We start from the raw sequence: 115343 nt of genomic DNA on the forward strand, positions 1-115343 counted from the left end.
GCAGGTCCCTGCCAGTCGGCCTTACGGTACTCTCCATCCGGCGCCTTCGAACCTCCCGAGTAGCCTCGGACAGTAGACGGGGTGGCGCTTGCCGAGGGTGACTCAGATGCCAAAGCGGTCTCGCTCGGTGCTGCGGAGGCGGTGGCTGCCGCCTCGTTATTTGCCTGCTGGCCACACGCCGCAAGCAGGGCGCCCAAGCCCACAAGGGCGCTGCTACCCAACAGGGTACGGCGATTGAAAATGGTCGAATCCATAGAAGATACGCTCCTATCATCGGTGACGGTGTGATATATGTGCATGTCGGGCCGCTTTTCACAGGTCAAGCTGACCACCGGAAGGAAAACAGCCCCGTAGCGCACCCAACAAACGCATCAATGCGTTATTGAACACTACAGTTACCACCCTACCGCATCTTTGTGTCTATTTGCGTTGCTTTGAGTGCAATAGTATCTGAACGTCATTATTCGGACACATCAATGCTTTATGTATCAAATAAATCTACACTCATGGAGGCCCCGCCCCTGCAGAATTTGTGCCATAGTTTAGCGTCTTCGACCATGGTTTTTAACTACGACCAAAGACACTAACCTATGGCACAAATCCGCAACTCATGACCGGATCCCCATCTGTGACAGGTGGGCGGGTGGGCTACACGGCGAGCGCATACATGTCGCGAAGGGCCTCTTCCGCCTCGTCGATGGCGTATCCGCTCTGGCAGAGAGCATCGCAGCCGTTACCGTAGCGGAGGCCGGCGAGGAACTCGCGGTCGGTCACCTCCGGCAGGTACACCATGAGGTATTCGCCGTTGTCAGTGAAGAAGTCGTCAATATTGGCGGCATCCTGGCCGGAGTAGAAGGCGCGGAAGTCTTCGTCATTGCAGTAACCAACCGTGTACATGAGGGGCTCCTTTGGTCGCTCGGCGGAGAGGGCGAGAACGCGTCGTTGTTCTCTACCACCAAGGTACGGGGCGCCCCTGACAAGATAAGGGGCTGCACCGCCCGTGCCGGAGAAAATACACAAAAATATTGCGTGACGAGGGGTTTTCTGGAGGCGCACTCCCCCACGGAAGATTACGGAAGCAACGAAAACGAGCTGTAAATAGTGATGCTACAACGATGCAATAGCATCACTATTTACAGCTCGCCATCCATTAGACGGAGAATAATCTACCAAGAGATTGAATCATCGATATATTAACCACTAAATCTTGGCCCATATAGTAGAGCAACTATCAGAAAACTAGCGTTCAAAAATAAGTAAACACACAAAGTGAAAACAATAGATCTAACTACTACCCTTATAGGGGTTTTATACTTTCCTTTGTTGACCCTATTCACTTCATTCTCGATAAGGTCAATTTTTATAGAGTATGAAATTGCCCCAACGATTGCACCTACCACAGGAAGTACCGTCGTGATCAAACCAAAAGGATCCCTTTGGATTAAGGCAATTGTAAAACCAATAAACAACCCAATAGTCGTCCCCCTGCCCGCATAGTCAATAAAATCACGCATCTGGGAAAATAGATAGCCAGGTTGCCAACGCTTCTTAACCCAATAGTACTTTGCGATGATATTCTCTTCTTTAATGAGATTCAGGATATCGTCGTAGCTGACAGAATCCGCATATCTTATTTCCACTATTTCGGAGCAAAGATCCCTCAATGATATATAAACCTCCCGATATGGGTCACATTTGGGAGTAAGACCAGTCATTTTTTCTAGCTGAGCCAAGGAATCAATACAATGACTTTGCGCGATAGAGCTTGGTGTCTTTTCAGTACACTTTAGAAAATTTTGAACTTTATCTTTAAATTCGTTATCTACATCTTTGGGAGGAAATAGATGAAATGGGTGAGATATATTAAATGCAGTATTCTTTATTACTACCTTCCCAAATCGTTTAAGAGATTCAACTCTAGATTCTCTAGATATACCAAATTCTTTTAGAAGATTAGCAATTATTTCCCTCCTGGCAGCCGCATACCAATAATATCCAGTTGATTCAAGAATCACCCGAAAGATAAGGAATACATTCGCAACTACCAGCACAAGTGAGGTCACTGCTGCAATCATACCGAGGTTACCCATAGTCTTTTCCTTCCCAACTCTGCGAATTTCGGTGCTTCTGATTACAGATTAGAAAAGACCCCTGACAAGATAAGGGGTTGCCGCGCCTGCGCCTGCAGAATTTGTGCCATGGTTTAGCGTCTTCGACCATGGCTTTTAACTACGACCAAAGACACTAACCTATGGCACAAATCCGTAAAACCATGACTAGATCCCCATCTGTGACAGGTGGGCGGGCTACACGGCGGGTAACTGGTTGTTTCGATAGGTTAGTGTCTTCGCCGTGGGCCTTTAACCCGTAGTGAAGACACTAACCTATCGAAGGAGCCCCGGCCCGCCCCCATAGACAGCGAAAAGCCACATGTGTTTCGAAAAGCCACCAAAGAAGTGGCTTTTCGAAACACATGTGGCTTCTGGGCGTAGAAAAATATTTACGCTTCCGAGGGCTTCGCGCCGGTCAGGCGGTACGCCTTGTACACGCCCGTCACGTTACGGACCACGTTCAGCACGTGCTCCAGCATGAAGCGGTCACCCAGCTCCAGGGCGAAGCGGTCCACCACGGTGCGATCCTCTGAGGTGTGCACGCGCGCATCCAGAATGTTCACGCCCGACTCAGAAATCGCACGAATCAGGTCGCTCAGCAGGCCCTTACGGTCCAGCGCCTCCACCTGAATCTGCACACGGTACGTAGCGGTCGGCGAAGACGCCCACTCGACCGTGGTCACGCGCGGCTCCTCGTCAGCGTTACGCATGTTCGGGCAGTCACGGCGATGCACCGAAATGCCGTTGTAGCGGGTCACAATGCCGATAATGTCATCCGGCGGAACCGGGGTGCAGCAGCGCGCAATCTTCGTCAGCACACCCTCAGCACCCGGCACAATCACGCCGTTATCGCCAATCGCCTTGCGGGTCGACTTCAGCAGCGTCTCGTCAAAGTCGCTGACCTCAACCTCGGGTGCCGGCTCGTCGCCGCGGTGCACCTCAACGAGGGTGTCAATGACCTGCTTCGGCGCGATTTCGTGCTCACCAATCGCACGGTACAGTGACGCCACATCGTTCTTGTGCAGCAGCTGAGCCACCTGAGTCATGATCTCCGGGCTCATCATCTTCTGCAGCGGTAGCTCACTGTTGCGCATGCTCTTGGTGAGCATCTCGCGGCCTGCGAGCAGCGCCTCCAGGCGGCGTTCCTTCGCGAAGTACTGGCGAATCTTCGTGCGAGCGCGTGAGGAGCGAACGAACTTCAGCCAGTCCTCGCTGGGTCCGGCGTCTTCGTTCTTCGTGGTCATAATCTCCACGGTGGCGCCGGTGGGCAGGACCGTGTGCAGCGGCACGAGGCGGCCGTTGACCTTCGCGCCGACGGTGCGGTCGCCGACCTCACTGTGGATGGCGTAGGCGAAGTCCACGGGGGTGGATCCGTTGGGCAGGGCGATTGCCTCGCCGTTGGGGGTAAGGACCACGATTTCGTCGGTGTCAAGGGTGTCAGCGAGCGACTCGTAGAACTTCTCCGACTCCGGGTTGGAGTTCGAAATCTCGGCAATAGACTGCAGGATGCCGACGTTCATCATCGCCGAGGTCTGGGTGCCCGGCTCCTTCGGGTCCTTCGCGGGCGCGCCGCCACGAGCCGCGACCTTCTCGCCGCGCGATGCTGCCTTGTAGCGCCAGTGCGCCGCCACACCGTATTCAGCTTCTTCGTGCATCTTGTAGGTGCGGATCTGAATCTCAAGCGGCAGGTTGCCCGGACCGTACACGGTCAGGTGCAACGACTGGTAGTTGTTGTTCTTCGGGTTCTTAATGTAGTCCTTGAAACGGCCAGTCATCGACGGCCACAGAGACAGCACGTGGCCGAGGACGGTGTAGCATTCCGCCTCTTCCTCGACCATGATGCGCACGGCAAGGATGTCGTTAATCTCGTCGAAGCTGCGGCCCTTCGTCTTCATCTTCTGATGAATCGAATAGTAGTGCTTCGGGCGGCCCGTCACGGTCGCGTCGATGCCCACCTCTTTCAGGCGGTCCGTAATCTTGGTGCGCGCCTCGTTCAGGAACTTTTCGAGGGCGGGGGTGCGTTCGCCGACCATGCGCACCATTTCGGCGTAAATTTCCGGGCTCATGGCGGCGAAGGACAGGTCCTCCAGCTCCCACTTGATCGTGTTCAGGCCCAGGCGGTGCGCGAGCGGCGCGTAAATTTTCAGGGTCTCCTCTGCCTTCTTCGCGGCAGAAGCCTGCGGCACAAAACGCCAAGTACGGGCGTTGTGCAGGCGGTCGGCAAGCTTGATGAGCAGCACGCGGATGTCCTTGCTCATGGACAGCACGAGCTTACGAATCGTCTCGATGGAGGCGTTCTCGCCGTACGTCATCTTGTCCAGCTTGGTCACGCCGTCGACCAGGTAGGCGACCTCCTCACCGAACTCTTCGGTGAGCTGCTCCATCGTGTAGTCGGTGTCTTCCACCGTGTCGTGCAGCAGACCCGCGGCGAGCACGGGGCCGGTCGCGCCCATCTCCGCAAGAATCGCGGTCACCGCGACCGGGTGGGTGATGTACGGGTCGCCACTCTTACGCTTCTGACCCTCGTGGCAGCGGTTCGCCACCTCGTAGGCGCGCTGCAGCACCTGGATGTCCTCATCCGGGTGGTAGCGGCGTACGGCACGCACGACCGGCGCAATCATCGGGGAGAAACGGATGGTACCGCCGTGCGAATCGGACGCCTCCATCTTGCTGCTGCGGCCACCAAAAACGAGGCGGTTAGGCACACGCCCGCTAGCAGCCATGACACGGTGCGAGCCGCGCTTCCTCTTCGCATCAGACGAATCAGTTTCAGGCAGAGGAATCGGGCCAGCGGGCCGAACCGCGGGCTTCTCGGCGGTCCCTGCAGGGTTCTCAGCGTTGGTGTTCACGGCAGGTTCTGCACTCATTCCGGGCTCCTTTGGACGTAACAGCGATGACCTGAGCCCCCGAATCTGCTCGTCGTTGAAAGGCGTGGATGCGGGCGCGCAGTATCTTCTACCTTTATCCTACCCAGCACGCGGATATGAGCCAAAATATGCGCGTAAACTATGCCGCACTGTGACACATTAGACCTGTGAAATATTAGGCCGGCAGGAACAGACCAGCGGGTATAAGACCCCGGGCACGCTAAAGGGGAGCCGACACCTTTCGGTATCGACTCCCCTATCGTTAGCAACGCCAGTAGCGCTGGCGGAACGCTGGCTAACCGTTCAGGTTCACGCGGTGAATCTCAATGGTTGCACGTGCCGGCTTCTTAGCAGGCTTCTCGGTTGCCTTCTCGTCCTCGGTCGCCTTGTCAGCAGATTCCTCAGACTTCGCAGCCTTCTCAGCCTCGGCGGGCTCCTCCGAAGAGTCACCCTCAGCCTCGTCAGCATCCTCAGCGTCCTTGAAGCTGCCGCTCTCCACCTTCGCGGTGTGCTCACGAATCTGAGCCTCACCCAAACGCAGCGAAGCATACAGCGGCGCAGACACGAACAGCGTACCGAACATGCCCACCAGAATACCCACAAACAGCGACAGGGACAGGTCCTGCAGAGTACCCGCACCCAGGATGAACGCACCAATGAACAAGATCGCGCCCACCGGCAGAACACCCACAATAGCGGTGTTAATCGAACGGACCAGAGTCTGGTTCACCGCCAAGTTAATCTGCTCGGCAAAGGTCGTGTCACGGCGTTCCAGCACATCCTCGGTGTTCTCACGAATCTTATCGAACACCACCACCGAGTCGTACAGCGAGTAGCTCAGAATCGTCAAGAAACCAATAATCGCACTCGGAGTAATCTCGAAGCCGAACGCGGCGTACAGGCCAACCGTCACCACCACGGTGAAGAACAGGCCCGCAATAGACGCCAGCGACATCTTCCAGGTGCGGAAGTAGAACGCCATACCAATCAGCGCAAGCACCACAAACGCGACCAGACCCCAGAACGCCTGACGGGTCACATCCGCACCCCAGGTCGGGCCCACAAACGAAGAGGTCACGTCATTCTCAGACACGCCGTAACCCTCCTGCAGAGCCGCCTTCACCTGCAGAGTCTCATCATCGCTGAGCTTGCTCATCTGGGCACGAATCGTACCCGGCGCAATATTGGTCACGCGAACATCCGAAGCGTCCTTCGCCTTCTCGTGAATAATGCGCTCACCCGTAGCAGTATCAACGTGCGCGGTCTTCGAGACCACGAACTCCGAACCGCCACGGAAATCAATACCCAGATTGAAGCCGCCACCAACAGCCGGAATCAGAACCGAAACCGCCATCAGCACAGCCGCAAGCAGCAGCCACAGGCGGCGCTTACCCACGAAGGGGTACGAGCGGGCACCCGAATGCAGGTCATTACCGAAGCGGGCAAAAGCATTAGGTTTCACATCGGTAGCCATGCTTAGCTCTCCTTCTTCTCATCAGAAGCAGACTCGTCAGCCTCAGCGGCAGCACGCTCTGCACGGCGACGCTCAGCAATGCTCAACTGCTTCTCCTCCGGGCTGCGGAGGCGACCGGCACCACGGTACAGCGGCGTAGCGCCCAGCGACTCAGGCGACAGGCCCGAGTGGCGGTGACCCTCACCGAAGTAGCGGGTATTCGACAGCAGAGTCAGCATCGGGTGGGTGAACAGGTACACGACCACAAGGTCAGCAATCGCAGTCAAACCAAGGGTGAACGCGAAGCCCTTCACCGAACCGACCGATACCACGTACAGCACCACAGCAGCCAGCAGGTTCACAGCCTTCGACGCCAGGATAGTGCGGGATGCACGCTGCCAACCGTGGTTCACCGCCGACGGGATCGTGCGGCCCGCACGGATCTCATCACGGATACGCTCAAAGTAGACGATGAACGAGTCAGCCGTAGCACCAATCGCCACAATCAGACCCGCCACACCAGCCAGGGACAGGCGGTAGTTCAACGCCCAACCCAGCAGCGCAATCGCCTCATACGAAATGATGCCAGCCACAACCAGCGACATCATCGTGACAAAGCCCAGCAGACGGTACTGGAACAGCGAGTACACGAACACCAGCAGCAGACCAATCAGACCGGTCAGCAGACCCACACGCAGCTGCTCCGAACCCAGAGTCGCAGAAATCTGCTGCTCCGACTGGATCGTGAAGCTAATCGGCAGGGCACCGTACTTGAGCTGATCGGCGAGAGCCTTCGCCTCCTGCTCGGTGAAGTTACCGGTAATCTGCGGCTTGCCGTCAGAAATCACAGCCTGCGACACCGGGGAAGACAGCACCTTGCCGTCCAGCAGAATCGCGAAGCGGGCACGCGGATCATGTGCGTTCTGCGCACGAATCGCGTTCAGGCGAGAAGTAATGTTCTGGAACTTCTCACGAGCCTCATCGTTGAACTGAATGTTCACAGCCCAACGGCCCGTAGTCACGCCCTGGCCGCTCGTCTCCTGCGAGTGGCTCGCGGTAGAAATATCGCTACCGCTCAGCTCCACAGGACCCAGAATGTACTTCTCCTGACCGTCAGTGGAGCACGCCACCATCGGCTTAGTCGGGTCCGCACTATCGGCGTCCTCATTGCGTGCCGCGGTGCAGTCCTTCGCCTCGTACTGCTTGTACAGATCCGCAGTAATCCAGTTACGGTCCGAACCATTAGTCGGCTCCGCGGACGGCTTGGGCAGCTTATCGTCCGCAGTGCGGGCATCCTCAGCCACCGCAGTACCGGCACCAGAAAGCAGCACCGGGCGGAACGTCATATTTGCAGACGCCTGAATCAGCTGACGAGTCTCAGCGCTAATCGTTCCGGGAACCGAAACAACCACGTTATTACCCGAGCCGAAGGAGGTGGTAACCTCCGCCTCCGAAACGCCGGCACCATCAACGCGCTGACGAATAATCTCAACCGCCTGGTTCAACTGCTCCTGGGAGACGTTCTCATCCGAAGAGCCATTGACCTTCGGAGAAAGAATCATCTGAGTACCACCCGAAAGGTCCAGGGCGAGCTTCGGTGCCCAAGAACCTCCCGCGTAGGTGGTGCCGAAAATACCGGCAGCCATAACAACCATGAGCAGGACCATCGAGAGGAGCGCCCCTCGCGCGGCTGCAAGCGGTGAACGCTTAGCCATAATGTTCCTTCTTCGTGTGAATAGTATTGAGTGTTCTACAGATTCCGTAACGCGAAAACCCGACGCCGCTCACTGGGCGCCGGGCTCATACGCGCTGAATTACTTAGCAGTATCAGAAGAGGTATCGGAAGCGGGAGCTTCGGATGCGGTAGCCTCGTACGCGTCCTCGGTCAGGGGCGCTGCGGGGGCTTCATCCTCAACAAGGTTCAGGATCGCGTTCATGGACGCAGTAATCACAACGCCCTCTGCAATCTGAAGCTGCAGCTTGTTGTTCTCAAGATCAGTGCTGACAACGGTGCCGTAGACGCCGGAAGCAGTCATCACCTGATCACCGGGAACGAGCGCACGTCGCATTGCCTGCAGCGCCTCAAGCTGCTTCTGCTGGTTCTTCTTAGCGGAAGTAAAAATCCAAAAAATTGCAGCAAAGAAGACAATCGTCATGATGACGTTGATGAGGAAGTTAAGATCCATGGTCTCACTTTCACATCCGCACCCGTGCCGCTCACCGCGAGGGTTGAGCGTACCAGAAGGTGTGGAATCGTAGATACAGTACGTATCCATCCTACGCGAGAGCATGAGCTTTAGCGCCCCGAACCAGCGTTTTTGTGAGGTTAACCTGAGTTTTGGACTCTCTCGGCGTAATTTTATGTCACTGGTAAAGACCGGCAGAGCCCGACAGAGCCCAATGGAACCCGACAGCGCCTGCAGAACCGGTAGAAAAGCTGCCGCGCTTGCAGAAGAGCTACCGCCCCTGCAGAAACCGGGGTACAGAGAAGCCCGCAGGAGGCGGATACCTCCCACGGGCTACTACAGTGTTATCAGCTGGTGCCGACCTAAAGCTGATACGGATCTAGAGCTGAATCTCCGGCGCTTCCAAGCCGAGGTGCTCCCACGCCGCGGGCAGAGCCACACGACCGCGCGGGGTACGACCGATCAGACCCTCACGCACCAGGTACGGCTCAGCAACCGTCTCCACAGTCTCCGTCTCTTCACCCACCGCAATGGCGAGGGTGGACAGACCCACCGGGCCGCCGCCAAACTTGTGAATCAGCGCCTCCAGCACGGCACGGTCCAAACGGTCCAGGCCGCGCGAATCCACCTCGTACATGTCTAGTGCGGTTGCGGCATCACGCGCGTTAATGCGATCCACGCCGTTGACCAGTGCCCAGTCACGCACACGGCGCAGCAGACGGTTCGCAATACGGGGCGTGCCGCGGGAACGACCGGCAATCTCGGTGAAACCCTCGGAGGTAATCTGCATATCCATCAGACCCGCGCTGCGGCGCAGTACCAGCTCCAGCTCCTCCACCGAGTAGAACTCCAAGTGACCGGTAAAGCCGAAGCGGTCACGCAGAGGACCGGGCAGCAGACCCGCACGGGTCGTCGCACCCACCAGGGTGAACTGCGGCAGCTCCAGCGGAATGGAAGTCGCACCCGCACCCTTACCGACCACAATGTCCACACGGAAATCTTCCATCGCCATGTAGAGCATTTCCTCAGCCGGGCGGCTCATACGGTGAATCTCATCCAGGAACAACACCTCACCGGGAGTCAGCGAAGACAGAATCGCCGCCAAATCACCCGAATGCTGAATCGCCGGGCCGGAGGTGATGCGCAGCGGCGCCTCCATCTCTGCCGCAATAATCATTGCGAGAGTGGTCTTACCCAGACCGGGAGGGCCCGACAGCAGCACATGGTCGGCGCTACGGCCACGCATCTTCGAAGCCTCCAGCACCAGGGACAGCTGCTGACGCACACGGCGCTGACCCACAAAGTCATCCAGGGACTTAGGGCGCAGTGCCGCCTCAATCATCTTCTCTTCAGGCTCTTCTTCCATTGCCACGAGGCGCTGGGCGGGAGCTGAAGACGCCTGAGTGCCGGGCACCTGACCGGGAAAATACCCGCCGGAAACCAGGGACGCCGCGGGCTGCGGCTCATAGGGATTCTGGCTCATAGAATTCTTCTTTCACAAAAGTTTGAGTGGGATACGTCGAACAGGGCGCGCCGTTTAGTGGCGGCCCACCGTGTTCTGAGTACCCAAGGAGGCGAGCACACCGCGCAGAGCCACACCCACCGGCTCAGTTTCTGCGGCAGGGTTGTGCTGCACGTAAGCGTCAATAGCGGCGGAAGCGTCCTTCTCGCTCCAGCCCAGAGAGGTGAGAGCGTCAAGCACCTGCGGCTTCCAGACAATGCCCTGGCTCAGCGGCAGCTCATCGGTCTGGCCATCGCTGAGAATCAGCTTGCCGGCAAGCTCCAGCACAATACGGCGGGCACCCTTCGGACCAATACCGGGAACCTTCGTGAACGCCTTATCGTCACCGGTCGCCACGGCGCGCTCCACCTCAGCAGCAGTGTGAACACTCAACACCGCCAGAGCAATACGCGGACCAATACCAGAAACCGAAAGCATCATATCGAACACTTCACGCTCGGCAGGCTCCGAAAAACCGTAGAGAGTCATCGACTCTTCACGCACAATCATGGTAGTCAGCACGGTAGCTTCCTCACCGGTGCGCAGCTTGGAGAGAGTACGCGCAGTGGCGTACACGAGCATGCCGAAACCGTTCACGTTAATCACCGCATGATCAAGGCCCACCTGAGCCACACGACCGGTCAGGGATGCAATCATTTCTCTCCACCTTTCAACACCGCGCCCACAGATTGAGGCTCGCGGCAGTGTGCGGGCACCGGGAACTCCGGCACCCACAGAACGCACTCCCCCAGTTCAACGGGGAGACACTACAAGTATATTAGAATATTTCTTCTGAAATCAAGCATATATTCGAACTTCTTAGCGAATATACGCAAGCCAGTAGGAGGGGCGCCAGAGCCCACGAAAGCGCCTCTAGCGGCGAGCGCGCGCCTCCGCCTCCATCCAGGCACGCTGCGCCGGAGTCAACGCCCCGCCACGGCGAGCCTGCGCCGGGCGTGAACCCTGGTGAGTCTGCGTCTGCGCCGCCATGTTGATACCCGAACCGATGCCGCCGCCACGCCAGCCGTGACAGATCGCAATCGCCAGGGCATCAGCAGCATCGGCGGGTTTTGGCATGGAATCCAGCCCCAAAATGCGGGTCACCATGCGACCCACCGACGCCTTATCGGCGCGGCCGCTACCGGTCACCGCCGCCTTCACCTCCGAGGGGGTATGGAAGAACACCGGCACGCCGCGCATCGCCGCCGCAGAAATCACCGCGCCCGAAGCATGCGCCGTACCAATCACCGTGTTCACCTGCTCCTGAGCGAAGATACGCTCAATCGCCAGGGCATCCGGCTTATAGGTGTCGAGCCAGTGGGAGGCGGCGTTGAAAATCCAGAGAATACGCTGGTCCAGGGACTCCGCCGGGATCGTGCCGGCAACACCCACGTTCACGAAGTGCGCCTTACGGTCGGCGGTCATATCGAGCATGGAGAAACCGCAGCGGGTCAGACCCGGGTCAACACCCATGATGCGGGTTGCACCCGGCACGCGCTCCACGGCGGCGGCGGTACGGTTCTCACGCATGCTATCGCGTGCGGCAGGTTGAGCGGCGGTCATCATCTCCCCTTTCGACAAACTCCCTACAGAATCTCTAGATTCTAGCCCTTCAGAATCCTAGCACCCGGTACCGGGGTGTGCCACGAGCACGGTCACCGCGTAAACAATCACCGCGTGAACAGTCACCGTGCGCCCCGCGAAAAGTACCCAGCGCATCCCCAAAATAGCCCCAGACGCTAAGAAGCCACTCCCCCAACCAGCCACCCTACGGCGGCTCGGTTAAAGGAGCGGCTTCTTCAAGCATCAGATATCAGAATCCGAGTGATTACTCAGCTTCCAGCTCTGCCATGACCTCAGCAGAAACGTTAGCGTTCGAGTAGACGTTCTGAACGTCGTCGAGCTCTTCAATAGCGTCTGCCAGCTTCATGAACTTCTTAGCACCCTCAGCGTCCAGGTCAACCTGCATGGTCGGACGGAAGACCGGGTCGTCGTTGTTGTACTCCAGGCCAGCCTCGTCCAGTGCCTTACGGATCTCGGGCAGGTCGGTCGGTGCGGAAACAACGGTGAAGATATCGCCCTCGTCCAGAACCTCTTCAGCGCCTGCATCCAGAACAGCCATCAGAACGTCGTCCTCGGTCAGGCCGTCAGTCTTGGTGACCTCAGCAACGCCCTTACGCTCGAACAGGAACGCAACCGAACCCTGGTCAGCCATGGTGCCGCCGTTACGGGTCACAGCCAGGCGAACCTCAGACGCTGCGCGGTTACGGTTATCGGTCAGACACTCAATGTACAGAGCGGTACCCTGCGGGCCGCGTGCTTCGTACATAATTTCGGTGTAGTCAATGGTCTCACCGGTCAGACCAGCACCACGCTTGATTGCGCGGTCAATGTTGTCGTTAGGAACGGAGTTCTTCTTCGCCTTCGACACAGCCAGGTCAAGAGCGGGGTTACCAGCAATATCAGCGCCGCCCATACGTGCTGCAACTTCAATTGCCTTAATGAACTTCGCGAAAGCCTTCGCGCGCTTAGCGTCGATAGCAGCCTTCTTGTGCTTAGTAGTCGCCCATTTAGAGTGACCGGACATTCGTATCTCCCTTAGTCAAAACCTCCGTGCGGGCACGGCGAAACGTCCCACGCACCGTACTGTACTCACATAACTATACCGTAGCGGAGGCGCACACCACCTCAGAAAGTGCACGCCACCGCCAGGAATAGGCTAGCGGGGGCGGGACGCAGCCGAAGCGCGCGCCTTCTCCACCAGCGAGTCGTCAATCGTGTTCGGCGTGAACTCGCCAAAGCGACGAATTGCGGCCTGCTCAATCAGGTAGTCCGCAATCTTCGGGTTCTTCGGCAGCAGCGAACCGTGCAGGTAGGTGCCAATTACGTTGTGCACGCGCGCACCCTCATGCGAGTCGGTCACGTTGTTGCCCTCACCCTTAGTGACGGTAGCCAGCGGGGTGCAACCCTCGCCCAGGTAGGTCAGGCCCGAGTGGTTCTCAAAACCAATGACGGTGCCGAACTCCGCAGACTCCTCAACGATGTTGCCAATCAGGCGGTCATCGCCGCCGACGGTGTGCGCATCAAAAATGCCGATACCCTTCAGCACCTCACCCTCACGGGTGCGGAATTCCTTGCCGAACAGCTGGTACAGGCCACAAATGACGAGCATGGGCACGCCGTCCTCAGCCAGCGAGCGCAGCGTGTCACCGTTCGCGTGCAGGTCATCCTGAATCACGGACTGACCCGAGTCCTGACCGCCGCCACCCAGAATAATGTCAACATCTTCCGGGAAAGGCTGACCGGGGTTGTGGTCCAGAATCTGCACGTCAAAGCCGTGCGCCTGCGCGCGACGAGCCAACGCCAGGGTGTTACCCCAGTCGCCGTAAATGTTCATGTCGAGCGGGTACAGCTGCAGAATACGCAGAGTCTTACCGTTATTGGGGCCGGAGGCGGGGGTGCCCTCAAAAGTGTGAGTTGCCGTCATTAGGAAACCCTCTCAACGTCAGTGATCTTTGCGAGCTCTTCACGCAGAGCCAGCATTGCGGTGTAGGTGCAGAAAATACGCATGGGCGCGTTACCGCTGGAGGCAATGAAGCCCTTGAGCGCATCGGCGAGGTTCTCGTTGACCTCGTCAACCTTCACGCCGTCATGCTCCAGGCGCAGCGCCATATCCCAGGCGCGCACACCCGAAACCATCTGCACGCCGGTCTTCTTCAAGCTGTCGAAGTCAACATCCCACAGCCAGGACACGTCACGACCGTCAGCGTACTGGTCGTTAATCGTGATCATGGTGGCGTAGTCGTCAGCGTTCGCGCTCGCCAGGGATAGGCGGAAACCGCTCGGGTTCTTCACGAGCAACAGCTGCAGCGGGCGGCCGTTCACGTTCAGGGTCTCACCGCGACCGAAGGCGGGGGTAATCTTCGCCAGCTCCGCGATGAGCTTATCTTCGTTGAGCTTCTCGCCCATGACGGCGCGGGTCAGCGCCATAGCGCCAGCCGCGTTGAAGATGTTGTAAATACCGTAGAGGTTAATCTCGCCAACTCGCTCCACACCCGCCAGGTCGAAGGTTGCGGAGGTGCCGGAGAACGCGGTCAGGGTGACGTCTGCCTCGGGCAGGGTTGCCTTCGCGACGGTGCCGCCGCGCATCTCATCATCCGAGGGGAAGTACGAGCGCAGGGACTCATCCAGACCGTAGTACTTGACGGTCACGCCAGGCTGCACGTTCTCAGCGAGGGAGCGGATACGCGGGTCCTCACGGTTGAGCACCACGGTGCCGGTCGTTGCGGAGGCGACAGTCGCCAGCATACGGCGGGTCGTGTCAATCTCACCGAAGCGATCCAGCTGGTCACGCAGAACGTTCAGCAGCAGAGCGTAATCGGGCTTGACAGCCTTGACGAAGTGCACGGCGTGCGCCTCGTCCAGCTCAAGCACAGCAATATCAGCGTCAAGCTTGCCGCCGAGGGTCATCTCGCCCAGCAGTGCCGCGGCGACACCGCGCACAAAGTTCGAACCGGTGCGGTTAGTGAAAACCTTCAGACCCTGAGCTTCAAGCAGCTGCACAGCCATCTTCGTGGTGGTGGTCTTACCGTTCGTGCCGGAGACAACAACCACGCCGTAGGGCAGCTTCGCGAGCTCTTCAGCGACGAAGTCGGGGTGCAATTTTTCCATGACAAGGCCGGGGAAGGCGGAGCCGCCGCCGCGAAGCTTAGTCGCGGCGCGTACGCCCTGGCCGAGAAGACGAATGAGGGGTTTGGACATGCTTACCATTTTAGTACACGCACGCCAGCGGCTGAATGGCCCGCCGGGCTCGTTCGCTCATGCCGGACGGGGCGGGGTTACTGGGGTTTTGGTGCGGGGTTTGGTTCGGGCGGGGTGGGGTTTGGTGCGGGGCTCCGGCTAGGGCGAAGCGCCGGGGGTATTAGAACAGCGAGCCCGCTTAGAAGAGCAAGCCCGCTTAGAACAGAGAACCCTGCACCCTCACCCGCGTGAACTCCTGCGCCGGCTCCACCAGCACATTCCGCCACGCGGCAGTATTCACCAGGAACGCCGCGTCAGCATCGCCGGTGTGGGCGCTCAAAAACTGACCCGCCGCGCCCGTGCAGAAGAAGCCAGCCGCCCCGCTCTCAGTACCGGAACCACCCAGACCAGATTCACAGGGCGCCAGCGGTTCGGGCGATTGCGCGCGCAGAGCCGCATACGGGCGGTTCATGGCAAGCGACGGAATCCACGGCTCATCCAGGGCGGTGAGCGGCACCTCCGGGTCGGTACGTGCTAGTTCGGCGAGCGCTTCGCGGGCGCGGGCAACCGCCTCCTGATGGGCAACACGAAGCTGCGCGCCGGGCAGCGGGTTCGTCCAGGCGCGGTACTTGCTCGCCACCTGCTTGACCTGCGGAATCTTCGCGAGAGCGGTCACGGCGTCCTCGGCGCGGCGAATGGCAAGCCCGTCGGGTGCGAGCGCAATGTAGGTGGCGGTGGCGACCGCCTGCTCATCCAGGCGGCGCGGGGTCGAATGCAGGGAGCTCGTGCCGACCTTGTGCGTGCCGTCGGGGAACGTCGCGATGTAGAGGCGATGCTCCAGCATGGCGTAGGCGCGCATGGATTCGGTGAGCGTTCCGGGGTACAGGTGCGCGCTGTGCAGGGCGGTGAATTCGTCGCGGGCGGTGCAGCGTGGGCACTGCTGGCCACGCCGGATGCGGGCGCCTTCGGGGCAGGGTACGCGGCGTATTCCCACGGAGGCTCCCCCAGAGATTCCCGCGGATTCGGGGGCGGCGTCATTGCTCGTGCCGGTGGTGTAGCCGGCGCAGTAACGGTAGAGTTCCCCCTCGCTATCGCGCGGAATGCGCAACCCCAGATAGGCGCCGGGAGTCAACGGAATCTGGATGCGAACCCCGCTCGGAACGCCACGCTGCGCGGGGCTGTTTTCCTGCTTAGGGTCGCTCTCCCCCGCCGCTTGAGATGCCCGGTTATGAGCTCCTTCAGCGACCCCGCGGGGCACGACCGGTTCCACCTCAATGAGCGGGCGGCGGTTGGACCAGCGGATCTGCCTCCAGATGAGTAGCTGCGGTGCGCCTGCAGAATCACCGGCGGCGGCATCATGACCGGCACCAGCATTATTACCGGCGGCGGGCGCAGCAGCAAACTCGTCGAAAGCAGTCTCAAGCAGGTTGGGGTAGTCCATAGCATTCCACTCTAGCGGGTCTGGCGGGTTCTTTCTCGAGGGGTGCGGCGCATCCTGGCGCAACGTCCCCGAGGGGCAAAAGCAGCGCCCTCGAAATGCAAAAGAGGCCAGCGTCCTTCACGCTGATCCGCACCCCCGCAGTGTTGCCGTGCGTTCACGCACGACGGGGTGGGTTCTCAGCTGAGGCGCTGACCTCTGTGGTTGAGGCAGGGCGCTTACCCTGCCAAGCCCGAAAGCGATCGGTGACCGCTATTTTTCGGTGAGCTATGCGGTGTCTCTGGAAGCCGGAAGCTTCCCAACAGCGTCGCTGCATTTAAAACTTTGCCATATCCAATGTACATAACATCATTCAAATACGCATCGACTGCCTAATCTGCGCATTTATGACGCAGAATTTCTATGCACTAGCTGGCAAATTGAAGCAATTAGTGCAAAATTTCAAAATCACCAAGCCGCTCAGCCGGACTATCTGACGGATGAACCACGCCATCTAGCTGAGGCGGGCAAACCCCTCCGCAATAGCCACACGCATATCGTCCAGCGTGCGGGACATAGTCTTGGTGTGAGCGATAATCGGCAGGAAATTCGTATCCCCACTCCAGCGCGGCAGAATGTGCTGATGCAGGTGATCAGCAATGCCCGCACCGCCCACCTTGCCCTGATTAATGCCAATGTTGAAGCCGTCATTATGCGACACCTCGCGCAGAACCTTCATGGCGAGCTGCGTCAGCTGCGCAATCTCCATGGTTTCTGCCTCGGTCGCATCATCGTAGAACGGGATGTGGCGGTACGGGCAGACCAGCAGGTGACCGGGGTTGTACGGGTAGAGGTTGAGAATCACGAAGGCATGCTCGCCGCGATGCACAATCAGCGACTCTTCGTCACTGCGGCTGGGCGCGGTGCAGAAGGGGCAGGTCTTCTCGGTGTAGTCCTTCTGGCCACCGCTCACGTAGGCGGTGCGGTGAGGGGTCCACAGGCGCTGGAACTGGTCCGGTGCGCCGGGCAGCTCGAAGGAATCCTGCACCGAGGCTGCGGTGCCGTGCTCGGGGGTCGTGTTCTCGCTCATAGTCCCATTCTATAACCCACACGCGGCAACAGGAACGCCCCGTCCGTCATGCGTGCCAGATATGAGATAACTCCCCCGGCAGCGCGCTTAGCTGTGCTGCTTTTCCAGGTGAATGATGCGGGTGGCACCCTCAAAGGTCATGGGGAAGCTCAGCACGCCGTCCTCCATGACGAATTCCTTGGTTTCCTTATCGGAGGCGTACGGTGCGTGGCTCAGCTTCGCGTGGTCCACGTGCGAAATGTAGCTGAAGTTGCCGGTCTTCGCCTCGAAAGTGCCAGCCCAGAAGGGGGTTGCCAGCTCTTCGTGGTTCAGGTGGTAGGTGACCTCGATAATGCCGTCGTGAATGACTGCGTCCATGTAGTTCTCAAGGTTGGTAGAGTCCTGCTGAACCCAGGTGCCGTCCATGATTTTCTGCGAGCGCGCAACGGCTGCCGAGGAAGGCATGGGCGCCGCGGTGTATGCGGTCTGTTCCTGAGCATCCGGCGTATAGCTACCGGCACCCGCCGGCGCGGGGGTTTCAGTGGGCTGGGTCGCGGTAGGGTGAATCGACGGGTCCTGCGAGGTATTGACCGCCGCCTTAATTCCGGTGCTGTCGTCGCCGGGGGCGGGAACGGCGCTGGGCTCGACGGTTTCAAAAGCTGCGGGGTCAACAACCGCACTTGCGGAGGCGTTATTCGGTGCGGGTGCACACGCGGTGAGAGAGAGCGCGCCGAGTAGAGCGAGCGCGCCCAGAGTGGACTTAGGTACCACGAACGTGTCCTAACAGAGTTATGTGTTTGAGTGAGTTTGTGAGTTGAGTGGTGCCTCCCCGTGAGTGAGGTGGGGATACGACGACACCCCGTAGCGCATTGAGGCTACAGGGCGTTCGATAACCGGCACGGTAGATAGTTTATAGGCTCTGGCTAGGAGTTTCACCAGTGGCGGCCATTTTTAAAAGATAGTTTGGTCACATTAGATCTTAAGTTGAGGGGTTTTTCGCGCACACGAGCCCCAATTTGCACTCTCCACGGGCTAATTTTGCCTCGACAAGGCGAAATATCCCGCACGGTGGCGTGGGCGGCAATTTTCTTGCCTTCGTCTTGCCTTCGCGTGGGCTCGGCACCCAAACCCACCGCTTCAATAAGTATGCGGTGTGGGTTTGAGCGCCAAGCCTCAACTGAACTGTTATATCTGCGCTGCTATCTGCGCTACCGCAACCGAGCCGCTACAGCCCGGTTACTGTCCGCAGGGTATTTGCGAGCGGACTACTGCTTGCGGGAACGTAGCGAGAACTTCTCACGAATAATCGTGAACGTCTGGCGGGTCTCCTCCAGCAGGGCGACCGGCTCCTGCTCGCGCACCGCAACCTCATGAGATGCCGAGGAGTCGGCAGGTTCACCAGCCCGCGCGGCGCCGGGCGCGGTGTTCGGGGTAGCCTCCGCAGAAGCTGCCGCAGCAGCACCCGGAGCGCCAGGAGTACCAGGGGCAGTAAAGCCCGCGGCGGCGCTGAAACCGGCGCGGCGTGCCGCCTCCGCATCCGAAGGAACCGGGTGCACACCGTCTTCATCCACGACCTCACGCAGCCTGCAGTCGCGGGCTTCACGGCGCGCATACTCACGAGCCAGCAGGGCACGCAACTCAGAAATCTCCTGGCGAAGATCGTCCACGTCAGCCTTGGTTGCGGGGTACTCCTGCTCCTCCCTGCCACCAAACTTTTCGATAATCCAGCTGGCGAGCGCACCGGTAGCAACCGCGACCAAGCCCCCGCCGTACAGCATGACGATCACGGCGATGACCCTGCCGATACCGGTGACCGGGTAAACGTCTCCGTAGCCGACCGTGGCGAGGGTCGTGAACATCCACCAGTAGGCGGTGGGCAGGTCACGAATCATCGCGCCCGGCTCGGAGGACTCCACCGAATAGATCGACAGGGCAAACATGATGATGAAGATCGCGGTGTAGCCGAAGAGCTTCATCCCCAGTTCGGAGAGCCTCTTATATTGGCGGTTGGCGGTCATATAAATCATGGAGAGGAAGCTGACAATACGCCACGCGGGCAGCAGCACAATCGCCAGGTTCATCAGGTTATGCGTGATGAAGTAGAGTCGCCGCGGCGCCAAGTACAGGCGAATGCAGTAGTCGGCGGCGAATAGGCCCCACAGGATCATCTGAATGATGTTGAGGTACGCGTCGTACGGCTCCTGAATGCGTGTGCTCATGATGGGCGCGGCGAACGCGAGCAGGTACAGTACGGACGCCACGAACATGGGCGTGGAGGAGCGTTCCTCCCACGCCGCCAGGTTCTTCTCGCCGCGGTACTTGCTGAGCGTGCGGAACAGGCGGGTGCGCGGGGCGCGACGCGGCGGGTCCGTGACGGTGCGGGTGACCGTGCGGATAGTCGTGGTGTGCGTTTCAGGTTCGCCTACATCAATAATCTCGGCGTCACCATCGGGGTTACCCTGGGTGCCCGCTTTCTGGTCGCCCTTGCCGTGCGGGTGATGCGTGGTGCGGGTGATGCGACGCTCCTCGCGGTGCGTACCGTCCGGCGCGTCGGTGGTGGCGTATTCTTCGACGACCTCTTCGTAGTCGTCGGGGTCCAGGTCGGTGGAGTAGACGGAGTGGGTGCTGTCCAGGCGGGCGCTATCAATCTGCACGGCATCAACCTGTACTGCCTCCATGCCGGGGGCGGTAGCCTCTGCGGGGCTACTTGCTGCAGCACTAGTTTTGGCGGCACTGGATTCTGCCGGTGCCGACTGGGTATAACCAGCCTTCGTGGTATTCTCAGCGGCGGCTTCAGATGCGGTAGTTTCAGATGCAACAGTTTCAGGGCGCGCAGACGCACCCACCGGGCTGTTCCCCGGAATATTGCCCGAGGTATTCCCCGAGGTATTCCCCGAGGTATTGGGTGCTGTGCCGTTCTTTACCGTGTTGTCTGTCTGGTTCTGTTCTGCCTTATCCATAGTGTGAATGATACTCCACGCCGTTGCGTTTGCGTTTCTATTTCGTTGCACTGTGACCTTGTGCTGTGACCTTTGGGCGGCGGTCTTTACACCGCGGTTTTGTGCACGATACTGTGTCGAAATCGGGCGGCGGTTCGGTTGCGGTGGAGAACCGTTCGGGTGCGAAGATGACGGTGTATTGTGCGGGTGTGGATCGTAAGGAGCGTAGTGTGCCTGCGGGTGGCCGCGTGTTTGTGGAGGATTTGGGGGTGCGTGCTTCGGCGGGTTCTCCCCTATTTTGTGGTGTGGTGACTTCTGATAGTACTGCTAGCTGGAATGTTACGGCCCTCGGCGGCCGCGCCTAAGAAAAACTCAAACCGGATTGTGGGAGGTGGGCGCGCCTCCACAGATACGCTCGAGCAACCCCGCACGATGAGCATAATACCCCCGGGAAGCCCGCCAACACGCGGCACACCCCGCCGCTCGCTTCGGTGTAAAACCGACACCCCGTATGGTGACAAGTAGTCGCCAAGCTTAGCCATAGCTAAGCGGAAAAGACGGTGTTCAAGAGCACATACTGAAAGGTAAGACAGTCTCACTAAGGAGATTCATCATGACCACCGTTGTGTCAAACACTTCCAAAGCACTCAAGTCCCCCTACGAGGACACCCTCAAGCGTCTACTCTCCGATGCGCGCGCAGAAGCCGTCGAATCCAGCGTCTCCGAACTCGAGCGCCTGGCAATCTCCCACGACGCATCCCACTACCTGCTCGTGCCCGCCGGCCTGGTCCGCCCCGACTCCGCCGAAGACGTCGCCAACATCTTCCGCGCAGCCGGCGACCTCGGTCTGCCGCTGACCTTCCGCTCCGGCGGCACCTCCCTCTCCGGCCAGTCCAGCGGCGACGGCCTCATGGTCGACACCCGCCGCCACTTCAAGAAAATTGAGGTCCTTGAAGACGGCAAGAAGGTGCGCGTGCAGCCCGGCGCGACCATCATGATGGTCAACAACTACCTGGCACCCTACGGCTACAAGCTCGGCCCCGACCCGGCATCTTGGTCCGCCTGCACCATCGGTGGCGTGGTCGCGAACAACTCCTCCGGCATGTCTTCGGGCACCAAGTACAACACGTACAACACCCTCGACTCCATGGTGTTAGTGCTGCCCAGCGGCACCATCATCGACACCGCCGAGCCGGACGCCGACCAGAAGCTGCGCTCCCTCGAACCTGAACTCCACGAGGGCCTGCTGCGCCTGCGCAAGCGCGTGCTTGAGAACCCCGAATCCATGGCGAAGATTCGCCAGCAGTACTCCATGAAGAACACCATGGGTTACGGCCTGAACTCCCTGGTCGACTTTGAAACCCCCGTGGACATTCTGCAGCACCTGCTGATCGGTTCGGAGGGTACCCTCGGCTTCGTCGCTTCGGCAACCTACCGCACCCTGCCGATTCTGAAGAACACCTCGACCGGCCTGCTCGTGTTCGACAACCTCATCGATGCTGCACGCTCCGTGCCCGAACTGGTCGCTAACAAGCTGGCAACCGTCGAGCTGATGGATGCCACCAGTATTCGTGTGGCTCAGCGTACCGGCCAGGCTGCGGAGGCGCTCGCCGCCATCGACGTGAAGGATCACGCCGCCCTGCTGGTTGAGTTCCAGGGTAACTCCGAGCAGGAGCTGAGCGACCTTGCCGCCGCCGCAGCACCCATGTTCAAGAGCCTGCCGGTGGCGTCGCCGGTGTCGATGACCAGCAAGCTGTCTGAGCGTAACGCCCTGTGGGCTGCACGCCGCGGCCTGTACACCACCGTTGCGGGCAACCGCCCCTCCGGCACGAACGCGCTGCTTGAAGACGTGGTCGTGCCCGTCGAGGTTCTGGGTAACACCTGTAGCGACCTGACCAAGCTGTTCGACGCACACGGCTACAAGGACTCCGTGATTTTCGGTCACGCGAAGGACGGCAACATCCACTTCATGCTGAACGAGCAGTTCCGCGACCCGAAGCAGCTGGACCGCTACCGCGAGTTCACCGAAGAAATGGTTCAGCTGATTCTTGCCGCTGACGGCTCGCTGAAGGCTGAGCACGGTACCGGCCGCATCATGGCTCCGTTCGTGAGCCGCCAGTTCGGTGAGGAACTCTTCGACGTGATGCGCCAGATCAAGCGCCTCATCGACCCGAAGGGCTTCATGAACCCCGGCGTGCTGATTGCCGAGCCGGACACCGACTACGTGACCGACCTGAAGGTCGCCGAAACCGTTGAGGAAGAAGTCGACCGCTGCGTGGAGTGCGGCTACTGCGAGCCGGTCTGCCCCTCCCGCAACCTGACCCTCACCCCGCGCCAGCGCATCGTGATGCGCCGTGAAATTGCCGCCGCCGAAGTGAACGGCGACCACGACCTCGCCGAGCGCCTGCGTAAGGAATACGAGTACAACGGCATCGACACCTGCGCCGTGGACGGCATGTGCCAGACCCGCTGCCCCGTGAACATTAACACCGGTGACCTGATTCGCCGCCTGCGTTCTGAGAACCAGGACAAGCTGGCCGCCGCCGGCTGGAAGGTTGCCGCACAGCAGTGGGGCGTCATGGATAAGGTAGCCGGCAAGGCCCTGACCGTGGCGAAGAAGCTGCCGTTCCCCGTGGTGCACGGCACCACCGACATTGCCCGCAAGGTCATGGGTGACGACATGGTTCCGTCCTACAAGAAGGACCTGCCTGTTGGTGGCCCGGCGCGTAAGCCGCACAAGGACGCAACCGCTGAGATTGTGTTCTTCCCCGCCTGCGTGAACGCCATGTTCGGCGGCGTGGACGGCGACGGCAAACACGACCCGATCAACGCAACCCAGGCGTTCATTCGCCTGTGTGAGCGTGCGGGCGTGAAGTACCGCATCCCGGACAATATTGGTGAGATGTGCTGCTCCACCCCGTGGAAGTCGAAGGGCTTCACCGACGGCTACTCGATCATGAGCGACCGCGTGCTGAAGTCCCTGTGGGAGGCTACTGATGGTGGCCGCCTGCCGGTCGTGTGCGACGCTTCGTCCTGTACTGAGGGTCTTGAGGTGATGCGCCAGAAGGTTATTGAGGCGCTTGAGCACAAGATCGTGAACGGCCTGAAGCCGGGCGAGCCGGACTTCTCGCGTCTGCGCATGTACGATGCGGTTCAGTTCGCCGCGGATAACATGCTGGACAAGCTGACCGTGTCTGCTCCCCTGCCGTCGATTGCGCTGCACCCGACCTGCTCGATGACTCACTTGGGTACTCAGCCTGCGTTTGAGAAGATTGCGAACGCGATGAGTGACGACGTGTACGTGCCGAAGCACTGGGGTTGCTGTGGTTATGCGGGTGACCGCGGTATGCTGCACCCCGAGCTGACGGCGAGCGCTACGGAGGCGGAGGCTGCGGAGCTGAGCGAGCAGAAGCAGTTTGCCGCATACATTTCGGCTAACCGCACCTGTGAGCAGGGCATGACGGAGGCGACCGGCCACACCTACCAGAACGTGCTGCAGCTGCTGGAACGCACCACCCGATAAGGGCTGAGCGCATAGCAACGGTATAAAGAAGGGACCTGGCGGGTTATCCAATCGGATGGCCTGCCGGGTCCCTCGGTCCATATATACCCTCATTGCAATTTTCATTCTTAAACACCATAAAATAATACAAGATAAATATATTTTTCATGGTAACATTAATACAAAATATATTTATTATTAATAATAGCCTCCATTTATATTGTAAAAATGTCGCTAGCTACACCTATTCAAGAAGGGACTAACTATTTTGAATATTGAAGATACTGAACAACTTTTCAAAACCTTGGAAGATACTGAGCTTTTCAAAACCTTGGCTTCTCTTAGTCAAAAAAGAATAGAGATACTTATACTAATTTTAGTTTTATTTGCCGCAACAATCATACTTTTATTTATCAATAAATTCACAACAAAAAATAAAAGCTTGTCTACAATATATATTGCATCTATATTTATTGAGGTTTCTTTTGCTCTACCAATTACACTAAACCTAAGCTTTCAAAAAGATGGACCTGGACCACTCCTACTCCAATCACTTCTAACTATAAGTGGTGGACTAGTCGTTCTACTAGGCTATATAGAAAATCGCAGGAAAAACGATATTGATGAATTAAAAAATGCTGATGAAAAAATTCAAAGAACACAATCATCTCGATACGAAAAAAGCATAAAATCAATAGAACTCTTATCCTCCAAGGATACATTTTCTGCGATTTCTGCAGTTCACAACTTATGCAGACTCGCAGATGAATGGATTGATGAATGGATCAATACTCCAGGTGAAACCTATCGCAAAAGCGAACAAGAGGCTCAAGCAATTGTAAATGTATTGTGCACATATATCCGAGAATCTGGAAAGTCAAATCATGGAAACTATAAAGATGCAGTAGGTGAAACCATAATGAATGAAATATATAACAGGCTTGACAGATCGGATAATTCACATTCACTTTGGGGCGGTCTCGACTTTAATTTCAAAGGAGCTAATTTTACATTTCCCATTAAACTTAAAAAAATTGCTGGCGTTGAGGGTATGGATTTTAAAGGATGCACTTTTCATGAAGATTTAGAAATATCCCTATTGATCGAATATAAGGATAAAATGTATAAGACTAAACCAGGAAAAATCATCCTCGATGACTGTATTTTTAAAAAATCTGTCACCCTACAAGCTGTCCGCCCAGATAATTATTTCCCTCCTCAAAAACCCACCCCTCGGTGGAAAATATGGTCCAAGGATAAAAAACTTCCATACTATATCGAGATGTCAGAGATTAGTCTCCAAGATACTCAATTTACAAATAACTCCAATCTCACTATAAGAAGATTTTCAGGAGAAATTGAATCTAAGGATAAAGTGAACATAAATATTAATGGCATCTTGCCTAGTAAAACTTTATTTCATATCCTCTCTCACGCCAAAATTACTATTGATGAAAAGCCGGGCTTGGGAAACAATAGCACTTCAAGTAAGGTGCAAAAAAAATCAATTAAAGATAGTGTAGATATCCGAGTTGGCGAGGAGATACTTTTCAAGATACCTAGCGAGAATCATAGCGAATACATAGATTCTCGAGACTAGGCATAATAAAATTATATACAGGCAAAAATCATTATTACCCACCCCTTCTTCTTGAAACGTAGGAGTTAAATATAAAAATTTACAGAATATGGAAATCTTATTGACTGTATACAATATGTATATATCATCAAAAATTATTTAAAATGGTCTGACGACTCTCTCTTTGTATGTCCGTCAGACCATTTTATGTTTATGTAGATATTAGTGACAAATACTAACGAAGGCGGGCGCAAAGCTCACCGTCAGCCTCGGTCACGATAATGACCGGACTACCGCCCGCAACCTTGCGGACGCGGCGGAGCACGTCAACCTCATCTTCGTCAGGAGCAACGGGGATAACATGACACTCCCCTCCCGCCTTCTGCGCAGCGAGCGCAACAAGCGCCCTGTGGTCCGGGTTTCGGCGGGCAGCCAGGTTGAAACGACCCGCAATACGAGCTCGTTCCTTCATCACCTCAACGCTTGCCATACCTTCACCCTTTCAAATGCGCTTCAACAGCAAAGTCTACTACTACTTCTTCGTAAACAAACTTTGCTTCCCGAAAAACCCGGCGGGCTATCCAATCGGATGGCCTGCCGGGTCCTTCTTTCATATCATGTGCCGCACCACTTCGCACCTGCACATCGCTATACAAAAAATACGGAGCAGAAGAAGTTCTCATTTAAGGCATCGTGCACCTCGCATCAGCTATACTAGATATGTATCAAATATAAATAAAATACATATTTATTTCAATATAATAATTTTCATCCAATCCATTCACAGAAAGGTAACGATATGCCTAATACAATCCCTGGTGACCCCATGAAGTCACTGGCCCAGTTCGGAAACTTTTTCGAAAAAAGAAAGCATAACAAACTCATAAAAGAAGGAAACGATATCGCCCGAGAAAGAAAAGATATCGCCAAAGAAGGAAATAAAACTCAAGAGGACAGGAATGATATCTATAGCAAACAGAATAACCTGTCGAATTTAAGGATAAACATTGAAAATATGTACTCGGAGAATTCGGCGGTAGCAGAGTATGCAGTAGAGGAAATATTTAAAACAATAGATTCCTACTTAGAAGAGTATAAAAATACTGGAGACTCAAAATATCAAAAGGAAGCCCAAAGCCTCCTAAACAAAGTCTGCCGATATGCCCAAAATGCGGGAAAATCCAATGGTAATAATCCGCATGAGAATGACACATGCAATACCATTGCAGAGCAAGTTAACACACGATTTATCACAGCCCAAAAAAATAACCATGATTGGGAATCCCTCGTTATTGATTTACGTGGCGCTTTCTTCACGGAAAAAGTATCCATAAATAAAATCAAATCAGTAAATAACTTAAAATTAGATGGGTGCACCTTTAAAAAAGGTCTTGAGCTTGAACTAGCTCACTCAAACATTGATGATGAAGAAGAACGCATTATCCACAACCCCTTCTCCATCACCAATTGTTCCTTCTTTGGCTGTTTAACCATCCAAGGAATGCTATATTCTGTAGCGAAAGAAATAAACATTCAAAACAATAATTTTAACGATAAGTCCTGTCTGAATATTATTGGTTTACACGCACTTCAAGGCACACGTCTACCTATTAAAATTACTGGCGATTCTATGCCCCATAATATAAATTTTGGCACTCTTAGTTCAGCTTCGATAGAGATCGAGACTCCCAATAGCTATCCGTCAAGTAAAGTCTCAGGTAATGTTCTCATCGAAGATTGTAGCGAGGCTAATTTCCAGACAAGAAATATTCACACGATTGCTGGAAACTTAGAGATCAAACGGGGGCCAGGATATACGGGAAATACGGTTGGGTGCATATCATTGCAAACCTGCAACGTGGAAGGGGCAATCAAGATCGGGTCACCCACCGATAAAATTGAGAAGATCCAAAAGATTGAAATAATAAATTCAAATATCCACAACGGATTTTATATCCATGCTGGAAATATTAAATGCATCTGGTTTACATACAGCAAATTCCTGTTTGAAGGAAAAACCCTAAAATCGACCACTGACACCTCATTTGTAAGATTCGTAAATTCCACGGCCATTACATTTTATAATATTTCAAAAATTGGTCGCCTATACTTCCATCAAGTCGAATTTTACCCCCCGGTCAATATTGATTCACATAAAATCGATAATTTCCACGTATCAACAACGAATTTCTACATCACCAAACCATCCGTTAAATGGAATAATGACACAGATGAGAATAATGATTATTGCATCAATTGTTCACTCGTCGTCTTCGATGACACTACCATAGCGCAAAATGAATATATGATTGAAATACACAAGACCGATGATGGCTATGAGCTGAGAGCTGAGAGCTGAGAGCATAATTATTATGTAACCATATGAACGTCTAATAACCAAAGGTCTTTGTATATTTAATAAGTTCAATATTATTCCTTATCAATAAATTTAATGAACATTGATGGGACTCGTTATCCTACTGAAATATTGCAGAAATATTACAAAACCCTCTGTCCGCCAACGGGCGTAAAGAACCACCCCCTCCGCAGCTTATCGCCGCAAAGGGGGTGGCTTCTATATATAGGCTCAGTGCAAGTTCGCCGGCTCAGCTAACCACGGTCAACCGCAGTCAGCATCGCCGGCGAACCCGCATCCTAAACCGCTACTACTCAGCAGCCTCAGTGCTGGGCTTGGGGTCTTCGTTCACGCGGTTGCGGATATGCTCCACAATACGTGCCACAGCCTCATCCACGGGCACGCCGTTCTCCTGCTTGTTGCCGCGGAAACGGAACGAAACAGCGCCGTGCTCCGCGTCCTCACCGCCGGCAATCAGAATAAACGGAACCTTCTCAGTAGACGCGGTACGGATCTTCTTAGTGAAGCGATCCGAACCGTAATCCACCTCAACACGCACGCCGTGCGCACGCAGCTTATCCGCGATCTCGGTCATGTAGTCGTTGAACGCCTCAGCCACCGGCACACCAATCACCTGAACCGGTGCCAGCCACGCCGGGAACGCACCCGCATAGTGCTCAGTCAGCACGCCCAGGAAGCGCTCAATCGAACCGAACTTCGCCGAGTGAATCATGACCGGCTCCTGCACGGTACCGTCCGCAGCCTGGTACTCCAGACCGAAACGGCTCGGCTGGTTGAAGTCGTACTGCACGGTCGACATCTGCCAAGTACGGCCAATCGCGTCCTTCGCCTGAACCGAAATCTTCGGGCCGTAGAACGCAGCTCCACCGGGATCCGGAACGAGCTCCAGACCGGTCTCCTTCGCAACCTGCTCCAGAACCGCGGTGGCCTCTTCCCACTGCTCATCGGTACCGATGAACTTATCCTTCTTATCACCCTCGGTGTCGCGGGTCGACAGCTCAAGGTAGAAGTCGGTCATGCCGAAGTCCTCAAGCAGGCTCAGCATGAACTTCAGCAGGTGACGCACCTCGTCCGGTGCCTGCTCCTTGGTCACGTACGAGTGCGAGTCGTCCTGGGTAATCATGCGCACACGGGTCAGGCCCTGCAGCACGCCGGACTTCTCGTCACGGTACACGGTGCCGAACTCAAAGAAACGCAGCGGCAACTCACGGTACGAACGGCCACGAGAACGGTAAATCTCGTTGTGCATCGGGCAGTTCATGGCCTTCAGGCGGTAATGACCGTTATCCAGCTCCATGGGCGGGAACATGCCGTCCGCATAGTACGGAAGGTGACCAGAAGTGTAGAACAGGTCTTCCTTCGAAATGTGCGGAGTGCTGACGTACTGGAAACCCTCCTGAATGTGGCGGGTACGCACGTAGTCTTCCATCTCGCGCTTAATCACGCCACCCTTAGGGTGAATCACCGGCAGGCCGGGACCAATGTTCTTCGGGAAGGAGAACAGGTCCAGCTCACGGCCCAGTCGGCGGTGGTCACGGCGCTCCGCCTCAGCGATGCGCTCCTTGTACGCCACCAGCTCGTCCTTAGTCGGCCAAGCGGTACCGTAAATACGCTGCAGCATGGGGTTCTTCTCAGAACCGCGCCAGTACGCGCCACCGGCACGCATCAGGGCGTAACCGTTAGCAATCAGCTTGGTGTTCGGCAGGTGCGGGCCGCGGCAGAGGTCCTTCCAGACGGTCTCGCCGGTCTTCGGGTGCACGTTGTCGTAAATGGTGATTTCACCCTCGCCGACCTCCACGGATGCGCCCTCGGCAGCATCCGCACCAGAACCGGGGCCCTGGGTCAGGGAGAGCAGCTCCAGCTTGTACGGCTCGTTCGCCATCTCGGCGACAGCCTCGTCGTGGGTGACCACACGGCGGCGGAACAGCTGACCGGACTTGATGATCTTAATCATCGACTTTTCGATCTTCTTCAGATCTTCCGGGGTGAACGGCTCAGCCACATCAAAGTCAAAGTAGAAGCCGTCAGTAATGTACGGGCCGATGCCCAGCTTGGCGTCCTTGCGGTACTCCTGCACCGCCTGCGCCATCACGTGCGCAGCGGAGTGGCGCAGAACGTTCAGGCCGTCCGGTTCGTGAATGAAAACCGGCTCAACGGAGTCGCCAGCAGACAGCTCGTGGGAGAGATCAACGAGCACGCCGTTCACGCGTGCCACAACGATCTTCGGGTCGTCAGCGAACAGCTCAGCGGCAGTCTTCGCGGTGACCTCGCGCTCCTCACCAGAAACGCTAATAACAATTGCTGAAGAATCAGCGGCAGACATAAGTCTCCTTAACTCAGGCGCAAGCGTGCCACTCTGGGCGCCGCCGGTGCGCATACTATTCCGCACTGTACTGGTGCACGGACACACACTATCTTACAACGGCTCCCAGGCAACGCTCAGCTTGAGGGCAAACTAGTCCGCATGATGCTCACGCGTATGCTCATACACGTCAACCACAATGTGGCTAATATGGTCGTCCTTCAGACGGTAAATGGTGGTGCGTCCCTGCTGCTCACGGTCAATCACGTGAGCCTCACGCAGGATGCGCAGGTGGTGCGAGGCGAGCGGCTGCGAAATACCCAGGCAGGTGTGCAGTTCGCTCACGCTGTGCGGGCGGTGCATCAGGTGGTGCGCAATCGCCAGGCGTAGCGGGTTCGCGAGCGCAGAGAAAATCGCTACGGACGGGCCGAACTGTTCCTCCCAATCCTTGGGGCCGCTGCCTTCGAGGAGGGGCGCGTTGGTGGGCACCTCGTGGGTATGATCCGATGCATGCTCGGCGATGTGCGCCGCTACATGGTCTGCGGGGTGGTTGTGGGTGGTGTTAGTTTCGGTCTGGTCTGTGGTCTGGTCTGTGTGCTGGCTCTGAGTCATAGTATTTTCACCTTAGGTACAGGAAGGGGGCACGTCAAGAAAGTGACGCCTGTGCAGCGTGCTTTCTTGAGCGTGCCCCTCTCCCCTATGTGCGCTCTTGAAGTGCGCTAATACTACATGCGCGGCCGCTAGCGGTTAGCGACTGCCACCTGCAGGTAACCCTCAGCGGACTTTACGCCCTTGTCGGTCACTGCGCGGTAGCGGACCAGCGGTGCGAAGCCCTGCTTATTCTTAGCAGAAACCGCGATGCCCTGGGTGCCGTCGGGCAGGGTCACCACACGGTAGGTGCCGTACTCGTCGCTGTATGCGCTGACGGCCTGGCCGCGCTGGTTGAGCAGCTCCAGCTTCTTCACGGTCTCGCCGCGGCTGAACGCGCCGAAGGATGCCTCGTCGTTGTTCAGGACCGCCACGTTCTGGGTGGTGCCCGAGTACAGGGAGACGGAGTCCTCACGCGCGATGGGGCTGTTCTTGTCGACCACGTGCACCTTCAGCGGGATTGAGTACAGCTGCGCGGCGGAACCCTTCTTCGCCTTCACATCGGACATGCGGGCGGGTGCCTTGCCGGTGCGGTTCACGGTGATGTTCTTACCGTTGTCGCGGTGCAGGTCCCAGGTGGTGCCGGTGACGTCGTGGGTGTTCAGGTCAATCGAGTAGGTGCCGGTCTTGCCGTTGGAGGCAAAACGGATGCCGGTCTCCGCACTGGAGAACTGGCCGCCAGCAGTGTTGACCTTCTCCTTGTTGACCCAGCGGCTGGGGCGGAAGTTCGGGGTCTGCTGGATTTCCTGGAAGTTGTAGTCGCGCGCGTAACGGTAGTTCGGGGAAACCTTGTGCGACTGGTGAACACTCTGCGCGACTGCGGTCTCGCCGGAGTAGACGGTGGCGTGGTGCTCGGCGGGCTGGTAGAACACGCCGGAGCCGGTGCCGGTCTTACCGTAGGAATCCGAGGGGTACTTGAACTTCACGGCGTCCGAAGCCTGGTTCACTGCCGCGTTCTGAGTCTCGGCGTCGCTGATGCGCACGGCCTTGGGGGTGCGCACGGCGGAGCGGCGCACGGTCACGGGGCGTGCAATCTTGTGCGCGTCAGCGTTCGAGTCGGCAGCCTGGTTGTTGCTCTGCGGCAGAACCTGGGTGCCCTCGCGGCGTGCAGTGTTCTCAGCGGACTCGGTGTAGTTCACGGGCATCCACTGCACCTGCTGCCAGGGGAACTGGTTGCCGGTGAAGCCGCTGGGCACGAAGTTCGCGAACATTGCCGCCAGCTGCGGGTCTTCCTTATACACGTTCTTACCCTGGCGGGCGTAGGGCGCGTAGGAGCTTGCCGCCTCCAGGTTGAATGCGTTGGTGAAGAGGTTGTGGTCCGTGAGGATGAAGCCGTATTCCTTCATTGCGGTCAGGATCATGCGGGTGAGCTGGTCGTCAGCGTGGCCGGTGTTTGCCAGGTGCTCTTCCACATCAAAGCTTGCGGGCAGGAAGCCACGCTGACCTGCGCGGGGTGCGTTCGGGTACTTGCTCGCGTCAATCTTGCCGTCGGTACCCTTCGCGGGGAAGGAGGAGACCAGTGCAGCGTAGTCAGCCGCGGTGATGGACACCATGTGGTTGATCTTGCCGGCCTTAAGCTCGTCCACACCAATCTGGGTGAGCTCATTTGCCAGGCCCACCACGGAGGAGGTGCCGTTCTTGAGGGTCAGCCAGTAGTTGTCTTCGCCCACGCCGCCGAAGTTCGGCTTAGCGAGCATGTAACCACCGGAGGACACGTGGTAGGTTGCCGGGTAGTCAACCGCCACGGGAATGTCCACGGTGCCGCGGGTGCCTGCGGGAATCTTGTAGGTAATCTCGCCGGTGGTCTCGTTGATGGACGCGCCGGGCACGTTCTTCGCCAGGCGGAACTTCGCACCGCGAGCAATCGGGTAGGAGGTGCGGGCGTTGCCGGACTTCACGTCAATGCTGACGGGTGCGTTGATGGTGACGGTCTGGCCTGCGTTGCCGCGGCCGACGTTGTCGTACTGAATCTTTGCACTCTTGGGGGTGGACGCGTTGCCACCGCCAACCTGCACGCGGGCGGTGCTGGTGTAGGTCTGTGCGTCTGCATCCTTGACGAACTTGAAGTAGGAGCGCCAGATGCCGGTCGCCTCGTCGTACAGGGCGACGGACTGGTCGCCGGAGAGGCCGTGGTCCTCAGCGAGCCACTTCGGAATCGGGATACCGCCGGTGAGGATGCGCTTGTTCTCTGCGTTGGCGTTGACGCGGCCATCGCGGGAGACAACCTCGACGTACTCCTGGTGCGGGTTCGCGGAGTTCACGGCGAGGGTCGGGATGTTCTCGTGGCCGCCGACGGTCTGGGCGCGGTCCTTCTTCACGGTGCCGGCGTTGATGGCGGTGGTGACGGGGTGGTTGCCCGCATCGCCGCTGTATTCGAGGAAGGTGCGGCTAATTTCGCTACTGTTGGGCGCGACGGCTTCGGTGCCGGTGAGCTTCTGGGCTGCGAAGGAGTCGCTGGCGAGCTTGCCGCTCAGGGGCGAGGTGTTCTCGGTGGTGGTCAGCTGCTCCTTGGTGAGGGAGGAGTTGACGGGTGCGAGAGTGTCGATGGTCTTCGCCTGCTGGTCGGGGTTCCAGTAGCAGGTCGGGCCGGGTGCGACGTTGGTGATGTTCGCGAGGGTCGGCACGGTGCGGTAGCCTGCGTCGACGCAGATGGTACCGGCTACGTTGCGGGTGGAGGCGGTTGCACCGAAGGTAGCGGGGAGGTTCGCGCCGGTGATGACGGTTGCCAATGCTGCGGAGGCAGCGATGGTGGCACGGCGGCGGTTTGCCGGGCGCTGTGCCGGGTTTTTGGATGCAGTTATGGTCATGTTTTTCTTCCGTTCGTGTCGGCTTGTTTGAGTGAGTGCGTTTGTATGAACAAACACGGACGTGAGTGAAATATGCATCTGAGGGTGTACCCGGGCGGGTTCTGATCTTCTGGCAGGAATTCTCAGGAAACTCTCAGATAATCCCCATACCCTACATAGTCTTTGGGGTGAACGCAAAACGAGTTTGTGATTCAGGGCACCGATTTTTTGCTAAAGGTTCAAGCTTAGACTCATATTTCTTTACACCTGTGTGCATTGATAGATGTTCAGGTTTTCGGAATTTGCACCGCAGTGTTTTAGCTTTACTCCTAGTCAAGCGAGTGTAGCTTCAGAAAAACGAAAAATGCACACGGGAAACTAAACCCTCAACCTCAAAGTTCCCGGAATGACGCGCCAAAACGGTCTGTTGAATTTCTCACACGTGACCACAATTTGGAATTCCGCACCAAAGGTAGATATGGTCTCAGTCACTGAAACAGGGGCTTCTGGATACCCAATCAGTAGTTTTCAGGTCCCGATCGCCACCGATAGACACCCCTCATTTCATCCCTATAGACCCACAAAACCCACCCAAAACCCTAAAATTTAGGTCAAAGTTTAAAGTTTGCGTGTGTTTAACAGTGTGTAACCATGCATGCACCACACTCCCCCGCGCAGGACGCCCTTCACTGTACATTCCAAGAATTCCAAGCCGCCCACCGGGAGCTTTAGAAAGCATAGAAACACCCCGCATGCGCCTCAAAAACACATGCGGGGTGCATAGATATTCATTTGTGGGTGCCTTGCGGTGCACCCAATAGCAGGTGCCGCACCCGCCTCCGTGGGTTCAGGTGGCTTCAATAGCGGTTACTCACAGAGCTACCGAATAGCTACAGCGCACCCGCCTCCGAGCAGACATTCACCAGTTCGCCAATACCCTCGATGCGGGTGCGCACCGTCTGACCCGGCTTCAACCACTGACGCGGATGCAGCGACAAACCAACCCCAGCCGGGGTACCCGTCGCTACCAGATCACCCGGCTCCAGGGTCATAAACCGAGAAATATAGGACAGCAGCTGCGCCGGAGTGAACACCATATCCGCCGTCGTGCCGCGCTGACGCACCACGCCGTCCACCTCACAGACCAGCTCCAGGCCGGCAACCGGGTCAACCTCATCGGGGCTCACAATCACCGGACCGAACGGAGTCATCGCATCCCAGTTCTTACCCTGGAACCACTCCGAGGAACGACCCTGCCAGTCACGCACCGACACATCATTCATGACCGCGTACCCCATCAGAGCCTCAAGCGCCTGCTCCTCCGTGGCATTACGCAGGCGAGCGCCCACGACCAGGCACAGCTCAACCTCCCAGTCGACCTTCGTGCTGCCGGTGCCGTCGGCGGCGGGCATGCGGATCTGCTCGCCGGGGCCAATCAGCGCGTTCGGGAACTTCGCGAACAGCGCCGGATGCTCAGGCACCTCAAGGTTCATTTCCGCGGCATGGTCGCGGTAGTTCAGGCCGGCGCACACAATCTTGCCGGGCTTATCCAGCGGGCGAATAAAGGGTAGGGAGTTCCACAGCTCCTCACCGTGACCCATGACGGTCGCACCGTTCTCCTTCAGGATCGCCACGGCGTTCTTCGGGTCGCCAAAGTTCAGCCGGAACCGGCTGTAGAAATTCAGTAGCGGGCTAAGCTTCGCCGGAAGCTCGTACACGGTCTCTTCGAAGAAGCAGACCGCGCGGCTGCCCTTCGAGTCTTTAATCTGTGCCCAACGCATGGATGCTCCTTCGCTTCAGGTGGGGGTAATTCGGGGTGGGTTAGGGGTAAAAGTCAGAAATAAAACAACCTAGTGAAAACCGTTTTGGGCGTACACCTCAACGATGGCGTCTTCCAGGTCTTCCATGAGCAGGGCGGGGTTCGCGTCCTGCGCCGCGCCAACCGTGGCGGGGTCCAGCTCCATGCCGAGGGCACGGTACACATCCGCGGTGACCGCCCGCAGCGGCGCAGAGTCGGAGACCACGATGCCGGTGCTGAACCACCAACCGCCAGTCACCACACGCTGGGCGGTGCCGACCAGTTTAATGCGACCACCACCTGCGGAGGCGGGAAGCTGCGCGTGCACCGAATACTCACCGGGGCAGTACTCCCCCGGAATCTCGCCCATGCGCGCATCCACGCCGACTTCGCGGAGCGCCTGCGCATACATGGAACCGAACAGTTCGTAGCGTAGGGTGTTGCCGCTGCGGGCGTCGGAGGCGGGCTGAAAATGGTCCACGACCAGGCACCCCTGATGGTAGGCGGCGGCATGCCCGCCGACCTTGCGCACCAGCACCTCAAAGCCGTGCTTGGCGCACGCCGCGGAGGCTTCCGCGAAGCCGGGGTTCAGTTCGTCACGGCGGCCGAACGCGACCGTCGGGTTCGGCTGATACATGCGCAAGGTGGCTTCGCGCTTGCCGGTTGCCACCTCGCGGAGCATCTGCACCGTCTGATCGTGGTGAATGAGGATATCGCCGGATTCGGGGCCGGTCTCTCGAATAATCTGCACGTTCCTATTTTACGGTTACGCCCGCCACAGCTCCTACGTCTCCCCACAATGCGAAAACGCCCACCCGGGTAGCTAAAACCTAGTAATCCCCCTCCCCCTCCGCTAGGGTAGAAGAAAGACCTAAAGCACCTTGGAGGATGCCGTGCATCAGGACCAGCACATCACCGCCCAAACCACCCCTCTGCCCAACTCCAACCCGGCGCTGACCGAGCCGCAGCCGCTCGGCGCGTTCCCTGACGGTTTCCTCTTCGGAGGCGCCACCGCCGCCAACCAGTTCGAGGGCGCCTGGAACGAAGACGGCAAGGGCCCCAGCCTGCAGGATGTGCTGCCCGCCGGCGGCCTGTACCCGCGCACCGCGGAACCCACCGAGAACAACCTCAAGCTGGAGGGCATTGACTTCTACCACCGCTACCGCGAAGACATCGCCCTGCTCGCGGAGATGGGTTTCAAGGTCTTCCGTTTCTCCATCGCCTGGTCGCGTATCTTCCCCCGCGGCGACGAAGAAACCCCGAACGAGGCGGGCCTCGCCTTCTACGACCGCGTGCTCGACGAGCTCGAAAAGCACGGCATGGAGCCGCTCATCACCCTCAGCCACTACGAAACCCCGCTGCACCTGGTGGAGCAGTACAACGGCTGGACTAGCCGCGAACTCATCGGCTTCTACGAACGCTACGCCCGCACCGTGTTCGCCCGCTACGGCAAGCGCGTGAAGTACTGGCTGACCTTCAACGAAATCAACTCGATGCTGCACCTGCCGTTCATGTCCGGCGGTATTAACACCCCGGCAGATCAGCTCAGCGACGCAGACCTCTACCAGGCGATGCACCACGAGCTGGTCGCCTCCGCACGCGCCACCGCTGCGGCACGCGAACTGGCGCCCGGCGCCCAGGTCGGCTGCATGATTCTTGCCATGCCCACCTACCCGCTCACCCCCGACCCCGCCGACGTACTCGCCGCCATGCAGACGGAACAGGCAAACTTCGCGTTCGGTGACGTGCACGTGCACGGCGCATACCCCGGCTACTTCCTGCGTGCCCTACGGGAGAAGGGCGTGGAGCTGAACATCACCGAACAGGACCGCGAAGACCTGAAGAACACCGTGGATTTCGTGTCGTTCAGCTACTACATGTCCACCTGCGCGACCGGCGACCCGGCACGAGGCGAACGCGGCGAAGGCAACATCCTCGGCGGCGTGGTGAACCCGACCCTGCCTGCGAGCGAATGGGGCTGGCAGATTGACCCGACCGGCCTGCGCGTGGTCCTCAACCAGTATTGGGACCGCTGGCAGAAGCCGCTGTTCATCGTGGAGAACGGCCTGGGCGCCCGCGACGAACTGGTCGAGGTGAATGGTGAGCTCACCGTGGAAGACGACTACCGCATCGACTACCTGCGCCAGCACCTGCACGCGGTACGCGAGGCGATTGAGGACGGCGTGAACGTGCTCGGCTACACCACCTGGGGTTGCATCGACATGATTAGCGCCTCCACCGCGCAGATGTCCAAGCGCTACGGGTTCATCTACGTGGACCGCAACGACGACGGCACCGGCACCCTGGCGCGCTACCGCAAGAAGTCCTTCCACTGGTACCGCGAGGTGATTGCCAGCAACGGCGCGGAGCTTTAGAAGCTAAGGCTCTAGAGACTGAACCCCCGCGCGGCTAACACGCGAAACTCAGCAGCAAAAAGCCCCCGAGATGCAGAATCTCGGGGCTTTCTACATGTCGTTATGCCTAGCGCGGGCGGCTCTAGTTTGTAGGTAAATCTAGTCCATGGGTAGGTCGTTCAGACTGGTGGACACGTACTCCCACCAGGTCGGCACCAACCCGGCATTCATCGCAACCCTCTGCGACAGCATGTGCGACGGGCTCGTACCGTAGAACGGCAGGTACCCTTCCGCCAAGGTCAGGCGGGCGGCATCGCGCACCAGCACGCTGGCGATGCCGGCACCACGCCAGGCGGGCAGCACATCAATGCCAATCTGGCGCATAATCGGCGAATCGTCGCTCAGGCCAACCATAGCGATAGGGTCTGCGAGTGCGGGGCTCTCCCCCGCTGCGGGTGCGTCAGATGCCTTAGAAGCGCCCTCATCGACCGGGTATGCGGCAAGCACCAGCACATCCGGGCGGGTCACGCTAAAGCCCAACGCGTTCGAGTAGCGTTTATCCCCGCGGAAGCGCTCAAACTGTTCAGCGGCCAGCAGCTCCACGCGCAGGCGGGTTACGCGCGCCTGCGTGTCCTGCGGGTCGACCTCAAGGGCACCGGCGGAGGCGTTTGCCTCCCTGCGGATGGTGCGCTCGCCCGTGATTTCGGCAAGCAGCGCCGCCTTCAGCTCGGCAGGGTCAACGCGGCGCATCATACCCACACCGGGCACAGCGCACTTGACCTCCTGCGCCTGCACGCCCTCGGGTACGACCGAGTTCAGCAGGGCGCGGCCGGGCGTGTAGTAGATGCTCGTGCCGCTGACCTGCTGGGTGTAGGGGGTGAGCAGTTCGTTGAGCTGGCGCAGCTGCGCGTAATCGCCCAGCCAGTTCGACTGGTCACCGAGCATGTAGTCGATGGCCTTGTCCAGCACGCGCGGATGCTTGGCGCAGAGAATGCCGACACTCGCGTAGTTGGCGACGCGCAACTCCCAGATGTCGTCGTTGCGGCGGCGTGCGGCACCCATCTTCTCGGAGGGAGGCTGCACGGTGGCGAGCAGCGGCAGGCTCTCGGCGTCCGGGTAGTCGCGTAGCTCTTCGAGGGCGCGGCTAATCGAGCCAGGCGCCTGGCAGAAGTCCGCCTCCAGCTGGGTGTGCAGGATGTGCCGCGCACGGTCCGCGGTGGTCACAGCGCCACGGGTTGCCTGAGCTCCCCGGGCAGGTTCGGTTCCTTGGGTATCAGTCACGTAGGTTTCCTCTAGGGCAAATTTTTGACTAGTTCAGGATCTCAGCAAGGAACGCGCCGGTGTGCGAGCCCTTCACCTGAGCCACCTGTTCCGGGGTTCCTTCGGCGATGACGGTGCCGCCGCCGCTACCGCCTTCGGGGCCCATGTCGATAATCCAGTCGGCGCACTTGACCACGTCCAGGTTGTGCTCGATGGTGATGACGCTATTGCCCTTGTCCACCAGCGATTGCAGCACGGCGAGCAGCTTGCGGATGTCTTCAAAGTGCAGGCCGGTGGTCGGCTCGTCCAGCACGTAGATGGAGCGGCCGTTGGAGCGCTTCTGCAGTTCGGTTGCGAGCTTCACGCGCTGCGCTTCACCGCCGGAGAGGGTGGTTGCGGGCTGGCCCAGGCGAATGTAGCCCAGGCCCACGTCCACGAGGGTGTTCAGGTGGCGCGCAATCGGGGTGAATGCGGCGAAGAACTCTGCGGCTTCTTCCACGGGCATTTCGAGTACGTCGGCGATGGTCTTGCCCTTGTAATGCACTTCGAGGGTTTCGCGGTTGTAGCGCTTGCCGTGGCAGGTTTCGCAGGGCACGTACACGTCCGGCAGGAAGTTCATTTCAATCTTCAGGGTGCCGTCGCCGGAGCAGTCCTCGCAGCGGCCGCCCTTGACGTTGAAGGAGAATCGACCCGGGGTGTAGCCGCGCATTTTCGCTTCGCTGGTCTCTGCAAACAGCTTGCGGATGTGGTCGAACACGCCGGTGTAGGTGGCGGGGTTCGAGCGCGGGGTACGACCGATGGGCGACTGGTCCACGTGAATGACCTTGTCCAGGTGTTCCAGCCCGTCGATGCTCTTGTGGCGACCGGGTACCTGCTTGGCGCCATTGAGCTTGTTCGCCAGGGAGGTATACAGAATGTCGTTGACGAGGGTCGATTTACCCGAGCCGGACACACCGGTCACCGCGGTGAACACGCCCAACGGGAAGGACACAGTCACGTTCTTGAGGTTGTTTTCGCGGGCGCCGCGCACGATCAGCTGACGTTCCTTGTCCACGGGGCGGCGGGATGCGGGCACCTCAATGCTGCGGCGGCCAGCCATGTAGTCGCCGGTAATGGACTTGGTGTTCTTCAGCAGCTCCTCAAAGCTGCCGGAGTGTACGATTTCGCCGCCGTGCTCGCCGGCGCCGGGTCCTACGTCCACGATCCAGTCGGCTTCGCGCATGGTGTCTTCGTCGTGCTCAACCACGATAAGCGTGTTGCCCATATCGCGCAGCTTGGTCAGGGTTTCAATGAGGCGGCGGTTATCGCGCTGGTGCAGGCCGATAGAAGGCTCGTCGAGCACGTAGAGCACGCCGACCAGGCCCGAACCAATCTGGGTTGCGAGGCGGATACGCTGCGCCTCACCGCCGGAGAGCGTACCAGCGGAGCGTGAGAGGGTCAGGTAGTCCAGACCCACGTCCAGCAGGAACTGCAGGCGCGCGTCAATTTCCTTGAGGACCTGCTCGCCAATCTTGGCTTCGCGGGGGCTAAGCTGCAGGCTACGCACGAAGGCGAGCGCGTTAGCCAGGGACATGTCGGTAATGTCTGCGATGGACTTGCCGCCGACCTTCACGCCGAGGATGGTCGGGTTTAGGCGCGCGCCACCGCAGGAGGGGCAGGCGACCTGGCGCATGTACTGTTCGTAGCGGTCGCGGGCGAAGTCCGATTCGGTTTCTTCGTGCTTGCGCTTAATGTACGCCTTCACGCCTTCGAACCCGGAGGTGTAGCGGCGTTCGCGGCCGAATCGGTTGCGGTAGGACACCTCAACCTTGTAGTCCTTGCCGTCCAGAATGGCGGCGCGGGTCTTGGCGGGCAGGTCCTTGAAGGGGGTGTTCAGGTCGAAGCCGAGCTCCTCCCCCAAGCCTGCGAGCAGGCGCAGCCAGTATTCAGTGGTTGCTTTGCCCTGCGACCAGGGTGCGATAGCGCCCTCGCCGAGGGTTAGATCGGGGTTTGGTACGAGCAGTTCGGTGTCTACTTCCAGGCGCGAGCCGATGCCGTCGCAGGCGCTACATGCGCCGAATGGCGAGTTGAAGGAGAAGGCGCGCGGCTCGATGGTGTCGATCTGCAGCGGGTGGTTGTTGGGGCAGGCGAGGTTTTCGCTGAAGGAGCGGGTGCGTTCGGGGTCGTCCTGCTCGCGGTCCACGAAGTCGATGAGCACGCGGCCGTCGGCGAGCTTGAGCGCGGTTTCGATGGAGTCGGTCAGGCGCTGGTGAATACCGTCCTTAATGACGATGCGGTCGACGACCACCTCGATGGTGTGCTTGTACTGCTTGGCGAGTTTGGGCGGGTCGGAGAGCTGCACGGTTTCGCCGTCCACGCGGGCGCGCGAATAGCCCTGGGTCAGCAGGTCCTTGAAGAGGTCTACGAACTCGCCCTTACGTGCGCTGACGACGGGTGCGAGGATCTGCAGGCGGGTGCGTTCGGGGTACTCCTGCAGAATATCCACAATCTGCTGCGGGGTCTGCTGGGTGATTTCTTCGCCGCATTCGGGGCAGTGCGGGTGGCCGATGCGCGCCCAGAGCAGACGCATGTAGTCGTAGATTTCGGTGATGGTACCGACGGTTGAGCGCGGGTTCTTGGAGGTGGATTTCTGGTCGATAGACACCGCCGGGGAGAGACCCTCGATGAAGTCTACGTCGGGCTTGTCGACCTGTCCGAGGAACATGCGGGCGTAGGAGGAGAGCGACTCGACGTAGCGGCGCTGACCTTCCGCAAAGATGGTGTCGAAGGCGAGGGAGGACTTACCGGAGCCGGAGAGGCCGGTGAAGACGACCATCGCATCACGCGGAATGGTGAGGTCTACGTTCTTGAGGTTGTTTTCGCGGGCACCCTGAACCCGGATACTGGTCAGGTCGTTCGCTTTGAGTGCGGTGCTACCGTGTGCCGGGCGGGGTGTCATCGAAAATCCTTTCGTCTTATCTTCGAATTTAAATTCTACACCCTCACGCCTTTCACCAGCGGGATTATGCGGCCGGTGAAGGCATGAGGGTGCAGTACTTATATGAAGCGGACTGTCAGGCGCGATTTACCAGCCGCGGGTTCCCCACTCTTCCAGGTGGGGGCGCTCGTCGCCGAGGGTGGTGGAGCGGCCATGGCCGGGCAGTACGATGGCGTCGTCTTCGAAGCCTCCGAAGAGTTTTTCGAGCACGTTGGAGAAGAGCTCACCGAACTGCTGCGGGGAGTCGGTCTTGCCCACGCCGCCGGGGAAGAGGGCGTCGCCGGTGAACAGCAGGGTTGCGGGAGTGCCGTCTTCCCAGGTGGTTTCGAGGGTGTAGACGATGGATCCGGGGGTGTGGCCGGGCACGTGCAGGGCGCGGATGACGGTATCAGAGAGGTAGAAGTCGAAGCTTTCGCCGCCGGTCAGCTCTTCTTCGATGGTGTAGTCTTCCAGTTCCTTAATCTCAGCAGCGTCAGCTGCACCCGCGGAGGTCACGGCACCGGTGAGACGGTCGAGTTCCTTAATAGCGCGGATGTGGTCCCAGTGGCCGTGGGTAACCAGAATGCCGGTCAGACCGATTGCGCGGGGCCTGATGGAGTTGAAGTCCTCTTCCTTCTCCATGACGCGCACGCGGCGTTCTTCACCATCTGCCAGTTCGAGCTGCGGGCAGTCGTTCAGGAGCGCGTCGAGAGTGAAAGCGTAGAGTTCTTCTGCGTCGTCTGCAGGGTCGATGAGCACCTGCTCGCCGGTGGCGCGCATGGTGATGAGGTAGACGCTGTTGTCCATCTCGGAGACGCTGAACGCACGGACGGTCAGTTCGGGGTTCTCGAAGATGAGGGTGGGTTCGGGGTAAGTAGTCATAGTTCCAGTGTAGGGGTTGTGACCGCACAGCATGCGCCTATGCGGTTCGCTCCCCTATCAGCGCATTCGGCGTTGAACGCGCGGGATACATGTGCGGGATGCATGTGCGGGATGCACAGGGAACAGATTCTGGAGCATGCTCGGTACGGATTGGGTTCAGCGCGGATTAGGTTCCGACTGGATTCCGCCCGGCTGAGGTTCCACTGAAATTCAAAAGTTAAACAGAGAAGCGACTGCGCATCGATACACAGTCGCTTCTCATGACACCCAGGGGTATCTATCACTCACTCAAACACAAGCAACCCGAGGACTTTGGAAATCTCACGATTACTTGATGACTCAATAGTAGCGAACTTTTTGGGGGCTGTTTTACCACCCAATTTGGTACGGAGAGCCGGATTTAGTGACCCGCACCTCATTGTAATCATTCTGTAATAAAAACAGGTGTTTTTTAGGGTATCCATACGTACCAATTTCATTTTTTTCGAGTTTTAGCGTGACTTATTTCACCCAAAATAATTTTAGAATTTCCCTCTTTTGGCACTTCGGTGCACCTTTAACTTAAGCTCCGCACTCGGCAATCCCAAAGGTTCAATACCCAGTTTTAGCCCGGTATTCTGCGGAAGTAGAGGGTTAAGGTGAAAGTATCTTCAAGTACTTGCAACTTCATAAGCGGGAAAAAATGTACTGCTCACCGTTCAAAATCTACACAATTATTCGCGCGAGGGCAAAATCAATTGGTCTGTTTTACCCCTGTAGGTACCCCCTAAAGTAGAGGTTTTATTACAAAACAATAACATCAGCCCCACTTTCAGGTTCACTGAGTGCACCCATTAAAACCCCTTTCAAAAAGCAAAATACCTAGTCAATGCCGTATTTTCACAAAATGCAAGACAGTGTGTCACTAAAAAATCAACCTCTACAGATTGTTTAATAAAACCTGACCTTCAAGCACAAATAGAGCCCAATTATTAACCAGCACGTACCAATTCCGCCCTCAAAACAGGCGCTATAGAAGCCTCAATGAAAGGTTGAAAGACCCCTCCACTAGGGGTTTCAGGATCCTTCACTCCCCCTGGTTGATGCCTGGTTGCAGCCTAGTTTCAGCCCGGGTTGTAGCCTGGCTGCAACCTAGTTTCACTCTATTTTCAAGAGCTCCGCTCCCCCGCCCTCAAGCGTTGCGCACCTCGTATTCGCCCCTCATGCTTCCATATATCTGGGGCAGAGCCACTCCACAAAAGCGCCACAGGCTACAGCAAAGGCGGCGCCTCTCCCCCGCTGTGGGGAAGGAGCGCCGCCTCCACTAGCTATAAATCAGCTGGAACAGCCGCCTTAGGACAGGCCGATCATCACGCCATTCTCGTCGAAGCCGATGCGCTCAGCTGCGGGGCTCTTGCTCAGACCCGGCATAGTGCGCATGGTGCCGCAGATAGCGTAGACGTAGCCAGCACCTGCAGCCAGGCGAACCTCGCGCACGGGCAGAGTCCAGCCGGTCGGTGCGCCCTTCAGAGTTGCATCCGAAGAGATGGACAGGTGGGTCTTCGCGATAACCACGGGCAGGTGCGAGTAGCCCAGCTCAGCGAAACGCTTCAGCTGCTTAGCGGCAGCGGGAGCAATCGAAATGCCGTCCGCGCCGTAGACCTTGGTCGCAACCTTCTCAATCTTGGTCTCGATGGAGTCCTCAAGATCGTAGGTGTACTTCAGATCCGAAACGTCGTCACATGCCTCAGCAACCACGTCCGCCAGGTCGGTGGTGCCCTTACCGCCCTCAGCCACACCGCGGTGGATAGCGACGCGAGCACCGGCTTCCTCAGCAATACGGCGGATGGTCTCGTGCTCGGACTCGAAGTCGGTCGGGAAGGCGTTGATTGCCACGACCGGCTGAACACCGAAGTTGCGCACAATCTCGATGTGCTTCTTCAGGTTCTCTGCGCCCTTCTCCACGTCGGAGGGGCTTTCCTGCAGCATGCCTTCGGGCAGGGGCTTGCCCGGAACGATCTTGTACAGGCCGGAGTGGGACTTCAGGGAGCGCACGGTTACGACGAGCACTGCTGCGTCCGGCTTCAGGCCGGAGACGCGGCACTTGACGTTGAAGAAACGCTCCGCACCCATATCGGCACCGAAACCAGCCTCGGTAATCACGTAGTCGGAGTACTCCAGACCAACGTAGTCGGCGACCACGGAGGAGTTACCGGTTGCGATGTTGCCGAAGGGGCCCGCGTGAATCAGTGCGGGGGTGTGCTCCAGGGTCTGCAGCAGGTTCGGATTGATAGCGTCTGCCAGGATGACGGACATTGCGCCGTCAGCCTTCAGGTCGGCTGCGGTGACGGGCTCGCCGTCGTAGTTCAGTCCGATCACGATCTTTGCCAGGCGCTCACGCAGGTCCTTGAAGGAGGTTGCCAGCGAGAGAATCACCATGATTTCGGAGGCGCTGGTGATGTCGAAACCGGTCTCGCGGACCACGCCGTCCATGCGTTCGCCCAGGCCCACGACGATGTTGCGCAGGGAGCGGTCGTTCATGTCGATGACGCGGCGCCACTCGATTGCGCGCGGGTCGATGCGCAGCTCGTTGCCGTGGTGCAGGTGGTTATCAATCATGGCGGCAAGCAGGTTGTGTGCTGCGGTGACGGCGTGGAAGTCGCCGGTCAGGTGCAGGTTCAGCTTCTCCATGGGAACGATCTGGGAGTAGCCGCCGCCCGCTGCGCCGCCCTTGATGCCGAAGGTCGGGCCCATTGCGGGCTGACGCAGAGCCAGGATTGCCTTGCGGCCGGTCTGGGCGAAGCCCTGTGCGAGGGAGACGGAGGTTGCGGTCTTACCTTCACCGAGCGGGGTGGGGGTGACTGCGGTAACCACGATGTACTTGGAGCCGCGCTTGCGGGCGGTCTCTGCGTTGGTGGTTTCGTCGAGGAGGACCTTAGCGACATACTTGCCGTAGGGTTCAAGGCGATCTTCGCTGATGCCGTTGTCTGCTGCGATCTTGTTAATAGGCCAAAGATCGGCGGCAAGTGCGATTTCGAGGTCGGAAGGGAAAGGCTTCTTCGTCATTGTCATCCTTCGAGTTGTACGAATCATGCTCTTTTATTCTATGCCTTAGCTCACTCATTTGTCCCTCACCTCGCCGAACTCCGACAAATAAACCCAATTTTTAATGCACTAATCCCCGCAACCGGTGACCTCCGCTCACGTGGAGCGGCAGGATCGGTGCGGGGATTAGTAGCGCATACATGCCGGGCTGCCGGTACAGGAGCCGGTATAGGAACCGGTGCTACAGCAGGTATTACGGCATGGTCAGCAGAACCTTGGTGGCGGTACGCTGGTCCATTGCCTCGTAACCCTTAGCCGCCTCGTCAATGGGCAGAACCATGTCGAAGACGCGGCCGGGCTCAATTTCGCCCTTGTAAATCAGGTCGATGAGGGTCGGCAGGTACTTGCGCACGGGGGCGGGGCCACCCTCCAGGTGAACCTGCTTGCCGAAGAGCTTATCGGTGCCGATGGAGCTGTCGTGCGGCACGCCCACGAAGCCGATGTAGCCGCCGTGGCGTACGCAGCCGAGAGCCTGGTCGAAGGACTGCTGGGTGCCAACAGCCTCCGCGACGCCGTGTGCGCCCACGCCGTCGGTGAGCTCCATGACCTTGGCGATGCCCTCTTCGCCGCGCTTTTCCACGATGTGGGTTGCGCCGAATGCCTTAGCGAGCGCCTGACGTTCGGGGTTGCGGGACATGATGATGATCTTCTCCGCGCCGAGCTGCTTAGCGCCGATGACTGCGCTCAGGCCGACTGCGCCGTCGCCAACAACGACGATGGTCTTGCCGGGGCCTGCCTTCGCGGCGTCCGCTGCGTACCAGCCGGTGCCGAGCACGTCGGATGCCGCCATCAGGTGCGGGATCTGCTCTGCGGTGGGTGCGGCGGGGGTCTTGACGAGGGTGCCGTCTGCGAAGGGTACGCGGGCGTATTCTGCCTGGGTGCCGTTGGAGCGTGCGCCGATGAAGGCGTCGCCTGTTGCGATTGCCTTGAGGCAGCGGGAGGGATAGCCTGCGGTGCAGGTTTCGCATTCGCCGCAGGAGATGCAGAAGGAGCCTACGACGAAGTCGCCGGGGGCTACGGTGGTGACCTCGGAGCCTACTTCGACGACCTCGCCGATGTATTCGTGGCCCATTGCGCTGTGGTCGACGGGCTGTGCGCCGCGGTAGGGCCACAGGTCGGAGCCGCAGATGCAGGATGCTGCGAGCTTGATGATGGCGTCGGTGGGTTCGAGGAGGGTCGGCTTCTCAACTTCGTTGACGACGACCTTGCCGGGGGCTTCCATAACAACTGAACGCATGATGTTCCTTTCAAATCTGCGTTGATGGTTAGTCGTATCAGAGTACGCCCCGCACCCCGATATATCAATAATTTTTTATGCTACGGGGTGAAGGTAAAAATTCCGACAACCGGAACCAGAAAGACCGCTCCTACTCCCCTGCTTCTCCGCCGCCTCTCCCCCGCTTCCCGGCACGTTGAATAGCCCGGTTAAACGGCGGAACCCCCCGCGCATCCACAGTGGACACGCGGGGGTTCCGCTCGGTTTATCTCAGCCTCATAACTAAAGGCAAGAAAGGGTGCTTAGAAGTCCCAGTCCTCGTCCTCGGTGTTCACGGCCTTACCGATCACGTAGGAAGAGCCGGAACCGGAGAAGAAGTCGTGGTTCTCATCCGCGTTCGGGGACAGCGCCGACAGGATCGCCGGGGACACGTTAGTCACGGACGCCGGGAACATCGGCTCGTAGCCCAGGTTCATCAGAGCCTTGTTAGCGTTGTAGTGCAGGAACTTCTTCACGTCCTCACTCCAACCCACACCGTCATACAGGGAGTGGGTGTACGCCACCTCGTTCTCGTACAGTTCGTACAGCAGGTTGAAGGTGTACTCCTTCAGCTCTGCCTGACGCTCCGCGGACTCCTTCGCCAGGCCGCGCTGGAACTTGTAGCCAATGTAGTAGCCGTGCACTGCCTCGTCACGAATAATCAGACGAATCAGGTCAGCGGTGTTGGTCAGCTTCGCGTGCGAAGACCAGTACATGGGCAGGTAGAAGCCCGAGTAGAACAGGAAGGACTCCAGCAGAGTGGAGGCGACCTTCTTCTTCAGCGGGTCGTCACCGGTGTAGTAGGACAGAACAATCTTCGCCTTCTTCTGCAGGTGCTCATTCTCAGCAGCCCAGCGGAACGCCTCGTCAATCTCCTTAGTGGAGGCGAGGGTCGAGAAGATTGAGGAGTACGACTTTGCGTGCACGGACTCCATGAACGCAATGTTGGTGTACACGGCCTCTTCGTGCGCGGTCACAGCGTCCGGCAGCAGGGACACAGCACCGACAGTACCCTGGATGGTGTCCAGCAGGGTCAGACCGGTGAAGACGCGCATGGTCAGCTGCTTCTCTTCCTCGGTCAGAGTCTTCCAGGAGGGCACGTCGTTGCTCAGCGGCACCTTTTCCGGCAGCCAGAAGTTACCGGTCAGACGATCCCAAACCTCAAGGTCCTTCTCGTCCTCAATACGGTTCCAGTTGATAGCCTCGACCACGTGGTCGACGAGCTTCACCTTTTCGCTCATTAGTAATTCTCCGATTCTTAAGGGGCGGTTACGGTGCCACGCGCGGCCAGCCAGTCGCGCAGGCGGTTTGCGTGTTTACCGTAACCGCCCCTTCCAGTCTTTAGTTATAGTGTGCCAGCTCAGGCTGAATGCGTCACAGCATTCGGGCTAGAGCATGCAGGATACGCAGCCTTCAACCTCGGTACCCTCAAGAGCCATCTGACGCAGACGGATGTAGTAGATGGTCTTGATGCCCTTACGCCATGCGTAAATCTGGGCGCGGTTGATATCGCGGGTGGTTGCGGTATCGCGGAAGAAGAGGGTCAGCGACAGGCCCTGGTCCACGTGCTGGGTTGCAACAGCGTAGGTGTCAATGATCTTCTCGTAACCAATTTCGTAGGAGTCCTGGTAGTACTCCAGGTTCTCGTTGGTCATGTACGGTGCCGGGTAGTAGACGCGGCCGAGCTTGCCTTCCTTGCGGATCTCAATCTTCGAAGCGATCGGGTGAATCGAAGAGGTCGAACCGTTGATGTAGGAGATGGAGCCGGTCGGCGGAACAGCCTGCAGGTTCTGGTTGTACATGCCGTACTGTGCCACGTCAGCAGCCAGCTGAATCCACTCTTCACGGGTGGGGATGTGGTGCTTAGCGAACAGTTCGCGGGTACGCTCGGTCTGCGGTGCCCATTCCTTCTCAATGTACTTTGCGAAGAACTCACCGGATGCGTACTTCGAGTTCTCGAAGCCCTCGAAACGCTGGCCGCGTTCCTTAGCAATCTGCATGGAGGCGCGGATTGCGTGGTAGGCGACGGTGTAGAAGTACATGTTGGTGAAGTCCAGTGCTTCTTCGGAACCGTAGTAGACGTGCTCGCGTGCCAGGTAGCCGTGCAGGTTCATCTGGCCCAGACCCACGGCGTGGCTCATGTTGTTGCCGCGCTCGATGGAGGGTACGGAGCGGATGTCGGACTGGTCGGAGACGGAGGTCAGCGAACGAATCGCGGTTTCCACGGTCTTGCCGAAGTCGTCGCCGTCCATGGTCAGTGCAATGTTCAGCGAACCGAGGTTGCAGGAGATGTCCTTACCGACGGTCTCGTAGCCGAGGTCAGCGTGGTAGGTGGACGGCTCAGAAACCTGCAGGATCTCGGAGCACAGGTTGGACATGATGACCTTACCGGCGATGGGGTTCGCGCGGTTGACGGTGTCTTCGAACATCACGTACGGGTAGCCGGACTCGAACTGGATCTCTGCGATGGTCTGGAAGAACTCACGCGCGTTGATCTTGGTCTTGGTGATGCGTGCATCGTCGACCATTTCGTAGTACTTCTCGGAGACGTTGATGTCGGAGAAGGGCACGCCGTAGATGCGTTCCACATCGTACGGGGAGAAGAGGTACATGTCCTCGTTCTTCTTCGCCAGCTCGAAGGTGATGTCGGGGATGACAACGCCCAGGGAGAGGGTCTTGATGCGGATCTTCTCGTCAGCGTTCTCACGCTTGGTGTCCAAGAAGGCGTAGATGTCGGGGTGGTGTGCGTGCAGGTACACGGCACCGGCACCCTGACGTGCGCCGAGCTGGTTTGCGTAGGAGAAGGCGTCTTCCAGCAGCTTCATGACGGGGATAACGCCCGAGGACTGGTTCTCAATCTTCTTAATGGGCGCACCGGACTCGCGCAGGTTGGTCAGGGCGAATGCCACGCCGCCGCCGCGCTTGGAGAGCTGCAGTGCAGAGTTGATGGAGCGGCCGATGGACTCCATGTTGTCTTCCATGCGCAGCAGGAAGCAGGAGACGAGCTCGCCGCGCTGCTTCTTACCTGCGTTGAGGAAGGTCGGGGTTGCCGGCTGGAAACGGCCGGAGATGATCTCGTCGACGATGTCTTCGGCGAGCTTCTCGTTGCCTTCTGCCAGCAGCAGTGCGACCATGCAGACGCGGTCTTCGAAACGCTCCAGGTAGCGCTGACCGTCGAAGGTCTTGAGCGCGTAGGAGGTGTAGAACTTGAAGGCACCCAGGAAGGTCGGGAAGCGGAACTTCACGGCGTAGGCGCGCTTGAACAGGTTCTTGATGAACTGGAAGTTGTACTTGTCGAAGAGTTCCGGCTCGTAGTACTGGTTCTCAATCAGGTACTCAATCTTCTCTTCCAGGTCGTGGAAGAAGACGGTGTTGTTGTTGACGTGCTGCAGGAAGTACTGACGTGCCGCCTGGCGGTCTGCATCGAACTGAATCTGGCCGTTCTCATCGTAGAGGTTCAGCAGTGCGTTCAGCTCGTGGTAGCTCATACCCTTGAACTTCTCGGGCACGCTCTTGCCGTTGTGGCCTGCACCGAGAGTTTCTAGTGCTGAGGGCAGTTTTGCGTCCAAAATGCTTCCAATCCTTCGTTGACTTTTTCTACATCTGAATCGGTGCCCATGAGCTCAAATTTGAAGAGCACGGGCACATCGCACTTCTTGGCGACAATGTCTGCCGCGATACCGAAGAGCGGACCAAAGTTGGTGTTGCCGGAGCCAATCACACCGAGTATGTGGTGGCGATTCTGCTCCACGTTCAGGAATTTAACCACCTGCGGGGGAACGTTACCGGCGCCATCAGGCTTGCCGTAGGTGGGGACGATGAGCACGAACGGCTCATCAAGAATGAGGGTGTCCTCGCCGGTGCGCAGCGGCAGGCGGAGGCGGCGGGCACGGATCTTCTCCACGAACTTGTGGGTGTTACCGGAGATGGAGGAGAAGTACACGATGAGTGGCGCCGTGTCGTCCAGTTCGACCTCGGTCGCTCGACCCTCGGAGGCGTTGCGTGCATCCATAAGAATCTTGCGGATTTCTGCGTGCTCGTCGACGGGGTTGGGCGTGAGGGCGGTACTCAATCTGTACTCCTTATTCTCGTGTGCCGGTGTGGTTCCGTGCCGATTTTCCGTTTGTACGGGTTTCGGCAGGGTTGTTACGCTGCCAGAGCGTTGATCTTGTCGGGCTGGAAGCCGGACCAGTGCTCGTCGCCTGCGATGACGACGGGTGCCTGCATGTAGCCGAGGGACTTGACCATTTCGAGGGCCTGAGCGTCTTCGGTGATATCAACCTTGGTGTAGCTGATACCCTTCGCGTCGAGGGCGCGGTAGGTCATGTTGCACTGGACGCACTGGGGCTTGGTGTACACGGTCACTACCATGGGAGTGCCTCTTACTTTCTCCCGCTCGGGCGGGGCTATCTCGTGAATGAATCTGGCGTGTTTCGTCGGTGGTTCGCCACGTGTTGTTTACGGCGGGCGCTGTGCCGTCCGCTACCCCCTCCTAGTGGGGCGTGGCGGTTTCCTGCGCTGGGGCAGGGCGCCTAAAAGTGCCGTAGTGGTGGAACCGAGTATTAATACTACATCTAGTGTCGAGATTTTTCTGCACCACAAGATGATGTGGTGCGAGGGTCGTGTTTCGTTCGATAAACCCACAGTTGAACCCACTTAAGAGAGGGTGTCTACAGCTTATCCACACCCTGCCGCGGGGCTAGTTCGCCGTATTTTCGCGGGGTGTGCCGGGTTATCCACAGGTGGGGTTTAAGTTGGTCAGGATTTTTAAGGGTTCATTCGCCCGCTGAGTTGAGGTTCAGTTAACCTCATGTATGCGTTTGGGGGCATAAAACCCGGAAGATTCGGGCTTGATTTTAAAGAGATCTTAACTCTCGCCCGTTCTTGCGCGGAACGGCGCGGTTTTAAAGCAGAACGGACTTTCTTAAAGGCGGGGGTTAACCCCCTTCGAGCGGGTTTAAGCTATGTGATTAAGGCTGTAGAAAAGATTTTTAACTCTTTTTCAGCAGCCGGTGTGTCGTGGGTTTAAGTTGGTTAATTCCGCTGAAACACCAAAACCCACCGCATATACCGGTATTTCACGGTATTCACGGTGGGTTTACTGGGTATCCATGCTGGTTTTAGCAACCGGTGAGCAGTAACCGGCTAGAAATCGATCAGGCCCAGCTCGCGCAGCTTCTTGCTGAGCGTTACGCCATCGGTGGCTTCAATCCACAGCGGCGAGCGCATCATCTGTTCGGCGCGGTAGTCGCTCCACACGCGGCCGGAGGCGAGCATGGTCTCCCCCACGGTCAGGTTGCGGATGACGATTGCCGCCACGTTGTCCGGGTAGCGTACCGCGAAGCCGTTGTAGATGTACGGGTCGCGCTGCCCGTCGTCGCCGACGAGGATCCACTTCATCTGCGGGAATTCCTCGGCGAGGCGGCGCAGGGACTCGACCTTATGGTTGGTTCCGGAGCGGAACCAGCGGTCGGGGGTGGGGCCCCAGTCGGTGAGCAGGAACGTGCCGCGCGGGTAGCCGTTGCGGCTGAGGAAGCGGCGCAGGGTCGGGGTGATGTTCCAGGCGCCGGTGGACAGGTACATGAACGGCGCATCCGGGTGGCTGCGGCGGATACGGTCAGTCATGACCGCCATGCCGGGGGTGGGGATGCGTGCGTGCTCGTCGAGAATGAAGGAGTTCCAGGCAGCGACGAGGGGGCGCGGCAGCATGGTGACCATGACGGTGTCGTCGACGTCCATGATGGCGCCGAGCTTCTGGCTTTCGGGAACGATGTAGACGCTGGTTGCTACGGCGCGGGAGCCGGGCACGTACATGATGACTTCGTGCATGCCAGGGTCCAGGTCGATGCTGAGTTTGACGTCGAGTACGCCGCCGCGGTCGGTGTACGCCTCATACTTGGTGCCGTCGATAACGATGGTGACGGGCGCATCGGACATTGCGGTGGCGGTGAAGGAGCGCCAGCCGCGCATGGGGTTGGCGGTGTCTTGGGTGCCTTCTACGACCTGCAGCAGGCGTTCGAGGTTGACCGTCTTGTAGAGTGCGCGGGCGATGATGCGGACCCAGCCGGGGTTACCGTCGGAGGCGGCGCGGCCGTAGCCTTCGGTGGGCACGAGAATAGGCTCGCGACCGGCGGCGATGGCGCGTTTTTCGCGCCACCTGTGCAGCCGGTCTGCAACACGGTAGCCGATGTTGACTGCCTCGTCGGCAGCATCGTTCACAAGGTTGCGCAGTTCGTGAGTGCCCAAATTCTCCATCCCACTAGTGTAGCGGAGCGTTACCGGCTTGCGGCTTTAGGATTTTGTGTTCTTATACCTAGTTTTTATACCTATTAATACTGTGGTGCTGAGCGCGCGGTGTGATGTGCACATTATTTAGGGTGTATTCGCTGTTCAGATTCGTTCCTTGCAGGTGGGGGCGTTATCCTGGAGAGTATGACCCACTCACAGCCTAACCGCCGACTTTTTGTGCTCGGCACTGCTATGCTTCCGCTGATTGCTGCCTGCTCGAAGAAGTCGAATGACTACGACGGCACCAGCGGTAATTTCACTCCGTATCAGGCTGGCGGCGAGACCTCTGCTGCTACTCGCCCCGCACCCACGAATTCGCCAACGGTTGCCGCTGCTGGCAACCCGGTTGATAAGCCGCGCGAATGGCCCGGCATCGGCAACTCCCTCGTTGGTGACGGCAAGTATGTTGCGTGGACTGTTGATGACGGCGCAAGCCCGGAGGCGATTCGCGGCTACGCTGAGTTCTCGAAGCGTACGAATACTCGCCTGACGTTCTTCATTAACGCTTCTTACACCGGGTTTAAGGAGCATGTGTCGTTGTTGCGTCCGCTGGTTCAGAGTGGCCAGATTCAGGTTGCGAACCACACGTACAACCACGCTGACCTGACCACCCTGGATGCTGAGGGTGTGAAGGAAGAGCTACAGCGTAACGAAGACGAGATTATGAGCATGTTCGGTGTCTCGTCGAAGCCGTACTTCCGCCCGCCGTACGGCCGCTACAACGATGCGGTGCTGAAGGCTGCCGGTGAGATTGGTTTTACCCGCCCGGTCATGTGGAACGGCACTACCGGCGACGAGGCGAAGACCAGCTCCCGTGTGATTTACATGCGCTGCATCCGCTACATGCTGCCGCAGCAGATTGTGCTGGGTCACTTGAACTACGAGACGATCATCCCGATCCTCGATAAGGTGAAGGGCCTGCTCGATGACCGCGGCCTGACTGCAGTGACGGTTCGTGACTACTACGGTGACGCATCCGAGGAAGAGATTAAGGCGGCGGCTCCTTCGCCGACCCCCACCCCGGAGGAGAACACCCCCTCCCCCGAGGCAACTACGGAGGCGCCTACCCCTACCCCGGAGCCGACTACTGAGGCTCCGACTCAGGCGCCGACTACCCGCTATGAGGATGAGGTAGCGGCAAGCCAGCAGGCTACGACTGCACCTGCGGCGGCAACCACTACGGCTCCGCCTGCTCGTGCGACCGCTGCACCTGCGGCTACTGCCACGACCGCACCGGCGGCTGCCCGCCGATAGGGTCGCGTATTTCGCGTGCGCTAAGCCCCCTTGACCCGGTTCCTGTACGGACATTCCTATACAGGGATTCTGTACGAACCGGCGCGAGGGGGCTTTGCCGTACCCGGCGGGAATAACCGCTGGGAAATAACGCTGGGAATAGCCGGGAATAAACACGGCAGCCGGGGCGTTAGGTGAGCATACAGGCGGCAATGTGCCGCATCCGAGTATGAGAGGAATAGATAACATGCGTATTGATATTTGGTCCGATATTGTGTGCCCCTTCTGCTACGTGGGCAAGCGTAACCTGGAGCAGGCGCTCGCCGAGTTTGAGCACCGTGACGAGGTTGAGGTGGTGTGGCATAGTTTTGAGCTGGACCCGTCGGCTACGGAACATCCTGCCGGTTCGCTGCCTGAGCTGATTGCCGGTAAGTATCAGATGTCGTTGGATCAGGCGATTGCGAGCCAGGAGTCGTTGGCGGAGCGTGCCCGTGAGGTGGGTTTGGATTTCAATTGGCGTCAGGCACGGTACGGTAACACGTTTGATGCGCACCGTGTGATTCATTATGCGGCGGAGCAGGGTTTGGCGTCGGCGGCGCAGGAGGCGTTTAAGCTGGCGTATTTTACGCAGGGCCGTTCGGTGCAGGATCACGAGTCGATTCTGGATATTGCTTCTGAGATTGGCCTGGATACTGCCGAGGTTGAGGCGGTGTTGAAGAGCGACCGTTACGCGGCGGATGTGCGTGCTGATGAGCAGTTGGCACGCCAGCTGGGCATTAATGGTGTGCCGTTCTTCTTGATTGAGTCGAAGTGGGCGGTTAGTGGTGCGCAGCCTGCGAAGATGCTGGTGCAGGCGCTGCGTCAGGTGTGGGAGGAGACTCACCGTGTTGAGTTCCTGAACCCACTGGCGGGCGCGGCTGGTGACGCGGCAGGTAACAATGCTGCGGAGGCGGGTCCGTCCTGCGATATGAACGGCAACTGCTCCTAGTAGCCGCTGAGAAGTGCGCGGCGGGGGTGCTACTCCCCTAGCCCCCCGGCTCATACAGCCCGTAGATAGGTCGAAGCCCCCTTGTCCTGGTTCTTGGTTGAACCGGGGCAAGGGGGCTTTGCTGTGCCCGCACATTGTATCTTTCCTTGTTGGACTCTTTGTGGGCGGCTCGATATTGTCTGCGGGTGAGGCGGCTTTCCTTTACACTGGAGTGTGTGTTCTACGGTGAACACGCTTGTCCACTCACTTCTAAAGGAATATTGTGTTGAAAATTCACGCCGCGACCGCTGGTGTTCTTGCGGGTGCTCTGCTTCTGACTGGTTGCTCTTCGTCTGTTCGTGCTCCGAAGTCTACGCCGTCTGCGTCATCGTCGACCTCTGCTTCGGCTAGCCCCTCCGTTTCGGCTTCCCCTACTGCTTCTTCGACGCCGAGTGCGTCTGCGTCTCCTTCGGAGTCTCCTACCCCGACGGAAACCCCGTCGCCTGTTCCGACGACTGAGGCTCCCGTACAGGCTCCGGTGACTGAGGCTCCTTCTGTGGCGGCGCCGGCGGCTCCGGTTTCTGAGGCGCCCGCGCAGCAGGCTCCGGTAGCTACGGAGGCGCCCGTCCAGCAGGCACCGGCTCCAGCGGCTGAGGCTCCTGCTCAGCAGGCGCCCGCGCAGGCTCCGGCGGCTGAAGCTCCCGCTCAGCAGGCGCCCGCTCAGCCGGTGCAGCAGGCTCCGGCGCAGTCAAGCGTCTATTACGAAACATGCGCTGATGCTCGTGCGGCTGGTGCAGCGCCCCTGCACCGTGGCGAGCCGGGTTACCGCCCTGGTCTAGATAAAGACGGTGACGGCGTGGCGTGCGAGCCGAAGAAGAAGCGCTAGGCTTCCGTCTGCCCTTATAGCGAAGCCCCCTCGCACTATTTCTAGTACGAGGGGGCTTCGTCATATCAGCCTCGTTCTGTTAGAGCAGTCGGTGAGGTTAGCGCGGCTGGTAGGCGCGGGCACGCTCAGCACGAGCACGGCGCGCCTCCGCATCCTGCAGGACCGGCACCAGCATACGCACCACCTGGCCCATGCCACGCAGCACCAAGTTCAGCCACAAACCCACAGACCACACCGCCGCCACACGCGGATGCCCCGTGCGCATCCACCGCACACCCAGAAAAGACAGCGAGTAATACAGCAGAAGCAGCAGCGACTCACGGAAGCGGTGCACCTGCCGAAGGAGAGGGTTCTGAGGAAGCTTCATCATGCCTCCCAGTATACCCACCGGAACCCCCGCCAGGGTTCCCCCGCACTACCCGTAATAGTCGCGAATCGTCACCGTCTTCAACCCGCGCCGATCCAACAACGCCCGAATACGGTCCAGCTCAGACACCACACCCCGATAATTCAAATGCCCAATCACAATATGCTGAGCCAACGCATACTTCTCCGCAAAGGCGTACACCTCAGCCGAAGAAATATTAGACGAATCCGCCAACGACCCGTACCACAGAACCGGGCGCGTAAAACCACACGACGCCGCAGCCGCCAACACGCGCGCATCATAATACCCGTACGGCGGGCGGAAATACGGCGTCGAAGACACCCCAAAAAGCCGCCTAATCTCCTCATCATTACGGGTCAACTCTTGAACAATCTGCTCATCCGTCAGGCTCGTCAACGCCGCATGACTATACGTATGGTTCGCAATCTGCAACTGGCCGCTCTTCACCAGCGGCAACAACAGGTCACGATGCTGCCTAAACGCCGGGTACTGACCGTTGATAAAGAAGGTGAGGCGCGTGCCGGTACGGCGAGAAAACTCCGCGTAGGCGCGTACCACCTCCGGGTCGGCGCCGTCATCGACCGTCCACGCAATATACTTGCCCTCACCGGGCAGGCCAGTCTGCGGGCCAGTCCAGGCACGAGCTTCGGGAACCGGGTTCGACGAGGTCGCAGTCGCAGAAGCCGTCTGAGATGCCGCGGCGGTCGGGGATGGGGTACCCGTTGCGGAAGGGGCAGCCGCCGAGCTTGCCGAAGGGGTCGAAGAGGGGCTCGCCGAGGCGCTACCCGACGCACTACCGGACGGGCTGCTCGATGGGGTGTTCGACGGGGTACAACCGGTGAGGCCAAGACCCAGCACGCCGAAGCCCACCGCACCCAGACCAAAGGTACCAACGTGTTGTAAGAGTTCCCGTCGCCCCATGGAGGCGCGGGCAGAAGCACCCGATATCATGTGGTCAGTAACGGGGTTGACGATAGCGGATTGACGAGTAGTGATAGGTGTTTCTGAGTGTGGAACAGTGTTCATATTACGAGTGTATGATGAGATCGCCGTCAGCTATCGAAAAATTCAAAATATTACTTAATGATTAACAACGGCGCTATTAAAGAACCTTTATACACGTTCAGTCCACTCACTCACCGAAGACCACGCTCAGTACACTAAGCTACCCGCACGCCAGATAATCAAGGTACAGCTCTAGGTACAGATTCAAGTACAGCTCCAGCTACAGCGCAAGGTGCAGCTCTAGGTAAGCACAGCAAGGCCCCTCCCCCTGAACACGTTCATAACGCGCCTAGGAAAGGGGCCTCAATATATAAAGTTCACGCAATCGTACTGCCAAGTACGCAGATACGATCAAGTACGCGGAGTGAAACCTACTCGGACTCCGAAGCTTCCGGCTGCTCCGCCTTAGCGGAATCCAGCGCATTCAGCGCCTCCAGAGCCGCAGCCTCAGCCGCTTCTTCGGCGTCCGCCTCAGCCACACGCTCAGCATCCGACTCAGCAGAAGTCACCGCTGCCGGGTTCGTCAGAACCTTCACACCCATGCTGCGCAGCGCATCCGTGTTCGTGATCGTCTCGTCGTTATCAATCAGGTACACCTTGTACCCGTCATTCCGCAGGCGACGCATCAGCTCCAGGAGCATGCTCTGAGCAACCTCATCCACCGCGTACACGCGAGTCACATCCAGGGCAACCTTGGAACCCTCCATCGGGGATTCCACAATCTCACGAATCACGCGCTCCACACCCGCAAAACGGATACGGCCCTGCAACTGGATCAGGCGCATAGACTCATCGCCCGAACCGATTTGGTAGTTCGCGCGCAACGCCGAACGAGCCACGGTCGGCACGTTCATCACGTGCATGCCCATGTCATCCGAGAACTGCTCGAACAGCTCCACGCCGCGCACACTGTTACCGTGACCGTCCAGACGCGGCGAGAACGTCGCCACACCCAGCTGACCGGGCACCGCACCAATAATGCCGCCGCCCACGCCGCTCTTCGCCGGCACACCCACCTGGGTCGCCCAGTCACCCGCAGAGTTATACATGCCGCACGTGAACATGACGCTCAGTACCTGACGCACCACAGTCTTAGGAACCACCTGCTCACCCGTCACCGGATGTACACCATAGTTCGCCAAAGTCGCCGCCATCAACGCCAAATCCTTGACCGTCACCATCAGCGAGCACTGGCGGGTATAACCCTGCACCGCCACGGTCGGGTCACCGGTCAGGATGCCGTGGCCGCGCAGCATGTGCGCAATCGCGTAGTTGCGGTGCGCGTGCTCCAGCTCAGACTCGTACACGCGCTCATTCACCGACAGGCGACGGCCCGCAAACGCAGACAGACCAGAAATGACGCGCTCCATGCGCTCACCCTGAGTCGCACCGGGAGGACCCACCAGCGAATGGGTGGTAATCGCACCCGCGTTAATCATCGGGTTCAGCGGCTTACCGGAGCCGTCCTCCAGGGACAGCTCGTTGAACGGCTCACCGGAAGGCTCCACGCCCACTTTCGCGAGCACGTCATCATAGCCGCGGTCCGCGAGCGCCAGGGCGTACACGAACGGCTTAGAAATCGACTGGATCGTGAACTCCACATCGGAGTCACCGGCGGCGTACTGCTCACCATCAACCATGGCGATAGACGCGGCAAGCTTGTCCGGGTCCACGGCGGCAAGTTCCGGAATGTAGTTTGCCAACTCACCGGAGGTATCAGAAGCGACCGACTCGAGGGTCTCGGTCAGGTAAGTGGCAATAGGTGAATGCATAGTGTTCCGTATCTGCTGCTAATCGTGGTTGTTCTCGTCAAAAATTCCAGGATGCGCCCGCCCGCTGCTCCGTTTCAGCTATTCCGTTTCAGCTGGGCTGAGGCGCTCATCGTTACAGGCTACCGCGGCTACCAAACTAAAGAGCCAGCCAGCGGACCTGTCAAAGTGTGTGGGTGAGGAGCACCTTTTGCTCCCTAAAGAGTGTATCTTTTGCGTGTTGAAGCCACCAAATATAACGGTCACTACTCCCCCGCTATTTCAGGCTCTGGTACCTGTTCTGGTTTGCCGTTTTCTGCCGTAATTTACCGCGGCGGGCAGAACCGCCGACGAAGCCCGGGCAAAACCTACGGGCACAACTTACGCGAGCCAGCCTACGGGCACAACTTACGGGTGGCGAATCGAAGCCGGCTCGCGACCACCCAACTCGGCAGTCTCCAGCTGGAACGTCGAATGCTCCACCGACACCTCAAAATGGGTCGCCACGCAGGAACGAATACGATCCAGAATCGCCACCGCAGAGCCGTCATGGAAGCACGAATCGGCAACCACCACGTGCGCGGTCACCACCGGCAGGCCGGTCGCCACCATCGAGGCGTGCACGTCGTGAACCTCCACCACGCCGTCAACGCGGAGCATATGCTCACGCATCGCGTCCAGGTCCAGGCCGTCCGGGGTGAACTCCATGAGCACCGCAGTCGTCTGCCTCATCAGACGCATCGCACGCGGCACAATCAGCGCCGCAATGAACAGACCCGCAAGGGCGTCCGCCTGGTAGAAGCCGGTCAGCCAAATCACGATAGCCGCCACAATCACGCCCAACGAACCCAGGGCGTCGTTGAGCACCTCCAGGAATGCGGCACGCATATTGAAGTTCGCGTTCCTCGCCGTAGCCAGCACCGCAATGCCAATAACGTTCACGACCAGACCGACCACACCAAAGACCAGTAGCTCGGTGCCGGGCACCTCCGGCGGAGCAAACAGGCGATGCACGCCCTCTACCGCCGTGTAGATACCCACCGCGAGCAGCAGCACCGACTGCCCGAGGGCGGCAAGCACCTCAATACGGCGAAAACCCCACGTATGGCGCGAGGTCGCCGGGCGCGTCATCAACGAAGCCGCAGTGAGCGCAACCAGCAGACCGGAGGCATCCGTAACAGCGTGCGCCGTATCAGTCAGCAGCGCGAGACTTCCCGTGACCAGCGAACCAATCGCCTGCGCCAACACAATAACGACCGCCAGACTGAACGCAATCAGCAGACGCGGACGCATCGAGGCGGCTTCCTCCGGGCTCGGGGCATGCGAATGGTCGTGCCCATGGTGATGCCCGTGATGCCCGCTGTGGCCGTGATGTGCGTGCGCTCCCATGCGCTTCTCCTCAACTATGAACTGCGTTGTTGACTATCGAGAGTTATCAGTGGATAGCAAAATCGCCCGATTTACAAGAACCGGGCGACAAGCTCCTCAACCGAGGAAAACGTGGAGATAAGGGGACTCGAACCCCTGACCCCCTGCATGCCATGCAGGTGCGCTACCAGCTGCGCCATATCCCCATATTCTGTTAGTGACCTCAACGAGGCAACATGAATATATTACACACACCACGGACAGCGATGCAAACCAGCGCCCCCAAAACTCCAAAAAAGTTCCCGTGCGACCGGGCTGGCAGAAGGGGCAACCGGGCAGACAGAAACACCCTCGACACGCAGACCAAACACGCAGGTCGAACACGCCAGCCAAACACGCCGAAAGGGGCGGCCCCCGCGGCACCATACAGCGCCAGCAGAGCCCACCCCTCATCAGCTAAAAATCAAGCAGAAGCTTACGCCTCGTCCTGAGCGGGAATGATGCGTGCAGCATCTTCCTCAGTCTCACCCTCAATGTCGAAGGGAGCCTCGTTCTCAACGCCCAGCTCAATACGCGGAGCCTCAGCCCACAGACGATCCAGAGCGTAGAACTCGCGGTCCTCCTCATGCTGAACGTGCACGACAATATCGCCGAAGTCCAGCAGAATCCAACGGCCCGAGGAACGACCCTCACGGCGGACCGGCTTCAGGTCAGCCTGCTCACGCAGAGCGTCCTCAACCTCATCCGCAACAGCGTTCACGAGGCGCTCATTGTGGGCAGAAACCACCAGGAAGCCATCAATCAGACCCATCGCGTCGGATGCATCCACAGCGAACAGGTTCGTTCCCTGCTTCTCCTCCGCAGCGCGGGCGGCAATGCGCAGAGCCTCAATCGAGGACTGTGCAGCAGTCATATTTTCCTTCCTTGCCGGCAGAACACCCGCCGGCAGCACCCGCAACAGGGGTGCATTGTTCACGGCCTACTTAGGGCCAAAAATCATAATCAGACCAACAACGACCAGGGCGAGCAGCAGAACAATCCACAGCCACGCCAGGGAGGCCTTCTGCGCAGGCTGCAGAACCTCTTCAGTCTTCTCAACAGCGCCCTTAGAAGCGGACTCCTTGGAAGCCTCAGCGGAAGGTACCGGAGCAGACTTGGACTTAGCAACCTTAGAATCAGCAACCTTGGACTCTGCATCCTTCGCGGCTTCCTCTGACTCCTCAGCTTCCTCGGTGACCTCTTCAACCAGGGCAGCGGACTCCTCGGGATCCTGACGATCCACCATGCGCTGCAGCAGCTCCTCAACCTCATCCGGGCTCAGAGCAACAGTCGGGTCGCCGTCCACCGAGTCCACGGTGTCACCAGCGGAGGCGCTATCCAGCACGCTCAGGTCAAGACCCTGCGCGTTCACTGCGCTCACGCGGGTGGGCAGTTCGTCAGCAGACTCTTCAACCTCAGCAACCTCAACGGTCTCTTCCTCAACGGAAGCGACCTCAGTCTGCTCAGCCTCAACGTCAGAGCTGTCCAGCTCCTCAACCTTCGGCTCATCGCGCACCAAGTACTGGTGCAACTCGGGCTCCGGCTCCTCCTCCTTGACCACGGCAATCACCGGAATCGAAGAAGTCATCGGGTTATCCACCGCGGAGGGGCTGGTCGCATCCACACGGTTCTGCGCAATCTCCTCAGGGCGCAGAACACGCAGGCTACTGGTCAGAGGAGCAGGCTCGTGCAGCTTCTCCTCATCGTTCGCCTCAGTCTCAATCTTGCCCTGAGCCGCCAGCGCCGCAAAACGACGCTGAACAGCCAGAACCTGCGGGTCAATAGCACCCGCATGAATCACGGAGCCCATGTTCGCAACAGGCTTCGCGGGCTCACCGCGGCGGGCTGCACGCAGGTACTCGGCAACTTCCTCACGGTAGCGGGCAAGACGACGCGGACCCATCACCTTAGTAGGCGGCGGCACCTCAATGCCGTCCTCGGTCACGTACGTCTCGTAGAGGTACGCTTCGTCCTCGCTATAGGGCTTCGAACCCGTAGCTTCACTCATGTGTTCCCTCATTATTCGTCGATTGGGGTGCCTGCCCAGACTCATCCTTCACGCGGGGCAAGCCGTCACGGTACGCCGTCAAAGCGTCCTTCTTGTACAGGCCGTACTTAGCAATGTACTGCACCACACCATCCGGCACCAGGTACCAGATGGGGGCATCTTCAGCTGCGCGGCGACGAATATCGGTCGAAGAAATCGCCATCGCAGGAATCTTCAGAGTCGTAATATGACGACCCTCAGCCAGCGGCGGATCCAGCTCATGATCGGGGCGGGTCACGCCCACAAAAGTCGCCAAATCCCACAGCTTATGGGCATTGCGCCAGGTCATAATCTGGCTAATCGCGTCCGCGCCGGTAATGAAGAACAGGTCAGCATCCGGGCGCAGGGCGCTCAGCTCGTTAAGCGTATCAAAGGTGTACGTGGCGCCGCCACGGTCAATATCAATACGGCTCACCGTAAAACGCGGGTTCGACGCAGTCGCAATCACCGTCATCAGGTAACGATGCTCAGCGTCACTCACGTGCCGCTCCCCCACCTTCTGCCAGGGCTGACCGGTCGGAACAAACACGACCTCATCCAGGTCGAACACGGCGGCAACCTCACTAGCTGCCACCAGGTGTCCGTGGTGAATCGGGTCGAAGGTTCCACCCATCACGCCCAGACGCACCCGACCGGGAGTGCGCGGGGGAATCGACTCGGTGCTCGGAGCACCAAAATCAAGGTGAACAGGCTGGTCAGTCACAAATGCCGTCCTTGCTGGGGACAGAGACCGCACCACGGCAACTTGGGAGCCGCCACAGGCGCGGATGCGGGCAGGTACACAGAAGGTACGCAACACCGAAAACGGTGCCCGCGTACATTCCCCTCTATGCTACCTTCTTACGGTCAAAAACACCGAAATGACGGGGGTGAGCTAAGCCGCCAGTGGAATACCCAGCCAGCACGCCCGACCGCAGGCTCACCCGCGTGTTCCAACACGCACATCCGGCGCGAGCGGCAACCACAGAACCTACAAGAAAGCACCGCACACAAGAAAGCGCCGCGCACCGGAGCCAAACCCCGGTACGCGGCACCATTCACTGTCTAGGAAACAGCTGTCTAGGCAACAGCTACGCTTCAGCTACTAGTCGTCGACGTTCGGCATGTCGATATTCTCGTCGACCTTGCCTTCCTTCAACTTCTTGCGGTACTCAACCGACTCGGTCCACACGCCTGCAACACGCTCGGACTCCAGCTCGGCACGAGCCTCTGCCTTCGCGTCCATACGCTCCTTGTACTCCACACGCTTCTGCGCACGAGTCGGGCGAATGATCTCTTCCAGACGAGCGTCCGTACCACGCGGGGAGGACAGCAACTCAGCGCCACCGACCATGGTCGGCTCCCAATCGAAGATCACCGAGTTGTCGTTCTCACCAATCACCACGGCGTCACCGGCACGAGCACCAGCCTTGAACAGCTCATCCTCAACACCCAGGCGCGCCAGGCGGTCCGCCAGGTAGCCGACAGCCTCATCATTATTGAAGTCAGTCTGCTGAATCCAACGCTCAGGCTTCTCACCAATCACGCGGAACAGCGGCTCAAGGTTACGCTCCTCGCGGCGAATAGTGAACTCCTGCTTCTTCTTACCGCGGAAGCCCTTCGGGCGAACCACAGGAGCCTCAACAACCACGCGCTCCGCTTCCTTCTCAGCAGCGGCACGAGCCACGCGGTCCTCCTCCACGAGCTTTGCCATCGCAAAGATCAGGGACTTCAGACCCTCATGGGAAGCAGTCGAAATCTCGAAGACCTTAAAGCCCATCTCCTCAAACTCGGGGCGAACAAACTCCGCCAGCTCACGAGCCTCAGGAACGTCAATCTTATTGAGCACCACAATCTGCGGACGCTCATGCAGCGGCACGGTCACACCCGCAGTCGGGTCAACCTCGTAGTTCTGCAGCTCGCCGCGGATCACCTCAAAGTCACTAATCGGGTCACGGCCCGGCTCCAGGGTCGCACAGTCAATCACGTGCACCAGAGCCGAAGAACGCTCCACATGGCGCAGGAAGCGGTGACCCAGACCGCGACCCTCCGAAGCGCCCTCAATCAGACCCGGAACATCCGCAACGGTGTAGCGAACATCGCCCGCCTGCACCACACCCAGGTTCGGGATCAAAGTGGTGAACGGGTAATCAGCAATCTTCGGACGCGCCGCAGAAATCGCAGCAATCAACGAAGACTTACCAGCCGACGGGTAACCCACCAGAGCCACATCCGCAATGGACTTCAGCTCCAGAACAATATCAGCCTCTTCACCAGGGGTGCCCAACAGAGCAAAACCGGGAGCCTTACGCTTAGCCGAAGCCAACGCAGCATTACCCAGACCGCCCATACCGCCACGGGCAGCAACATACTCGTCGCCCACACGCAGCAGGTCAGCCAAAACATTACCCTCGCGGTCCTTCACCACAGTACCCTGCGGCACGGTCAGAATCAGGTCCTCACCGTTGAAGCCGTGGTGCATATCGCCACGACCAATATCGCCATTCGGGGCGTGCTGATGCGGGCTGTGGTGGTACTCCAACAGGGTCGTGGTCTGGTTATCCACGCGCAGAATCACCGCGCCACCATTACCACCGTTACCGCCGTTAGGGCCGCCCAGGGGCTTAAACTTTTCACGTCGCACGGAGACGCAGCCGTTACCTCCGCGACCGCCAGATACATGCAAGACCACGCGGTCCACGAATTCTGCCACGGGTTCTCCTTATCTTGGAAAATCTTCACTTCGCCACCGCACGGCACACACCAATCATGCTGCGGATGCGGTAGCAGGCGCGACCGGGTTGGGGTGCGCCTCATCGTGGAGCCCAGCACGGGCGTCCACGGCATTCGAGGTCATAGCGAGAGGGGGTAGACTAACGCCTACCCCCTCTGCCCTAGCGGTGAGTATTACTCAGCTGCTGCCAGGATGTTAACGACCTTGCGGCCCTTGCGGGTACCGAATTCGACGGTGCCTGCTGCCAGAGCGAACAGGGTGTCGTCGCCACCGCGGCCAACGTTCAGGCCGGGGTGGAAGTGGGTGCCGCGCTGGCGAACGAGAATCTCGCCTGCGTTGACGGACTGGCCGCCGTAGCGCTTAACACCGAGGTACTGGGGGTTCGAGTCACGGCCGTTACGGGTGGAGCTTGCGCCCTTCTTGTGTGCCATTCTGTATTCCTACCTTAGGGTTGAATTCCGGTCGTTTCGATTACGCGTTGATAGCGGTAATCTTGACGGTGGTCAGCTCGGCGCGGAAGCCCTGACGCTTCTTGTAACCGGTCTTGTTCTTGTACTTCTGAATAACAATCTTCGGACCGCGCAGGTCCTCAACCTTCTCAGCAACAACCTTGGCGGAAGCCAGGGACTTTGCGTCAGCGGTGACCTTGTCACCGTCGACGAGCAGCAGCACGGGCAGCTCGATGGTGCTGCCGGGCTCACCTGCAACACGGTCAAGGGTAACGAGGTCGCCTACGGAAACCTTCTCCTGGCGGCCGCCAGCGCGTACAATCGCGTATGCCACTATGGGACTCACTTTTCTCGACAACTTGCTTCTTGGATCTCACACGAATGAGCAGCCTGCGCTTTCATTGCTGTGCGCCCTCCCCCGCCAATCAAATGACCGCGATCAAGGAGGAACGGCCCGTGCGTTCCGACGGGATTGCCCGCCGAAGCCAACACGCGAGGCTCACCGGTGGTGTCTCTCTCCCGCACGTTCCAAACTCAGCCGAATACTCGACCGCGCCGAAGACGATGCGGGTGGGAGCGGTGTCTCCCGCTGGCCCTGCGTCGATAGGGCTTCACTGAGATAAACACCAGTCCTTAAGGATACGGCATGATCTACGCGCCGCGCAATAGATAAATTTTCGGAACACCCGAAGTCGGCACGTGATACTACTCAACCCCGGCAGATACACCGCAGATAAACCGGGCATAAAAACCCCGGCGGGGTGGATTACTCCACCCCGCCGGGGCGCAACATACACACCATCGGATTTCCGATGATCGGAAGCTAAAGACTAATCGTCCTTACCTTCACGCTTAATGTCGGCAGCAGCAACACCAATGCCGAACAAGACAGGGGCCGAAGCGTCATCAGACACCGGAGTCACATCCGCAACAGAAGCGGAAGCAACCACGGAACCCTCAGCACGCTCGGAAGCGTCCACGGTCACGACCTGAGCACCGGCACCGGCGCTCGAAGCCGCACGGCGAGTGCGACGCTTACGCGGGGTCGAACCGGGCACCTGAGCCGCAGGCTTCTGAGCCTCCTCAACCGGAGCCTCAACCGCTGCGGGAGCTGCGCCCACCACACCGGTCACCGCCGGAGCACCAATCACCCCGGTCACAACCGTGCGAGACTCAGACTTCTCAACCTTATCAGCCTTTGCGGGTGCCTGCTCGGATGCCACGCTCTGCTCAGCTGCCTTCTCGGCGCGCTTCTCATCAGCGGCACGACGAGCACGGCGGCGGGAGGCACGCGGAGTCTCGCGAACATCCTCAATGCGCAGGTCCTCACGCTCAACACGCTTGGACTCCTGAGCCTTCTGCACACCCGAGGTTGCCTCAGCGTTCTGCTGCTCACGGTCCTGGCGCTTGGACGAACGACGCTCCTCCGAACGATCCTCACGGCCCGAACGGAACGACTCACCCTCAGCGCGGGCAAGACGGCCAGCCTTCTGAGAAGCACGAGCCTTCGCCTCACCGGCGCGAATCGCCTCAAAACGATCCGAAGAGCGGCTAAAGCGCGGGTCGAGCTCCGGGTCAACGTGGTGCTCGTCCTCCAGCGCACCCGCGCCGGAATCCTCAACAGCGGCAATATCCGCATCGGTCAGCTCGCGGCGCTTACGGTTACGAGAAGACTTCTTCTCACCACGCTTGGACGAACGACGCTCCTCCGAACGTTCCTGATCAGAACGGCCCTCAGCGGAGTCCTGCGAGGAACCCTCAGCGGACTCCTCCTCCACGCGGTCGAACGCGCTCGCCAGCTGCTCCAGGGAGAAACCGCCCTGCTCACCAATCCAGTTGCCCTCGGTGACCTCAGCGACCTTGTCCTCACGCTGAGCAACCTCCGCGTGAGCCTGCTCGCTGGCGGCCTCGGCAATACCCTGAATCTCCTGCTCAAGCGAAAGCTCAGCGGTCTCCGCGCGGCGCGAACGCTTGCGGCGCTTACGCTTCTTGCGGGTCGAAGCAGTCTCCTCCGAAACGTCCTCGCTCTGAGCGGATGCGGCAGCCACCGCAGCCATAGCGTTACGGCGCTCAGCCTTCTTCGACTCCAGAGCATCCTGCTTCTGCTGGTCACGAGAATCCTCGCGGGCAGCGGCACGGCTACGCTTACGGTCATTACGCTCATGGCGGTGGATGTAATCCGACGCGCCACCGCTACGACCGCTCAGCGGCTGATCGTGAACCACCAGGCCACGACCGGCACAATGCTCACAGGGCTCCGAGAAGACCTCAAGCAGACCGGTACCCAGGCGCTTACGGGTCATCTGAACCAGACCCAGCGAAGTCACCTCAGCCACCTGATGCTTGGTACGGTCACGGCCCAGGCACTCAATCAGGCGACGCAGAACCAGGTCACGGTTCGACTCAAGCACCATGTCAATGAAGTCAATGACGATAATGCCGCCGATATCGCGCAGACGCAGCTGACGGACAATCTCCTCAGCAGCTTCCAGGTTGTTCTTGGTGACAGTCTCTTCAAGGTTGCCGCCGCTACCGGTGAACTTACCGGTGTTCACATCCACCACGGTCATGGCTTCGGTACGGTCAATCACCAGCGAACCACCCGAAGGCAGGTACACCTTACGGTCCAGTGCCTTCGCCAGCTGCTCGTTGATGCGGTAGTGGTCGAAGAGGTCGTCATCGCCGTCCCACTGCTGCAGGCGGGAGACCAAGTCCGGCGCCACGTACGTCACGTACGCCTCGATGGAATCCCACGCGTTCTCGCCCTGAACGATCATCGCGGTGAAGTCCTCGTTGAAGACGTCACGCACGGTCTTAATCATCAGGTCGGGCTCCTGGTAGAGCATCTCCGGAGCCAGCACCTTGCGGGAGTTAGCCTTCTCCTGGATCTCTTCCCACTGCGCACGCAGACGGTTAATGTCGTGGGTCAGCTCCTCCTCAGAAGCGCCCTCCGCCGCGGTACGAACAATCACGCCAGCACCCTCGGGCAGCTTGTCCTTCAGAATCTTCTTCAGGCGCGCACGCTCGGTGTCGGGCAGCTTGCGGGAAATACCGGTCATCGAACCACCCGGCACGTACACCAGGAAGCGGCCGGGCAGGGAAACCTGGCTGGTCAGGCGGGCACCCTTGTGACCAATCGGGTCCTTGGTGACCTGCACCAGAACCGAATCGCCGGGCTTCAGGGCGTTCTCAATCTTGCGGGGTGCGCCGTCCAGACCGGTGACATCCCAGTTGACCTCGCCCGCGTACAGCACAGCGTTGCGGCCGCGTCCAATGTCAACGAACGCAGCTTCCATGGACGGCAGAACGTTCTGAACCTTACCCAGGTACACGTTGCCAATCAGGGAATCCTGCTGGGTCTTGGACACGAAGTGTTCGGCCAGCACGCCGTCCTCAAGCACACCAATCTGGATGCGGCCGTCCTTCTGACGAACCAGCATCTGACGGTCCACAGACTCGCGGCGAGCCAGGAACTCAGCCTCAGTCACGATGTGGCGGCGGCGGCCCAGGGAGCGGGACTCGCGGCGGCGCACACGCTTCGCCTCCAGGCGGGTAGAACCGCGCACACCGGTCACAGTGTTGGATGCGTGAGAGTCAGCCAGGCGCGGCGCACGCACCTTGGTGACGGTCTCAACCTCATCATCGACGCCGCCCTCAATCTCAATATCTTCGGTACCGCGGCGACGGCGACGGCGACGGTGGCTCGTCACCTCAGCCTCAGCGGCAGCCTCCTCACGGCGGCGCTCCATGCGCTCCTTACGCTTCTGCTCCTCGGCAGCGGCGCGGCGTGCTTCACGCTCCAGCTTGGCGGCAACAGCGAGCTCGCTCAGCTCCTCCGGCTCGGGTGCCATGAACAGCGGCATCGCACCCATGGGGGTACGCGAGCGCAGTTCCTGCAGCTTTTCGCGCTGCAGGTCGCTAATGGTCTTTACCGGCTCGGGAGCTACTTCAGGCTCCTCAGCTGCGGACTCCTCAGCAGACTCTTCTGCTGCGGGTGCCTCGGGTGCAGCTTCTTCGGTTGCGGATTCTTCAGCAACCGTAGCAGCCTCGGCGGGCTGCTCTTCAGCGGCAGCCTCGGTCTTCTCAGCTTCCTCAGCCTTTGCGGGGGTTACGACCTCAACCTTGGCGGTCTCTTCCTTCACCTCAACGGCAGACTCGGCAGCGGGCTCAGCCGCCTTCTTCTCAGCAACCGGCTCAGCAGACTCGGCGGCGGGGGCAACAATTTCCTCCACCTTTGCGGTCTTCTCGACGGTCTCGACCTTAGCGGTCTTCTCCTCAACAGCAGGCTCAGCCGCCTTCTTCTCAGCAGCCTCAAACAGGCTATCCAGAGTAGAAGCAACCTCGGTCTCAGACGCAGCGGGAGCGGCAACCTTCGGTGCCGGCGCGTGCTTAGCCTTAGCGTTACGCAGGTTGGTCAGGCCAGCAGCAATCGCCTCATCCAGGGGAACCTCAGGAGCCTTCTCCTTCTTCGGGCGACCCGGACGGCGGCGCTCAGTACCCTGCTGGGCGTCAGAGCTCTCACGAACATTCTTACGCAGAGTTTCACGGGTCTCTGCAGAGGCGTTCTTCTCCTCCGCGAGGGCGTTCAGCGCCTCAAAAACCCCAAGTTCGACGTTCTTCTCGTCAGACATTAATCTTCTTTCGTTACACCCTGCTCCGCACCGCAAGGATTTTAACAGCGCGCATACAGCGCAAAGCCTAGTTGCTGTCACCGCGGCTCAAACCTCACCCTACGGCGCGCGTTCATCGGCGCTACCGGGCACTATCTCGTTCAGTGCTTCTGCCGTAGGGGGCGAGCGGGCGGAACGCAGAGCGCGCCGCGACGGTCACAGCCACCTCGCTCTCGAGCACGGCACGCTCACACCCTTCCTGGGTGCCCTGCCGGTCTTCGGGTTTCTTCGCCGAGGCGGGCGGCCCGCGCGGTGCGACAGTTATGCTCCGCGGCTTATAGCCGGCGCTCTTCGGGTACTCTCCCTCGATGCGTTGGTGGGGATCTTTATGCGCGTGCGGGGCGCACAAGACACCGTGTTCCATTATACCCGGTAGAGGGTACCTCTAAGCCACCCCGCCCATCCTATCTGGGCTTCACCTCCCGGCAGGATGCACGGGCACATTGCCGCGGGCACTCTGCGGCGGACGCATTGCGGGTACAGCAAAGCCGGGCGTGCCACTACGCACCACCCGGCTTCAAAAACTTTCAGAGGAGGGGCTAGTCCAGACCCAGCTCCGCATCGCGCGCCTCACGAGCCTGCTGAGCAAGCTTCGGGTCGGTCGGCAGGTACTCCGGACCGGAACCGGTCGCAAACGGAACACCCAGAATGAAAACAAACGGAGAAACCACCAGCAGAATCACCCACAGCAACGAGAAGTGACCGGCGGTCAGCAACAGCAGGGCAGTCAGAAAAATAACGGCAGCAGCGCCCATTGCGGCAATTCCGGCAGTCTTCACGGTTCTCCTCGAAGGGGTATCAAGAATCTAGTGTCCAGCAGAACGGCAGGCAGTCAACGCCGCAGGTAAAACCCGCAGACGGCTCCAGCTGACGCCGCTCAAGAATATACCTGACCATTATACGCATCCGCGTTGCCTCCCCGCTGACCGCCACCGGCAAGGTTGCCGGCGCCTCCCCCGCTACCCGGCGCCCCAGCCCGGCATATTCTGCGCAGCCTCACCCACCCGCAGACGCAACAACGCCCCGGCACCAACAGGTACCGGGGCGTTGAATGTTCGGGGCATCAGCCCTCAACTACTTAGCGCATCATATTCACAATGACCTCAAAGAAGCGGATCACAATAATGCCGAAAATCAGGATCAACCACAGGCTAATCGCAAACCACGACCAGCCGCGAGCACTCTCACGCATCGACTGCGATGCCGGAATAACACCCGCCGAAATATTGCGGACCGTGGTCTTCACAAAAAGCGTGATGGTCATAACCCACACGATCATGCAGAACAGGCACAGGGCGTTAATCTGGAACGTCGTCTGGTACCACAGCCACATAATGAATGCGGTCGCCGCCGCCAAACCAATGTCCATGCACACCCAGAACCACTTCTTGAAGCGTGCACCCGCCATGATCGCGGCACCGATAGTCACCACAATCGAGAAGCCCACCAGACCAATGAACGGGTTCGGGAAGCCGAAAGCTTCCGCCTGCGGGGTGCGCATCACCGTGCCGCAGCTGAGCAGGGCGTTGATATCGCAGACCGTGGAGTGGCCGGCATCAATGTAAATCTGCAGGCGCTCATACACCAGAATCGCTGAAGAAATGAGTGCGATCAGGCCGGCGCCAACCAGCCAGAATCCGAGCTGTCGGTCTGAGTAGCCGCCTGGGGTTCCCGCGTGCCCGTGCTGCGCTTCTTTTTCAGCGTGGGTAGGCTCGGTAGTACTCGATGCGGCGGTACTCATACGACTCCTTTAGATAGTGTTTTACGGTGGTACTGTCCCAGCAGCACCGTCTTAAGCTCTGTAGTGTTGAGGGGTGCATGCAACCGTCAACGCGGCAGACGCCGGGGACAGCTGAGGAGGTGCCGGTTAGGTCCCTCAAGGGTGCGCCTCACCTCGTGCAGTAGCGGGTACGTATCGGCGCGGCATAGCCAGCACCCCGGAAGCGGTACCCCATTTATCCTAGCCTCTCACACCACCAAATGGCACACCATCAACCTATATGTTCCGTTTTATGACGTGCTATTTTACGCAGATGGGTGCGTTTTCAGGACGGTTTCAGGAATCATTCCGGGCACTTTCGGGGCGTCTTGAGCACGCGAAAACCCCCGGGAGGCGCCCGCAATTCAGCGGCGGGCGGAACCTTCCGAGGGTTTCAACGGGATATTTCTAGGGCTTTATCCGGGGCATCACTTAGGGCGGTATTACCTAGGGCAGCGGGTGGGTGTACGACTCATCAAAGAACAGCTGCTCCAGCTCCACCGCGCGGCTAAAGAACTCGCGGGCGCGCTGCGCATCCGACGGGCCCACACGGTCCAGTTCGCGGCGCAGGAAATCAACCAGCTCACGGAACTCCGGGTAGTCGTGCAGGGTAATCCACTCGTGGTGCACAAAAGAGTCGGGGCGCTTGGCGGGAGCCTTCGACGCCCAATCCAGGTACAGGCCCTCGCAAACCACCAGCACCGACAGAATCGCCGCGTAGCTACCGCTTGCCGCCGCGTCGAGGAAGAGACGCTTGAAGCCGGTAGTCGCCTCCGTATCGGGCATGGAGTCACGCTGATGCTCAGTCACGCCCAGAGTCTCAAAACAACGCAGGAAGTAGGTATTCTCGTCCCCCGCGATTTCGCCCGCAAACTTGGAGAGGCGCAGACGACCCGCGAGAGTATCGGCGTTAGCAATCGCGCCACCAATCAGGGCGAGGAAGGTATCGAGGAAACGGTAGTCCTGCACCAGGTACCCCGCCATGACCTGCGGGGCAATCGAGCCGTCAAAAAGCTCAGCAACAAAACGGTGATTCGTGGCGGCAAGCCAGGTGGCGAGGTTCTCCTGACGCAGCGTCTCCGTGAACGAATCGGTGCCGATCAAATCGGTGAAGGGTGCGGGCATGATGGGTGCCTTTCACTATGTGGCATACCGTCGCTGGTATGCGTATGTGTGCGGGTGTGTTGGTGCAGCCTCAGGCGTTGGGGCCGGCGCCTCAGCGAATATAGCACCGTGACGCCAAGGCGCGCCCGGTTTTGCGCCCCGGTGCCCACAAATTTTCGTTCTTTTCGATTTTTTGGATGGGTGAGAGCGGATGATGCCGGTCAAACTCGCACGATTGGGGTTAGATGAGAGCCCATGGGAACACGTGAGAAATCATGCGTTCGAGTGGGAGCACGAGGGCAGAGGCGCGAAAAAACGGGGTGCCACTCCCCCAGCCAGTACAACCAACCGGAGGGCGGCACCCCGCCTCATCTCTGCAACCTCAACGGGTCGCCTTAGTGATCCGCATCGTCCTCGGAATCATCATCACCGAAGAAATCATCGGTGTACGAATCGCCCAGCGGCAGACCCAGCGAATCCTCCAGCGAAGAACCCGCCGCAGACTCGCCACCCAGCTCAGCCATGATGCCGTCCAGCAGCTCATCCGGCTCAGCAGAGGCAGCCGCAGCCGCCGCGGCAGCCAGAGTCGAAGCCGACGCCGCACCCGCAGAACCCGCATAGGCACCCTCGGCGCCCAGCTCATCCGGCAGCTCTTCAGCCTCAGCGCCGGGGGTCTTCGCCTCCTCATGCGCCGCCAGCAGGGTACGCGCCTCACCAATGACCGTAATCGAACCGGTAATCAGCACGCCCGCCGACTCCTGCTCAAAGAGGGCGTTCTCCATGGCGGTGGCAATCGCCTCGTCCAGGTGCTCAAACACCTCAATCGAGTCTTCATCCAGACCCGCATCCAGCGCCAGCTCGTGCAGACGCTCCGGCGCAATCGCACGCGGCGAATCCGACGCCGCCAGGTACAGGCGGAAGGTACCGTCAGAAGCGTCAACGTACTCTTCGCGCATGGTCTCAAACATGCCCAGAGCATCCTTCTCACCCAAAATACCGACCACGGAATGCAGGTGCGACAGCTTGAACGCCTCGGTCAGCGCAGCCGCGGACGCACGCACGCCGTGCGGGTTGTGGCCCGCATCCAGGATGGTCAGCGGCTCGGTGCGCACAACCTCCAGACGGCCCGGCGAGCGCACCGTCTCAAACGCGGTACGCACCACGTCCTCGGGCAGCTGACGCTGACCGCCGAAGAACGCCTCCACGGCGGCGAGAGCCACCACGGCGTTCTGCGCCTGATGCGCACCGTGCAGGGACAGCGGCACATCCGGGTACTCGCCCGCCAGGCCGCGCAGGGTCAGCAGCTGACCGCCGACCGCAAGCTCACGGGAGACAACGCCGAACTCCACGCCCTCAAAGGCGAAGGATGCTTCCTTCTCGCGGGCGGAAGCGAGCAACACGTTCGCCGCTTCCGGGTCCTGTGCCGCAGAAATCAGGAAGCCGCCGGGCTTGATGATGCCGGACTTTTCGGTCGCGATCTCAGCGAGGGTTTCGCCCAGCATGTCGGTGTGGTCCAGACCAATCGGGGTGACCACGGAAACCACGCCGTCGGCAACGTTCGTGGAATCCCAGGTGCCGCCGATACCGACCTCGAGCACCACCACGTCCACCGGCTCATCCGCGAAAATCGCGAAGGCGAGCACGGTAACGGACTCGAAGAAGGTCAGGGCGGGCTCGCCGCGGGAGGTCATCTCCGCGTCCACAATCTGCAGGTAGGGGGCGATTTCCTCCCAAATACGCACAAAGGTGGCATCCGGTACGGGCGCGCCGTTAATGCAGATACGCTCGGTGACGCTTTCGAGGTGCGGGCTGGTAAAGCGGCCCACGCGCAGGTCGTGGCCGAGCAGCAGCGCCTCAATCATGCGGGCGGTGCTGGTCTTACCGTTCGTGCCGGTGATGTGGATGACCGGGGCGGCGCGGTGCACGTCGCCGAGGATTTCGACGGCGCGGGCTACCGCGTCCAGGCGCGGTGCCATCTTGTTTTCGGGTGCTCGCGCCAGCAGTTCACCGTAGACCCGCTCCACGCCCTCGGGGTCGGGAATTGCGGGGTAATTCTTCTCGCTCATTGTTCTCCTCACTGGGATAGCCGGCCGGTGCCGGCAGGGGCCCACCGTGCGGCGGGATAACCGTGCGGCGGGATAGACGACGGGCCGCCCCGCCCAATCAAGGGGGCGGGACGGCCGTACGGTTCAGGCGTTTTATGCCTTGGCTACGCTAATGCTCAGCTCGGCTGCTTCGCTCAGCTGCAGGGACACGGCGAGGGTTTCGCCGGTCACCAGTGCTTCGTTGGTGCGCAGAGCTGCCAGAGTTTCCTCCGGTGCCGCGATGCTCAGGTTGATGCGGTCCGCAACATTCAGGTCGGCGTCCTTACGAGCCTGCTGAATAGCGCGGATGGTATCGCGGGCGATACCCTCGGCAACCAGCTCGTCGGTCAGCTCAATGTTGAGGACCAGGAAGCCGCCGGGCAGAACCGCAGCCGCAGTGTGCTCAGCACCCTCAGCATCAGCGGCAACCACGGTTGCCAGCTCGTATTCGCCCTCTTCCAGAGCCAGGCCGCCGTCCAGAGCTGCCACGCCGACCAGGACGGTACCGTCCTCGGTCACGGTCCAGTCACCGGACTTGGATGCCTTAATGGCAACCTGCACCTGCTTGCCCAGGCGCGGACCTGCCGCACGTGCGTTGACCTTCAGCTGCTGGGAGATGCCGTAGTCGGCGGGGTCGACGGTGTCGGCGCTGACCAGCTCCACCTGGCGCAGGTTCAGCTCGTCCTCGACGATGTTCGCGAAGTACTCCGCGCCCTTCTCACCGAAAGCGGTACCCAGGGCAGCGAACTGCTCGGGTGCAATAGCCACGGTCATCTTCTGCAGCGGCTGGCGCACGCGGATCTTTTTTTCCTTGCGCAGTGCCGAACCGGCGGAGCAGACCTCACGCACGGTCTGCATGAGAGCCAGCAGGTCAGACTCATCAGCGAAAGCGGATGCCTCGGGCCAGTCAGCCAGGTGCACGGAGCGTTCACCGGTGAGGCCGCGGTAGATTTCCTCGCTGCTGAGCGGCAGCAGGGACGCGGCGACCTTCGACACGGTCACCAGTGCGGTGTAGAGGGTGTCGAATGCGTCGGTGTCTTCGTTGAAGAAGCGCTCGCGGGAGCGGCGCACGTACCAGTTGGTCAGTGCGTCGGCGTACTGGCGCAGGGATTCGCAGGCGTTCCAGATGTCGTAGGAGTCCATCGCTGCGGTGACCTGCTCGATGAGTTCGCGGGTCTTGCCGAGGATGAAGCGATCCATCACGTGCTGCGAGTCGTACTTGAGCTTTGCGCTGTAGCCTTCGCCGTTGTTGGCGGCGTTAGCGTACAGGGCGAAGAAGTGGTAGACGTTCCACAGCGGCAGCATGACCTGGCGAACACCCTCGCGGATGCCCTGTTCGGTCACGATCAGGTTGCCGCCGCGCAGGATCGGGGAGGACATCAGGAACCAGCGCATTGCGTCGGAGCCGTCGCGGTCGAGGACCTCGGAGACGTCCGGGTAGTTACGCAGGGACTTGGACATCTTCTGACCGTCCGAGCCGAGCACAATACCGTGGCTGATGACGTTCTTGAACGCGGGGCGGTCGAAGAGCGCGGTCGCCAGCACGTGCAGCACGTAGAACCAGCCGCGGGTCTGACCGATGTACTCGACGATGAAGTCTGCCGGGTAGTGGTTCTCGAACCATTCCTGGTTCTCGAAGGGGTAGTGCACCTGTGCGTAGGGCATGGAGCCGGAGTCGAACCAGACGTCGAGCACGTCTTCCACGCGGCGCATGGTGGACTTGCCGGTCGGGTCGTCCGGGTTCGGGCGGGTCAGCTCGTCAATGTACGGGCGGTGCAGGTCGGGTTCGCCGTCCTTGTTCAGGGGCAGACGGCCGAAGTCTGCCTTGAGCTCTTCGAGGGAGCCGTACACGTCCATGCGCGGGTAGTTCGGGTCGTCCGAAACCCACACGGGGATCGGGGATCCCCAGAAGCGGTTACGGGAGATGGACCAGTCGCGTGCGTTCTCAACCCATTTGCCGAACTGGCCGTACTTCACGTTTTCCGGGATCCAGTTAATCTGCTTGTTCAGCTCGTACATGCGGTCCTTGAAGTCGGTGACCTTCACGTACCAGGAGGTGATTGCACGGTAGATGAGCGGGGTGCGGCAGCGCCAGCAGTGCGGGTAGGAGTGCACGTAGGACTTCTCGCGGATCAGCACATCGTCTGCCTTGAGAGCGTTGATGATGGTGCGGTTCGCGTCGAATGCCTGCACGCCTGCAATCTCAGCCAGGGCGGTGGAGCCGGAGGCGGTAGGCTCGGCGAAGAGGTTCAGGAACTTTGCGCCTTCGTCGAGGGAGAGGATCACGGGGATGCCGTAGCCTTCACAGACCTTCTGGTCGTCTTCACCGTAGGCGGGTGCCTGGTGGACGATGCCGGTACCGTCACCGGTGGTGACGTAGTCGGCGACGAGGATCTGCCAGGAGGTTTCGGTGCCCCACTTTTCGGCGTCTGCGAAGTAGTCCCAGAGCGGGGTGTAGCGCACGTGCTCGAGCTGGGAGCCGGTGTAGCGTGCGGTGACGGCTGCGTCTGCGTCCTTTTCGGGCTGGTCGCCTTCGTAGCCGAGGTCCTTGGCGTAGGAGCCGAGCAGGTCGGAGGCGATTAGGAAGGAGCGGCCCTCGAACTTGCCTGCGCCGGGTACGACGGAGTATTCAATCTCGGGTCCGACGGCGAGCGCCTGGTTGGTGGGCAGGGTCCAGGGGGTGGTGGTCCATGCGAGTGCTTCGACGCCGTCGAGTTCTGCGGCGACCTTCTCGTCAGCACCGAGGGCGGTGTCTGCGGTGAGGCGGAATGCGACGGTGACGGTCTGGTCCTGGCGGTCCTTGTACACGTCGTCGTCCATGCGCAGCTCGTGGTTGGAGAGGGGGGTCTCGTCCTTCCAGCAGTAGGGCAGCACGCGGAAGCCCTGGTAGGTCAGGCCCTTGTCGTAGAGGCGCTTGAACGCCCAGATGACGGACTCCATGTACTCGACGTTCAGGGTCTTGTAGTCGTTTTCGAAGTCGACCCAGCGTGCCTGGCGGGTGACGTACTTTTCCCACTCGTTGGTGTACTTGAGCACGGATGCGCGGGCAGCGTCGTTGAAGTTGTCGATGCCCATTTCGAGGATTTCGCGCTTGTCGGTCATGCCGAGCTGCTTCATTGCCTCGAGTTCTGCGGGCAGGCCGTGGGTGTCCCAGCCGAAGCGGCGTTCTACCTTGTGGCCGCGCTGGGTCTGGTAGCGTGCGACGAGGTCCTTGGCGTAGCCGGTGAGCAGGTGGCCGTAGTGGGGCAGGCCGTTAGCGAAGGGAGGGCCGTCGTAGAAGACGAATTCGTTTTCTCCGTTTTCGCCTGCGGGGCGGTTCTCGACGGATGCGGAGAAGGTGTTGTCCTTCTTCCAGTAGTCGAGGACTGCCTCTTCGAGTGCGGGGAACTTGGGCGATGCGGTGACGCCGCTTCCTGCGGCTTCGAAGGCGCTCGCCTTGGGGTAAACATGGGACATGTGTTTGTGCGCCCTTATCTGTTGTTCTCAACGCTGAGAGGTTGGGGCGACAGGGTACGTAGCACTCGTCGTCCGCACCGTTTCAGCGGGTGAGGATTGACATGACGGGTGCAAGGACGCCTAGGCATCGCTGACTTGCCCGGGTTGTGCCGGGGGTCGGGATGCGGCGCGGTACCACCTTGCTTACTGATTTAACAGCTCAACGCACCGAACCCTCCCGGGGCTAGCGGGGTGTCGCGTGTCCGCGATACCTAGCCACCGGAAGAGCGGCGCGTTGGGCGGGTATCAGTCGCTTATTACAGCTATATCGGGCTTAACCGTCCGGTTCTACTGGGACTACATCTCTTCCGCTAAGACACCCTCGCCGCAGCGATTGGCGGGTGCCCGCAGGTGCGGTCCGTTCTTCCGAATTGCTCGCCGGTGATGGCCGGGTCGTTGCAAACACTAATAGTTTATGTGGCTTTTGTGCCTGTATGCAACCCCGCGGGGTGTGGGTTTGAACAGTACTATTCAGATGCGCCGATGCCGGGGACACAAAACAGAATGGTTCTTCGTTCGGCGATATTTAGAGCGAGTAGGGGGCTTAAGGGGTCTTGCCTCACCCCACGCTCGGGCGTGTTTAAGGATGTATGTTTTTGCATTCCCCCGGTGTTGCTTTAAGTGGGTTTCGATTTTTTCGTGGGAGCCCATGGGATTGCAGTCAGTGCAACCACAAGATATGGGGTGAACACCGATGTAATTCCACTAGATATTCACCCCTGCACGTTTTCATCTCTTCAACACCCCGTGTGGGAACCGGTTTTTCTGAATGATTCAGCAATGCATAGCGGGTGAATAGAGTGCATATTTGGGAATTGTTGAGCGGGTTTCCCCTTATTGAATCGGGTATTTCTTCTGGGCTTTTGAAGACTTTCTTACGACCAGAAGGTTGAGCCAACCACCCTCCTCTCCCCCACCCTTGGAAACACTGAGGCGCAGCTCTTTCATTTTCCAAGTCATAAATATGATTGAAATCACTTAGCTCAACATGCACGCAACCCTCTCACGGAACAGTTGCCTCCATCAAACAGCTCCTCACTAACAGGGTGTAGCCGCAATACTTTACAGTGATTGATATCTTGAGTGATCCATAGACTCACAGAGATTACTAAGGTGTATTTTCGTACATTTTGAGTTCAAAATAGTCTAAAATGAATCGTGCAACACATCAATGATGATTCGATAGTATTACCTACCCTCTCACCGGGGTGTGAACATAACAGTCTCAACGATGAGTTCACCGCGTATCCGTTCGCTCCACCAGCAGCATGTACGCGCCCGAGGTCACTTCCGGATTTGGGCTGAAACCGCGGCATTTGCCCGAAGTTTTATCCCCTTTCACGGCCTCACCCAACACGCCATACAACCACGCGCCCGCCGCCGGGTGCCCCGAGCCCGCCTCGGCATAATTCAAGGAGTTCACCGATGCTCTCACCCTCTTCGAGCACCCGTTCCGCCGCTTCCCGTCTAATGAACCGCCGCGCCCTACTGCTCGGTGGCGCGGTTTCCCTCATGGCCGGTTGCGCCTCCGATATTCGCCCGTTGAGCGAAGAAGCAAAAGCGAAGGTCGGCTCCCCCACCCCTTCCGCGAGCGCGACCGCTTCTGCGTCTAGTTCGCCGTCTGCTTCACAGTCTGCTTCGGCGACCGCATCAGCAAGCGCTAAGAGCAGCTCGTCCAGCGCGGCACGCGTACCCGTATCTGAGGATGCACTCGTTGAGGGTTGGGAAAAGTACCCCGGCCCTCTGAAACTGACCGGCGAATACATGGGCGAGTACCAGTCCGCAACGGATTCTTCCCCTGCGAAGAACGTACCTAAGCCCCTCAAGACCGTTCCGCACCGTGAAGAACCGACCTTCCAGGGCGCCTACGAGACGTTGCGTGCCTACTACAGTGCTCAGATCACCGCGCTCAAGGATGGACGCTACGCGGATCAGACGATTGAGCTGACCTACCCGGCTGATAAGCGCGCCATTGATGAGGTCAAGGCGGTCAAGGAACTGTATGAGCAGAACGGCTGGTACATGGACTTCACGTGCAGCATTTCCATGCGGAATACGGAGCCTCGAACCGCCCTGAAGAACGGTGACGGCTACGTAGAAATCATGATGGACGCCAAGTATTCTGCCACCGCCATCCATCAGCCGGACGGCACCGAACGCAAGATACCGGCGATTACTCAGGTAGCCATTCCGCACGTGATGCTCTACACCGAGGGTAAGTGGTGGCGAATCGGCAACGATTATCTGAACGAGCGTCTGAATGGCGGCAAGGGCTCTTCCGACTCTTCTAGTTCCGCTGGTTCCGCTGGTTCCAGTTCCGCAGGTTCTAGCGGTTCTTCGTCCTCGGGTCGCGGCTCCACTAAGGTCTAAATCCGCAGGGGTCTAATACCCTAGTCGAGAGCAGCCCGTCTCATCAATTCCATATGCACTAGCCCAAAGTCGAGGAGGCGCACTCCCCTGCACCTCACCGACTTTGGGTTATTGCGTCTTAAAGACAACGTTCAGGGTTTTTTGACGAAGTTTTAAAACCAGTCTTCTATAGTAAGAAGTGGATACTTCATACCGCCGCAGTTCACGCTCCGGCACACCCGTATCCCGGTACCCCCCTGTACCGCGCACCATACAAAAACGATGAGGAAGAGTCTCTCGTACGCATCGCAGCGTTGCGAGCTACCTCGATCAACCACTTTCAGGAGATACCATGTCCTTCCGGCCGAGTGCACACACCAACTTCTCTGCTAACGACCGAAACGGATTGACCCGCCGCACCGTTCTTTTTGGCGGTCTGACCGCCGGCGCTTTCGCCCTGGCAGGATGCGCCTTCAACAAGGATATTCGCCCCACCGGTAGCGGCGACACTTTCTCCGGCTCCCCGAGCGCCTCCGCCTCCCCCTCGGCGTCTGCGTCGGCTTCGCCTTCTGAGTCTGCCTCGGCTTCGGCATCCGCTTCGTCTTCGTCCTCGTCAAGCCGTAACAGCGCGAAGATTATTCCGTCCGACGAGTTCTTGAAGGACTATAAGAAGTACATTGGCGACGTCAAGTACGAGTACAAGCCCGCCATTGCGCACTATGTTGAGCCGACCGACACCTCCCCCGCGAAGAACGTCCCGATCCCGGTCATTGATACGGTGGCTCAGCGTACCGTCTCCCTCGAGGGCGCCTACAAGACTCTGGCTGCTTACCAGAGCGCGTACATTGCCGCGATGTACAACGGCGACCTGCAGTACCTCAAGGGTCTGGTCCACGGCGCTGACAGCGGTCTGGTCAACAACCTGAAGGCTATTGCTAAGCTCTACGCTGCGGGCGGTTGGACTAAGGACTATGAGAGCAAGCTGAGCATCCGTGACGATCTCGATGCGAAGGCTCTTGCCTCTTCCGATTTGGCTGTTGTGGCGTTCCCCTGCCGGGACGTCGTCAAGGAATACACCATCTACCAGAAGGGCACGGGTGAGCCTCAGAAGGCAAGCACCCTGGATGTCGTGATTTACGTGGTGTACGCCGAGGGCAAGTGGCGCGTGACCAGCCGCGAGTACTTTGTGTCGGAGTACAGCGACCGATTCCGCAAGGTCTTTGAGGGCCCCTCCTCATCGGCTTCGGCAAGCAAGTCCAGCGGTGGCGGCTCCGGCAGCTCCGGTGGCTCTAGCTCCGGTAGCAGTAGCGACTTCAAGGTCTAGGCTCTGAGATTCTAAGCTCCAAGATTAGGATTTGAGCGCAGCACCCCTGACGAAAGCGGGGCGGGTATCAACTGATACCCGCCCCGCTTTCATATGTTTTTGTGCCGCGGCGTTCCGGCGCAGCAACAGCCCCGCTCCTCGGCAACTAGGAAAACCAAGGATGCGGGGCTGCGCAATACTATCTGGCGCACCGCCTCTAGGAGGTGGAACGCTCACGCAGACGCTCGTGAACCTTGCTCACAAAGCGGTTCTGATTATCGCGAGCATAATGCACGACCTCACCGATGACGGTAATAGCCGGCGCCCTAACCGATGCGCAATCTGCCTGAGCGTTCTCAAGGGTCGTGACAGTCACGCGCTCCTTCTCAGAGAAACCGTTCTCAATGGTTGCCAGCGGCGTGTCAGCCTCAATCCCACGAGAGAGCAGAGACGCCACCGTATCGGGCAGGGTACGAACGCCCATCAGCAGCACCACGGTGCCCTGGGCGCGCAGGGTCGCCTCAAGAGCCGACACTTCGGTCTCCGACAGGCCGGAGTGACCAGAAATGACGGTGAAAATCGAGGATACCTTACGCAGGGTCACCGGAATCGCCGCACGCGCAGGAACCGCGATGGCGCTGGTAATGCCGGGGATGACCTCAGCCTCCAGGCCTGCGGCGATGCACGCATCCAGCTCTTCAGCACCGCGACCGTACACGTACGGGTCGCCACCCTTCAAACGCACCACGGTCTTACCCGAAAGCGCGTAATCAATCATGAGCTGCTGAATGCGGGACTGCGGAACAGCGTGCTTACCGGGAACCTTGCCCACATCAACAATGAGGGCGTTCGGTGCGTACTCGCCGTACTCCTGCGGGGCGAGGTGATCCAGAAGAACCACGTCCGCCTCACTCAGGGCACGTGCCGCACGCAGGGTCAGCAGGTCAGCGGCACCGGGGCCGCCACCCACAATGTAGACCTTGCCGGGGTTCTCAGCAGGCTCGCCGGGCAGAAGAATGCCGCGTTCCGTCACGCTATCGTCCAGGGTGTGCCCGGGCGCCCCGCCCGCGAGCACCTCGTCAATAGTGGCGAACTCGCGGGGCGGGAACGGAGGAATCTTCGGGCACATACTACGCTGCCGGGACCGGGTTGAGGTCACTGGGCTTGCCCACGGGAATCTTGGTGCCGGTCAGCAGGACGGTGTTGGACTCGCCAGCTTCTGCCGCCGCAATTTCCTCGGGGGTTGCGGGGCGAATCTGCTCGCGCTCCAGCACGTACAGGTGCGAACCCTCGTCGCTGCCGTTGGGCTCGTTGATGAAGGCACGGAAGCGGCGCAGGCGGCGCTCGTCGCGCAGGGTTGCTGCCCACTCGTCCTCGTAGGAGTCAACGTGACGCTGCATGTCGCGCTCCAGGTCCTCGCACACGCCCAGGGAGTCCTCAATGAGGACGGACTGCAGGTGTGCCAGACCGTCGCCGTGCTCCTCATCCAGATCCTCGAGCCAGCGAGCGGTACGCTGCAGCTTGTCTGCGGTACGGATGTAGTACATCAGGTAGCGGTCGATGTAGCGGATGATGTCCTCGCTGGAGGCGTCCTTGACGAAGAGGCGACCGTGAGCGGGGTTTGCACCACCGTTACCACCCAGGTACAGGTTCCAGCCGTTGGTGGTTGCAATCAGACCAACGTCCTTGCCCTGTGCCTCAGCACATTCACGGTTACAGCCGGAAACACCGAACTTGAACTTGTGCGGGGAACGCAGACCGCGGTAACGGTTCTCGAGCTGGACTGCCATGCCGGTAGAGTCCTGAACACCGAAGCGGCACCAGGTCGAACCCATGCAGGACTTCACGTTACGCAGGGACTTACCGTATGCCTGACCGGATTCGAAGCCGGCATCCACCAGGCGCTCCCAAATGTAGGGCAGCTGCTCCAGGCGAGCACCGAACATACCGATACGCTGTGCACCGGTAATCTTCACGTACAGACCGAACTCTTCAGCAACCTCTGCGATGACGCCCAGCTTCTTAGCGGGAATCTCACCTGCAGGAATACGCGGAACGACGGAGTAGGTACCGTTCTTCTGCATGTTCGCCAGCGCACGGTCGTTGGTCTCCTGAATACCACCGCGGCCTGCGTCCAGGACGTAGGAGTTGCGGAAGGAGGAGAGAATCGATGCAACGGTCGGCTTACAGATAGCACAGCCGTCGCCACCGCGGCCGAAGCGTGCCAGCACGGAGTCGAAGTCATCCAGGCTGGTCAGGCGCACAGCCTCAGCCAGCTCAGCACGGGAGAAGTCGAAGTGCTCACACAGTGCCTTGGAGACGGTCAGACCCATCTTCTTCATCTGCTGTTCCAGAGTCTTCTGCAGCATCGGAACACAGGAACCACACTGGGTACCCGCGGTGGTGCAGGACTTCAGGGATGCAACATCGTGGTTGCCGTCAACGATTGCCTCGCGGACAGCACCGAAGCTGATGTTGTTGCAGGAACACAGGATTGCGTCGTCGGGCAGTTCGGTGTCGGGGATGCCGTCGCCGCCGCCAGCTGCGGTCAGGTAGACGTTCGGTTCAGCGGGCAGTTCGCGACCGAGCAGGGGCTTCAGGGAGTCGAAGGGAGCGGTGTCACCAACGAACACGCCACCCAGCAGGGTCTTTGCGTCGCCACTGGTCACAATCTTCTGGTACATGCCGCGTGCGGGGTCTGCGAACAGAACCTCGAGGCAGCCCTCGGTGGTGCCGCGGCGGTCACCGAAGCCAGCCACCTGAACGCCGGAGAACTTCAGCTTGGTTGCGATGTCGAACTCTTCAACCTGAGCTTCTTCGTTGTCGTTGAGCAGGTTAGCTGCCACAGCGTCAGCCATAGCGTTAGCCGGTGCGACCAGACCCCAGGTGCGGCCCAGTACGCAGGCGACCTCACCGATAGCCCAAATGTGCTCGTCGGAGGAGTGGCATGCGTCGTTGACGAGAATACCGCCGCGCTCGCCCAGTGCCAGGTCGGCGTCGCGTGCCAGCTCGTCGTTGGGGCGAATACCGGCACCGAAGACCACCATGTCGGCGGGCAGGGTGCGGATTTCTGCATCCTCAGAGGGAGAATCTGCGATGGAGACGGAGACGACGTTGCCGTCAGCATCCTTGTTAATGCCGGAGATGTACACGCCGGTCTCAATCTCAATGCCGGTTGCCTTGATCTGGGCGTTCACGGCGTAACCGCCGCCCTGGTCAACCTCAACGGAGAGCAGCCAGGGTGCCACATCCAGAATGGTGGGCTCTGCGCCCAGGTCCTTCAGACCCTCAGCTGCTTCGAGGCCGAGCAGACCGCCACCGACGACGATACCGCGGGGTGCGCGGCCCAGGGTGGACTGCAGACGGTTGACCTCGGAGACCATGTTCTTCACGTCGTCAATGGTGCGGAAGACGTGTGCGGCGTCCGAGTTAAGAATGGGGATACGAACCGCGCGGGAACCGGTTGCGAAGACCAGTACGTCGTAGGGGTACTCGTTGCCCTCGGTGTCGGTGACGACGCGGCGGGTGCGGTCAAGCTTCTCTGCGTGGCAGTTGTTGACCAGGTTGATGTTCTCTGCATTCCACAGTTCGGGGTCACCGAGGGTCAGGTCCTTCTCGGTGTCCTTGAAAATCTTCTCGATAGCAACGCGGTCGTAGGGGATGTAGGGCTCATCGTTGAGGACGGTGATGGTGTCCGCTGCGCGACCGGCAGCTTCAGCGCCTTCGTGGTACGCGCGTACAAAACGCCACGCAGCGGGGCCTGCGCCGACAACGAGAATGTTGCGGGGGGTGTGCGACATGGATTTTCCTTCCTAGTTGTAATGCAGGTAGTTCATGGCACTTATCTACCCTCAGTGTGCGGCTGGATCGTGCCCGGTATTGGAACTCCTAGTTTCCGTACCGTTGGGCTCGTACCTGATGCGTACCGAGTAGTTGGAGCGCCCGCTTCTTTAGAATGCATCTGAAAATTACGAAACATTTTTGTGTGGGATTATGTTGTTTTCTTCAGGCAGTCAAAAGGCGTTTTAAACTACGACTTTTATCGTACACTCTAGCGCGGGGTCGAAGTATCGAAAATCCGTATTTTTTGGGAAAATTTTCCAAAAAATCCGCGGAATACCGGGCTGGAATAGGGTATTCTTACCTTATCTAAACCTAATTTAGGTAAGGCTAATCTATGAAATTTGAGATCATCTTTTAGGGTAAAAATAACCTTTAGCACCCTCCGCGCGCCCCATTTCCAAATGTGGGTTTCATAAGGTAAACTCCAAACAAAGAACACACGAACCGCTATTGTGTCCTGCACCCCGCGCGGCGCAGACCACCACTTCGAAAGGAAACCCCCATGGCTGAGAACTGGGTACGCATCTGCGCCGAATCTGACCTCGAAGAAAACTGGGGCGAAGTCGCCCTGGTCGACGGCTACCAGTACGCCATCTACAAGACCAAGCACGGCATCTACGCTAGCGACCACCTCGACCCGCACAGCCAGGCACTGGTCCTCGCACGCGGCATCGTCGGTGAGAAGAACGGCAACCCCACCATCACCTCCCCCCTCTACAAGGAGGTCTACGACCTGACCACCGGTGAGTGCGTCTCCGACCCCTCCTACTCCATCAAGGTCTACCCCGTAGAGGTCCGCGACGGCGACGTCTACCTCAAGACTGCCTAAGCACTCAGCTACTTCAGCTACATACAAAAAACCTCGGGAGAATCACCTCCCGAGGTTTTTTGTATGGATTTTCAGAAGCCCCTCATCAGGTGAGTGAACAGCGAGCGCACTAGCCTGATTTTAAGTCATCTAGGCGGCATCCAGCTGGGCAATAGCGGCATCCATGCGGTCAATAAAGCACTCCGCCACCACGGCAGCAGAAGCACCACCCTGCGCGTTCACCAGCGGCGCGGCAACCTTCACCGGCACACCGGTCGACTCAGCATCACGGCGCATCTTACCGGAGAAGAAACCATCCGCCAGCAGGTAAGTCGCGGCAAACTTAGGCTGATGTTCGGCAACGACCTCGTGGAACTTTGGATCGATAGCGGCAATAAAGCCGTGATGTACCGGAGCGTTCAGCTCGTCAGCCAGCAGCTCAGCGGCACGCTCCATATCGGCACGACCATCGGCGCGGGAAGAACCAGCGGCACCCTGCACCACAGGGCCGTCGCCGGGAGTCCAACCAGCCTCTTCCAGGCGGGCGCGGGTCAGAGCGGCAAGACGTGCATCCGGTCCCAGAGACTCGCCAATACTAATACGCTCAATACCGCTATTGCGTGCGGCACGACGCAAATCCACCTGAGTGTGGAAGCCGGTCGACAGCAGAATCGGCACGATCACGCAGGGCTCATCATTGGGCAGAGAGGCTGCGGCATCATCAACGCTGGGAGATTCCACATCCACATATGCGGCGTGGACACGGTACTCCACACCGTCATTACGCTGGGCAAGCAGGAACTTGATCTGCTCACGAATCAGCGTGATAGCTTCACGACCGGCGACCGAGTCAGTGCCGTGCGAAGTTGCGATTACATTCAGAATAGTCATATTTCCATTGTATGAAAGGAACACCCCGCTCCCCCACTCATGAACACGAGTGGCGAAGCGGGGTGTTGCACGAAGGCTAAATTTTAGCTCTTGCGGCGGCGAGCCACGACCAGTGCGGTACCCGCAGCCAGGGTGATAGCACCAGCTGCTGCGGCGAACATAGCGCCGGATGCGCCGGTCTGTGCCAGCTTGGAGGAGGAGCTACCGGAGGTCGAGGAACCACCTGCGGAAGAACCACCGTTAGAGGAACCGCCATTGGAGCCGCTCACACCCAAGTTGTCGGAGGCACCGGAACCAGCATCAGAACCGCCGTTGGAGCCACCCTTGTGGCCGGCTGCGTTCTGGTCTGCAGTGCTGCTCTCAGAAGCGGAAGCGCTCGCGGATGCAGACTCGCTTGCGGACATACTCGAAGAAGCAGACGCACTAGCCGATGCGGTCACCGATGCGCTGCTGGAGCTGCTTGCGGAGCTCGACGCGCTCACAGACGCGCTCGAAGAAGCAGACGCGCTAGCGGACGCCGATGCAGACGCGCTCACCGAGGGGGTCACGGCGGGAACGCTCGGAACTGCGGTCGGGGAAGCGCTCACCGATGCGCTCGGGGTTGCAGAAGCACTCGGGGCTACAGAAGGTGCCACGGATGCGGTCGGCAGAGACGGCGAGGTGGGCTCCTCCGAAGGCACTGCGGTGGGTTCTGCAGTCTTGGTGGGCTCAGCAGTCGGTTCTGCAGTCTTGGTGGGCTCAGCCGTTACCGAAGGCTCCACAGTGGGTTCTGCAGTTGCCGAGGGCTCTGCGGTCGCAGTGGGCTCAGCAGAAGGCGCGACGGTCGGTGCAACAGTCGGCTCAGCGGTGGGAGCAACAGTCGGCGCGACGGTAGGCTCAGCAGAGGGTGCCTCGGTGGGCGCGACAGTCGGCTCAGCAGGCTTAGTGGGCTCAACGCTCGGCTCTGCAGTAGGAGCAACGGTCGGCTCGGGTGCCTTAGTCGGCTCAGCAGTCGGTGCCACGGTCGGAGCTACGGTGGGAGCAACGGTAGGCTCAGCAGACTTAGTGGGCTCGGGAGCCGGGGTCGGTGCCGAGTTCGCTGCCAGGCGGTTCAGCCACAGCTGATCCTCGTAGGTGTTCGGGTTCTCGAAGCTGGTCGGGTAGATAATATCGCCGTTGGGCAGTTCGAGAGCGTTGTAGCCGCCGCTCTTGTCGGTCTTGCGCATCGAGGAGAGCACCACCTCGTTCACCTTGTTCAGGGTCTCATCCATGAACACCAGGCGGGAGCCGGATGCGTCCACCACAACCACGTTACCCGCGCGGGTCAGGAACATGGTGGCAACCTCGGTCTTCTCGAAGCCCTCAAGAGTTGCGGACTCGCGGACCACGCTGAAAGTGCCGTTCTCGTACTTGAGGATCTGCACCTTACCGCCGTACCAGTTGTTCCAACGGTAAATGTAGCCCTTGGGGCTGACCAGGGTCGAGGGCAGGGCGGTGTCGTAGCCTGCGGGTGAAGAGTTCGGCACCAGGGACACGCCGTTGCTGCTCATGTGCAGCAGGTGACCCTTCTGAACCACCTTTTCGCCGGCCGCATCGTAGATGGAAGTCGACGGCGCGTACACGAAGCTGCCGTCGGGCAGCGGTGCGAGGGTCACGGTGTTGTTGGAGAACGAGTCGCCGTAGTACTCGTCGAGCGAGTAGGCGTTCACAACCTGCGGGTCGATAGAGTCGGGCTTCGGCAGAGCCTGCGAGGTTGCCTTGCCGGATGCGTCAATGATGGTGAGCTTGCCGCCGCCCTGGCCGTCAATGCTGACGATACCCCAGGTGTTGTTGGCGGGGTTGTAGCCGATTGCCTTGACGGTGGTGGTGCCGAGGTCTGCGTTGGAGTAGGTGCCGGAGGAGACGAGCTTACCTTCAGCGGTTACGGTGTACAGCTCGGGCTTGTTGGTCTCGCTGTTGATGACGAGCATGCGGTTGCCGTCAGCATCCACCGCGAAAACGCCCTTGTTGGCCTTCAGTACGCCGGTGTCGGTCATCTTCAGGTTGGAGCTGGTCAGCACGGTGTAGGTGGTGTCGCCGCCGAAGCTCGGGGGTGCCACGTGCACGATGTGGTTCTGGCCCAGACGTGCGGTGTTCTGGGGCAGGTTCACGCCCGCACCGGTGTTGTAAGACTCAGCGACGCTGTAGGCGCTCTTGGGGGTGCTAGCTGCGCTGCCGGTGTAGGAGATGCTCAGCGGGTCGAGGCTGGCGCCTTCGTTGTAGAAGTCGGAGAAGGCGTGGTTACCGTCGGCGGTCAGGTTCGCGGAGATGCCGCTGATGCTGACCACGCCATCCTTCTCGCTCTGCTTGGCGGTGCCGGTGCTCAGGGTCGCCATCTTGACTTCCATGGGGCCCTCGAACTTGCCGGAGGCGTAGTTCTTGGTGCGCACGGTCATGTAGAGGGAGCCGGTGCCGTCAGCGAGGTTCAGTTCCACGCGGGGGTTGGAGAAGGTGAGGTTCAGGGCGCAGCCGGTTTCGGGGTCCTGACCTTCGGCGCAGTGGCCGGTGAACCAGAGGCGACCGGCAGCCTGCAGGGTGACCTGCTTACCGTCTTCAGAGACGGTGGTGGAGGTCGGGGTGAAGGTGAACTGCTTTGCGGTTGCGTCCCAGGCTGCGCCGTCGGTCATTTCGCGGGGCATACCGTTGTAGGACAGGAAGGAGGCGCGCACGCCCCATCCGAAGGAGGCGCCGGCGGTTGCCTGGTCGCCTGCAGCGACGTTCTGTGCGGCAACGTTCTGGGCAGCGATATTAATGTTCTCGGCGAGAACGGGTGCCAAGGGCAGGGCAACAGCGCCAGCAACGGCGAGGGCGCAGGCTCCCTTGGAGAGGCGGGTGCCAGATGTGAAAATCTTCATTGGTGTGCATCCATACTATCGATATTGTTAGGACAGGCTTACTATATCGACAGTGTGTATATTTCTCAAGATATGCACCAAATGAGCCGTTTTATGACAAAACATCTCACAACACACCGACAGGGCAATACCCCCTCAACAGGCACCAGGGGCCGCCACCACCCCCAACCCCTACTCAACTAATCCTTCTTCGAAGCGTGCATACGTGACACACTCAAAGCACCCAGAATCAGACCGCCACCCAGGGTCACCAAAATCGGCAGAAACGGCGAACTCTTATCCATGGTGCGGGTAATCTGCGCCTCCGTTGCCTTCACACCATTCGGCGATTCAGAATCAGTACGAACCTGAGAGGAAGAACCGTTCAGAATCGCGGCACGGCGAGACTGAGCCGCCGAATCAGTACCCAAGGGTAAATTAGAATCGGGAGTTGCCACCTGAACAGGCTGCGCCTCCCCGGTGCGGTACCCCAGCGCCGAGGAAGACGCGGTGGCAGAGCTACCGGCAGCGCGCGGAATAGAAATCGTGGCGTCATTAGTACCCGGAGCCATAGCGGTATCAGCCTGAATACCGCGGGTCCTAGACTTAGAACCCGCAGCGGGTGCCTTCGCGCCGGATGCGTTCGCAGTCTCAGAGGCAGTCGAAGGAGAGGCGGAAGAAGCCGCAACCGGCTTCCCCTCACTCTTAGACGAAGGACCGGACGACGACCCGCCATTCTCAGAGGATGCCTGAGTCACCGTAAAACGCACCGTATTGAGCTGAAGGTTACCGTCACCGGCAGCATCAAAAGCCGCCACCAGGTACGTCTTACCAATCTGTAGGGACGCACCGGGCACACCAATCACCGCTTCGAAAGCGCCCGCAGAAATCGATTCCGGACTAACGTGCACAATGGCGAGCGCGTCACCCACAGTGTTGCCGTTGGAGTCGATTTCCATGACGATCAGGTCGTAACCCTTGTCATTCTGGGGGAAGTTCGTGGCACGGACCGTAACAGGCTTCGTATCATCCCGAGAGTCACCCTGCGAGTCCTGAATGGACAGGTACGCCTTGCCCTTGCGCTGATTCATCGGGTCATACACGCTATTGTCTTCGGAGATAACGTACTGGCCAGAATCCTTGTTCTGCGGGTTGTCTACGGTACGGCGGACCGTGTCAGTAGCGGTAGGCGAAGGCAGGCTCACTGCCCCGGGGCTGGGGGTGGCAGTCTCTTCGGGGGCTCCTCCCTCTTCACGCTCAATATCGACCGGCGGCTGGGTGGGCTTTACCTTACCGTTGCGCGGGTCAGCAGCCTGGACCAGGCGGTTCCCCTGCTCGGTCACAAAAAATTCGTAGGAGGCGCCGTGGACCGTATCCTCCAGAACGATCACGTACACGACGTTCGAGTCCGTTGCCGGGCTCATCAGGAGGTTCAGCTCCCCTTCCTTGGTTCCTTCAGAGAGGGCCGGGTTCTCCAGGACGGAGCCACCGTACTCACCGGAAGGGGTGTAAAAGTTCACGTCAACTAGAACGCTGGAGGCCTCCAAATCTTCGGGGAAGCCTGTCCAGCGTAGCAGGTAACCATCATCCTTGAGCTGCGCCTTCATGGTGATTGTGGAGGCGGCACCCTGAACCTCCGGGTTCTGTTCAGTTTGATTCGGGGTCGCGTCCAGGGTCGTAGTTTTTTGCACGGCAGAGTGCGTCGTGACGGGCGCTTCCGTTGCGACAGAGGGTACAACAAGCCCGCACTGAAGCCCCGCAACCAAAATGGTTGCGGTGACAATACGGTGCTTCGCTGAATAAATACTCATGCAATGCGTCTTTTCATGGTGGAAATGTGCGTGCTACTGCCCGTTCCTCATGTGCCGCGCGGACCCCCGAGTGCGCCATGCACCCGGATTCGTCGTACCACACTCCGCTTCATATTTCAGGTGAAGAAGACCTGACAACAGCTCGCATCTATTTATCGGTTATTTCAACCCTATCACGAACCTTAAGGTTCATTCACGCGAGGGTAGAGTTTTTTTGAACACCCTGAATGCACGACTCGCCCCCTGGAATCTGCACCAACAGATAGCGGGGGTGAGTGTCCCTCATGAAACAACGAACATACTATGCGATGCCGTCAAAAAGCACGGATTAGGGGCGTTAGCCGCCGAGGACTCCCCTGCGGTGAGCCAGCCACGCGGCACCAACCACCAGCGCCAAACCGGTGCCTCCAAGAGCCCAGAAAGCTACACCGTGCTGCGCGACCTCTTCACTAGCGGGAGACTCCGCCGAAGCTGCAGCCTTCACGCCATCCTGACGCTCAGCATTCGCGGTGGAGTGCACCTGAGTGGTATTCGAGTTCACCGTAGCTGAACGATTATTAGACTCCGAATGAACCACGGAAGGGAAACTCTTATTGCCATTACCAGAAGCTGCCGACGCTGCCTTTTCTTCATCCGTCAAAGCATCCAGCTTCGCGGTAGCAGCGATAGATGCCGGATCAGAACCCGAACTGTACGCCGAAATCTGATTGGTGCGAGTCGGCTCAAAAGCCGAACGCGGAGCCATCGTACGTGCCTGAGCCAAAGCCTGCAGAGCCTGACGCTGACGCTCAGCCTTTGCTTCCTTTGCCTTGGACATGGCGCTCACCGCATCCAGAGTGGAGCGGGGTGCGCTCGCGGCAGACTGACCCGAGCCCGACTGGGTGTCATCAGAACGAGTCGAGACGGCGCTAGTAGCAGCCGAGGGGCTACCCTGAGTGGTACCGGTCGCCTCGGCCGCATTGGTGCTGGACGTGAGCGATGCGCTTGCATCCTGGCGGGGCAGCTCATCCTTCGTCAAGGAGGATGAGTTGCCGGTCGCCTCACCACTGACCTTGAATCGCACCGAGACAACTTCTTCCGCGTACTCAGTATCGTCCGCATGCACCAGGTAGGCGGTGTACACCGAGCCGGTCTTCAGAAGAGAGCCGGGCATGCCGACCTCTTCCTTGAACGCGCCATTCATAATGCGATCAGAGCTGATGTGTGTAATGGACAGCGCATCACCCTTATGGTTGCCACTCATATCGGTTTCAACCACGATCAGGTCGTAGCCAGCCGCATTCGCGGGCAGACGCGCTGCGCTGATAGTCACCGGCTTGGTTTCCTTATCAGAGCGAACCTCAGCATAGGCGACCTTCAGTTCCGCAACACTCAGGGTCTGAGTATCGCGAGAAGAGGTCAATCCGCCGGGGACCTGCTCCAGCTTCTGCGTGTGGGTTTCGAGGTTCGGGTTTTCAGCAGACTCGGAAGGCACCTCAGTCTTAACCTTATCCTTGCTACCCTTCTGATCTGCAGCCTGCTGGTTCTTCTGCTCCTCTTCACGAAGCTTTTCCATCGTCTTTAGCTCGTCAATGGTCGGCACCTGGTGGGCGTTTTCCTTCTTGTCCACCATCACCTCGTCAGAGTCATCCTCAATCGGGATAGCGTGCGGAACGAGGGAACCCTCAGAAATCATGAATTCGCCATAGCCCGCGTCGGAGGTCGTCAGGTCCATGACGCTCATGGAGTAGTAGCCCTCCTGGGGCATCTGCGGCATCTCAAAGGTGACGAGCATCGAGCCGTCGTCCGCACGCTCAACCTGCATTGCGGAGGGCTCGTAAGTGTCAGACCCAAGCAACGTGCCAGTGGCGTCGTAGTACTGCATTACCAGGTACACCCTAGAGGCATCGCCCACGTAGCCGCCCTCATAGAGGGGGGCGAGCTTAATGGTTGCCTGACCGTCCTTGATGGACTGAATCTGAATCTCAATAGTGTCGACCTCAATTTCGAGGTCTTCATAGGGGCAACTCGATTCAAATTCGCTATTAACCAGAGCCGCCAGGCAATCATTCACGTTAATTGCTTCAGCCTCTACTGCGGAGGCGCCAGGAAGCACAAAAGCGCTTGCACCTAAAGCGGCTGCAAGCGAAAGAGCATGAATGCGTTTCGGAAGTCGAGTGATAGTCATGTGCGCCATTTCGATCGATGTAGGCGCAAAGCCTGGACTAGGGAAGGCTCACCACAAGCCCGGTGTTTCTATCCAAGTATTTGCGCACCAGTACGTCGGTTACACCCTAGCCTAACACGGATATTGCACTTAATGTTGCATTGCATTCATGTGCTAAAACTTTATGTCGCAATAATTACCGAAATAAAAGGGAATTAATTACTTTACTGAGATATAAATAACGCAAAATTCGAATGTCAAAATATATTCTCTAAAGTGCACCAAAAAGAGATTTTTACACCGCCCCAAGGCGCACCAGACCACCGCGCAATAGAGTCAAACATCCGGGCACGCAGAAGGCGCCCCACCGAACACGCACCCATACGGCACGCACCCGACAGAGCGCCTCCCACTCAACAACTCCCCTACAGAGAGCCACGCCTCACAGCGCTAAGCAACAAATAGCTGACCTACTCAGCACCCAGCTCCTCAGCACCCTCAAGGCGGCGACGATACACATTAACCGCAACAGCAGTACCCACAAAGGCAACCGAACCCAGCAGAGCAATACTCAGCGGCAAGGTACCCTCCGGCAGCGGGCCATTATCCTGAGCGCTCGCCTCCAGCTTCGAACCGGCAGAATCACCGCGCGACTTCGAGCTACGCGTATAGAAACTACCCGAACCTGCAGCACCCACATTCTCCTGAGGCGAAGCAACAGTCACCGTCTCCCCCTCAGCAGACTGGTAACCCAACAGGTTCACCACGGTACGCCCCGGCAACATCACCGCATAACCAGACATCACCATCGTCGAAGGAACCACCGCAGTCTCAGCCACAGAACTACGAGCCTGCGCGGTAATCGCACGCGCCGACTGCTGCGTCTGCACAATATAGCCCAGAGCGCTATCCACCGACGGGATCTTAGCAACAGAATCAGTCACCAAATCTTGAGCATCCGCAGAGGCATCTGAAGAATCCACAGTGCTCACGCGACCCGAAGGGGCCGATGGGCTCACACGCTGATTCGCATCAGAAATCATCGGAATCTGCGGGTGAACAACAGTATTCGTAGGCTTCGGAGCCGGATCAACAGGAACCGCACGCTGAATCACACTCACACCAAAAGCACTGGTCGCCATGAGCTGCAGCTCCTCAGTGGAGTTACCACCCACCACAACCACACGGTAGCGCTTACCCGCATTCAAAGAGGTACCGGGAACCTTCAAATCAGCAGAGAAAGAAGCATCAGTCACCTGCTGAGGGCTCACATGCGTGGTCGCCAGCGGTGAACCCACGGCACCGCCGTCAGCAGGCATTTCAAAGACCATCACGTCATAGCCCAGGCCGCTCTCCGCAACGTTCCTAGCGCGCACGCTAATCGGCTGCAGCTCATCCGATCCGCGCAGCTCTGCGGTAGAAATTTCCAGGGTCGCCTCACGGGTCTCCGCAGGAGCCCGATCGGAGCGGGAGTGCACCAACAGACGATCCTCGGTCACCTCAGCGGGTGCCGCATCATTGGTAGAAGAACTCACCGAAGCAGAAGCACTGGCAGACGCACTCACCGAGGCGCTAGCAGATGCACTCGCAGAAGGACGAGCCGAAACTTTCTGCGATGCAGACGGCGCTTCAGAAGGTACCGGGGCGACCGTCGGGCGCGGGCTATCCTTCGCGGCACTCGGGGATGCGCTGGGGCTCAGGGACACCTCGGGGGCAGGATTCGCCTCCACGCGGTTAGCACGGGGAACACCGGGGGTGTCCGGGAAGAAAATGTTCTGGCTGCTAGCCATAATCTCGTCGACTGTTACACCGTACTCGGGCATAAACTCAACGGAGACAGTCTCGCCGTTGCTCAGATTCTCAATTTCCACCATGTACGGCTGCTCAACGTTGAGGCGCTGGTGGATGCTCAGCTCAATATTGCCTTCTTCATTCTTTGAGGCAGTCATCTGGGCTGCGGGTACGGTCATGGTCGCCACAACGCCATCTTCAACGGAGATGGCGGACAGGCGAACCCTCAGATTCTCCAAAGAGGTTACACCGGTCAACGACAGCAGGGTGTAGTCATTGCTCTGAGCAACCAGGTCCAAGGTAATGTCGTGGCTAACCACATCGGCGGCAACGGCGATGGGAAGTTCAGGCTTCGGGGTCTGCTGAGTCTGCGCGTGAGCGGCAGAGGCAAAGGTGGCGGGGGCCAGAGTTGCAGGCGCGACGGAGCCACCCAAACCGAGGGCGGCAGACGCTACTAGCGCCGCGCCGCGAGCAGTTCGCTGCGTGGAAAACATGGTCACCTATTTTCGTGAGTGAGTGTGATGAATCGTCGTGTGACTCCTGCGCCCAAAGGTCGGAAGTAGGCGCAGAATAACGGTTCTCTGATATCGGTGACCGGAGGCGCTTCACAGCGACTCCTCACCTCGGGTGAACGAGGTGGTAAAGAGTGATAGTACCGTCTATGACAGCACTCTAAATTATAGGTATAACCTTAGAAAAAGTTAAAGATGTAGGGACGCCCGAATCTTGCATTTCGGACATCCCTACATCTATATGCGTATTTTGCCTAGTGGGGCAATAATTACCCCGTTTTAGCGGCGAGAACTGAGCTGCATCTCACTACGGCGACGGCGGCTCAAACGCATACCGGCAAGCAGTGACAGCGATCCAGCGGCACTAATGACCAACATATTGGAGGCGCCGGTAGCCGCCAACTGCTCGCGCTTCTGCTGGGCACCGGAGGCAACCTTCTGGGAGCCAGATGCCTGTGCTTCGGCCTTCTGCGCGTTGCCCTTCTGCGCTTCAACCTTCTGTGCAGAGGCGTTCTGTGCAGGGACATTCTGCGCGGGAGCACCCTGATCACTAGCCGGAGCGTCATTCTTCTGCTCAGCGCCGCTCTCCCCCGCTTTCTGCTCGGTAGCAGAAGCCTGATCAGCCGCAGGCTCAGTAGGCACCGAAGCATCGACCGCGGGAGTCTCGACCGCGGGAGTGTCGGCTGCGGGAGCCTCGACAGTGGGCGCATCCTGCTCAGGGGTAGTGGGCAGGGGGGCTGCGGGCTGGCTATCCACGCCATCGCGTTCGACAGTAAAGCCGCCATTGACCATGCGCACAGTACCCTGCTCATCCTCCGCCACAGCACTCACACGGTAGGTAGTGCCGGGCTTGAGTGCCGAGCCAGGAATCTGCACCTGGGCAGTGAAAGCACCGGAGGCATCAATCTCAGAGACATCAGCCGAAGCAATCACGCCGCCGATTGCCACACCGTATTCGTCGACAGCACTAACCATCAGGTGTACCGAGCTGACACCGGTGAAGCCCTCGCCACGCAGGGTCAGGGTCTTAGCTGAGTCGTTTTCAGGAACTACGGTTTCTTCTACGTGCAGGCGGGCGGTCATCACGGGGTTAGCGGTGTCGTTGGTCTGTTCTTCGGTAGTGTCTTCTTTGGTGGTGTCATGGACGCGGTCAAAGAGGGTGTTACGCGGCAGGTCGTAGTGGCGGCGCGGATCATCCTCGGGCAGCACGTGGTCGAACTGCTCGGCAGTATTCGAGGAGGCCACCTGCTCGGACTGAACACCCTGAGTCGGCTGGGTAGCCTGCTCGGGCTGCGCTTCCTCTGCAGACTGCTTCTTCTTGAACTGTGCCTGCTCCGCCATTGCACGCTCAGCGGTGGCAACCGGAGCGGAGCCATTCTGTACATTCCAACCATTCATGAAGGGAACCTCAACTTCCTGGGCGGTGTAACCATTAGCTGCAGAGGGAGCCACCTCAACGCTCAGCACGTAACGCAGATTCTCGTGGACGTTCTGAACTTCTTCCAGCATGGATCCGGGCACCTCAATGCCATCCAGGAGGGTACCGTTCACAACGTCGGCGCGCGCGGGAGAAACAGCCAGCAGCATGCGGTTACCCTGGCTATCCAAGGCGTAGACGTAGGTCATCACTTCAAATGCCTGCGCTTCACCCAGGCCGGTGACCTTGTAAACCACCAGGTTCTTCTCCTGTGGAATTTCCATCTGGCCCGAGAGAATCTGAGCATTCAGCGGCTCATCCTGAGTATTTGCGGGCAGCAGCTCCAGCGGTGCAGAGGAGTTGTAGGAGGGATCCTCCGTCGCGTAGCCCTTGGCAGGGTCAACCACGGCAGTTGCGACGACGTACTGCTGGTTGGGGTCGAGGGTACCTGCAGGCAGGGTCAACTGGGTGCTGAAACGGCCACCGTCCACATCGAGTTCGGGCACGAGGGTCATCGTCACTGCAGAGCCGCGGCCCAGTGCGTAGAGGGGGTACTGGCGGTATTCGCTCACGTACACTGCCACACCGTAACGTTCAACGGCACCGCCGGTAAAGCCTTCACCGGTGACGGTGATGCTCTGGGAACGTGCCGGGTTAATGACGACGCCCTGCTCGACGTACACCTGCGGGGAGGTTTGGGTGGCAACGTTTTCGATGGGGGTTGCGTTTGTTGCGGAGGGGGGATTGTCGGGTTCTACCGCAGTCGATGAAGCAATTCCGCCGGTATTTTGCACCTGCACATCTGCGTGCGCAGTACCAACACCGGTAACGGACAGGACGGATGCAGCAATAGCGGCTGTTGCTCGGGTTTTTGAGTGAGCGGGTTCGGGCATGGAACACACCTTTTCTGTGAGTGTGAACGATACCCTCCGGAGGGTGCCACGGATTGAAGATGGTTGGGTACCTCTTCGGGAATGAACGCTATAACGCACGGACTAGTCATAACATTCATGTAATGGTGGAAGTTGCCGCGAAGGGAATCGCTCTATTTATCGGTAATTCCACACTAACAATACTTTTTAGGTTATTGCTGTAAATACGCTTTACGTCCTGACTATTTTCTTGTGCAATAACCCACATGGAATATTTTTTACTCTCCGGAACAGTATCAAGAGCACTCAAATTGCATGGACTAGGCGAAATTTTTCAACTCTCCCTTGAGGTTCAAGGTTTTATTGCATGCATATGCAGTTTTAATGGATTTGAGATAAAAATATTCTGCACATTCATGCATTTAATTTATTTCTTTTAAGTGAAAAAATGCAGGTCACAGCGCCTTTTCCCGCACATTGATTAAAAGCGTACGTACCAATAACCACGCACAAAATAAGTCGACAAAATCATTCCGCTACACCACCCCACCCCAGCACCCTCAGTAATAAACTCCCTATGAATCGGTAATACGAACGACTCTCTTGCCACGCGTATGGCCAGCCTTCAAATCGCGGTATGCTGCACGGACGCCCTCAATCGTGAACCCGTACACGCGATCCAGCCGAATTGACACCTTTCCCTCGGTAACCAGCTCGGCTAGGGCTTCAAAATCCCCGTGTTCCGAGTGGCGGGGGCCCGTAAACTGCGCTCCCCTGATCATGACCTTGGGCGAGGGAACGAGAGTTCCAATGTCTTTACCCTTCAGACCCAGCGAGAATGCCAAGCTGACGTAGTCGCCACCATAGCAGTCCAGGAACTTCGTCACGCGGCCCTCAGTAGCATTGAGCACACGCTCCCTAACGCCCTCGCCGTAGGCAACCGGAACAGCACCCAGTGACCTAACAAATTCGGCATTCGCAGCCCCCGCGATTCCGACGACCCGTGCGCCACGAGCCACCGCATACTGCACGGCGGTGGACCCAATTCCGCCCGAGGCTGCAGAAATGACCACAGTATCGCCCGCACCCACGCCAATATGGCGGAAGGCGCCTCCCACGGTCAAGGCCGCGACACCCATTGCAGCGGCATGATCAAAATCAATGGAGGCGGGCTTAAGCGCAATATCACCGGTATTCACGCAAATTTCCGTAGCCAGAGATCCCCGCTTAGTACCCAGACCGGGGGCGCTAACGATGGTTCCGAAGACATCGTCACCCACATGGTAACCCGATACGCCGGGCCCCACCTCGAGCACCGTGCCGGAGAAATCACGCCCTACTCCACGAGGGAACTGCGATTTCTTTGATTCAAACCAGCGGCGGGGGTTCCTGATTTTCATGACGCGCGAGAGCATCCTGAGCTGCGGAGAGCCCTCAAAGATCTTATAGTCCACAGGATTCAGGCCGACCGCACGCACCGCAATCTTTACCTGCCCCTCTTCGGGGTTCTCCCCCGGTACGTTCGCGAGCTTCAGATTCTCCACGGGCCCAAAGCAGTCATACTGCACCGCCTGCACGCTCATCGTTTCTCGTTCCTTTCTTCCCGATTCGGGACTCCAAAACTCACAGGCTCAGGAAACCCGCAACAAACAAATCTGCACCGGCTTGTCCAACTATCGCGATTGTTACGTTCCGCAAAATACCGCTTTGCACGTTGTTCCCACTGTTCTGAACACACAGAAACGCCCTCGCGGTCTCCTAGGAATATTTTAATCCCAAGGAAACCACGAGAGCGTTTCATAAGACTCTATGTGAAAGGATAAACCTTAGAGGCTGCGGCGGCGCAGGAGCATCAGTGCAGCACCAGCAATCAGAGCTGCGGCACCAACGCCAGCGATACCTGCAACGCCCTCAGCACCAGTGTGAGCCAGCTGCTGCTTCGAAGAGGAAGAAGAGGTCGAAGACGAACCCTGGTAACCGGAGGTACTCAGGCCGTGACCCTTCGACGAGGTAGCAGCAGATGCGTTGCCAACCTTAGCCTTGGGTGCCTGAGAAGAAGGCATGCGGGTCTCGGTTACGACAACCGAACCATCTTCGCGCATTTCAGCGGTGAAGACGCTGGTGGTGCCGTCGCCGTTATCGCGAACAGTGGTGTTGTCACCCTCGGTAGCTGCCGGCAGGGTCGGTGCGGGGTTGTTCGCATCGCTCACGGTAGCGGTGGTGACTGCCACCTGGTGTACCGGGCCGTTGGGGTCGCTGGTTGCCACCATTGCGTAGGCGTAACCGGGCTGCAGCAGTTCAGCAAGAACGCTGACCTTGACGCGGAAGGTGCCGTTCACGATTTCAGAAGCGGGCACATCGTGGGTTGCCAGAGCATCACCGGTGATGTTGCCGTTTGCATCCAGGCGGAAGATAGCGATCTGCACACCGTTAGCGACGGACTCGTGGGTGAAACCGGAGCCGTTGAAGGTCAGAACGTTGTACTGGTCGTTCGGGTTCAGGGAAGCATCCTCGGTGGTGAGGGTTGCGTTCTCGGGTGCCGCGGGCGCCTCAGGAGCGGGGGTCTCGTCAGCCTTGGGGGTCTCAGCCTTGGGGGCTTCCGGAGCAGGAGTTTCTTCCTTGGGAGTCTCAGTCTTGGGAGCCTCGGGTGCCGGGGTCTCGTCAGCCTTCGGGGTCTCGGGTGCCGGGGTTACGGGAGCGGGAGTCTCGTCAGCCTTGGGGGTCTCAGGCTTGGGAGCTTCAGGGGCGGGGGTCTCGTCGGTCTTCGGAGCTTCGGGAGAAGCGGAATCGGTGACCTTGAAGGAGGAGAGAGCCACGAGCTTCTGATCGGGCTGACCCTGCGGGTTGCTGACAGCAACCAGAGCGTAGGATGCGCCTGCGGGCAGCTTGCTTGCCTCAACAGTGAAGGCGGTCTTGAAGGAGCCGTCCTGAATCTGATCTGCAGACACAGAGACGGTAGCGATAGCATCGCCGGTGACCTGCTTGTTTGCATCCAGTGCGTAGATGCTGACCTGAACGCCGGGGCCAACCTTCTCACCGTAGAAGCCGGTGCCAACAACGTTCACGGTGTTGAACTGCGCGTCACCGGGGAAGTGAGCATTCTCAATAATGACGGAGGGATCAGCCTGCTTTGCCTCGGGAGCCGGGGTGGAGGGGGTGGTCGGCTCAGGGGTTGCCGGAGTGGTGGGCTCAGGGGTTGCCGGAGCAGTGGGGGCAGGGGTCTCTGCCTTGGGAGCCTCGGTAGCCTCAGCCTTAGGAGCTTCGGTCTTGGGTACTTCAGCCTTAGGTGCCTCGGTTGCAGGAGCGGTGGGGGCAGGGGTCTCAGCCTTGGGTGCTTCGGTCTTCGGAGCCTCAGCCTTGGGAGCTTCGGTTGCCGGAGCAGTGGGGGTAGGAGCCTCTGCCTTGGGAGCCTCGGTAGCCTCAGTCTTAGGAGCTTCCGCCTTAGGAGCCTGAGTTGCCTCAGCCTTGGGGGTCTCTGCCTTAGGAGCCTCAGTTGCGTTGCCGCCAGGCAGGGAAGAAGTCTGAGCAGTTGCCTTCTGGTCGACAACCTGCTGCTGGTCAGCGGGTGCTTCTGCCGCAAAAGTTGCCGGGATTGCTGCCACGGAACCGGCAGTAAAGGCTGCCGCTGCTGCGATCTTGTAAACGCGACGGGTAGTCTTCGACATTTTTCCTCGATCTCTGATTATCGGTGTTGAGCCTACCGTGGTTCGCCCCCGTCTTTGAAGGTGCAGTAGGCCCACTACATGGGTGTGACTGCTAAAAGGCTAGCATTTGCCCCTGGACGTTTAGCATGCTTACCGCCATCTTTGCCCAACTGTAACGAAATCGTTATAAAACCACCCCTTAAGTTGAGGCTTAATGCAGACCAATCCGGGAATTTTACGCCCATCTACTGACACACGAAGGCATATAACCCTATCTTTTGATTGCATTTGAAGAAAATATAGGGTGTTCCATAGGTGATTTCGACTCACCATTTTCACCCTAATGAACCTTGAAGTCTCACGTACCACTTTATAGTTCCCTCAAGTTCTCCTTCATGCCTCTCCCCCGCTTCTCAACACCCCACGGGCACCTTCATGTATGCCTTCTCTACACGCCGAGAACACAGAGAAACACCCCGCCCGCATCCAGATAGGGATGCGGGCGGGGCTACCAAAGTCAAGGCCTCACTAAGGCTCAATCGTCACGGCACACCGCAAGCTCAGCTCTCCTTACGAATCACCTTAAACTGGCTCGGCTGTGCCACCGGGCGAATCGTGATGCGGTCAAGGTTCACGTGGTGCGGAACGTTCAGCGCAAAGGTCACGGTCTGCGCAACATCCTCGGCAGTCAAAGGCTTCTCAACGCCCGCGTAGACGCGCTCTGCAGCTTCCTTAGAACCCAGACGATTTAGGGAGAACTCCTCGGTGTGCACCATGCCCGGGCAAATCTCAATCACGCGAACGTTATGTTCCGCTTCTTCCAGGCGGAGCGCCTCGGTCAGGCCGCGAGCGCCGAACTTCGCCGCGTTGTATCCGGCGCCGCCCTCGTAGCCGTGCTCGGCAGCGGTGGAGGTCAGATTCAGAATCGTGCCGTGACCATTCTGGCGCAGTGCCCCGCTGAAGGCACGGACCGTATTCAGGATTCCCAGCACGTTCATGCGGTACATCTGCAGGTAATCTTCAGGCTTACCCTCCGAGACGGGATCCAGGCCGATGGCTCCCCCGGCAATATTGACCAGGGCGTCAACGGTTCCCTGCTCACCCAGGATCTGCTCGGCGGCAAAAGCAACGGCGGTCTCGTTGGTTACGTCGCAGGTGACCGGATGCGCCCCGGTCTCCTGCTGCAGGGTGTAAAGACGGTCGGTGCGGCGAGCCAGAGCGTACACCGTCCACCCGGTGGCAACCAGCTGATGCACGGTAGCTCGACCAATTCCGCTGGACGCGCCGGTCACCACGGCAACTTTGCCGACGCCGGTCGTGGGAAGAAAAGGAGATGCAGGAATGTGGGTGTTCTCAGTCATACTTTAATCCTAGTAGAGTGATGCCCGCGGGTGCTCTGTTCGAGCAGACTCGCGGGCATATATTTTGAAATTTTCGATAGTGAGATAGATGCCGACAATGCCACCATTCAGGACGAACGGTACAGACGCTGTCACACCTACTACTTGCGGCGACGAGGCAAACCCCAACGACTCCTGCCGCCGTCACGGAACCCGAGGCGGTGCTCAAAATACACGGGCGAGCTACTACCGGTCTTGATGGTGTCCGGAGGGACCGTGCCTTCACGCGCCGACATCAGATAAAGAATCGCGGCACCGGGCATGAACGCAATCAGAGGCAGTACGAAACGCATACGCGCCTCACCGTAACCGCTACGCACCGTCAAATGCCAGACGCACAACGCAACCAGCACCAGGTGCAGTATCAGCAGAACGGTTTCAGACGTGCCCAAACCAAAAATACTCAGAGAACTCATTGGCAACTCCTCAAAGGTCGTGTATCTTCAGTCTACGCCGCGCCCGCTCTGCTGAGAAGGATTCGTGGGCATTGATACTGCAGATTTTCGCGCATACACTGCAGGTAATCAGGGGCAGCAATATTAGGGGGTCTCTCCCCCATTACCGTTTCCACCGAGTTTGTCACTGAATCGCCGATTACTCCTCATATTGGGAACCTCCACATGACAGCAATACCGCACCAGCGCATCACCTCTCTTAAAGAGCAGCGCCAAGCACTCCAGCAGCGGGCGCGCACTATCCGTGCCGCCACCGGAACCCCCTATAGTTCTGAGGTGCATCTGCTGCTCGGGCAGAGCTACCTCGACCCCGCCAGCTGGCAGGAAATCACCGCCTCCAGAGGGGTACGCGCCGCAGTACACAGGACACAATTTGCGCGCCGGTACCGGCACCTCCTGGCACGTCTAGAAGCCGCAATCAAGCAGTACGAACAGGCAAGCACAGCGCAGAATTCCCCTGGAGCTGAGAGAATGCCGTGAATATGAGAAAATAGCCGTTATGGCTGAAAACATTTTGGGCTCAGACTCGCCCGTACAGATTAACGTTCCCGACCGCCCCGCCCTCGAAGGCCTCGAAGAGAAGCTCTCGCAGCGCTGGGCCGACGAGAAGACCTACGCATTCGACGAGAACACCACTCGCGAACAGGTCTACTCCATTGACACCCCGCCGCCGACCGCATCCGGCTCCCTGCACGTGGGTCACATGTTCTCCTACACCCAGACCGACGTCATTGCACGCTACCAGCGCATGACCGGCAAGAACGTGTTCTACCCCCTCGGCTGGGATGACAACGGCCTGCCCACCGAACGCCGCGTTCAGAACTACTACGGCGTTCTCTGCGACCCCTCCGTGGCAGACAACGACTCCTTCCGCGACCTGATCACCTGGAAGGCAGACGGCACCCCCAAGCCCGACCGCAGCCAGGCAAAGTGGCCGCGCATCTCCCGCAACAACTTCATTGAACTCTGTGAAGAGCTCGCGGTTGAAGACGAGAAGGTCTTCGAAAACCTCTTCACCACCCTGGGTCTGTCCGTTGACTGGTCGCGCACCTACCGCACCATCGACGCGCACTCCCGCAAGGTCTCCCAGCTCGCCTTCCTGAAGGACCTAGAAGCAGGCAACGCCTACATGGCTGAAGCACCGACCATGTGGGACGTCACCTTCCGCACCGCAGTGGCACAGGCTGAGCTGGAAGACAAGGAACGCCCCGGCGCGTACCACCGTATCAGCTTCCACCGCCCCAACGGCGAGAAGGTCTGGATTGAGACCACCCGCCCCGAGCTGCTGCCCTCCTGCGTGGCTCTCGTGGCGCACCCGGACGACGAGCGTTACAAGCCGCTGTTCGGCACCACCGTCACCTCCCCGCTGTTCGGCGTTGAGGTCGAGATTAAGGCGCACCCGCTGGCACAGCCCGACAAGGGTGCCGGTATCGCCATGATCTGTACCTTCGGTGACACCACCGACGTCACCTGGTGGCGTGAACTGCAGCTGGACACCCGCGCCCTCATCGGTCGCGACGGCCGATTCTCCCGCGAAACCCCCGAATGGATCACCTCCGCTGAGGGTCGCGAGCGCTACGAGCGCATGGCTGGCGCCACCGTCTTCACCGCACAGAAGACCGTCGTGGAAATGCTGGTTGAGGCTGGCGAAATGGACGGCGACCCCAAGCCGATTACCCACCCCGTGAAGTTCTACGAGAAGGGCGACAAGCCCCTCGAAATCGTTGCTTCCCGCCAGTGGTACATCCGCAACGGTGGCCGTGACGCTGCACGCCGCGAGAAGCTCATCGAGCGCGGCCGTGAGATGAACTGGTACCCCTCCTTCATGCGTAGCCGCTACGAGAACTGGGTTGAGGGTCTGAACGGCGACTGGCTGATTTCTCGCCAGCGTTTCTTCGGTGTTCCCTTCCCCGTCTGGTACCCGCTGGACGCTGAGGGCGAGCCGGACTACGAGAACCCGATTCTGCCTTCTGAGGACATGCTGCCGGTTGACCCCGCCTCTCAGGCTGCTCCCGGTTACACCGAGGATCAGCGCGGCGTAGCGGGCGGCTTCATTGCCGACCCGGACGTTCTGGACACCTGGGCTACCTCCTCCCTGACCCCGCAGATTGCGACCGGTTGGGGTGTGAACCCGGACCTGCACGCGAAGACCTTCCCCATGGATCTGCGCCCGCAGGGTCACGACATTATCCGTACCTGGCTGTTCTCCACCGCTGTTCGCGCGGAGACCCTGGCTTCCTCCGTGCCGTGGTACAACACCGCGCTCTCCGGCTGGATTCTCGACCCGGACCGCAAGAAGATGTCCAAGTCTAAGGGCAACGTTGTGGTCCCCAACGAGGTTCTGGAGAAGTACGGTTCGGACGCTGTGCGCTACTGGGCTGCTTCCGCTCGCCTGGGTGCTGACACCGCCTACGACGAAGGCCAGATGAAGATTGGTCGCCGCCTGGCGATCAAGCTGCTGAACGCATCCAAGTTCGTGCTGAACCTGGGCGCTACCGAGAAGTCTGTCATTACTTCTCAGGCTCAGGGCCGCGTGCTCATCAACGCCCTGGACCGCTCCCTGCTGGCTCGCCTGGCGTACCTGATTGAAGAGGCAACCGCTGCGTTCGAGAAGTACGAGTACGCTCGTGCCCTGCAGATTTGCGAGAGCTTCTTCTGGTCCTTCACCGACGACTTCGTCGAGCTGATTAAGGACCGTGCGTACGGTGCTCGCGGCGAAGAGGAGCAGGCTTCTGTTCTGGCTGCGCTGGCAACCACCCTGGATGCTCTGCTGCGTCTGTTCGCTCCCTTCCTGCCGTTCGTGACCGAAGAGATTTGGTCCTGGTGGCGTGCAGGTAGCGTGCACCGCGCCGAGTGGCCGCAGGCACTGCCCATCCTGGAAGGCACCCTGCTGGCTGAGTACTCCGCTCAGAACCCGACCGCCGGCATTTCGGCTCAGTGGGTCCTGGCGGACGCTGACCCGGCTCAGATTGAGTCGCTGAAGCAGATTCTGCCGGATGTTGCTGAGGCTCTGGGTGGTCTGCGTAAGGCTAAGAGCGACGCGAAGGTTAAGCAGCGCACCGAGGTTGAGTCCGCAACTATTGCGGCTCCCCAGGCTCAGCTGGATCGCATTGCTGCTGGCATGGCTGATTTGAAGGCTGCCGGTAACGCTCGTGAGCTGTCCCTGGTGGCGGCTGAGGGCGAGCTGGAGGTTCGCGACGTTGTGCTCGTTGTTGAAGAAGCAGCTGAGTAATCACGTCTTAGCGTTTATCGCTTGATTTTATGACGCCGCTTTGGTGTTGGTAACGGGGCGGTACTGGTTTTCAGTACCGCCCCGTTTTCTGTGCCTGCTGTTTGTTGCAGCTCGCCGGGTGTGAGATTCCGACTGCGGACCTATACGGTGCTGACTTTGGGTTTTATTTCTGTGGGGCCCGCAAGTACCTGCGTCTGATTCGAAGAGCTTTCCTTAGCTTCCTTCCCCAACGATGTGGGTTTAGCCTGCTAATCTGTGGGGATTCTGTGGGATTTCCAACCCCTTTTTATATTCATCAATGTGCAAAGAGCATAATCAACCTTATGAGATTGACTGTCACTTTATGTATGATTGTTGATGCGAGGGTTTTACCATCAGGAACAACCCTCTATTCAACTTCAGCAACAGACAAATTACCGGTACGAGTAACGACATACCCCGACCAACCGCACGACAGTAAACCACCCGTCAGGCGCAGCGATGCGTCCTGACTCTGACCCGCGCCAAAGTAGGCGCACCCATAATTACTATGAATTCACGTTCTTCATCTTCCGGATTACCGCAAGAGCCTCAGGCGAGGCAGAGCTCAACCCCGAGCACGCCGCCAGGAGCGCAAGCAAACATTTCCCCCGACCAGCTTCAGCACTATCACACGAGCCTGAACGAATACATCAGCCAGGCACGTGAGCACGCCCAGGCGTTGCGTGCCAGCTACACCAACGAGGTGTACGAGCTCTGGCATCAGCATATTTCCACCAGCGCCGCCACCGATGAGGCGAGCATCGCCTCCGGCTCGTTGACCGCTCAGCAGCTTGAGGAGCTGACCCGCAAGTGGGTGCGCCTCATGCGTGAAAGCCGCGACATGCTGCATCACGAAAGCACTATTGCTGCGGCACGCGCCGCGGTTGAGACTAAGCCCCTCCCCGAGTAGGAATTCTCACTGTGGGAATTCCCCACGCAGTACATGCCTGCACAGTACATGCCTGCTTTGGGAAGGTACAAATAGGGCTAGCACTCCCCCTGTTTCTTCTATTGTTCATTTCCCCCTTTATTCAACGCACTTTCAGCGCACGCTCTGTACGTTGAAGCACCCCGCGATTCCGTCGCAATTCCGTGGCGGGGCGATCGAACCAAGCGATTAAGCCCTGCCCGGAATGCGTACTTCACACAACCTGCCCCCTTGCTATAGTTATGGATATTCAAAGACCCTAACTATGTTGCAGAAAGGGCGGGAATGTCCCACCAAAAACGCGTCCTGCGGCCTATACGTAGCGATGTTGCTCCCCCAGTTACTTCCCCACCGGTTTACCGTGGTGATATTGACGCGCGCGGCACGGCGCAAGACCTCGTCCCGCGCAGCTTGTGGGTCGATTTCTGGGACACTCTCTTCTTCATCTTCGCCGGCATCGCGGCCCTCGTGCTGACCTTCATGATTCTGGCGAATACGGTTGGCCATTCTTTCTGGGGTTTCCCTATTGCCTTCATTTTCTGGGCGGTCACCGCGTACCTGACGCTACCGCGTTTTCACGCCATCATGACCCGCATCTATGTGCCCGACTACTTTATTGGGCGCACCCGCACCCCGGACGGCCTGCTCGGCGACCCGGTCAATATCGGTCTGATTGGTACCGAGGAGCAGATTCACCAGGTCATGCAGGACGCAGGCTGGACCCGCGCTGACAACGTCACCCTCGTCTCTTCCTGGAAGATTATTCTCTCCACCGTCACCCGCCGCTCCTACGCGGAGGCGCCCGTCTCCCCGCTGAAAATTTTTGGTAAGACGCAGGCTTTCGCCTACCAGAAGGAAGTGGACGGCAACCCCGAGAAGCGCCACCACGTGCGCTTCTGGAAAACCCCGGACGGCTGGCTTCTGCCAGGCGGTCACCAGGTGGATTGGTTGGCGGCGGGCACGTACGACTCTGGTGTGGGTTTCAGCTTCTTCACCCTGCAGGTCACGCACCGCATTGATGCTGAAACCGACTTTGAACGCGACTACATTGTGGAGTCCATTCAGTACGCCCACCCGGAAACTCACGTTGAGATTCTGCACGATTTTTCCTCCGGCTACCACGCCCGTAACGGTGGCGGCGACGCGATCCGTACGGACGGCGCACTCCCGGTCATCGTCCTGAACAATGAGGGCCTGGAGCCGCAGGAGCAGGAAGAAATTCACCTCTCCAGTGCGCACGACCTGGCGTACCGCATGCCGCTGAGCCTGCTGGTTGGTTCGGGTATGCTCATCGCTGTGACCCTCGCCGACATTGTCAACAGCGTCATTTTGGCGCTCAGCCGCCCGGCACTTCGCGCCAAGCTGTTGGAGGAAGGCTCCGGCAACGATATTGAGCTGCTGGACCTCTTCGATCAGGTGGATAGCAACGTGCTGCTCACCATTACCGGCACCGTGCTGGTGGGTTTTGTAGCAATTTATTCGGCGGTGCACCTGTTCCTGCTGTGGAGTACGTTGCGCGGCTCGTCGAAGGCTCGTCGCCTGGCTCTGCTGTTGACGGCGCTGAACTTCGCAGCGATTACCGGTGGTGTGCTGTGGGGCCACCAGTCCCTGCCACTGTCCACGATTTTCTTCCAGCTGGGTGTTGCGGTGTTTGCGATGCTGGCGTTCACCTCGGATGCGGCGGTCCAGTACACGGCAACCCGCACCTTCCACATGCGCGATACGAAGATCGTGCAGCGTGCAACGCACCCGAAGGTTCTGGAGCACAGGGCACAGCGCAAGGCTCAGAAAGCACAGAAAGCGCTGAAGGCACAGAAGACGCACAATGCGCAGAAGGCACGCAAGGCTACCTCTGCAAGCAACCCTCACCGCGCGTAGATTGCACGTTTCAGCGCAACATAGTGAATAAAAAAGTACCGCCCGATCAGTACATGACCGGGCGGTACTTTTTTGCTCTACGACCGCAGACTCTACCAAGCCTGCGCGCATTGCAGGAATCTCAGCACATTGCAGGGTTCTTAGGCTTCGCCCTTTTCGCCGTGGAAAATCGGGCCTACGTTACGGGGACGCTTGAGCTCAAAGAAGCCGGGGTAGGAAGCCAACGCCAGGGCGCCGTCGAAGAGCTTACCTGCCTCTTCACCGGCGGGGCTCGGGGAGATGACAGGGCCGAAGAAAGCGGTGCCGTTGATAGAGATCAGCGGAACACCCACGTCGGTGCCGCCCACGGTCTCCAGCGCCAGGTCCAGGGAGGCGCGCATCTGCTCATCGTACTGATCGGTGAAGGCGACATCCACCAGCTCAGCCGGCAGGTTGACCTCCTCCAGCGCCTTGACGATTGCGTCGCGGTAGGAATCAGCCTTGTTCTTGTTGTGGTGAATCTGCTCGCCCAGAGCGTCATAGAGGGGCTTGATGACCTCATTGCCGTGCAGCTCACGCACAGCGGTAATGAGGCGGGTCGGCGCCCAGGACCGGTCCATCATTGCCTGGTAGTCGGCGGGCAGGTCGCGGCCCTGGTTGTGCATGGACAGGGAGAAGGGACGCCAGGTCACCTCAACATTACGGACCTTCTGCACCTCGCCAATCCAGCGGGAGGTAATCCAGCACCAGGGGCAGATCGGGTCGAACCAGAAATCAATCTGTGCGGGTGCGTTCTCAGTCATGAGTGTTCCTCTCTCATACGGTTGCGCCAGCCGCTTCTATGAGCCGGCGCTTATTCTTCGGTACACGCTCATCAGGACATGCCAGCGAGAGCAGTACCTGCTAGTGAGCCGTCACCCCGTATAACCGGGGCGACGGCTTCTTTATTCCCTAGCCTGTCGGCTGGAAGTATTCGGTTATGCCGCCTGACGGTCCGCTTCCTTCAGGGAGGCAGCCTTCGCCTCCCCCTTCACGGTGCGGGTGGTCTCGGTTTCGGGGTCGGGTGCCTGCAACACGTAGCGGGGTTCCGCGCCGTTGAGCACGGTGTCCTCACCGATAACGATGGACACCACATCGGTGCGGTCCGGGATGTCGAACATAATCGGCTGCAGAATCTGCTCCATCATGGCGCGCAGGCCGCGGGCACCGGTGCCGCGTTCGGCGGCGAGACGGGCAATAGCCGCGATCGCTGCGTCGTCGAGGACCAGGTCCACGCCGTCCAGGGCGAAGAGGTGGCGGTACTGCTTGAGCAGCGCGTTCTTCGGTTCGGTCAGCACGCGAGCCAGCTCTTCTTCGTTGAGCTCACTCAGGGTCGAGATGACCGGCAGGCGGCCAATCAGCTCGGGGATAATGCCGTAGTGCGCCAGGTCCTCGGGCATGATTTGGTCCAGCGGGTTCTTCACGGAGCCGCCCAGTTCAGCACCGAAACCGATACCGCCGGCACCCACGCGGGCTGCGATGCGGTCGTCAATATTGTCGAAGGCGCCAGCCACGATGAAGAGAATGTTCGAGGTATCAATCTCAATATTCGCGTGTGCCGGGTGTTTGCGGCCGCCCTCCGGCGGTACGGTCGCCACGGTGCCCTCAATAATCTTCAGCAGCGCCTGCTGCACGCCCTCACCGGACACGTCACGGGTGATGGAGAGGTTCTCGCCGCCCTTACGGGCAATCTTGTCAATCTCGTCAATGTAGATGATGCCGCGCTGAGCCTTAGCAATATCGCCGTCAGCGACGTTGATGAGGCGCAGCAGAATGTTCTCCACGTCATCACCCACGTAGCCCGCCTCGGTGAGAGTGGTTGCGTCGACCAGGGCGAAGGGCACATCCAGCTTCTTCGCCAGGGTTGCCGCCAGGTAGGTTTTACCGCAGCCGGTCGGGCCGAGCATCAGAATATTCGACTTGCCCAGCTCCACCTGCTCCCCCGCGGTCGCCGAAAGAATGCGGGAGGTCAGCACCGGGTTATCAATATCGTGGATGCGCTTGTAGTGGTTGTACACCGCCACCGCCAGGGTGCGCTTCGCCGCGTCCTGACCGATGACGTAGTCGTTGAGGTAGCTGTAAATTTCGCGCGGAGTAGCCAGCTGAGATGCAGGCGCCGCCGCGGGGGCTTTCACCTTCAGACGCTCTTCAGCGAGGATCTCTTCGCACAGCTCCACGCATTCGTCGCAGATGGAAACATTCGGGCCGAGCACAATCTTGAAAACCTGCGCGCGAGTCTTCTTGCAGAAGGAGCATCGCATGCTGGCGTTGGGCTGTTCGGGAGGCACAATGATGTCTGTGGCCACGAAGATTCCCTTTCGATCGGCGTGGTGAAATCGGTGCAGAAGGGTCAGTGACCTGATATCTGCGGTGATTTCTCAGGAGGGGCACCGGCGGGTGGTGGGCGCCGTGGTTTGAGTGAGAAACCGGTATGAAATACTCGAATTTTCTCCCTCTCTAAGGCTACCGGAGTTCACCCCGGAACTCAGAATTACGCACCGCAAATGAACGGACTTACCGGGCATATGACAAAGCGCGTCTTTTATGACGGCGGCGGGGCTGATACTCCGGCATATGACGGTAGGCTGTGACGCTAAAGCCCGACAAGAAAGCGCAGGTCAACGCAACATATCAGCCTGCCTTGCCGTACCCCTGGCGGGCGCAAAAAGGGCGGCACCGCACCGCGCACCAGCCCGAAGGCTCGCACACGAAGCGATGCCGCCCCTCCCCCGAAAAACGCTCGGGGATATTCCTCAAAACTTTAGGTGTGGGAAATAGCGGTGTTGGTCGCAGGCTTACGCAGCTTACGAGACTCCAGCACCTTATCGACCAGGCCGTACTCCAGGGCAGCAGCCGCAGTCAGAATGTTGTCACGCTCAATGGAGCGGTCAACTTCCTCGTAGGTCTTGCCCGAGTGCAGTGCCAGGGTCTGTGCAGTCCACTCACGCATACGCATAACCTCGTTCGCGTGAATCTCAATGTCAGATGCCTGACCGCCCTGCTGACCGCTCAGCGCGGGCTGGTGAATCAGCACGCGAGCGTTCGGCAGTGCCAGACGCTTGCCGGGGGTACCGGCAGCCAGCAGAACCGCCGCAGCGGATGCCGCCTGGCCCAGGCACACGGTCTGGATCTCGGGGCGGATGAACTGCATGGTGTCGTAGATGGCGGTCATTGCGGTGAAGGAGCCGCCGGGCGAGTTGATGTACAGGGTGATGTCACGCTCGGGGTCCTGTGCCTCCAGCACCAGCAGCTGAGCCATGATGTCGTCAGCGGATGCGTCGTCCACCTGGGTGCCCAGGAAGATGATGCGGTCCTCGAACAGCTTTGCGTACGGGTCCTGACGCTTGTAACCGTAGGGGGTGCGCTCCTCGAAGCTGGGGAGCACGTAGCGGTTGCTCGGCATAGCCGGCGCCGAGGTGGTGATATCGTTCGGCAGGTAGTTCATATGCATCTCCCTTATGCGTTCTTCGATTCGGGCAGCTTACCGGCGGTGGTGGCAATGTGGTCGAAGAAGCCGTATTCCAGGCCCTCTTCCGCGTTGAACCAGTTGTCGCGGTCGTTATCCTTCAGGATGGTTTCCAGGCTCTTGCCGGTGCGCTCAGCGGTGATCTCTGCCAGGCGCTTCTTCATGTCCAGAATCAGCTCAGCCTGGGTGCGGATATCCGATGCGGTACCGCCAATACCGCCGAGGGGCTGGTGCATGAGGATGCGGGCGTTCGGGGTTGCGTAGCGCTTGCCGATGGTGCCTGCGGTGAGCAGGAACTGACCCATGGATGCTGCCATACCGGTCACCACGGTCACCACGTCGTTCGGGATGAGCTGCATGGTGTCATAGATAGCCATGCCGGCGGTGACGGAGCCGC

78 protein-coding genes, 1 tRNA gene and 1 pseudogene (1 of these 80 cut by a window edge) are annotated in these 115343 nt (G+C 59.0%); 14 read left to right on the top strand and 66 right to left on the bottom strand.

Annotated elements, in window-relative coordinates; translation table 11 throughout:
• The 17 genes and pseudogenes from HMPREF2884_RS03885 to HMPREF2884_RS03965 form a co-directional block, all read right to left on the bottom strand.
• Window positions 1–254: pseudogene (locus HMPREF2884_RS03885) on the bottom strand (DUF6318 family protein); the annotation flags it as partial.
• A 394-nt stretch (window positions 255–648) separates the two neighbouring features.
• Entirely contained in the window at window positions 649–897 is a 249-nt protein-coding gene (locus HMPREF2884_RS03890; protein WP_070615793.1) for a hypothetical protein, read from the bottom strand.
• 296 nt (window positions 898–1193) lie between these two features.
• The gene (locus HMPREF2884_RS03895; protein WP_070615795.1) at window positions 1194–2090 is read right to left on the bottom strand and encodes a hypothetical protein; all 897 of its coding nucleotides are present in this window, start codon (window positions 2088–2090) and stop codon (window positions 1194–1196) included.
• A 410-nt stretch (window positions 2091–2500) separates the two neighbouring features.
• Window positions 2501–4978 (bottom strand): RelA/SpoT family protein, encoded by a 2478-nt coding sequence (locus HMPREF2884_RS03900; RefSeq protein WP_070615796.1) that lies wholly within the window; start codon window positions 4976–4978, stop codon window positions 2501–2503.
• Between the two features lie 295 nt (window positions 4979–5273).
• On the bottom strand, window positions 5274–6452 hold the full coding sequence (secF, locus tag HMPREF2884_RS03905) for a protein translocase subunit SecF (protein ID WP_070615798.1): 1179 nt from the start codon (window positions 6450–6452) through the stop codon (window positions 5274–5276).
• Between the two features lie 2 nt (window positions 6453–6454).
• On the bottom strand, window positions 6455–8146 hold the full coding sequence (gene secD, locus HMPREF2884_RS03910; protein WP_049338444.1) for a protein translocase subunit SecD: 1692 nt from the start codon (window positions 8144–8146) through the stop codon (window positions 6455–6457).
• A 99-nt stretch (window positions 8147–8245) separates the two neighbouring features.
• Window positions 8246–8617, bottom strand: a complete 372-nt coding sequence (gene yajC, locus HMPREF2884_RS03915; RefSeq protein ID WP_070615800.1) for a preprotein translocase subunit YajC — start codon at window positions 8615–8617, stop codon at window positions 8246–8248.
• A 379-nt stretch (window positions 8618–8996) separates the two neighbouring features.
• Window positions 8997–9983 carry a Holliday junction branch migration DNA helicase RuvB gene (ruvB, locus tag HMPREF2884_RS03920; RefSeq protein WP_210398797.1) on the bottom strand — a complete coding sequence of 329 codons (987 nt, stop codon included), beginning with the start codon at window positions 9981–9983 and terminating at the stop codon, window positions 8997–8999.
• A 171-nt stretch (window positions 9984–10154) separates the two neighbouring features.
• Window positions 10155–10775, bottom strand: coding sequence for a Holliday junction branch migration protein RuvA (ruvA, locus tag HMPREF2884_RS03925; RefSeq protein WP_005505871.1), 621 nt, complete (start codon window positions 10773–10775; stop codon window positions 10155–10157).
• 216 nt (window positions 10776–10991) lie between these two features.
• Window positions 10992–11681, bottom strand: coding sequence for a crossover junction endodeoxyribonuclease RuvC (gene ruvC / locus HMPREF2884_RS03930; protein WP_070615803.1), 690 nt, complete (start codon window positions 11679–11681; stop codon window positions 10992–10994).
• A gap of 265 nt (window positions 11682–11946) precedes the next feature.
• Window positions 11947–12705 (bottom strand): YebC/PmpR family DNA-binding transcriptional regulator, encoded by a 759-nt coding sequence (locus tag HMPREF2884_RS03935; protein WP_070615805.1) that lies wholly within the window; start codon window positions 12703–12705, stop codon window positions 11947–11949.
• Between the two features lie 132 nt (window positions 12706–12837).
• Window positions 12838–13605 (bottom strand): type 1 glutamine amidotransferase, encoded by a 768-nt coding sequence (locus tag HMPREF2884_RS03940; RefSeq protein WP_070615807.1) that lies wholly within the window; start codon window positions 13603–13605, stop codon window positions 12838–12840.
• Window positions 13605–14888: a Mur ligase family protein gene (locus tag HMPREF2884_RS03945; protein WP_070543618.1), complete on the bottom strand. Its 1284-nt coding sequence runs from the start codon at window positions 14886–14888 to the stop codon at window positions 13605–13607. Before HMPREF2884_RS03945 ends, HMPREF2884_RS03940 begins: the two co-directional genes overlap by 1 nt.
• Window positions 14889–15075: 187 nt before the next feature.
• Complete coding sequence (locus HMPREF2884_RS03950) at window positions 15076–16299, bottom strand: hypothetical protein (RefSeq protein WP_070615809.1); 1224 nt, start codon at window positions 16297–16299, stop codon at window positions 15076–15078.
• A gap of 490 nt (window positions 16300–16789) precedes the next feature.
• Entirely contained in the window at window positions 16790–17365 is a 576-nt protein-coding gene (locus HMPREF2884_RS03955; protein ID WP_049342029.1) for an HIT family protein, read from the bottom strand.
• A gap of 87 nt (window positions 17366–17452) precedes the next feature.
• Window positions 17453–18115, bottom strand: coding sequence for a hypothetical protein (locus HMPREF2884_RS03960; protein ID WP_049342030.1), 663 nt, complete (start codon window positions 18113–18115; stop codon window positions 17453–17455).
• Window positions 18116–18609: 494 nt separating this feature from the next.
• On the bottom strand, window positions 18610–20190 hold the full coding sequence (locus HMPREF2884_RS03965; protein ID WP_246827920.1) for a potassium channel family protein: 1581 nt from the start codon (window positions 20188–20190) through the stop codon (window positions 18610–18612).
• A gap of 227 nt (window positions 20191–20417) precedes the next feature.
• Between HMPREF2884_RS03965 and HMPREF2884_RS09115 the strand changes: the two genes are divergently transcribed.
• The 3 genes from HMPREF2884_RS09115 to HMPREF2884_RS09120 all read left to right on the top strand — a co-directional run bounded on the left by HMPREF2884_RS09115 (window position 20418) and on the right by HMPREF2884_RS09120 (window position 25385).
• Entirely contained in the window at window positions 20418–20648 is a 231-nt protein-coding gene (locus tag HMPREF2884_RS09115) for a hypothetical protein (RefSeq protein ID WP_141744435.1), read from the top strand.
• 248 nt (window positions 20649–20896) lie between these two features.
• Window positions 20897–23806, top strand: a complete 2910-nt coding sequence (locus HMPREF2884_RS03970) for an FAD-binding and (Fe-S)-binding domain-containing protein (protein WP_070615813.1) — start codon at window positions 20897–20899, stop codon at window positions 23804–23806.
• Window positions 23807–24053: 247 nt separating this feature from the next.
• On the top strand, window positions 24054–25385 hold the full coding sequence (locus tag HMPREF2884_RS09120; RefSeq protein ID WP_141753496.1) for a hypothetical protein: 1332 nt from the start codon (window positions 24054–24056) through the stop codon (window positions 25383–25385).
• A gap of 214 nt (window positions 25386–25599) precedes the next feature.
• Here the strand turns inward: HMPREF2884_RS09120 and HMPREF2884_RS03980 are convergent, their stop codons facing one another.
• A complete protein-coding gene (locus tag HMPREF2884_RS03980) occupies window positions 25600–25854 on the bottom strand; it encodes an aminotransferase (RefSeq protein ID WP_070615818.1) in 255 nt (84 codons plus the stop codon).
• 309 nt (window positions 25855–26163) lie between these two features.
• Here HMPREF2884_RS03980 and HMPREF2884_RS03985 point away from each other — a divergent pair, with 309 nt between their 5' ends.
• Window positions 26164–27723 carry a hypothetical protein gene (locus HMPREF2884_RS03985; RefSeq protein WP_070615820.1) on the top strand — a complete coding sequence of 520 codons (1560 nt, stop codon included), beginning with the start codon at window positions 26164–26166 and terminating at the stop codon, window positions 27721–27723.
• Between the two features lie 307 nt (window positions 27724–28030).
• On the opposite strand, the gene thrS is transcribed toward HMPREF2884_RS03985, so the two are convergent.
• From thrS to HMPREF2884_RS04010, 5 genes are all read right to left on the bottom strand, one after another.
• On the bottom strand, window positions 28031–30064 hold the full coding sequence (thrS, locus tag HMPREF2884_RS03990) for a threonine--tRNA ligase (protein WP_044150393.1): 2034 nt from the start codon (window positions 30062–30064) through the stop codon (window positions 28031–28033).
• A gap of 132 nt (window positions 30065–30196) precedes the next feature.
• Window positions 30197–30655, bottom strand: coding sequence for an ArsR/SmtB family transcription factor (locus tag HMPREF2884_RS03995; RefSeq protein ID WP_070615821.1), 459 nt, complete (start codon window positions 30653–30655; stop codon window positions 30197–30199).
• Window positions 30656–30783: 128 nt separating this feature from the next.
• A complete protein-coding gene (locus HMPREF2884_RS04000) occupies window positions 30784–33498 on the bottom strand; it encodes a Rib/alpha-like domain-containing protein (RefSeq protein WP_070615823.1) in 2715 nt (904 codons plus the stop codon).
• Between the two features lie 869 nt (window positions 33499–34367).
• Window positions 34368–35258 carry a fumarylacetoacetate hydrolase family protein gene (locus HMPREF2884_RS04005; RefSeq protein WP_070615825.1) on the bottom strand — a complete coding sequence of 297 codons (891 nt, stop codon included), beginning with the start codon at window positions 35256–35258 and terminating at the stop codon, window positions 34368–34370.
• 69 nt (window positions 35259–35327) lie between these two features.
• Entirely contained in the window at window positions 35328–36026 is a 699-nt protein-coding gene (locus HMPREF2884_RS04010) for a lipoate--protein ligase family protein (RefSeq protein WP_070615827.1), read from the bottom strand.
• Between the two features lie 142 nt (window positions 36027–36168).
• Between HMPREF2884_RS04010 and HMPREF2884_RS04015 the strand changes: the two genes are divergently transcribed.
• Window positions 36169–37650 carry a glycoside hydrolase family 1 protein gene (locus HMPREF2884_RS04015; RefSeq protein WP_070615996.1) on the top strand — a complete coding sequence of 494 codons (1482 nt, stop codon included), beginning with the start codon at window positions 36169–36171 and terminating at the stop codon, window positions 37648–37650.
• A gap of 138 nt (window positions 37651–37788) precedes the next feature.
• Here the strand turns inward: HMPREF2884_RS04015 and HMPREF2884_RS04020 are convergent, their stop codons facing one another.
• The 10 genes from HMPREF2884_RS04020 to HMPREF2884_RS04065 form a co-directional block, all read right to left on the bottom strand.
• Complete coding sequence (locus HMPREF2884_RS04020; RefSeq protein ID WP_070615829.1) at window positions 37789–38910, bottom strand: GNAT family N-acetyltransferase; 1122 nt, start codon at window positions 38908–38910, stop codon at window positions 37789–37791.
• Window positions 38911–38938: 28 nt separating this feature from the next.
• Window positions 38939–41827: an excinuclease ABC subunit UvrA gene (uvrA, locus tag HMPREF2884_RS04025; protein ID WP_070615831.1), complete on the bottom strand. Its 2889-nt coding sequence runs from the start codon at window positions 41825–41827 to the stop codon at window positions 38939–38941.
• A gap of 126 nt (window positions 41828–41953) precedes the next feature.
• On the bottom strand, window positions 41954–42727 hold the full coding sequence (locus HMPREF2884_RS04030; RefSeq protein ID WP_070615833.1) for an MBL fold metallo-hydrolase: 774 nt from the start codon (window positions 42725–42727) through the stop codon (window positions 41954–41956).
• Between the two features lie 1332 nt (window positions 42728–44059).
• Window positions 44060–45772, bottom strand: coding sequence for a formate--tetrahydrofolate ligase (locus tag HMPREF2884_RS04035; protein ID WP_005505800.1), 1713 nt, complete (start codon window positions 45770–45772; stop codon window positions 44060–44062).
• Between the two features lie 232 nt (window positions 45773–46004).
• Window positions 46005–47048 carry a zinc-dependent alcohol dehydrogenase family protein gene (locus HMPREF2884_RS04040; RefSeq protein ID WP_070615835.1) on the bottom strand — a complete coding sequence of 348 codons (1044 nt, stop codon included), beginning with the start codon at window positions 47046–47048 and terminating at the stop codon, window positions 46005–46007.
• A gap of 281 nt (window positions 47049–47329) precedes the next feature.
• Window positions 47330–48307, bottom strand: coding sequence for a class 1b ribonucleoside-diphosphate reductase subunit beta (nrdF, locus tag HMPREF2884_RS04045; protein ID WP_049342043.1), 978 nt, complete (start codon window positions 48305–48307; stop codon window positions 47330–47332).
• Window positions 48308–48454: 147 nt separating this feature from the next.
• The gene (gene nrdE, locus HMPREF2884_RS04050; RefSeq protein WP_070615837.1) at window positions 48455–50635 is read right to left on the bottom strand and encodes a class 1b ribonucleoside-diphosphate reductase subunit alpha; all 2181 of its coding nucleotides are present in this window, start codon (window positions 50633–50635) and stop codon (window positions 48455–48457) included.
• Window positions 50608–51138: a class Ib ribonucleoside-diphosphate reductase assembly flavoprotein NrdI gene (gene nrdI / locus HMPREF2884_RS04055; RefSeq protein ID WP_049354719.1), complete on the bottom strand. Its 531-nt coding sequence runs from the start codon at window positions 51136–51138 to the stop codon at window positions 50608–50610. Before nrdI ends, nrdE begins: the two co-directional genes overlap by 28 nt.
• A gap of 74 nt (window positions 51139–51212) precedes the next feature.
• Window positions 51213–51437 carry a glutaredoxin-like protein NrdH gene (gene nrdH / locus HMPREF2884_RS04060; RefSeq protein WP_005505794.1) on the bottom strand — a complete coding sequence of 75 codons (225 nt, stop codon included), beginning with the start codon at window positions 51435–51437 and terminating at the stop codon, window positions 51213–51215.
• A gap of 774 nt (window positions 51438–52211) precedes the next feature.
• Window positions 52212–53321 (bottom strand): App1 family protein, encoded by a 1110-nt coding sequence (locus HMPREF2884_RS04065; RefSeq protein WP_070615839.1) that lies wholly within the window; start codon window positions 53319–53321, stop codon window positions 52212–52214.
• A gap of 177 nt (window positions 53322–53498) precedes the next feature.
• On the opposite strand from HMPREF2884_RS04065, the gene HMPREF2884_RS04070 reads away from it, so the two are divergent.
• The 3 genes from HMPREF2884_RS04070 to HMPREF2884_RS04080 all read left to right on the top strand — a co-directional run bounded on the left by HMPREF2884_RS04070 (window position 53499) and on the right by HMPREF2884_RS04080 (window position 56440).
• Window positions 53499–54608, top strand: coding sequence for a polysaccharide deacetylase family protein (locus HMPREF2884_RS04070; RefSeq protein WP_070615841.1), 1110 nt, complete (start codon window positions 53499–53501; stop codon window positions 54606–54608).
• Between the two features lie 226 nt (window positions 54609–54834).
• On the top strand, window positions 54835–55575 hold the full coding sequence (locus HMPREF2884_RS04075) for a DsbA family oxidoreductase (RefSeq protein WP_070615843.1): 741 nt from the start codon (window positions 54835–54837) through the stop codon (window positions 55573–55575).
• 262 nt (window positions 55576–55837) lie between these two features.
• Window positions 55838–56440, top strand: a complete 603-nt coding sequence (locus HMPREF2884_RS04080; protein ID WP_083309674.1) for an excalibur calcium-binding domain-containing protein — start codon at window positions 55838–55840, stop codon at window positions 56438–56440.
• A gap of 97 nt (window positions 56441–56537) precedes the next feature.
• Here the strand turns inward: HMPREF2884_RS04080 and HMPREF2884_RS04085 are convergent, their stop codons facing one another.
• From HMPREF2884_RS04085 to ileS, 17 genes are all read right to left on the bottom strand, one after another.
• Entirely contained in the window at window positions 56538–56810 is a 273-nt protein-coding gene (locus HMPREF2884_RS04085) for a hypothetical protein (RefSeq protein WP_239661600.1), read from the bottom strand.
• 45 nt (window positions 56811–56855) lie between these two features.
• Complete coding sequence (locus tag HMPREF2884_RS04090; RefSeq protein ID WP_246827921.1) at window positions 56856–57779, bottom strand: polysaccharide deacetylase family protein; 924 nt, start codon at window positions 57777–57779, stop codon at window positions 56856–56858.
• Between the two features lie 425 nt (window positions 57780–58204).
• Entirely contained in the window at window positions 58205–59605 is a 1401-nt protein-coding gene (locus tag HMPREF2884_RS04095; RefSeq protein WP_070615847.1) for a glutaminase, read from the bottom strand.
• 384 nt (window positions 59606–59989) lie between these two features.
• Complete coding sequence (locus HMPREF2884_RS04100) at window positions 59990–60970, bottom strand: cation diffusion facilitator family transporter (RefSeq protein ID WP_070615849.1); 981 nt, start codon at window positions 60968–60970, stop codon at window positions 59990–59992.
• Window positions 60971–61082: 112 nt separating this feature from the next.
• A tRNA-Ala gene (locus HMPREF2884_RS04105) sits at window positions 61083–61155 on the bottom strand.
• Between the two features lie 269 nt (window positions 61156–61424).
• The gene (rsfS, locus tag HMPREF2884_RS04110) at window positions 61425–61862 is read right to left on the bottom strand and encodes a ribosome silencing factor (RefSeq protein WP_005505774.1); all 438 of its coding nucleotides are present in this window, start codon (window positions 61860–61862) and stop codon (window positions 61425–61427) included.
• Between the two features lie 66 nt (window positions 61863–61928).
• On the bottom strand, window positions 61929–62996 hold the full coding sequence (locus HMPREF2884_RS04115) for a hypothetical protein (protein WP_049354512.1): 1068 nt from the start codon (window positions 62994–62996) through the stop codon (window positions 61929–61931).
• Window positions 62989–63738 carry a nicotinate-nucleotide adenylyltransferase gene (nadD, locus tag HMPREF2884_RS04120; RefSeq protein ID WP_049354513.1) on the bottom strand — a complete coding sequence of 250 codons (750 nt, stop codon included), beginning with the start codon at window positions 63736–63738 and terminating at the stop codon, window positions 62989–62991. Before nadD ends, HMPREF2884_RS04115 begins: the two co-directional genes overlap by 8 nt.
• A gap of 381 nt (window positions 63739–64119) precedes the next feature.
• Window positions 64120–65727, bottom strand: coding sequence for a GTPase ObgE (obgE, locus tag HMPREF2884_RS04125; protein ID WP_070615851.1), 1608 nt, complete (start codon window positions 65725–65727; stop codon window positions 64120–64122).
• A 194-nt stretch (window positions 65728–65921) separates the two neighbouring features.
• Window positions 65922–66179: a 50S ribosomal protein L27 gene (gene rpmA / locus HMPREF2884_RS04130; protein WP_005505766.1), complete on the bottom strand. Its 258-nt coding sequence runs from the start codon at window positions 66177–66179 to the stop codon at window positions 65922–65924.
• Window positions 66180–66219: 40 nt separating this feature from the next.
• Window positions 66220–66531, bottom strand: coding sequence for a 50S ribosomal protein L21 (rplU, locus tag HMPREF2884_RS04135; RefSeq protein WP_005505764.1), 312 nt, complete (start codon window positions 66529–66531; stop codon window positions 66220–66222).
• Between the two features lie 496 nt (window positions 66532–67027).
• Complete coding sequence (locus HMPREF2884_RS04140) at window positions 67028–70828, bottom strand: Rne/Rng family ribonuclease (RefSeq protein ID WP_070615853.1); 3801 nt, start codon at window positions 70826–70828, stop codon at window positions 67028–67030.
• A gap of 578 nt (window positions 70829–71406) precedes the next feature.
• Window positions 71407–71646, bottom strand: a complete 240-nt coding sequence (locus HMPREF2884_RS04150) for a hypothetical protein (RefSeq protein WP_005505761.1) — start codon at window positions 71644–71646, stop codon at window positions 71407–71409.
• 299 nt (window positions 71647–71945) lie between these two features.
• Complete coding sequence (locus HMPREF2884_RS04155) at window positions 71946–72608, bottom strand: vitamin K epoxide reductase family protein (protein ID WP_070615855.1); 663 nt, start codon at window positions 72606–72608, stop codon at window positions 71946–71948.
• Between the two features lie 465 nt (window positions 72609–73073).
• Window positions 73074–73751 carry a TenA family protein gene (locus HMPREF2884_RS04160; protein ID WP_070615857.1) on the bottom strand — a complete coding sequence of 226 codons (678 nt, stop codon included), beginning with the start codon at window positions 73749–73751 and terminating at the stop codon, window positions 73074–73076.
• A gap of 374 nt (window positions 73752–74125) precedes the next feature.
• A complete protein-coding gene (locus HMPREF2884_RS04165) occupies window positions 74126–75796 on the bottom strand; it encodes a bifunctional folylpolyglutamate synthase/dihydrofolate synthase (RefSeq protein WP_070615859.1) in 1671 nt (556 codons plus the stop codon).
• 132 nt (window positions 75797–75928) lie between these two features.
• On the bottom strand, window positions 75929–79270 hold the full coding sequence (gene ileS / locus HMPREF2884_RS04170; protein ID WP_070615860.1) for an isoleucine--tRNA ligase: 3342 nt from the start codon (window positions 79268–79270) through the stop codon (window positions 75929–75931).
• 1464 nt (window positions 79271–80734) lie between these two features.
• On the opposite strand from ileS, the gene HMPREF2884_RS04180 reads away from it, so the two are divergent.
• On the top strand, window positions 80735–81679 hold the full coding sequence (locus HMPREF2884_RS04180; protein WP_070615865.1) for a DUF6318 family protein: 945 nt from the start codon (window positions 80735–80737) through the stop codon (window positions 81677–81679).
• 331 nt (window positions 81680–82010) lie between these two features.
• A complete protein-coding gene (locus HMPREF2884_RS04185; protein WP_070615867.1) occupies window positions 82011–82982 on the top strand; it encodes a DUF6318 family protein in 972 nt (323 codons plus the stop codon).
• 196 nt (window positions 82983–83178) lie between these two features.
• On the opposite strand, the gene cobA is transcribed toward HMPREF2884_RS04185, so the two are convergent.
• Window positions 83179–84090, bottom strand: a complete 912-nt coding sequence (gene cobA, locus HMPREF2884_RS04190; RefSeq protein WP_070615869.1) for a uroporphyrinogen-III C-methyltransferase — start codon at window positions 84088–84090, stop codon at window positions 83179–83181.
• Window position 84091: 1 nt separating this feature from the next.
• Window positions 84092–86761 carry a nitrite reductase large subunit NirB gene (gene nirB / locus HMPREF2884_RS04195; protein ID WP_049327280.1) on the bottom strand — a complete coding sequence of 890 codons (2670 nt, stop codon included), beginning with the start codon at window positions 86759–86761 and terminating at the stop codon, window positions 84092–84094.
• Between the two features lie 545 nt (window positions 86762–87306).
• Here nirB and nirD point away from each other — a divergent pair.
• Complete coding sequence (gene nirD / locus HMPREF2884_RS04200; RefSeq protein WP_070615873.1) at window positions 87307–87633, top strand: nitrite reductase small subunit NirD; 327 nt, start codon at window positions 87307–87309, stop codon at window positions 87631–87633.
• Window positions 87634–87762: 129 nt separating this feature from the next.
• On the opposite strand, the gene HMPREF2884_RS04205 is transcribed toward nirD, so the two are convergent.
• The 10 genes from HMPREF2884_RS04205 to HMPREF2884_RS04250 form a co-directional block, all read right to left on the bottom strand.
• Window positions 87763–88503 (bottom strand): sirohydrochlorin chelatase, encoded by a 741-nt coding sequence (locus HMPREF2884_RS04205; RefSeq protein ID WP_246822811.1) that lies wholly within the window; start codon window positions 88501–88503, stop codon window positions 87763–87765.
• 83 nt (window positions 88504–88586) lie between these two features.
• A complete protein-coding gene (locus HMPREF2884_RS04210) occupies window positions 88587–91376 on the bottom strand; it encodes an HtaA domain-containing protein (RefSeq protein WP_070615876.1) in 2790 nt (929 codons plus the stop codon).
• 179 nt (window positions 91377–91555) lie between these two features.
• Window positions 91556–93166 (bottom strand): enoyl-CoA hydratase, encoded by a 1611-nt coding sequence (locus tag HMPREF2884_RS04215; protein ID WP_070615878.1) that lies wholly within the window; start codon window positions 93164–93166, stop codon window positions 91556–91558.
• Between the two features lie 337 nt (window positions 93167–93503).
• Window positions 93504–95333, bottom strand: coding sequence for a hypothetical protein (locus HMPREF2884_RS04220; RefSeq protein WP_246827922.1), 1830 nt, complete (start codon window positions 95331–95333; stop codon window positions 93504–93506).
• A 449-nt stretch (window positions 95334–95782) separates the two neighbouring features.
• Window positions 95783–97597, bottom strand: a complete 1815-nt coding sequence (locus HMPREF2884_RS04225) for a propanediol dehydratase (RefSeq protein ID WP_070615882.1) — start codon at window positions 97595–97597, stop codon at window positions 95783–95785.
• Window positions 97598–97894: 297 nt separating this feature from the next.
• Window positions 97895–99925, bottom strand: a complete 2031-nt coding sequence (locus tag HMPREF2884_RS04230) for an adhesin (RefSeq protein ID WP_070615884.1) — start codon at window positions 99923–99925, stop codon at window positions 97895–97897.
• 554 nt (window positions 99926–100479) lie between these two features.
• The gene (locus HMPREF2884_RS04235; protein WP_070615886.1) at window positions 100480–101487 is read right to left on the bottom strand and encodes an NADP-dependent oxidoreductase; all 1008 of its coding nucleotides are present in this window, start codon (window positions 101485–101487) and stop codon (window positions 100480–100482) included.
• A 243-nt stretch (window positions 101488–101730) separates the two neighbouring features.
• On the bottom strand, window positions 101731–103569 hold the full coding sequence (locus HMPREF2884_RS09450) for an LPXTG cell wall anchor domain-containing protein (protein WP_070615888.1): 1839 nt from the start codon (window positions 103567–103569) through the stop codon (window positions 101731–101733).
• Between the two features lie 539 nt (window positions 103570–104108).
• Entirely contained in the window at window positions 104109–104909 is an 801-nt protein-coding gene (locus HMPREF2884_RS04245) for an SDR family oxidoreductase (protein WP_070615890.1), read from the bottom strand.
• A 140-nt stretch (window positions 104910–105049) separates the two neighbouring features.
• Window positions 105050–105364 (bottom strand): hypothetical protein, encoded by a 315-nt coding sequence (locus HMPREF2884_RS04250; RefSeq protein ID WP_044150362.1) that lies wholly within the window; start codon window positions 105362–105364, stop codon window positions 105050–105052.
• Between the two features lie 538 nt (window positions 105365–105902).
• Here HMPREF2884_RS04250 and valS point away from each other — a divergent pair.
• The 3 genes from valS to HMPREF2884_RS04270 all read left to right on the top strand — a co-directional run bounded on the left by valS (window position 105903) and on the right by HMPREF2884_RS04270 (window position 111462).
• Window positions 105903–108635, top strand: coding sequence for a valine--tRNA ligase (gene valS / locus HMPREF2884_RS04260; RefSeq protein WP_070615895.1), 2733 nt, complete (start codon window positions 105903–105905; stop codon window positions 108633–108635).
• Window positions 108636–109164: 529 nt separating this feature from the next.
• Complete coding sequence (locus HMPREF2884_RS09125; protein WP_141752098.1) at window positions 109165–109566, top strand: hypothetical protein; 402 nt, start codon at window positions 109165–109167, stop codon at window positions 109564–109566.
• Window positions 109567–109869: 303 nt separating this feature from the next.
• Complete coding sequence (locus HMPREF2884_RS04270) at window positions 109870–111462, top strand: LssY C-terminal domain-containing protein (protein WP_070615898.1); 1593 nt, start codon at window positions 109870–109872, stop codon at window positions 111460–111462.
• A 140-nt stretch (window positions 111463–111602) separates the two neighbouring features.
• Here HMPREF2884_RS04270 and HMPREF2884_RS04275 read toward each other — a convergent pair whose 3' ends face one another.
• The 4 genes from HMPREF2884_RS04275 to HMPREF2884_RS04290 form a co-directional block, all read right to left on the bottom strand.
• Window positions 111603–112244 carry a DsbA family oxidoreductase gene (locus tag HMPREF2884_RS04275; RefSeq protein WP_070615900.1) on the bottom strand — a complete coding sequence of 214 codons (642 nt, stop codon included), beginning with the start codon at window positions 112242–112244 and terminating at the stop codon, window positions 111603–111605.
• Window positions 112245–112418: 174 nt separating this feature from the next.
• Window positions 112419–113741 carry an ATP-dependent Clp protease ATP-binding subunit ClpX gene (clpX, locus tag HMPREF2884_RS04280; RefSeq protein ID WP_210398939.1) on the bottom strand — a complete coding sequence of 441 codons (1323 nt, stop codon included), beginning with the start codon at window positions 113739–113741 and terminating at the stop codon, window positions 112419–112421.
• Between the two features lie 500 nt (window positions 113742–114241).
• Window positions 114242–114931, bottom strand: a complete 690-nt coding sequence (locus tag HMPREF2884_RS04285) for an ATP-dependent Clp protease proteolytic subunit (RefSeq protein ID WP_012903382.1) — start codon at window positions 114929–114931, stop codon at window positions 114242–114244.
• A 5-nt stretch (window positions 114932–114936) separates the two neighbouring features.
• Window positions 114937–115343: the 3' portion of an ATP-dependent Clp protease proteolytic subunit gene (locus HMPREF2884_RS04290; RefSeq protein ID WP_005505718.1), read on the bottom strand. Its footprint extends 247 nt past the window's final position; only the last 407 of its 654 coding nucleotides appear in the window; its start codon lies off the right edge, out of view; it ends in the stop codon at window positions 114937–114939.

The organism is Rothia sp. HMSC073B08, from assembly GCF_001812975.1.
Lineage (GTDB): Bacteria > Actinomycetota > Actinomycetes > Actinomycetales > Micrococcaceae > Rothia > Rothia mucilaginosa.

Bases quoted from the DNA above. Each gene is read 5' to 3' on its own strand.
- HMPREF2884_RS04250 (WP_044150362.1), bottom strand. From the start codon at position 105,364: ATGAGTTCTCTGAGTATTTTTGGTTTGGGCACGTCTGAAACCGTTCTG.
- HMPREF2884_RS04215 (WP_070615878.1), bottom strand. From the start codon at position 93,166: ATGAGTATTTATTCAGCGAAGCACCGTATTGTCACCGCAACCATTTTG.
- nirB (WP_049327280.1), bottom strand. From the start codon at position 86,761: ATGTCGCACACCCCCCGCAACATTCTCGTTGTCGGCGCAGGCCCCGCT.
- HMPREF2884_RS04155 (WP_070615855.1), bottom strand. From the start codon at position 72,608: ATGAGTACCGCCGCATCGAGTACTACCGAGCCTACCCACGCTGAAAAA.
- HMPREF2884_RS04100 (WP_070615849.1), bottom strand. From the start codon at position 60,970: ATGGGAGCGCACGCACATCACGGCCACAGCGGGCATCACGGGCATCAC.
- HMPREF2884_RS04115 (WP_049354512.1), bottom strand. From the start codon at position 62,996: ATGAGTGAAGCTACGGGTTCGAAGCCCTATAGCGAGGACGAAGCGTAC.
- HMPREF2884_RS04000 (WP_070615823.1), bottom strand. From the start codon at position 33,498: ATGACCATAACTGCATCCAAAAACCCGGCACAGCGCCCGGCAAACCGC.
- HMPREF2884_RS03950 (WP_070615809.1), bottom strand. From the start codon at position 16,299: ATGGACTACCCCAACCTGCTTGAGACTGCTTTCGACGAGTTTGCTGCT.
- yajC (WP_070615800.1), bottom strand. From the start codon at position 8,617: ATGGATCTTAACTTCCTCATCAACGTCATCATGACGATTGTCTTCTTT.
- HMPREF2884_RS03970 (WP_070615813.1), top strand. From the start codon at position 20,897: ATGACCACCGTTGTGTCAAACACTTCCAAAGCACTCAAGTCCCCCTAC.
- HMPREF2884_RS04090 (WP_246827921.1), bottom strand. From the start codon at position 57,779: ATGATATCGGGTGCTTCTGCCCGCGCCTCCATGGGGCGACGGGAACTC.
- valS (WP_070615895.1), top strand. From the start codon at position 105,903: ATGGCTGAAAACATTTTGGGCTCAGACTCGCCCGTACAGATTAACGTT.
- HMPREF2884_RS04270 (WP_070615898.1), top strand. From the start codon at position 109,870: ATGTCCCACCAAAAACGCGTCCTGCGGCCTATACGTAGCGATGTTGCT.
- HMPREF2884_RS04005 (WP_070615825.1), bottom strand. From the start codon at position 35,258: ATGCGTTGGGCACAGATTAAAGACTCGAAGGGCAGCCGCGCGGTCTGC.
- HMPREF2884_RS04140 (WP_070615853.1), bottom strand. From the start codon at position 70,828: ATGTCTGACGAGAAGAACGTCGAACTTGGGGTTTTTGAGGCGCTGAAC.
- HMPREF2884_RS03935 (WP_070615805.1), bottom strand. From the start codon at position 12,705: ATGTCCGGTCACTCTAAATGGGCGACTACTAAGCACAAGAAGGCTGCT.
- HMPREF2884_RS03900 (WP_070615796.1), bottom strand. From the start codon at position 4,978: ATGAGTGCAGAACCTGCCGTGAACACCAACGCTGAGAACCCTGCAGGG.
- uvrA (WP_070615831.1), bottom strand. From the start codon at position 41,827: ATGACACCCCGCCCGGCACACGGTAGCACCGCACTCAAAGCGAACGAC.
- secD (WP_049338444.1), bottom strand. From the start codon at position 8,146: ATGGCTAAGCGTTCACCGCTTGCAGCCGCGCGAGGGGCGCTCCTCTCG.
- HMPREF2884_RS04205 (WP_246822811.1), bottom strand. From the start codon at position 88,503: ATGACTATTCTGAATGTAATCGCAACTTCGCACGGCACTGACTCGGTC.
- HMPREF2884_RS04165 (WP_070615859.1), bottom strand. From the start codon at position 75,796: ATGAGCGAGAAGAATTACCCCGCAATTCCCGACCCCGAGGGCGTGGAG.
- HMPREF2884_RS04220 (WP_246827922.1), bottom strand. From the start codon at position 95,333: ATGACTATCACTCGACTTCCGAAACGCATTCATGCTCTTTCGCTTGCA.
- HMPREF2884_RS04225 (WP_070615882.1), bottom strand. From the start codon at position 97,597: ATGTTTTCCACGCAGCGAACTGCTCGCGGCGCGGCGCTAGTAGCGTCT.
- HMPREF2884_RS04075 (WP_070615843.1), top strand. From the start codon at position 54,835: ATGCGTATTGATATTTGGTCCGATATTGTGTGCCCCTTCTGCTACGTG.
- HMPREF2884_RS04275 (WP_070615900.1), bottom strand. From the start codon at position 112,244: ATGACTGAGAACGCACCCGCACAGATTGATTTCTGGTTCGACCCGATC.
- nirD (WP_070615873.1), top strand. From the start codon at position 87,307: ATGGCTGAGAACTGGGTACGCATCTGCGCCGAATCTGACCTCGAAGAA.
- HMPREF2884_RS04230 (WP_070615884.1), bottom strand. From the start codon at position 99,925: ATGCCCGAACCCGCTCACTCAAAAACCCGAGCAACAGCCGCTATTGCT.
- nrdH (WP_005505794.1), bottom strand. From the start codon at position 51,437: ATGGTAGTGACCGTGTACACCAAGCCCCAGTGCGTCCAGTGCAACATG.
- ruvB (WP_210398797.1), bottom strand. From the start codon at position 9,983: ATGGAAGAAGAGCCTGAAGAGAAGATGATTGAGGCGGCACTGCGCCCT.
- ruvA (WP_005505871.1), bottom strand. From the start codon at position 10,775: ATGATTGCATCCCTGACCGGTCGTGTGGCTCAGGTGGGCCTTGATCAT.
- rpmA (WP_005505766.1), bottom strand. From the start codon at position 66,179: ATGGCACACAAGAAGGGCGCAAGCTCCACCCGTAACGGCCGTGACTCG.
- HMPREF2884_RS04245 (WP_070615890.1), bottom strand. From the start codon at position 104,909: ATGACTGAGAACACCCACATTCCTGCATCTCCTTTTCTTCCCACGACC.
- HMPREF2884_RS09450 (WP_070615888.1), bottom strand. From the start codon at position 103,569: ATGTCGAAGACTACCCGTCGCGTTTACAAGATCGCAGCAGCGGCAGCC.
- HMPREF2884_RS04210 (WP_070615876.1), bottom strand. From the start codon at position 91,376: ATGAAGATTTTCACATCTGGCACCCGCCTCTCCAAGGGAGCCTGCGCC.
- HMPREF2884_RS04070 (WP_070615841.1), top strand. From the start codon at position 53,499: ATGACCCACTCACAGCCTAACCGCCGACTTTTTGTGCTCGGCACTGCT.
- HMPREF2884_RS04065 (WP_070615839.1), bottom strand. From the start codon at position 53,321: ATGGAGAATTTGGGCACTCACGAACTGCGCAACCTTGTGAACGATGCT.
- rsfS (WP_005505774.1), bottom strand. From the start codon at position 61,862: ATGACTGCTGCACAGTCCTCGATTGAGGCTCTGCGCATTGCCGCCCGC.
- cobA (WP_070615869.1), bottom strand. From the start codon at position 84,090: ATGTGCCCGAAGATTCCTCCGTTCCCGCCCCGCGAGTTCGCCACTATT.
- HMPREF2884_RS04095 (WP_070615847.1), bottom strand. From the start codon at position 59,605: ATGCATTCACCTATTGCCACTTACCTGACCGAGACCCTCGAGTCGGTC.
- HMPREF2884_RS03940 (WP_070615807.1), bottom strand. From the start codon at position 13,605: ATGACGGCAACTCACACTTTTGAGGGCACCCCCGCCTCCGGCCCCAAT.
- HMPREF2884_RS03980 (WP_070615818.1), bottom strand. From the start codon at position 25,854: ATGGCAAGCGTTGAGGTGATGAAGGAACGAGCTCGTATTGCGGGTCGT.
- HMPREF2884_RS04160 (WP_070615857.1), bottom strand. From the start codon at position 73,751: ATGCCCGCACCCTTCACCGATTTGATCGGCACCGATTCGTTCACGGAG.
- nrdF (WP_049342043.1), bottom strand. From the start codon at position 48,307: ATGAGCGAAAAGGTGAAGCTCGTCGACCACGTGGTCGAGGCTATCAAC.
- ileS (WP_070615860.1), bottom strand. From the start codon at position 79,270: ATGTCCCATGTTTACCCCAAGGCGAGCGCCTTCGAAGCCGCAGGAAGC.
- HMPREF2884_RS04030 (WP_070615833.1), bottom strand. From the start codon at position 42,727: ATGACTACTTACCCCGAACCCACCCTCATCTTCGAGAACCCCGAACTG.
- HMPREF2884_RS04040 (WP_070615835.1), bottom strand. From the start codon at position 47,048: ATGCGTTCAGTTGTTATGGAAGCCCCCGGCAAGGTCGTCGTCAACGAA.
- HMPREF2884_RS04035 (WP_005505800.1), bottom strand. From the start codon at position 45,772: ATGACGAAGAAGCCTTTCCCTTCCGACCTCGAAATCGCACTTGCCGCC.
- HMPREF2884_RS03895 (WP_070615795.1), bottom strand. From the start codon at position 2,090: ATGGGTAACCTCGGTATGATTGCAGCAGTGACCTCACTTGTGCTGGTA.
- HMPREF2884_RS04085 (WP_239661600.1), bottom strand. From the start codon at position 56,810: ATGATGAAGCTTCCTCAGAACCCTCTCCTTCGGCAGGTGCACCGCTTC.
- HMPREF2884_RS09125 (WP_141752098.1), top strand. From the start codon at position 109,165: ATGAATTCACGTTCTTCATCTTCCGGATTACCGCAAGAGCCTCAGGCG.
- HMPREF2884_RS03995 (WP_070615821.1), bottom strand. From the start codon at position 30,655: ATGACTCAGAGCCAGCACACAGACCAGACCACAGACCAGACCGAAACT.
- HMPREF2884_RS03945 (WP_070543618.1), bottom strand. From the start codon at position 14,888: ATGGTAAGCATGTCCAAACCCCTCATTCGTCTTCTCGGCCAGGGCGTA.
- HMPREF2884_RS04180 (WP_070615865.1), top strand. From the start codon at position 80,735: ATGCTCTCACCCTCTTCGAGCACCCGTTCCGCCGCTTCCCGTCTAATG.
- HMPREF2884_RS03890 (WP_070615793.1), bottom strand. From the start codon at position 897: ATGTACACGGTTGGTTACTGCAATGACGAAGACTTCCGCGCCTTCTAC.
- HMPREF2884_RS04185 (WP_070615867.1), top strand. From the start codon at position 82,011: ATGTCCTTCCGGCCGAGTGCACACACCAACTTCTCTGCTAACGACCGA.
- HMPREF2884_RS03955 (WP_049342029.1), bottom strand. From the start codon at position 17,365: ATGAGCGAGAACACGACCCCCGAGCACGGCACCGCAGCCTCGGTGCAG.
- clpX (WP_210398939.1), bottom strand. From the start codon at position 113,741: ATGCGATGCTCCTTCTGCAAGAAGACTCGCGCGCAGGTTTTCAAGATT.
- HMPREF2884_RS04235 (WP_070615886.1), bottom strand. From the start codon at position 101,487: ATGAGCGTGCAGGCGGTGCAGTATGACTGCTTTGGGCCCGTGGAGAAT.
- thrS (WP_044150393.1), bottom strand. From the start codon at position 30,064: ATGTCTGCCGCTGATTCTTCAGCAATTGTTATTAGCGTTTCTGGTGAG.
- HMPREF2884_RS04285 (WP_012903382.1), bottom strand. From the start codon at position 114,931: ATGCATATGAACTACCTGCCGAACGATATCACCACCTCGGCGCCGGCT.
- HMPREF2884_RS03985 (WP_070615820.1), top strand. From the start codon at position 26,164: ATGCCTAATACAATCCCTGGTGACCCCATGAAGTCACTGGCCCAGTTC.
- ruvC (WP_070615803.1), bottom strand. From the start codon at position 11,681: ATGACCGCCGCTCAACCTGCCGCACGCGATAGCATGCGTGAGAACCGT.
- secF (WP_070615798.1), bottom strand. From the start codon at position 6,452: ATGGCTACCGATGTGAAACCTAATGCTTTTGCCCGCTTCGGTAATGAC.